Source organism: Desulfosporosinus shakirovi, from assembly GCF_020595055.1.
Lineage (GTDB): Bacteria > Bacillota > Desulfitobacteriia > Desulfitobacteriales > Desulfitobacteriaceae > Desulfosporosinus > Desulfosporosinus shakirovi.
Map to the genome: position 1 here is coordinate 1 of NZ_JAJDOO010000001.1, position 115343 is coordinate 115343.

Here is a 115343-nt window from a genome sequence, read left to right on the forward strand (position 1 = left end):
GACAGAATCGCAAAAATAAAGAATACGATTGTGCTCACCCTCACTCCTCCTTCCCTTTTCGCTCGGCGCGTTTAATCATATCCCATTGCATGTCTTCCGGCTCATAAATCGCGTTTTCAAATTCCTGAGTAACTTTCAAAGCCTTTGTAGGACAAACCTCGGCACACATACCACAGAACAGACAACGACCTACATCCATATGATACGTTTTTAGAACTTTTTTATTGGCTTCATTCTTTTCACTGGTCAATTTGATAACTGAGTTAGGGCAGGCCATAGCGCACATGTTGCATGATATGCACTTATCCCGTTCGAGCCCCATGGAACTACGCACCCTAGTCGGAAGGTTAGGTTTTTCCTCAGGGTAAAACTCAGTGATATTCGGACCGACCATGCGTTTGAATGTGATGCCTAAACCTTGTAGTAGACCTTTACCAAACACTGTGTCACCCTCCCATCACGAATCGGTAAATGTAAATTCCCAGACCCGTTAACAAAATGTTCACTATTGAAAGCGGTAACAAGACCTTCCACGCCAAGTGCATTAAATGGTCAATTCTAATCCTTGGGAAGGTCCACCGAACCCACATCATCATGAAAATCATAACCCCGACTTTCATGAAGAACCAAACATAACCCGGCAAGAAAGCAGGACCCTGCCAACCGCCTAAAAATACCGTAGCAGCAAGTGCAGACATAGCCGTCATGTTTCCGTACTCTCCAAGGAAAAACAATCCCCAGCGAAGTCCGGTATACTCTGTAAAGGGGCCTGCAACTACTTCCTGATCCGCTTCAACCAGGTCAAACGGTGCTCGGTTAAGTTCTGCCAAGCCCGCAATCATGAAAATTACAAACGCCAGAGGTTGAAGAACAATAAAAGGAATAGTGCCTTGCGCTTCTACTATAACCCCTAAGTTAAACGACTGAGTGATCATAACAACCCCGAGCAAGGAGAAGAGCAAGGGGATTTCGTAACTGATCATTTGAGCTACTGCCCTCATACCCCCAAGTAAGGAGTATTTATTATTGGATCCCCATCCAGCCATTAAGAAACACAGGGTTGAAATTGAGGAGATAGCTACAAAGTATAAGATACCTAAATCGATATTTATCGGTGCCATATCCTTCCCATAAGGTATGACAGCCAAGGTCATCATTGGGAGACAGAAGATAATCATTGGTGCAATTTTAAAAATAAGCTTATCTGCACCAGCCGGGGTAACATCTTCTTTACCCATGAGTTTTAATGCATCAGCTATAGTCTGAAACCATCCGCGCGGACCGAGACGATTGGGCCCTGGCCTTTGTGAAGTCCAACCTGCTACTTTGCGTTCAAGTAAGATCAAAATCAAAGCAGCCAGGACAACAATGATAACCACGATGATAAAATTAATGACATTCATGGTTAAATTAGCCCAAACCGATTGGGGATCCGCAAAAAGACCACGGATGGCATCCGCAATAATCAAAAACAGATTATTTAGAGTCTCCAACAGGTAATTTAGAGTCTCCATCTTATTCTCCCCTCATCGCAATTTACTACTTATCAACTTCACCCAATACAGCATCTAAGGTGGCGAAAATAGCTACAACATCTTGAATCTTCCAGCCTTTGGCTACTATCGGGAGCATTTGTAAGTTTATGAATGTAGCTGGTCTGATACGGAGCCGTGTCGGCTTAGTCGTTCCATCACTGACGATATAAAATCCTAGTTCCCCTTTGGGGTTCTCAACACGGTGATATACTTCCCCGACTGGAGGCTTAATAACTTTAGGGACCTTCGCCATAATCGGACCGCCGGGAATATCACGTACTGCTTGCTTAATGATTTTGATACTTTCCACGATCTCATCCATCCTGATTATAGTACGATCATAGCTATCGCAACCCGTTCTAACAGGTACATCAAAATCAAATCGATCGTAGATACTGTAAGGATCCGCTTTACGCACGTCATAATCGACACCGGACGCTCGTAAGACGGGTCCGGTGATCGACAGGTTCTCCGCCATTTCCTTGGTTAGAATACCCACGTTCTTTAACCGACCCATAGCAATTTCATTTCCAAAAAAGATGCCATAATATTCTTCAAGCATCTCTGGTGTGTCGTCAAGGAATGATTGTAAGGCAGGCCAAAATTCTTCCGGTGGCTCTGCACTCATTCCTCCTATTCTCATAATGTTGACTGTCAAGCGACTTCCTGCGGTCATCTCATACATATCGCAAATCCGTTCACGATCACGGAAAGCATAAGACCATGCTGACCAACCCGCCATATCAAGCGCTGTACTGGCAATACACACCTGATGGCTGGCAATTCGGGCAAGTTCCCCGAAGATAACCCGAAGATACTCAGCGCGTTCTGGAATTTCAACCCCCATGAGCTTCTCAACAGTTTGTACGTAGGCCCAGTTATTATGCGGAGACGCCAAGTAGTCCAACCGATCCGTATAAGGAATGAACTGTGAATAGGTTCGACTTTCGGCTAGTTTTTCCATACCTCGATGTAAATATCCTAGTTTAGGCTCAATATTCGTAACTGTTTCTCCTGCTAAATGGACCACCATGCGAAACAAGCCGTGCATACTCGGGTGCTGGGGGCCCATGTTTAAGATCAGTTCTTCTGTTTTTTCAATAGACATGACGTTTCCCCCTATTCCCCTTCTATTCGTGTACGCACGACATTTCGAACCTCTATGGGTTCAGTCACATAATCTTTGCGCAACGGATATCCTTCAAAATCATCCCACATGTAAATACGCTTTAGATTGGGATGTCCCTTAAATTTGATGCCAAACATATCATAGGCTTCACGCTCAAGATAGTTTGCGCCCTCCCAAATGCGAGTTGCGGAGTCAATCACCGGGTTTTCATGGTCCATAGTTGCCTTCACTCTCAAGAGCTGGGGGCCATGGAGGCTTGATAACTGATAGACGACTTCAATATGGTCCCCACTGTCTACTCCACATAAATCGTGCAGAAAATCACATGGGACATCGGGGAAGTTTTTAGCTCCCGTTAACGCTTCAATGATGTAGGTCGCTTGAACTTTCAACACGAGTACCCCAAAACTTTCTTCGACTACACCGTTAACCTGAGAGGCAAGTTCGTCTACGTAGCGGCTTAATACTTTATTTTCCATGTCTCATTAACCTCACCTTAGCGGGATTTGAAACTTTATATTGAAGTTGCAAAAGCCCATAAATTAAGGATTCCGGCCTCGGAGGGCACCCTGGGATATAGACGTCTACTGGTAAGATTTTATCGACACCCGCAAGCATGGAGTAGGAATCGACAAAGGGACCTCCTGCATTCGCACAACTGCCCATGGCGATCACCCATTTTGGCTCGGGCATTTGGTCATAAATTCTTCTTAACAGGGGAGCCATCTTACGAGTACAAGTCCCTGCAACGATCATGACATCGGCTTGACGAGGTGAGGCACGGAAAACCTCATATCCAAAGCGGGAAATGTCATAACGGGGTCCGCCAGTAGCCATCATTTCAATCGCACAGCAAGCTAAGCCCAAAGTAACCGGCCAAAAGGAATGTCCTCTTGCCCAGTTCAAGGCCTTATCAATCGTAGTAACTAAAACATTCTTTTCTATCAACGTTTCTTCTTCGCGAAGACGTTTTTCTGAAGCTACATCCACTCTAGAGCACCTTCTTTCCAAGCATACCAGAAACCAACTAAGAGAATGACAATAAAGATAAACATTTCCACAAAGGCAAATGTCCCCAGTTTTTGGAATGTTAAGGCCCAAGGATACAAGAAAACTGTTTCAACACTAAAAGCTGCAAAAACTAAGGCATACATAAAATAATTGCTCTTGAATCCAAGCCATGTTCTTCCGATGGTTTCGTTACCACATTCGTAAGTTGTCAACTTCTCTTTATGCGGTTTATTGGGCGCTAGCAATTTTGGCATAATCATCATAATGATGGATACTGCCATTGCTCCAACAAGAAACACACCTACACCAGAAAAATTATTATCATACATTGGGATTACCTCCTTTCATTACAATTTCCGATAGCATGCTTCTATTAGCTAATCATATTTTGCCACAACCATAGATTTCGGTCAATTTAATAGTGTTTTCTATAATTTCTTACCTTTAGCTAATAGATGTCTCTTGCCTCACCGGTGCAAAACTTTTGCGGTGGAGCGGACATGGCCCTAAGCGCTTTAGAACCTGCATGTGTTCACTTGTGCCATACCCTTTGTTCTTAGAAAACATATATTCTGGATAGAGAGAATGAAGTTGAACCATTAGTCGATCACGGGTCACTTTTGCTAAAATAGAGGCCGCCGCGATTGACGCACTTAAGTGGTCACCCCCTATGAGCGGAAGCTGTGGAAGTTGTACATCTGGAAGATTTAACGCGTCTATCAGTAAATAATGAGGGCGAATTGTCAAGCCTTCTATGGAGCGCTTCATGGCTAGTTTCGTTGCCTGCAAAATATTCAGGGCATCAATCTCTGCCGATTCAGCACTTCCTATAGCATAATCAATCGCCTGCTTTTGAATTTGTATAAAGAGCTTTTCCCGTTTACTTTCTGTCAGCATCTTGGAATCATTGAGCCCAGGAAGATCAAATTTTGCCGGCAGAATACAGGATCCTGCGACAACCGGACCCGCCAGCGGTCCGCGACCTGCTTCGTCAACTCCTGCCAACAATAAATAACCTTGCTTCCATAGCTTATTTTCTTCAACGAGCAGTTGTTGTATACGAGCTTGTTCCAGCACTTGTGCCTGCTGGTACTTGACTAGTTGAACTGCTAGTCTGCGAACTCCCTGACGCGAGTCGTTCTGACAAGCACATATCATACGAGGGGAAGGATCTCTATAGAGTGCTTCTTGAACTTCCCGAATATTCATTTGGGATAACGGTTCCACACTTTTCTCCTCTTCTCTCCCTAAAAATTCATTTCGACATGCAGAGGCAATTACCTCTTATCTAGCTATCAATCTTCAATATACACACAATAATTTTAAAATTTAGAAATGTTTCTAATATCTTTTTATTTTCGTAATTATATTATTTATTAAAATGATCCATAGTTATTGGTCCGAGTTGTCCCATTCGAAGATCCCTAAGAAATATCTGAGCTGCTTTAAGCGTATCGACACGTCCACCATGAATTAAGCATCCCCGTTTGCGACCTAAGCTCTCCAGCGTAACCTCAGATTCTTCAATCTTATAGCGGGACAAAGAACTTGGGGAATGTATATTTAACCAGTCAATAATCCAATTCGACAGTTCCTCAATATCAAAAACATCATCTTTTACGGCCCCAAGTGCTGCTAGTTTTTTTCCGACTTCAACATCATCAAACTTCGGCCATAACATTCCCGGCGTATCTAACAGCTCAACTCGTTCATGAATCCGAACCCATTGATTACCTCGAGTAACGCCTGGTTTGTTACCTACTTTTGCTTGGGCTCCACCTGTCAATTGATTTATTAAAGAGGACTTTCCAATATTCGGAATACCAACAATCATTACTTTTATCATTTGCGGGCGAATACCCTTTTCCGCTTGTTTTGCTTGTTTAGCAAGGACCATGCGTTCAAGTTCCGGTACGATCTGTTTAACACCTACCCCTGTCGTTGCACTAACAGCGTAAACAGGACTCAATTCTTTTAAGTGCTTCAGCCACTTCGACGTCCAATTAGAATCCGCTAAATCGGCTTTGTTAAGCAACAGCAACCTCGCCTTATTGCCAAGCAAATTATTCAGCATTGGATTACGACTGCTGACCGGTATCCTCGCGTCTGCAAGTTCTAACACGACATCTACCCATTTTAGTTGTTCTAACAGAAGCCGTCTCGTTTTAGCCATATGTCCTGGAAACCATTGAATACTCATGAAAACCTCTCTTCATCCTTCTCAGACTTTTCTTTAGCTAATCTATTTAACTTGCTCTCGAAATAAATCTAAACCTCTGAAAAGGGTAATATACTAACCATGCTTTTCCTAACAGATAGTTCTTAGGAAGAAGTCCCCATTCTCTTGAGTCTTCACTTTCACGGCGATTATCGCCTAAGACAAAGACCTTTCCCTCCGGTACCCTTTCCGGACCATAGGGGGGGTAATCACCGGGTTTAACGTAAGGCTCAGGAATAGCATCCCCATTTACAAAAACTTTATTATCCCGTAATTCTACAGTTTCACCTTCAGCCGCAATAACCCGTTTTACAAAGGTTCGCTTTAAATCCTTGGGAAAGGCAAATACGACAACATCTCCTCGAGTTGGAGCCCAGAAGCGATATGAAAGACGATTAACGAGAATGTGGTCTCCCGGAGCCATGCCAGGTTCCATGGAGGGAGTTGGAATCAAATACGGTTGAAATACTACCCAACGCAATATTCCGCCTGCCAGTATAACTACGCCAATAATACCCAAAAGCCATTTTGTCTTTGTTCTCTTATTTTCCATCGTAACGCTCCCCTCTTGAACTACTCTTTAGTATGAACAAGATTCTTCGGAGCATACGCGGAAGAAGCATAAAAATCTATAATTAATCATTTTGTTTGCTTATAACTGTAAGTCTGCAATTTTCGACAATATAAAAAGCTAGTTCTATGTCAACCTTTTGGTCCACAAAATATGTAGGTGCCCATCCTTCAGCCATACTCCGACAAATGTTCGAGGTTAGACCTGTACAGATGGCGCAGTGTCCCTACCGGCAATGGGTAGCAAGAAGGGACCGCCTAGAAGCGGTCCAGTCGAATTTTTTTGCAAGTAAAAAAAAAGAGCCAGATTGCTCCAGCTCAATTATTTCCTAGCCGATACGACGGTCGCGAATCCGTGCCGCCTTACCCGATAGTCCACGTAAATAGTAAAGCTTAGCCCGGCGAACAATACCCCGACGAGCCACCTCAATCTTTTCCAAGCGTGGTGAATGCAAAGGGAAAGTTCGTTCTACCCCGACTCCAGCGAAAACACGTCGAACTGTAAAAGTCTCTCGAATGCCACCACCTTTCATTGCGATGACAAGCCCTTCAAAAACCTGAATACGTTCACGAGTTCCCTCAACAATGCGCACATGTACACGAACCGTATCACCTGGGCGGAAGTTAGGAAGATCCTTCTTCATTTGTTCTTCTTCAATCATGCGAATATAATCCATTAAAAATCCCCCCTTCCTTGCCTAGATGTTCATACACTGATTCACAGCCAGCGGACCATCTATATCAGACCAATTTATATTATCACAACCTGTTTAGTTATGCAACAAATTCAAGATCAATCTTTCTTTACCTTTAGCAAATCCGTGCTCAATGTCCGCGTAGGCGATCTAAGATTATTGAGACTGCTGAACGTACAGATAAGTGATTATAATCGGTCGGTCCATAGATCGGCTCTAAAATCAGATCCATCTTCTCAACATCTTCTTTGAGCAGTCCCCATCCCGTACCAAAGAGTAAAAGAATTGGAGTTTCTATAGTTTCTATATCCTTACGAAGCTGTGCATAAGTAACTGTATTGGCATACTTACGTGCATCTGTCGCCACTTTAATAGGGGCAACTCCGTGTTCAGCTTCAATCTCAGCATAGACTTCCTCCAAATTGTTTGCAATTTTAACTCGCGCGAATGCTTCTTGACGGTCCGGATTGTACTCAGCACCGTAACCCTCTTGCCAAAAGCCCATAATACGTTTCGCTAACTGACGTTGGGCTTCCGCAGGATGAACTACGAAATATCGTTTTACCCCATAGGTGGTTGAACACCTGGCAATATCATGCAGATCTAAGTTGGTAATTGAAGTAGCGACCGTCTCCATATTTTTATTGTATACAGGGGAATGGACTAGAGCTAAGTAAATATCTGACATGGAGAAATTCCTCCCAACGCAGTTCCTGAAACCAGAGGCCACCTCTGATTCTATATTTTAGATAGTTTTTTTCGAAGATCGCCGCTGTCGTTTTGGTGGAGGACAAAGATGTTGCCATTTCCCACGCCATGAGGCAATTTCCTCGTGCTCAAGAATAAGTTCTTCTAAAATGGGATAGTCTTCCGCTCCAAAAGTAATCTCACTGATCAAATCTGGGCGCCTTAAAAAAGTCCGTCTTAGAGACTCTTTTCTTCGCCAACGCTTTATCTGTGCGTGATGTCCGGATAACAAAACTTCCGGCACCTTCTGCCCTTCAAATTCAGCTGGACGAGTATACTGAGGGTATTCCAAGAGACCACCAATACTGTGTGAATCCTCCTCGGCTGAAACCTCTTCTCCGAGGACTCCAGGAATGAGCCTGGCTAGGGCATCAATCATAACCATTGCAGCAAGCTCCCCGCCAGTCAAGACATAGTCCCCTAGGGAGACTTCTTCATCGGCCAACTCTCGAACTCGCTCATCAAATCCTTCATAATGCCCGCATATAAAGACGAGTTCTTTATGAGCAGACCATTGTTCAGCTTTTTCCTGATGAAAAACCTGGCCTTGTGGTGACATGAGAATAAGCCTCCGTTGGTTGCAGGTCTGGGGTAAATCCCTTATTGCTGCAAAAATCGGTTCAGGCTTTAAGAGCATTCCTGCTCCTCCTCCATAGGGAACATCATCCACATTTTTATGCTTACTAGCAGCGTAATCACGGAAATTCACCAAGTTAATTTCCATTAAACCCGCTTCTTGCGCTCGTTTTAAAATGCTTTCATGCAAAGGTACGAACATCTCAGGGAATAATGTTAACACTGTAATTTTTATCATATGTAGATCAATCCTCCAACCTAATCGTGGTTCGATATTCATCGTTCGTGGTTCGAACGACTAATCTCGAAGCCCGGCTGGAAGTATTACATCCATGCGTCGACCAGGGACATCAACGTTTTGAACGACACTTTTAAGGGCCGGAATACATAGTTCCCCATTAGCGCCTTTGACTACATAGACGTCATTCGCCCCAGTTTCTAAAACCTGAGACAGGGTTCCTAATAAGAGATCTCCCTCGTAAACTTGCATCCCTTCCAGCTCGAAATAATACCATCCCTCTTTAAGCGGGAGTACATCCGAACGATCAATTCGCACTTCCCACCCTCGGTATTTTTCTGCCTCATCCGCAGAATCCATACCCTCAACTTCGAGTAAAACAAATTCCATTTGTAAACGGGCTTTGATAACTTTAAAGTGTTGATTGGTCTCCCCGCGTTGCAAAATGACTTCCTGCAGTTTCAAAAAGCGTTCAGGGTCGTTCGTCAACGGATAAACCCTCAACTCACCGCTCAGTCCATGCGGACGCAACACCTCTCCAATCAGTACTTTATCCATAATCCTTGCCCCTTTCCAAAAGATTAAGTTTAAAACGTTGAGAAGGGCACTTGCCCTTCTCAACGTTATTGATCAATGTCCATATGAACTCGGCGCCCATCTTTGACGGCAGCCGCTTTAACCAGCGTACGAATAGCGTTCGCGATCTTCCCCTGTTTCCCAATCACTTTCCCCATGTCTTCAGGAGCGACTGTTAACTGCAAATGCACGCTCTTTTCTGTCTCAGACTGGACAACGAGAACTTGGTCAGTTCGATCTACCAACGCTTTCGCGAGGATTTCTACAAGTTCCTTCACAGGAACCACCCCCCAAACTCTACAGTTAGTTCTTGGACTCGTGGAATTTGGTCATGATACCAGCTTGACTCAGCAAAGACTTTGCAGTATTTGAAGGCTGAGCCCCGGTTGATAACCATTTCATAGCCTTTTCCTCATCAATGTTAAGAACTACAGGGCTTTTAGTCGGATCATAATATCCAATTTGCTCAATGAAACGACCATCACGGGGAGCTCTAGCGTCAGCAATTACCATACGATAGAAAGGATTCTTTTTCGCACCCATGCGGCACAGACGAATTTTGGTAGCCATGTTTTCACCTCCTCCAATTCGAGGTTCGAAGTTCGAAGTTCGAGGCTCGAATGTCATCCATTCAATATCTCACATCGCACATTTTGCCCCTATTTTAGTTCAACTAAACTTTAAGACAGAGTAAAACTCAATTAAAGTAAGTTTATTATATAAACAACGCTATATATTACAGCGTGTGTCCATCAAAATTATTCAGCACATTTCTCTTGGTCTATGTCCCAAGCGTGTGTCTCGTCAGCGTGGCCTAAACAGCAACCGACCTAATGAGACTCAAGAACCGTCCGCAACTTGCACTGGAAGGCGCGCATGAAATGTGCCGTCTCCCAAGCAACGTCCCTCGTCCCCAAGACCCGGGACGCAGTGTCACACAGCGTGACGTCATTACGTAAGCAGCTAAGCAAACTTCCGTTCAAGCGACCCAAGACCGGGGCAGTGTACAAGGATGTACACTGCCGCCAGTGAGCCACGGATGGCTCATCTGGCACGATAGTCTCCAGTGGAGATTATCGCCGAAGGATGAACCCCGCGCCCCAAAGAAAGGAGCTTGAACGGTTAGTTTGCTCTGCGTCGTAAGCACCGAACGCTGGGTGACACAAATCCCCCTATACCGTCGGAAAAGGGAACTTAGGTCTCTTACCCTTCTTACCTTTTTTCCCGCCTCCGAGCACTCCCATGCCACCACCCGAGAATTGCTTCATCATTTTCTGCATTTGTTCAAACTGCTTTAATAAACGCCCTACGTCTTGAACAGAGGTGCCACTGCCTTTAGCAATCCTCTTTTTACGAGAATCTTTTATTAATACCGGCTTCCGGCGCTCTTCTGTCGTCATCGACCGGATAATTGCTTCAATATGTGCAGTGTCCTTCTCATCTATCTGTACATCTTTCAACTGCTTCCCTACTCCGGGAATCATTTCCAAAATCGAGGAAAGCGGGCCCATTTTTTTCATCTGCTGCATCTGATCTAAGAAATCATCGAGTGTAAATTCCTGTTTCCGAAGTTTTTGTTCCATTTCCTTGGCTTTTTTCTCATCAAAAGACTCTTGTGCCTTTTCAATCAGAGTAAGGACATCGCCCATTCCTAAGATTCGTGAAGCCATTCGATCAGGGTGGAAAGGTTCAATGGCATCCATTTTTTCCCCGATCCCAACAAACTTTATCGTACACCCAGTTACTGCTTTAATAGAAAGCGCAGCACCCCCGCGCGTATCTCCATCGAGCTTTGTGAGAATGACGCCGTCAAGTCCTAAATCACTGTGAAATGACTCTGCTACATTGACTGCATCCTGCCCTGTCATAGCATCTACAACTAACAAAATTTCATGAGGTTTAACAGAGCTTTTAATATCTCGAAGCTCACCCATTAATTCTTCGTTAATATGCAAACGTCCAGCCGTATCAATAATGACTACATCTTGCCCGTTTTGATTGGCATGCACGATGCTTGCTTTAGCAATATCCCTCGGGTTATCCTGTCCCATAGAAAAGACTGGAACTTTCAGTTGGTCTCCTAAAACTTGCAATTGTTTAATCGCTGCAGGACGGTAAATATCACACGCCACAAGCAAAGGATGTTTCCCCTGTTTTTTTAGCATATTAGCCAATTTGGCCGCATGTGTTGTTTTTCCTGCCCCTTGAAGACCAATTAACATAATCACGGTAGGCGGTTTTGATGCAATTAGGATTTTACCTGTTGCACCACCCATGAGTTCAATCATTTCTTCATGAACAATCTTAATAACATGTTGTGCCGGCGAAAGGGATTCAAGGACCTCCTGTCCGATCGAACGTTCCTTAACTTTGGCCACAAAGTCCTTGACTACCTTAAAGTTGACATCCGCCTCAAGCAAAGCAACACGAACTTCTCGCATAGCCTCACTGACATCTGCTTCCTTTAATTTACCTTTTCCTTTAAGCCGTTTAAATGTTTCTTGGAGTTTTTCGCTTAGTCCTTGAAACATGCCAGTCCCCGCTTTCGATTTGATCCACTTCCCAAAGTCCCACCTCAATAAATGAGAATCCAGTACTCATTTGCGCCACAATAGTAAAAATTCAAAGTCAGCTTTCAAAGTCTGTTTTGGCTGTAATACCCTATACCAACGTATTCCGACCTCGGGCATCTGACTTCTGAACTCTGTTTACTGCCCTCAGTAAGCCGCAATGTTGGCAAAAACATCTTCAATCATAGCACGTATCTTTTGGTGCCGTTCATAGGCTACCAGACTCGAAAAATCTTGTTTCGTTAACCCTTGTAATAAAGTTTGAACCTCTATCAACTTCTCACGTTCCGTCCAAAACCTCTGCACAAGTCCTAATTTATCCTCATATTCATCGAGGATCCTTTCTGTGCGTTTAAGCAAATCGTGAATAGCCTGACGGCTGATATGCTCCACTTCAGCGATTTCAGTTAACGAGAGATCTTGTTGATAATGAAGATCCCAAACGTTTCTTTGCTTTTCAGTTAGAAGTGGTCCATAAAAATCAACTAAGAGAGCCCTTTTGGCGAGTTTCTCCATTACAACCCCCTGTAAAGCGTTTTTACTTTACAACGGAATATTAGACTAAATTTTATTGAATGTCAAGTGTTATTACTTAACATTCAATTCCATTGCAATTCGCTTTGCTCGAGTTTCGGTTTCTTGGCAAACTTTACCGACATCCATTGTCAATAGTCTTCGGCCTTCCATAAGAAATTTACCGTCTACCATCACCGTACGAACGTCTCCAGCATGGGCCGCATAAACCAAATGTGCCGGGATTGAAAAACGAGGATAAAAATGCGGTTGATCCATATCGATCGTGATCAAATCTGCTTTAAACCCTGGAGCCAACACGCCGACATCTTCAAGTCCTAACGTTTGTGCCCCGCCCACTGTTGCCATTTCCAGTACTTCATAGGCGGGAAGTACGGTTGAATTAACTCTTAGTTTTTGTTGGAAGGCTGCTGAGCGCATTTCCCCAAACAGATCAAGGTTGTTATTACTTGAGGCACCGTCCGTTCCGAGTCCTACAACAACCCCTTTGGCACGCAACTCAGTAATTGGGGCTGTTCCACTGCTCAGCTTCATATTGCTTTCAGCATTATGTGCGATACAAACGTTCTGGCGAGCTAAGATTTCTATATCTTGTGCAGTTAAGTGCACACAGTGAGCCGCCACAACATGCCCACTGAAAAGCCCCAGTTCATCCAACCATTGGACAGGCGTCTTTCCGTACTGTTCTCTCACAATGTTAATCTCATCTTGAGTCTCCGCCACATGAATATGAACTCCTACATTCAAGCGGTTGGCCTCAACTTTTACCTTTTTAAGATAGTCTGCCGAACAAGTATAAGGGGCGTGTGGACCAAACATAATACTCAACCGCCCATCACCCGTTCCATGATACCGGCGTACTAATTCAATGTTCTCCTGTAAAGCACGTTCCCCGTTAGGCCCATTCCCGATCAGCCCTCGCGAAAGCACAGCTCGGGTCCCAGCAAGGAGTACCGCACTTGCAACTTGATCCATCGAAGCATACATGTCGAGCATCGTAGTAGTTCCAGAACGGATCATTTCGCAAAGTGCTAAGGAGGTTCCCCAATAAATATCCTCATCTGTCAATTTCTCTTCAAAAGGCCATATTTTTTCGTTAAGCCACGGCATTAGCGGCAGATCATCTGCATAACCCCTGAGAAGCGTCATGGCCGCATGAGTGTGAGTATTAATTAAGCCGGGCATAACCACATCATTAGGTAATTCCAAAATGCGTTCAGGCTCAAAACCGCCCGGTGCAGAGCCCTGCACCCCTACTGAAACAATCTTGTCATCCTCAATACAAATTTCCCCCTGAGGAAAAAACGCATCTGCTCCAGTCATGGGTAAAACCATAGCATGAATTAAAATCTTAGACATCGTCTTCTGTCTCCTTACAGCCGTCATCAAGATTAAGATTCCTGGCTTAGATTAAGAGATTACTCCCTCTAAATTCAAGATCGAACCATCAATTTAAGGAGATTAACTGAATAAGGCGCGGACACTATCCCCTTTTCAGTTATTATTCCCGTAATATATTTAGCTGGAGTAACGTCAAACGCCGGGTTAAATACATTAACCTCGTCTGGTGCAATTGTTACCCCAAAGCATTCTCTGATTTCCTTAGCGGGCCGTTCTTCGATCGGAATTTCCTGGCCGCTCGCTACTTTTAAATCAATAGTAGAGGTTGGTGCCGCTACATAAAACGGAATGCCGTGAGCGTGTGCCAAGACAGCAACAGAATAAGTTCCGATCTTGTTAGCTGTATCCCCGTTAGCTGCGATTCGGTCCGCTCCTACAATCACAAGGTCGACCTTTCCTTGTTGCATTAAATACCCGGCCATATTGTCAGTTATAAGGGTCACTGGAATCTTGTCTCTCTGAAGTTCCAACGCAGTTAGACGTGCCCCCTGTAATAGTGGACGCGTTTCATCTGCATAGACATGAATCATTTTGCCAGCCGTATGGGCAGTTCGAATAACCCCTAGGGCAGTTCCATATTCCACTGTAGCTAAGGCCCCTGCATTACAATGAGTTAGAATATTAGCTTTGTCTGGGACAATCTCATTTCCATGTTCCCCAATAAGACGGTTCATGCGGCGATCATCTTCGGCAATCCGACCTGCTTCTTCAGTCAAGACCCGGCGTACATCCTCTAAATCATCCATATCCCAACATTCACGCAATCGATCTTCCATTCTTCGCAGGGCCCAAAACAAATTGACTGCCGTGGGACGAGTTTCTGCAAGCCTAGCTTGGACCCGTTCCATAAAGTTAGGTAAGCCGTCTCTATCTCCTTCGTACTCTAACGCTCCCAGTACAAATCCATAAGCAACGGCAGCCCCGATAGCTGGGGCACCACGCACTTCCATATTTTCAATAGCTTCTGCTACACCCTCATAAGACACTGCATCCCGATAGACGATTTCTACTGGAAGCTTGCTCTGATCTAATATACGCAAGGCATTCCCTAGCCATTCAATCGATTTCAACGTCCCACCACCTCTCTTAAAATTTACCGACTTCGACATTTGCCAAGGCACATAGACATTTCTGACCAGGAGTCAATAACTCAAAGGTCGTTTGGATGAGTTGCGCAACGTTTATCTCCAATTCCTTAATGCTTTTCATAACTTCCGCATGGCTTAACGGATGATCTGCAATTCCCGCTGCTTCATTCGTAACCATCCCGATGGAGGCGTAACACATCCCCAGTTCCCGAGCCAACACGACTTCAGGAACACTTGTCATTCCGACAAGGTCAGCCCCAAGGTGCTGAAACATCCGAATCTCTGCAGGAGTTTCAAAACGAGGGCCTTCAGTACAAACATAACATGCCCCGTTCTTAACCACAAGTCCCAGATGCTTTGATGCATCTACAATCAATTGTCGCATTTCGGAACAATAAGGCTCTGTCATGTCCACATGGAGTACCCCTTGTTGCCCTCCCTCATAGAATGTCTGTGGACGACTCTTAGTAAAATCCAAAAACTGATCAATCAACACCAACTCGCCTAAGTGGTAATTCGGGGATAGAGAGCCTACAGCCGCTGTAGCAACAACCTTTCGCACCCCTAGTTCGCGCAACGCCCAAATATTTCCTCGGTAATTCACAAGATGAGGAGGAGTCGCATGGTCTCGACCATGTCGGCTCATAAAAACCAGATCATGCTTACCTAATTTCCCCATAACTGGTTCAACTGTTCCGTAAGGAGTTTCCACAGAGATAACGCGCTGTTCAGTCAGCTCAAAATATTCAAGCCCTGTTCCCCCGATAAGTGCAAAGTCTGTCAGAGCCTACTCCCCCTCATCAATTTTTCCAAAGAGTGCGGACGCAAAATCCTCAGGAACAAACGGACGCAGGTCTTCCATTCCTTCACCTATTCCAATCCATTTTACCGGAATATGGGTTTCCCCTTGAATTCCCAGGACAACCCCTCCCTTCGCTGTTCCATCCAACTTCGTCAAAACAATTCCTGTAACTCCCGCAACTTCCTGAAACAACTTTGCTTGTTGTAAAGCATTTTGTCCAGTCGTCGCATCAAGCACCAGCAGAACCTCATGTGGTGCCCCAGGGATTTCTCGGTCTATCACCCGTTTAACCTTCCGCAATTCTTCCATTAGATTCACTTTATTATGGAGTCGACCAGCAGTATCCACAATCACTACATCAACATTGCGCGACTTAGCAGCTTGCACCGCATCATAGGCAACCGCTGCCGGGTCAGCCCCTTCTCGTTGCTTGATTACCTCTACACCGGATCGCTCTCCCCAAACTTCCAGTTGGTCTATGGCAGCAGCCCGAAAAGTATCCCCTGCAGCCATTATAACCCTTTTTCCATCCCTTTTTAACCAATTGGCAAGCTTTCCAATCGTCGTAGTTTTACCAACCCCGTTGACCCCAACCACGAGAATAATGGTTGGACCCTGCTTGGCAAAAGTAAGGCTTGATTCTTCCCCCAACAACTCTGCGATCAATTCTTGCAGAACCGCTGTAAGCTCATTCGGATCTGAAAGTTTACGCTGTTTAACTTCCTTGCGCAACCGTTCAACCAATTCGAAAGAAGTGTTAACACCTACATCTGACCGGATTAACACCTCTTCCAATTCTTCATATAACTCTTCATCAATTTTCTTCCGACCCGTGAAAACTTCTTCTACTTTTTCAACAAAATTTTGTCGGGTTTTGGTAAGACCTTCTTTAAGCTTTGAAAAGAAACCTGCCATGGTTTAACATCCTCCCTAATAGTGGTTCGTGGATCGATATACATGCAAATGATTGCCCCTAGTCTTTTTCGATGCACGAGAACCGATCCCACTCAACCGTCCCCATCTTCATCCTGAGGAAGGTGCACATGAAATGTGCCTTCTCTCTAACAGCGTCCCTCTCGTCCCAAGACCAAGGACGCAGTGTCACACAAGCGCGACTTCTTTACGTAAGCAGCAAACTTCCGTTCAAGCGACCCCAGATACGGGGCAGTGCACAGGGATCGGTTAGTTTGCTCTGCGTCTATGACCGAGAGCTGTGCGACACGTCCGGCTAAGGCATGGCATCTAAGCAATCCCAACCGTCTCCTGCCGCCCATCCAGCTTAACTGAAAGCAACTTGGAAACTCCAGACTCCTCCATAGTTATCCCATACAAAACGTCGGCTGATTCCATCGTTCCTTTACGGTGAGACACCACAATAAACTGAGTCGAACCCGATAATCGATGAATATATTGGGCAAATCGCTGAACATTTGCATCGTCCAGTGAAGCTTCAATCTCATCCAAGATACAAAAAGGACTTGGCTTAACTCTCAAGAGAGCAAACAAAATGGCAATTGCAGTTAATGCCCGTTCACCTCCCGACAGAAGGGACAGGAGTTGTGGTCTTTTACCTGGAGGTTGAGCTATAATCTCAACGCCCGTTTCCAGTATAAGTTCCGGATCGACTAATTGAAGCTCAGCGTGTCCGCCATCGAAAAGTTCTTTGAAAACTTCTTGGAAAGCCTTATTCACAGCATTAAAACTTTCAATAAATCGTTCACTCATCGTCTTATCAAGTTCAGATATCAATTGGCGCAAAGTCTGGTTAGCTTCCACCAAATCATTTTGCTGGGCTAGCATAAATTCTCGTCGTTTAAGAATTTTAGGATATTCTTCAATAGCAGCCTGGTTAATAGGACCTAATTCTTCAATTTGCCGTTTGATATCTTGAACTCTTTTCCACAGAACGGCCCTTTCTTCCTCGGTCTGATAAAGCATCCCTTCTTCCCAGGTCAGGGAGAATTCTTCGACTAACCGATTTAATCCAGCCTCGCATTCCGTTTCCCAACGAACAACACGTATTTCGTGAGCGTGAAGACGCTGTTCAAGTGTATGCGCCCCCTGGCGCAAGGTATTTATCTCCTGCTCAAATTCAACAACGCGGCCAGACAACCCCTCTCGGGACTGTCTGGATTGCATCAGGTCATACTGCTGCCCTTCTTGGACTTTGGCATGGTTCACAAGCTTTTGGCCCAACGACTCTAATTCCTCTTCAACGTTCCGACGGGTTTGCTCAATACTAACCTTCTTCTGCTTCTTCTCAGTAAGATTTAATTCGCTTTCACGAATCCCTTTACGCTCTTGCACCAGTTGGTCCATGCATTGAGTTAATTCCTGCTCCCACTTAGCAAGTTGGATCTTATCCTGAGTTAGTTTCTCTACGTAACTTTCGATCTCTTCAGCCACAGTTTTTGCTTCAGACTCTCTAAGATTAAACTCCTCCCGCAAATGAACCGAGGTTTTTTCCGCGGCTTCCATACGTTCCGTTAAACTCTCTAAGCCGTTAAGCAGTTCGTTCTTTTGCTCTGCGCTTTCCCCATGCCGCAAGCTTAAACCCAATAAATCTCCTGTCAACCTTCGAATCTGACTCAGCACATTTTCGTGCAACGCCCTAAGCTTAACCTGGAGTTCTCGCCCATTGCGCAGTTTCAAGCCTGTTATCTCAATGTTTTCTTGAAGTTCCCTTTGTCTTTTATCATTTGCTAAACATTCCTGTTCTTTTTGGGCTAAGTCCTTTTCCGATTTCGCTATGCCAACACGAAGAGTCTCGATTTCACGAGACCTTGCGAGTAGATTTCCACCTTTACGCTGAATACTTCCACCACTAATAGAGCCACCCGGATAAACTTGGTCTCCCTCCAGAGTCACAATCCGCAACTTATATCCAGACGCTCTCGCAATCCGAGTTGCCGCCTCCATATCGGTAACAACCACAATACGGCCCAGAAGGAACTCCATCGCGGGTCGATACGACTTAGTATAAGTAACCAGGTCGACGGCAAGTCCGATATATCCGCTGTCCTTCTCCACCGCCTGGTTCACAGACATCCGGTATCCTTGAATAACGTCGAGAGGAAGGAAGGTTACCCGTCCTAATTGATGCGTCTTCAAATAAGCAATGGCTTTTTTTGCCGACTGTTCATCTTCAGCGATCACATTTTGCATTCCTGCACCTAAGGCGGTTTCCACAGCGAGTTCATATTTTTCTTCCACCTTGATCAAATCAACGACCGTTCCACAGAGGCCTAAACATTCTTTAACTCCTTTTTTCTTGGCTAGCATTACCTCTCGAACTCCACGTTGATAGCCTTCTAAGGAATCTTCTAAAGATTGCAACGCATGCAAGCGTGCTCTGGATTGATCTGTAAGCGTTTTTTGTTTCTGGAGTGCCAAGCCCTTTTCTTGACGTAGGGCTTTGAGCTTATCTAACTTCAGCTTTAGCTCCGACTCTTCTTTTTCATTAGCTTGAGCTTGTCCCACTAGCTGAAGCAATTCACTTTCCTGACTATTTCTAGTTTCAACCAAAGACTTATGTTCTTTATTTTTTATCTCTTGCTCTTGTTCTATTTGAAGAACTTGCTGTTCAAGTGAGGCAAGAGTATGACGCGTACCTGTCAATTCATTCGACCAATTAGCTTGCTCTGTCAGCGCTTGGAAAAGGTCGGTTTTTAGCCGCTCGATATCCTTCGCTAATGTATTCTCTCTAATCTTAGACAGCCTCTGTTCTTGAGCATTTACTTTCAGCTGAGATTCTTCAACAGTATGCTTTAAAACCGCTTGTTTTGCGACAAGGGTTTTGATTCGCTCCTGCAAATGGTTGATTTTCCCCTCATCCCCGAGGATCTCTTGGGTTAAACTTGCCGTTTGCTCGTCAAAATAATTAAAGCGTTCCTGACGAAGATTTTGGTCGTGTTTCAAGGAATTCAAAGCCTGTTCGGCTTGGAAAACCCTTTCTTGTTTCTGCTGTATCTCATCATCTATTTGTTGCAGTTCATCCTTTAGCTTTAGATTCTGAGTTTCCTTAAGTCCTAGGCTAGCTTGAGTTTCCATGACACTGGCTTGCAGAATTTCTAAATCCTGCTCAGCTTTTGACAACTTTTGCTTAACCTCAGAGATGTCGAGAACAACCGCCTGAATTTCTATGCGCTTTTGCTCATTCGAAAGAGCTAGGCTCTGTTCGGCCACTTGGGCTTGGGCAGCCAGAGGAGTCAGTTGCCCCTCAATTTCTTGTACAATATCGTCAATGCGTTGGAGATTAAGTGTCGTAGCATCCAGGCGCTTCAAAGCTTCGCGCTTTCTGGATCGATATTTCGTAATCCCCGCCGCCTCTTCGATTAGTGATCGGCGTTCTTCTGATTTTAGGGTTAGAATTTCCTCAACCCGCCCCTGCCCAATGATCGAAAATCCTTCTTTTCCGGCCCCCGTATCCATAAATAGTTCTTGAATATCTCTCAGTCGGCAAGCCGCTTTATTGATGAGATATTGCCCATCCCCATCACGATAAACTCTTCGGGTAATGGTGACTTCCCGAAAGTCCAACGGAAATATTCCGGTGGTATTATCAAAAATCAGGGAAACTTCAGCCATTCCAACAGGTCGACGCTGTGTACTTCCTGAAAAAATAATATCCTCCATTTTGGACCCTCGCAAGCTTTTGGCGCTTTGTTCCCCCAAAACCCAACGAACCGCATCCGCGACATTACTTTTTCCGCTCCCATTTGGGCCTACAATAACGCTTAATCCCTGACCTAGCTCTAACTTAACAGAATCAGCGAACGACTTAAATCCCTGAATATGAATCCCCTTCAAAAAAACTGGGAAATCCTCAGGTTTAGTCATCGTTCTCACTCCCCCAACGGTCTAGGACTTGCCTTGCAGCATGTTGCTCGGCTTCTTTTTTTGTCCTGCCCATTCCTTTCCCCTTTAGGTCCCCTTCGATAAAGACTCCGGCAGTAAAGAATTTATTGTGATCTGGGCCTTCTTCCAAAAGTATCTGATAGCTTACCTCTTTTTCTTCCCGTTGTGCTTTTTCCTGTAATACCGTTTTGTAATCCCCGTAATTTCCTTTAGCCACTTCATCAATCGAAGGCTTAAGCAGCTCTAAAATTACTCTTCTGGCTTCTTGAAATCCATATTGCAGATAAATCGCTCCGATAACCGCTTCCCATGCATCCGCCAAAATAGAAGGCCTCTCGCGACCTCCTGAGACCAGCTCACCCTTACCTAATAACAATTCTTGCCCTAACTCAATCTCATGGGCCTTACGAGCCAGTGTTGTCTCGTTGACAACAGCCGCGCGCATCTTGGTAAGTTCTCCTTCTGGTCGGTCTGGGTAACTTAAGTAGAGGTATTCTGCAACGACAAAATCTAAAATCGCATCTCCCAAAAACTCAAGCCGTTGATTATTTTCTTTGCCAAACTGTGGATTTTCAAAGACATATGAGGGATGGGTTAACGCTGTTGTAAACAGCCGATTCGGCGGAATCCCCAATTCCAATCGTTTAGCCAGCTTAACTCCTGGTTCAAGTTTTATAGAAGTCAGGGCGTATTTTTTCCGCCCTGAACTCCCTCCTGTTTTCTTGAAGTTCTCAGTAATGTCAGACTTTTTTTCGACCATAGCTCAGATCTCCTTGTTAGGCAATTTCTTCAAGACAATAGTAGCATTATGTCCACCAAAACCTAACGAATTGGACATCGCTACATTTACGTCTTGCTTGCGAGAGGTATTTGGCACATAGTCCAGATCGCATTCCGAGTCTGGCTCTCCATAGTTGATAGTAGGCGGAATGACTCCCCGTTCAATGGTCAGCGCACAAATAACTGCCTCGATCGCTCCGGCAGCCCCCATTAAGTGACCGGTCATAGATTTGGTCGAACTGATAGCTAACTTTGGCGCATAATCTCCAAAGAGACTTTTAATGGCAACGGTTTCTGTCACATCATTTGGCCCGGTACCTGTTCCGTGCGCATTGATATAATTAACTTCTTCAGTACTTGCCCCGGCATCCTTTAAGGCAAGACGCATCGAACGAATAGCTCCTGCACCGCCAGGGACAGGAGTCGTGATATGGTAAGCATCCGAAGTACTGCCATAGCCGGCTAATTCGGAGTAGATGTGTGCACCGCGGGCCTTAGCATGTTCTAAAGACTCCAGCACCAATACCCCTGCGCCTTCTCCCATGACAAATCCGCTTCGACGTTTATCAAAAGGACGGCAGGCTTGCTCAAACAGCTCATTTTCGGTTGACATTGCCTTCATTGAGCAAAAACCGGCAAAGGCCAGCTTAGTGATAGGGGCCTCGGTCCCTCCACAGAGTACAACATCAGCTTCTCCGCGCTGAATCAATCTCAGAGCTTCTCCAATGGCATTAGTTGCTGAAGCACAGGCTGTCACAATTGTCATACTGGAACCTTGCAAGCCAAACTCAATGGATATATGCCCTGCCGCCATGTTACTAATCAGCATCGGAACAAAGAATGGGCTTACTCGACTGCTCCCTTTGCTCATCAGCACCTCTTTTTGATCCTCAAAGGATGTCACACCGCCAATTCCACACCCCATAACAGTTCCAATTCGTTCTTTATCTTCGTTCTCTAAATCCAGTTTAGCATCTTGAACCGCCATCTTAGCTGCTGCGATAGCAAATTGGGCAAAGCGATCCATGTGGCGACTCTCTTTTTTGCTAACCCAATCCGTTGGTTCGAAGTCTTTGACCTCTGAAGCAACCTTCGTAGGCAAATCTGTGGTATCAAAACGTGTCAACTGACCAATTCCGGACTTTCCCTCCATTAGGTTATTCCAGAATTCATCCAGACTGTTTCCCAAGGGAGAGATTACGCCCATCCCCGTAATAACTGCACGATGCACACCTATTCCTCCTTAATGCTGAGTACTTCCTTTTTTATATCTTCAAAAATCTCATGAACTGACAAGACTTTATTAATCTTATGAACTTTAGCCCCCGAAAAGATAAGGCCCTCCCGTACATTTCCCTCTTGAGCCTTTATCAATCGACTCATAATGCAAAAGTTACCTTCACAGCTTTTCAGACAACCCTTACATTCTGTCGGAGTAACGTCAACACCTTCATCAAGCGCCAAGGTAAACGGGTTTCTGATTCCCCGCCCTGGTAGCCCAACAGGGCTATGAATAAACACGATATCCTCTTCTTTAGCCTTTAACATCGCCGTTTTCCAAGCAAGTGCCGCGCTGCTCTCTTCACTGAGTGCAAACCGTGTTCCCATTTGCACCCCAGATGCACCCGACTTTAACATCTCCACTACGCCTTTTCCATCAACAACGCCACCTGCGCCAATAACTGGAATACTGACCGCTTCAATGACTTCGGGAAGAATTTCATGTATGGAACGATCCGTCCCTAAATGTCCTCCGGCCTCCACTCCTTCTACGATCACAGCAGCTGCCCCCAGTTTCTGTGATAACTTAGCAAGTTTTGCAGAGGACACAATTGGCACAACTGGAATACCTTTTTCCTTGCCCCAAGTAAACATGTCCCTTGAAAAACCTGCACCCGATACTAAAAGATCAATTTTTTCTTCAAAGGCAGCTTGGACTAATTGGGCAAATTCACGGACAGCAAACATAATGTTCACTCCGATGATCCCTTTGGTACGTTTTCTTGCTTCACGGATTTCCGCTTTAAGCTCCTCTACAGACAGACCACTACCCGCAATAATTCCGATCCCGCCCTCTTCCGCCACCGCTGCAGCGAGAGGTGCCATAGATATTCTTACAGCCATTCCTCCTTGAATAACAGGAATCCTAGCCACTAAATTGCCAATACAAAGGTCGGGTATTTTCACAATCTTTCCCCCTGTTCAGAGTTCTGCCCCTTTTCAATTCTTATGAGTAACAAAGTTTCTAAGCATCTATGTGAACACCCTTTATCTCAGTTCGATATTCGTGGTTCGCAATTTCAAAATAAACTTCGAATATCCATATTTCCAGAATAGCACCTCAGTAACTTAGATCAGTTGCTTAAAACTCGATTTTAATGTTAAATTCTTATCTAAGTGAACTTTATTGGCTAAATTCATGGATAAAGGAGAAAGAAAATCTCTTAAAAGAAAGTCCCGCATTGAATACGGGACCCTTTTTGTGTTTATTTGTTTTCCGTGATGTAGTTTACTGCATCTCCAACCGTTCGAATTTTTTCGGCTTCCTCATCCGGAATATCCAAGTCGAATGCCTCTTCTAGAGCCATAATCAATTCTACGATGTCTAAAGAATCTGCATTTAGCTCTTCAAAGGAGGTCTCCGGGGTAATAGTTCCTTCATCTACCCCAAGTTGCTCGACGACGATGGCTTTCACTTTATCGAAAACTCCCATGTTGCTGCTTCACCTCCTCTCAAAAAATCAATCATAAGAACCCTTACATTTCCATACCCCCATCAACACTCAAGGTCTGCCCTGTCATATAGGAGGCTTCTGGGGAAACGAGGAACCGCACTACACAGGCGACATCTTCAGGACGCCCTATACGGCCGAGTGGAATTCCCCGTAAAATGTCAGTTTGCATCCCCTCTGGTAATGTCCCCGTCATATCTGTTAAAATATACCCCGGCGCAACCGCATTGACTCGAATTCCACGAGAGGCAAATTCCTTGGCAACAGACTTCGTAAAACCGATAATCCCGGCTTTAGCCGCTGCATAGTTGGCTTGCCCTGCATTTCCCGAAAGACCTACTACTGAAGAAATATTAACAATAGCCCCTGACCGTTGCTTAAGCATTCCTTTGCTCACCGCCTTGGTACAGAGAAAGACTCCTTTTAGATTGGTTGCCATAACTTCATCCCAATCTGCTTCTTTCATGCGAAGAAGAAGTGTATCACGTGTAATTCCAGCATTGTTGACAAGAATATCAATCTTACCGAATTGCTCTAAGGTTGTTCGTATCAAACGGTCCACATCAGCTTGTTGGCTCACATCCGCCTGTACAGCCACAGATTCACCGCCGGCAGCACGGATCAACTCGACAGTTTCCTCGGCCTTATCAGAACGGCCGGCATAATTGACAACCACTTTTACTCCCGCAGTTGCCAGTTCCAAAGCTATGGCCTGACCTATTCCTCGTCCGCTTCCAGTGACAATGGCCACGCTGTCTTTCAGCATCATTTTAACGACTCTCCTTCAAATATGCAAGTGACATTTCCAGGGACGCCTTATCTTCTACACGGAGGAGATGGGTATCAGGGGCAATCTTCTTAACTAAACCGGTTAAGACTTTCCCTGGCCCGCACTCTATGAAAGTATCAACTCCCAGTTCAAGAAGATGGCGGACAGATTGTTCCCATAAAACAGCACCACTGACCTGCTCGACCAGTGTTTTAACCGTTCGTTCCAGGGAGATAACCTCTTGACCATCAACATTTGCAATGACAGGACAACGTGGGGTTTGCCAAGCAGCTTCCTCTAAAACCAAGCGCAGTTCTTCTCCCATTTTCTCCATCAGACGAGAGTGAAACGGCCCACTCACGTTGAGAGGTATAGCACGTTTGGCCCCTAAACTTTTCGCCACCTCTATGGCGTAAGCTACTGCAGCTTTCTCTCCGGAAATAACCACTTGTCCCTGACAGTTATAGTTGGCCGGGGCTACTACCCCCTGCTCTGATGCCTTGAGGCAGGCTTCCTCTACTTTATCAGTTGACAGTCCCAGGATGGCAGCCATCCCTCCCTCACCGTTCGGAACCGCTCCTTGCATAAGCTCACCCCGTGATCTTACCACGCGTAAAGCCTCTGCAAAATCCAGACTGCCAGCAGCGACATGCGCTGAGTACTCACCCAGGCTGTGTCCAGCAACATAGTCTGCTTCAATTCCTGCATCTCGAAGTTGCTGCCAAGCCACCACGCTTACGAGCAATATTGCCGGTTGGGTATTTACCGTCTTTTGTAGTTCCTCTTCCTGACCCGCTTCTATCATCGAGATGAATTTACTTCCTAAAATTTCACGTGCTGTCTCCAGAGCCTTCTCTCCACTTGGAGTCTGAAAGAGTTCTCTACCCATTCCGACATATTGAGATCCTTGTCCCGGAAAGACAAAGGCAAGTTTACTCAAATTAGGCCCTCCTATCTCCGAACCGTACAGAGAGACGCTTGTATTCCTGTTCTGCAGATTGCATAATGTCCTGAATAATCTGGGCTGCAGGTTCAATGCATCTTACCGCTCCAGCAACTTGACCTGCCATGATTGAACCATTTTCGATATCTCCATCCACCATAGCTAAGCGCAATTTCCCAATTCCCAGTTTCTCAAGCTCGGCTGCCAACATTCCTTCCCGTTCATGTTGATCCATTTCGCGCGTAAAGCGATTATCTAAACAACGAACAGGATGACCCGTTGAACGCCCGGTTATAACCGTAGAGCGATCTTTGGCTTTAAGAATTCTGTCTTTAATAAGTTGAGAAATTGTACACTCTTCTGCGCACATAAAGCGCGTTCCCATTTGTACCCCTTCTGCTCCAAGGGCTAAAGCTGCCACCAAACCTCGGCCATCCATGATCCCTCCGGCAGCTATAACCGGAATTTTTACAGCATCGACTACTTGAGGAACCAGCGGCAGAGTTCCAATCTCACCGATATGTCCCCCCGACTCCATTCCTTCTGCGATGAGTGCGTCAACCCCAGCCTTTTCCAGACGCCTTGCCAGAGCGACCGAAGCCACCACCGGAATCACCTTTGTCCCAACTTCTTTAAGTTTTGGTACATATTTCCCAGGATTCCCAGCCCCTGTAGTGATCACAGGCACACGCTCTTCCAAAATAACCTGCATTACTTCATCCACAAATGGGGACATGAGCATGACGTTAACTCCATATGGTTTATTCGTAATCGCTTTCACTTTGCGGATTTCTTCACGCAACCAGTCTGCAGGTGCCTGTCCCGAACCAATAATGCCTAAACCGCCACTCTCCGAGACCGCTGCAACCAATTCCCCCGTCGAAACCCAAGCCATTCCCCCTTGGAAGATAGGGTAATCGATTTCGATTAGTTCACATATTCGCGTTTTTATCATACTTCTAAGCCTACTTTCGTCCATTTCAAAACACACGCGCCCCAAGTAAGTCCCGTGCCAAAACCTGCCATCACGATAATATCCCCCTCTGCAATACGTCCCGATTTGAACGTTTCATCTAAAGCGACTGGAATAGACGCGGCTGACATATTGCCATACTTATCTAAATTTACAACCACTTTATCCGGAGAAATACCAAGTCGTCTAACAGCCGCATCTACAATTCTAATATTGGCTTGGTGCGGGATAAGAAGATCCACATCCTCGATTTTTAAATCAGCGTTCTTCAAAACTTTAAGTGAAACTTCGCCCATAACTCGGACGGCGAATTTATAGACTTCCTTGCCCTCCATCTGAAGAGTGTGCAGGTTTTTTTCGACAGTTTCAAGACTTGCAGGATACATGGAGCCCCCAGCCGGTTGACTTAGCAAAGCACCACCCGAACCATCAGAACCTAATTCGAAACCTAAAAAGCCAAAGCCCTCTTTTACTGGTTGCAAAACCGCGGCTCCTGCACCATCTCCGAAAAGGATACAAGTCGAACGATCTTTCCAGTTGAGCACCTTGCTTAAGGTTTCCCCGCCAATGACGAGCACTGTTTTATACATCCCTGTAGCAATAAACTGGCTGCCAGTCACCACTCCATAGACAAATCCACTGCATCCCGCTTCCAGATCAAAGCCTGCCGCATTTCTGGCTCCTAAACGGTCTGCTACAAGGCAAGCAGTGGCTGGAAATGCATAATCCGGGGTTATCGTAGCTACGATAATCAGATCCACCTCCTCAGGGGCGATTTGGGCATCTTCTAATGCCTTCAACCCTGCTTGATAACATAATTCAGAAACAGGCATGTCCTTCGGGGCAATATGGCGTTGCTTGATCCCTGTACGTGAAATAATCCATTCGTCATTGGTGTCCAAAAATAGTTCAAAATCTTTATTGGTTACAATGTTTTCAGGAACATATGATCCTATCCCCACAATTCCCACACTACGCATCAATCGCAGTCCTCTTTTCTCATTCACTAGTCAGCCCAAACCTACATAGGGAGATCCTCTCGAATTTGTTCAATCAAGTTCACTTGCACACACTCTCGGGCTACCCGAATTGCATTAAAGATTGCCTTGGCTTTTGAACTCCCGTGGCAAATAATGCTGATTCCATTGACCCCAAGCAGTGGCGCTCCACCATACTCAGCATAGTCCATCATCTGGGCAATCTCTTTTAATCCCGGCTTCACAGCCAGTGCACCTAGTTTACGAACCATGTTTGAAGTAATCTTCTCCTTAATCTGCTGAAACAATACCCCAGCTAGCCCTTCGGCTGTTTTTAATAAGATATTTCCTGCAAACCCTTCACAAACAACGACATCCGCTCGTCCATAGGGAACATCCCGCCCCTCTACGTTGCCGATAAAATTTACAGGGCTGGCTTTTAACAGCGGATAAGCCTTTTGGGTCAGCTCATTTCCCTTTCCTTCTTCGCTTCCTACGTTAAGCAGACCGACCCGGGGATTCTGAATTCCTAAGATTTTCTTCGCATAAACACTGCCCATCAGCCCGTATTGGCAAAGTTGTTCAGGTGTTGCATCCATGTTTGCCCCTACATCGAGAATAAGTTTCCCACCTTCTGGAGTCGGCAGAATAGTAACAATGGCCGGACGTTCAATCCCCTTGATACGTCCCAAGCCTAAAAGTGCCGCAGCCATTTGAGCTCCAGTGCTTCCGGCACTGACTACTGCATCAGCTTCACCTTGTTTAACCAATCGAGTAGCAACGACAATAGAGGAATCTTTTTTCTTACGCACCGCATTAGCCGGATGCTCATCCATCTCTATAACTTCTGAAGCTTCATAAATAGATACATTTCCAGGCAAAGTGCCTCCTGACAGAAAAGTTTGAATCCACTCCTTTTGCCCTACCAGTATAAGCTGAACATCCGGGCTTGATTTTGCGGCGGCCATCATCGTCCCCTTAATGATCTCCTCCGGAGCATAGTCCCCGCCCATTGCATCCACAGCAATTCTCATTTATTCCACCTCCTTTTCTCATGCATCTGCGGAATCCTCTATCGCAAAAAGAATCCAATTTCCCTTAAGCACTTCCTCTGAACCAACACTGACTAATATTTGAACCCAGTATTTATTCTGTTTACGTTTAAGAACAATTCCTTTTGCGATAACAACTTCGCCCAACTGAACAGGCCTTATGAATTTTAACTCGACACTCCCTGTCAAAGCTACTTTAGCGTCGACAAGAGCAATGGCGAGAGAATTCGCTTGAGCAAATAAATAATGACCGCGAGCTACTCTTGCTTTTGTCAAAACCATACTCTCATCAATCGTCAGCTTTGAACAAGCTCTCTCTCCAATTACAAGTTCGAGTAATTCTCCGATTAGCTCCCGATCATCTAATGACTTTAAGGTTGAATACGCCTCTTGAGCCACAGCACGGGTTCGTTCTCGGAGTTCTGGTATCCCCAATTCTCCGCGATCTAAACGAATAGTTGAGACACTCACCTTAAACTGCTCAGAAAGCTCCTCGTCCGTAGAAAATGGATTTTTCAAAAGCGCTTCACCTAAGAGTTTGCGGCGTTCTTCCTTAATGTATCGAGCCATCTAACCACCATTTCTATCTTGCATTTTTCTAAGTATCGAATGCAATGCGCAAACTATTATAATTAACCTACTAAAGTGAGCTTCGAAGTTCCTGGTTCGTGCTTCGTCCGGCGTACTTTCGAGCCTCGATTTAGTACCTGGTCACAATTATAAACTATCTCATCACGCTTATCAAGAAATAACCCTGTCGAATTACTTCCTGCCCTTCGACATAGTAAATAAACAAAAAAACAAAGAGCCCCTCAATATGAAGAGCTCTTTGTTCTTTCCGTGCCAAACCTTAAGATTCAATAGCAATAACTGCCTTGGAATTATAAAACCCACAGCTAGGGCAAATATAATGCGGCATTTTTGGTTTATGGCATTGGGGGCATTCGATGTGGTTTGGTGCAGTTAGTTTCCACATAGCCCGACGTTTGCGAACCCTTGACTTTGACTGTCGATGTTGCGGAACACCCATAATTACACCCCCTTTATTTTTTCTGAACTTAATCAGTCATTGGATTGCCACTTGGCCAGTGCTGCTAACCGGGGGTCAACTGTACCTTCCCCGCAATTACATGGGGTTAGATTTCTATTTACACCACAGTTTGGGCATAGCCCATGACACTCTGCTGAACAAACAAACTTCATCGGTAAAGCTAACACAATTTGCTCAAAAATACGATCCTTTATATCGATCTCATCTTTGTCCAAAAGGAGCGCTGTCTCAAGGAGATCTTCAGTAGCTAAAGTTCGAAACGCCCACTCATCTTCGTAATGAAGATCTAAGGGATAAACGAACGACTCTAAACAGCGTCCACACGTTGCTTTGAGTTCTGTGTGAATAGTTCCTTTTACCAGCATAGCTCTACTGGTGTTGTTCACCTGAAGTTGCACATGTACCGGCGCTTGAAATGAGAGGGCTTCTATTCCCAAATCGAAGGCAGACAAGTCCTCCACTAAATCATAATGGACACTTTCTCCACCGCTGTGACGAACCTGGGCTACATTCACTTTCATAATACCACCCCAATACACATTCATTATTATAGTTGGCACAATTTTCTTTGTCAAGGAAAACTCTTTACACAAGTGTAATTGGTTTGAATTTATTGTATTAAGTCATGAGTCTCCAGCGCAATCATCAATTCCTCGTTAGTCGGAATTACCAAGACACGGCAACGGGCGTTCGGTTTGGAAACATCCACTTCTTCACTTCTGACCTTATTTTTCTCCGAATCAAGGTCTACTCCTATATAATCTAGGTTCTTACAGATAGCTTCTCGCATGGCCGAAGAGTTTTCTCCGACTCCTGCCGTAAATATAATCCCATCAACCCCACCTAATACGGCGGCATAAGAACCAATGAATTGCCGGACATCGTGTTCGAAAATATCTAAAGCAAGCCGTGCGCGTACATTACCTTGTCCCGCTGCCACTTCGATGTCTCTGAAATCACTGCTTATTCCTGAGACCCCTAATGCACCGCATTTTGTATTTAGAAAGTCATTCATTTGATCTACGGTAAAATTTTCTCTGCACATGATATAGGTAACAATCGCCGGATCCAAAGCACCTGAGCGCGTTCCCATCATAAGCCCGTCCAAAGGAGTAAAGCCCATAGACGTTTCAATCGATTTTCCGCCCCGTATGGCACATATGGAGGCACCATTACCTAAGTGACAGCTGATCAGCTTCAGATCGCTGAGCGGTTTCCGCAGAAGGACAGCAGCACGTTGACTGACGTACTTATGAGATGTCCCGTGGAAACCATATTTTCGAATCCCATACTTTTTATAATACTCATAAGGCAATCCGTATATATAACTTTTAGGCAACATGGTTTGATGAAAAGCAGTGTCAAAGACTGCCACTTGAGGAACTCCAGGCATCATCTTTTGACAAGCCATAATCCCGGCTATATTAGGAGGATTATGAAGGGGTGCAAGCTCAACACATTCTTTAAGAGCTTTCATTACATCCTCATCGATAAGCACGGATTTAGAAAATTTTTCACCCCCGTGAACTACGCGATGCCCTACCCCGCAGATGTCCTTTAAGTCTTTTAACGCACCATATTGTGGAGAAACTAATGCCTCCAACACGAGTTTAATAGCTATGGTATGATTTCCAATCTCAGCTTGAATTACTTCTTTTTCTCCGGATCCTGTTCGATGGGTAAGTACTGACCCAGGAAGACCTATCCGTTCAACCAAACCTTTCCCTATAGCATTCTTCGTGGCCATGTCAATTACCTGATATTTTAGCGAAGAGCTTCCACAATTAATTACTAGAATCTTCATTTTTTATACCCCTTTGTAATTTTCCGAGCTCAAGAAGTTTTACAAGTATCAGTAAACTATAGTCTTCCCCGAAAAACGTATTTTTCACTTACTTAATGGCTCCATTTCTTTCCACAAAAGTTGTTTCATTGTTTCATAAAAGAGTGTAGCACAAAATCTAAGCTTTTTTAACCCCTCACGCCATTATTCTCTTAATCTCAGAACATTTCGTCAAAGCTATGTTCCGTCCAAGCCGAATCCCTTCTTCAGCCCGGTCAAACTGAAAACTTCCAATATGCCCGATATCTGGTTGCAACAATAAATCTGCACCATGACATTGCGTACGAAATACTTCATCTTCCAAAATCTCGATGGATTGCAACAAGATGTCCATTGCGCTGCTCAGTTTATTGGCCAATCCCTTTTTCACATCCACTGCTAAAACCTTATCAGCTCCCATTTCCCGAGCAACATGTACCGGTAAACGATTTTTAACTGCACCGTCCACTAGAAGACGACCTTGATAACGATAAGGCTTAAAGAATCCTGGAATTGAAATGCTTGCCCGAACAGCCTGGGCTACACTCCCCTCACGAAATACAACAAGTTCCCCGGTTTCAAGATCTGTCGCGACGATGGCCAAGGGGATTTTGAGATCAGCAAATGACATATCTTTAGTCAAGAGGCGAATTACTTCAAGAATCCTATCCCCTTTTATCAGTCCTTCTTTAGAGACAGCCGGATCCAATATCTTCTTGGCAAACCCTGGATAGGTCAACAGGCGTTCGATGCGATAAAGATCCATTCCAGCGCACCACAAAGCACCGAATATAGCTCCCGCACTACACCCGACCACCAAGTCCATGCTTATCATTTCTTCATCAAGAACTTGCAGAAACCCTAAATGAGCAAACCCCCGCGCACCTCCGGCACCCAATACAAGTCCTTTAATTGGATTCATTTGATTTTCCCTCCCAGTGACTTCTAGGGCCCGGCATTCTTCCATATAAATTATGAAGGAAGGTGTGTTTTCATGTCCAATGTCATCCGTGTCCTTGCCTTAAGTTTACTCGCCCTAGGTATGTTTATCTATCCGCAAGAAGTACTTAGTTCTGCCGGCGGAGGGTTGACCCTATGGTGGCGTTTCGTCCTCCCTGCCTTGCTCCCCTTTTTTATACTTTCTGAACTCCTGATGGCTTCGGGATTTGTTCATTTTCTGGGCGTTCTTCTGGAATCGTTTATGCGTCCAGTCTTTCGACTTCCAGGTAAAGCAGCCTTTGTTGTGGCCATGGGCTATACTTCGGGATTTCCTATGGGAGCAGTGCTCACAGCCAGACTTCGCAGTGACGGAGAAATAACTCGCGAGGAAGGGGAACGTCTCTTAGCCTTCACGAATAACCCCAGTCCTGGATTTATGTTTGGTGCTGTGGCCTCCGGCATGCTTGGAAAGCCAACACTGGGAATACTGTTAGCTGGCTCTGTCTATCTAGCTAACTTAATTGTTGGGTTTTTGTTTCGATTTTATCGGGTAACTCCCGGCCCCCAACACACTGCCTCGTTACCTTCAATTAAACGGGCATGGCAGGAAATGAAAAATGCCCAGACTCGAGATAAGCGCACGTTTGGGCAAGTCCTAGGAGATGCCATAAGGCAGAGTACAAACACAGTTCTTATGGTAGCTGGATTTATGGCTATTTTTTCGGTAATCCTTCGACTTTTAAACCTCTGGCACATTACCTTAATATTAGCAAGTTTAAGCCATAGTATTATTCGAATCATTGAAATTCCTGTTCTTCAAGCCTTTTATAATGGTCTTTTTGAAATGACGCTAGGCTGTCAGGAAGTAATACAAGCCCTTTCCATGCTCGATCAGCAAGTAGCCCTCCTCGCTCTCCTCATGGGCTGGGGTGGACTTTCTGTCTTCGCTCAAGTCGCTGGATTAATTAGCGGTACAGATTTGCGTTTCTCAACATTCCTCATAGCAAGAGTTCTTCATGCACTTATTGCACTCGGACTGAGCCAACTCTTCCTCCTAGTTGCTGAGGTACCCGCCTGGACCATGCCTGTCCGAATTGCTGACCCCTCCGTTTTTTTCTGGAATACTTGGCATATCAGTTCTCTTGTGTTTATAGGTTGCATGTCTGTTCTTGCCATCCTTGCTTTTGTTGGAGTTCGTAGATCAAGAACCTAATACAAGGAAAAAAGAGTGAGATTTACTCACTCTCCTCAATTTCAGACTTTCCCATTCGCTCTTCTTTGGCTAATCCCTTTAATTCTTCTCGATTTTTACGTAAGGATTGAAGAGTTTCATACAAGCTCTGCTCTACATGTTTTAGCATTTCATCAGCATATTGAACCGCCCCAGTTTTTACTTCACGCGCAAAAGTTTGTGCTTGTTTAACTATATCTTCACCATAGTCTTGGGCCTGCTTTACCACTTCATTTTCCAAGGCCATCTTATCAACATATGTTTTCCCTTGATCCAGAAGTTTCTGTGCTTCTGCCTGAGCTTCATCTAAAATACGTTGACGTTCTTTTAAAACCCATTTAGCATTTGTGATTTCTTCAGGCAAGGCCGCACGCACACGATCCAGTAATTCAAAAATTACTGCATCATCCACTAAAACTTTTCCCGTCATCGGAATTTTAGTTCCATGATCAACAATTTCTTCCACTTCATTAATTAAACTCTGAATATCACTTTCCACTTATATCCTCTCCCTCGTCATACATCCATTCTCTGTAGGTACCATATTTTTGTGTCACCGTATTCCGCTGTTTTACGAATTTCAAACGGATAAAGGTCATCCGTTAACTTTTCGTCTTTAGCCGTCTCAGCGATGATAACTCCATTATCCGATAAATAAGAGTATTCCTTCAAGGATTGGAGAACCTTTGGAATAAGTTCCTGTCGATAAGGAGGGTCTAGAAAAATAAGATTAAACACTTCATCTGGATATCTATGTATGAACTTGAAAGCATCCATTAAAAGAAGTTTGGACTTTTGGCTAACCCCTACTTGTTCGAGATTTTTCCGGATAACTTGATATGCGTCATAATTCTTTTCCACTAGTATAGCCTCACTCGAGCCACGGGAAAGGGCTTCAATCGCCAAGTTTCCTGTTCCGGCGAAAAGGTCTAACACACGAGAGTTCAATACCTTGTCCCCTAAAACGCTAAAAATAGCACCCTTCACTTTATCTGAGGTCGGGCGCGTATGCAACCCTTCTACCGCCTTAAGTTGTCGTCCACGCATTTCTCCTGCAATAATCCGCATAAAGCCCTCCAAGTTACATTATAGCAGTTATAAATTTTAACTGCTATAAAGACTTGCAATATAATTAATTTTAGCATATTTGCTATCTGCATTTCTCGGCCAAAAACACGAATCTCATTATATTTCATTTTTATTTCCATTTAACTAAGTTCGGCAAGACTCAGGGATAATCAAATCTATGGCCTAAATAGCATATTAGAAATTATTGTTTCAAGCTCTGTAATCTACAGTATACCACAAGAAAAGTCTAAATTCCCCCGTATATTCTTGCATATCGTTTTACTTTTTGTCACATACTAAACTTGGCAAATGATGCTTTTGAAAATCATTATATGCCCTTCCCCCATCCAACTCTTCCTTCGTTTTCCTCTGTTCACTGGGTGCTTTTTCTAGCCCCAGTGACTTTTTAAAATCCATCATTCTTGACACTAATAAATGCATTTAAAGGAGTAAATAAACCATGAAGAAATCGGAGCTTTATCAACATCTGAATGTACAACTAGATCTGGCAGTTGAAGCACATCAACTCCTGCGAGGAGAAAGCGGGGAAGAAATCCCTGGTGTCCTAATGAATGAACAAGAACTCGAACATGCCAAAGTCACTATTATCACAGTTGAAACCGACGAAGGAGTCGAGGCAATAGGAAAACCCAAAGGGCACTATATCACCATTGATGCTCCTGAAATTCGCACTAATAATCATGTTGTTCATGAGGATATTACTCATGTACTGGCAGACAGATTAATTGAACTAATGAACCTTAAGGAAGACGCCAGCATCTTGATCGTCGGATTAGGTAACTGGAATGCCACCCCCGATGCTTTGGGACCTCAAGTCATTGACAAAACAATGGTAACTCGTCACCTATACCAACTCCCACCTGACGAATTAAAAGGGCAACTGCGAAAAATTAGTGCCATTGCACCAGGTGTATTGGGACTTACCGGAATTGAAACCGCTGAGATCATTCGTGGTCTTGTAGAGCACGTCAAGCCGGATTTAGTAATTGCTATTGATGCTCTGGCAGCTAGCTCTTTAGAACGTATTGGGACAAGCATCCAACTTGCTGATACTGGTATTCATCCAGGTTCAGGTGTAGGAAACCGAAGAGCTGGGATTACTGAGGAAACAATAGGGTGTAAGGTTATTGCCATTGGGCTTCCAACAGTTGTCAATGCTGGTGTCATTGCCCACGATGTTGTTGAAGGTGTGTTTAAAGAATTTATTACCAGTCCTAAACTCTATCAACTTTATAAGGGCATAAAACCTGAAGTATTTAGTCAAATCATTGATGATGTGCTTTCTCCGTTCCAAGGAAATTTGATGGTTACACCTAAAGAAATTGACTCTCTAATAAAAACTGTCGCAAAAATAATTGCAGGCGCTTTGGCTATCAGCCTGCATCCGGGAATTGATCGGGAAGACTATGAGAGGTATTTACAGTAGATTGGGGAATGGAATGAATTGCACGTTGTTTCATTTCATTCCTGGATGGGTTGCGACGAGGGTTGGGACGGGTGAATGTAAATGTAATTGCACGTTCACCAAGGCTTCAGGATGTGATTCTTTCGGGTTCGCCTGATGGTTCTCTTTGCAATTTCATTTCATTCTTAGGATGGGTTCCGATGAGGGACGGAACGGGAATTGGATATGTTAAAGTAAGGTTGGAAAAGGGTCAGGTTTCTTTATAACCTGACCCTTTTCCTTATGGATTATTGTTGTGGGGAATTAGGAAAACTTTTGTGTTTCCGATTTGCGATCCCAATCTCTTGAGCAACCTCATACTTGAACTTCTCTAATTCGGGTGTCAGTTGAACCATAGGTTTTGTTGACTTAGCCAAAGCTTAACCCCTCCTTAGATTTCATTTTGAAAGACAGCGGACCTGCTTCGCCGCTGTCTCGCCTAGTAAGTTTTCCTTCTTCAGTCTGATCTTATTATTCGACTATTTGATGAAGATCATACTCGGCAATTCTTCCCAAATATAAGACTTCACTCCATGAGAATCTCTAACATTTTCTGGGTATTATTAATAAAAGCACGCATTATTTGATAATGTTCAGTGCCTTCATACTCAATAATTTTAAATCCCTCTTGAATCTCATATATTCGTGCCTGAGGGTAGGCCATAATGATTGGAGAATGCGTAGCAATAATAAATTGGGAACCTTGTTGAACCAATTCATGTATTCTCACAATCATCGACATTTGCCTTGAAGGGGATAAAGCGGCTTCTGGTTCATCCAGAATATATAGCCCTTTCCCTATGAATTTATTTTGAAAAACTGCAAAGAAGGACTCTCCGTGTGATTGTTCATGTAGAGATTGCCCCCCATAGGAATCGATCAAAGGTGGTCCAAATGAGGGCTCAGAATCCAATTTATCAATATTTGTCGCTAAATTATAAAAGCTTTCCGCTCGTAAGAAAAAGCCATCTTCTGGTTTCTTTAATCCTTTGATTAGTTTAATATATTTATTCAAGTCGGAATGAGTAGCTCTCGATGAAAAATTGAAGTTCTTAGTTCCCCCTTCAGCATTAAAGCCATAGGCAACTGCAATTGATTCCAATACAGTTGACTTCCCCGAACCATTTTCGCCAACAATAAATGTTACTTGGGGATGAAATGACAGTGATTCTAAATTTTTGATAGCCGCTAAATTAAAAGGATATTCGGTGAATGAGGGAACGGTATCTCGATTTAATTCGATAGATCTTATGAACTGATCTGATCTTCTTGCTCCCATCTTCTCCAAGACCTCCTAATGCACCCCTATATCCTCCGGTGGAAATCTTTTCAGTACTTCTTTGAAAAGCAGTTCAAATCTTTCAGGATCTTGTAAGGCCTTTTGGGCCATCTCATAAGCCTTTTCCACAAGATGTCCGTCTCGCGAAAGATCAGCAAGGCGTAATTCGGCTATGCCATGCTGTCTAGTCCCTAATAACTCCCCTGTCCCACGCAGGCGCATATCTTCTTCCGCTATTTTAAATCCATCTTCGGTTTGGCATAAAATATCTAAACGGCGACTGTCTTTGTTTCCCGCCAACAAAAAGCAATAAGATTGCTCACTCCCCCGTCCAACACGTCCTCTCAGTTGATGTAACTGGGCAAGGCCGAATCGTTCTGCAGATTCTATTACCATAACTGAGGCATTTGGAACATTCACTCCAACTTCCACCACAGTTGTGGCAACCAAAATATCAATATTCCCTGCATTAAAGGTCTTCATAATTTCTTCTTTTTCAGCGCCCCTCATTTTTCCATGCAAAAGGGCGATGCGATGGTCCGGAAATCTCACTTGTAAATCTGTTGTTCTCTGTGTCGCGGAAATGAGATCGAGGGTTTCTGATTCGTCTACCAATGGACAGACTACATAAATTTGCCTTCCTAGATTGATTTGCTCGTCTAGGAATTTCTCCATTTTTGGACGGGAACGTTCTGATAATTTACGGGTAATGATCGACTTTCTGCCCACTGGCATCTCATCAAGAACCGAGAGCTGCAAATCTCCATAAAGCGTTAAGGCCAAGGTTCTTGGTATGGGCGTTGCAGTAAGAACTAAAACGTGAGGATTCTCACCTTTGCTCTGAAGCATTGTACGTTGCCGTACGCCAAAGCGATGTTGTTCATCAGTCACCGCAAGACCCAGGGCCTTAAACACGACCGTATCTTGGATAAGGGCATGAGTTCCTACCACGACTTGAGCCTGACCATTTTCAATCATTGCAAGTGTATTCTCTCTTGACCCTTTATTCTGACTGCCCAGCAAACAAACTACGCTGATCCCCAAAGGAATGAACACTTTCTCAAGCGATTGAAAATGCTGTAATGCTAAAATCTCAGTGGGAGCCATCATAGCCCCTTGATACCCTGAACCTACCGCGCGTATCAGAGCCGCCATGGCAACCGCCGTCTTACCAGACCCCACATCCCCTTGGACCAAGCGAGCCATCCCTTGCGGTTTAGCCAAATCTTGGAATATTTCTCCAATAACACGTTGCTGAGCCGTCGTCAGTTGAAAAGGCAATGCTTGATAAAAACTCTGGATCAACTCTTCTCCTTCTAACAAAGGAGGGCTTCCCAGCTTTACCATGCCTTGGCGAAGTCGAGCCACGGCTAATTGCAAAAAGAGAACTTCTTCCCAGACCAATCTATCCCTCGCTTGGGAGAGACTGGCATAACTCTTCGGAAAATGAATCTCCCGATGGGCTAAGGGGCGCTCCATCCACTGTCTTGAAACTTCTTGAGGCAAGATTTCTGGAAATTCTTCCTCCACCCGCTCTAAAACACCTTGAATCAAGTTGCGTATTACCTTGGAGGATAAGCGTGCCGTTTCTGAATAAACCGGTAAAATCGTTTGGGCATCTAAGTCTGAGACATCTGTACGACTATTTACACCGGCCTTTTCAATATCCGTCACTAAAATTTCAGGTTTTTGTTGCTGCCAGCGAACCTTTCCCGTAATTACAACTTGTGTTCCTACCGGATATTGTTTGAGGATAAATGGTTGGTTAAACCAAGTTGCGTGAATGGAGCTTCCAGCTTGCTCGATACTTAACTTCACAACTTTCATCTTTCCACTCGTCACATGCCCAGCTACTACTTTTCCCTCTACTGTGGCCAACTCACCATCTTTTAGCTCTGCTATCATGCGCTTGCGGCGATCTTCATATCGCCGAGGATAATACTTTAGCAAGTCTATTATATTATGTATCCCAAGTTGTTCAAGTTGCCTGGCTCTTTCAGGACCAACCCCTTTAATGAATTGTAAGGGCCTCGTTCGCAAAGACGTGCTTTTGCTTTTTGACCCTTTTAAGCCCTCAGGAGAAGGTTTAGGACTTTCTCTTTTTCCTTCAACACTCCGTTTTATTTGTAATTCAAATGTTGTGTTTGTCTGTTCAGGGGGTATTTGAAGGTTGCCTTTCGCGTCTGCTTTTCTATCGAATATTTCTTGCTTCTTCGGCATTTGATCTTCTAGCGGTGATTGACTTTGCCCCAAAGCATCCTGAACCCCAATCGTTATTTCTTGCAGGAAGCGTCGAAGTTCGGAAAAAGCCTCTCGGCGACGGAGTGGATTCAGAGTTGGATAGTTCTGAGCCAACTTTCTCAACAAATCCATATCCTTTTGGGGAAACAGCTTTTCAAGTCTGGGGAGAATCCCCTGCAAAAAAGAATTAAATCCACCCAATACCCCGGCATTTGTAAAGCCCTGTCTCTCTTCTGCCAGAAGCGCCCTTTGGAAATTGTTTAGAACTAATTGAACCTCTGTAAGCTTCATAGGAAATCAGCCTGAATCCGGCGGCCTGTTGGGGTAACTGCAAGGCCCCCTTGTGCTGTTTCCTTTAATGCACAGGGCATTTGTTTTCCAATCTGTCCCATTGTATCGATAACCTCATCAATCGGAATCGCACTCTTCACCCCTGAAAGCGCCATTTCAGCTGCTGCTAGCGCTATTGCAGCTCCCGTAGCATTTCGTTTGACACAGGGAACTTCAACAAGTCCACCTACAGGGTCACAGACCAAACCTAGCATTGATTTCATGGCAATCGCCGCAGCATCGGCCGCCTGTCTCGGAGATCCTCCGGCTAATTCCGCTGCCGCCGCAGCAGCCATAGCCGCTGCAGATCCGATTTCGGCCTGACACCCGCCTTCAGCTCCAGAAACACTGGCTCGTTCAGTAAGGATCATTCCCAATCCCGCAGCCGTGAAGAGAGCAAGTATGAGATCACGCTCTGAAACTTTACAGGTCTCCTCAACCGTAAACAAAACCGCCGGAAGCACTCCACAAGAGCCTGCAGTCGGTGCAGCTACAATTTTACCCATACAAGCATTGACCTCAGCCACCGCAAGTGCCTTAGCAATGGCACCACTTATTTGGTCACCGACCAGACTGGTGCCCTTTTTCCTGCGATCTTCGACTTTAGCTGCGTCGCCGCCTACCAACCCAGATAATGAACGTCGTTTCCCGATTAGCCCTGCTTCAACAGAATCCCTCATCACTATTAAATTAGTGCTCATACGTTGGAATAGCCCTTGCTCCGTTTGTTCCAGTTCTTCGATCTGGTCTTGGAGTATAACTTCACTTAGTTTTATTCCTTTAGTTTCAGCCTCAATAACCCAATCTTCATAGGCTCGCATTGGATTTCCTCCTAAATTATAAAGGCTCAACAGCCATTACTTGCTCAATTTTGGGCAATTTTCTCATTAGATCAAGAACGGCATCATTAATCATTTGATCTGTCTCTAGAATCATCAGGGCTTGGGCCCCCCTCTTTTCACGTGAAACCCGCATGCTGGCAATATTAATTTGGGCCGTTGCCAGCAGGAGAGTCACTTGGGCGACCAACCCCGGGAGATCCTGGTGCAAAATTACCAGGGTTGGATAGTCCCCCCGAATTTCCACTTGAAAGTCATTGATCTTATGAATAACTATAGTTCCTCCCCCAACAGACGAACCGACCACTTGAACCCGGCCACCTGATCTTCCAACTAAATCAAACTTCACAGTGTTAGGATGCACCTCTCCGAGATCTGCAATTTCATACTTAACGCTTAGACCTCTTTCCTTGGCAAGCTTAGGGGCCTCTGGTATTCTTTCGTCATCCGGAAGCAAGCCTAAAAGTCCTGCGAGTAACGCTAAATCTGTCCCATGTCCCTTCCCCGTTTTTGCAAACGAACCATGCAGAAAAATCGTCCCTCTAACAGGTTCATCTCCCAAAATTTTTCTAGCCATTCCTCCCAAGCGAGCTGCACCAGCTGTGTGTGAACTGGACGGACCAACCATGATAGGTCCAAGAAGATCAAATACATTACTCTTTCCCACAACTTCCCCTCCAATATTAATGGAAACTTGGCCACACCCGGCCATACAAGAAAAAACCTCCGGAAAAATTCCGGAGGTTAACCTATTCCACACCAAAGATATAATAGTAGAGCGGTTGCCTACCGGGATGAACCTCAACTTCGATGCTTGGATTCTCTTCTCGGAGCCAATCCTGGAGGCGTTGAACCTCTTCAAGTTTTGTATCTTCTCCGTAAAATATTGTAACCAAGTCATGGATTTTCCATTCCATTTTATCCAATGTCGATTGTGCCACTTCATATAACGATTTTCCCGTAGAAACTATTACATCTTCAATCAATCCTAATATATCACCGTCTGAAATAGTTAAATCCCCATATTGAGAGTCCCTGACAGCATAAGTTACTTCCCCAGAGCAAACACTGCTTAGCCCTCGTTCCATATTCTTAATATTTGTCTCAGCTTCTCCATCACTATTAAAACTCAGTAACGCCGAAATCCCTTGGGGTATCGATTTACTTGAAATCACATGCACTTCTCGTTCCTGCACAACATCTTTTACTTGACGAGCGGCCATGATGATATTCCCATTGTTCGGCAAGATAAAAACTTGTCGAGCAGGAACCTTCCTGACGGCCTCAGCAAGATCTTCAGTACTTGGGTTCATTGTCTGCCCACCGAACACCACTTCGTCGGCACCCAGACTTATAAAGACATCCGCAATTCCCTGACCCATTGCAACGGCTACCACGCCAAACTCTTTGAGCGGTTGGCCTTGATGTTCAATTTTCATGTCAGTCTGCAAATACTCTGTTGTCTCATTTTCTTTCATGGCATGGGCCATGTTCTCATTTTGCTCTAACATATTATGGATTTGAACTTGGTGAAGTGAACCCCATTGTATGGCATAATCCAAGATTTTACCTGGATTTTTGACATGCACATGAATTTTTACCACTTCGGACGTCCCTACAACAAGCAGGCAGTCCCCTCGGTCTAATAAATCTTGTTTTATCTGTTCAACACGCAAATCAGTTCCCTTTACCAAGAATTCTGTGCAATAAGGGTAGTCCAGGTTTTCGATTTGCATAAATTCTTGTCTTGTTGCAGTAGATCCTTCTACATTTGGTTTTAACGAACTATCCCTTTCGCTCAGGGTATCTGAAATATACGTTTCTCCTGTTAATACTGCAATCCACCCACCTAAGATTACGAGGAACCCTTGCCCGCCAGCATCAACTACCCCAGCTTGTTTAAGCACGGGCAACATTTCAGGTGTTTTGGCTAGGCTTTTTAATCCCTTTTGCTCTGCTTCTTGAAGAGTCTCCAGCAGAGATCCACCACTCTTGGCCATAGCTAAGGCTGCTCGCGCCGTCTCCTTCGAAACCGTAAGGATCGTGCCCTCAACAGGTTTCATGACAGCTTTATAGGCCGTATCTACCCCTGCTTGCAACGCTTGGGCGACTTGAAGAGCATTGGCCGTATTCAACCCCTCCAAACCCTTGGCAATACCTCGCAGGAGCTGAGAAAGGATAACCCCTGAATTTCCGCGAGCACCCATTAAAGACCCCATCGAAGCGGCTGCGGCAACTTCTCCGATAGATTTGCCAGTTATCTTTTCCGCGTCCCTCGCGGCAGACTGAATCGTTAAGTACATATTCGTTCCAGTATCCCCATCTGGTACAGGAAAGACATTCAGAGCATCAACCTCATGCTTTTTTAATTCTAGGGCCTTCGCCCCCGATGCCATCATCTGTCTCCATAGTTGTCCGTCCAGAACACTTGTTACCTTTGCAGCTGCTGGTCTCAAAACCATATCCCCCTAATCTTTTACCTACTCTAAAACGCGAACACCTTTTACGTTCACATTCACTTGGGATACGTTTAATCCCGTAAGCTTCTCAGTAGTATAACGAACGCGCTCCATAACACTAGCGGCAACTTCAGAAATCTTAACGCCGTATCCAACGATGATATAAAGATCAATAACAACTTCATTGTTATTAATAGTAACCACCACACCACGGGCCAAATTCTCCCGTCGCAACAAATCGGCTACTCCGTCCGTAATTTTACGTGAAGCCATACCGACTAAGCCGTAACACTCAACCGCCGTAGCACCTGCAATCGTGGAAATGACTTCTTCAGATATTTCAATTTTACCTAAATGATTAATGATTTCTTTTCCCATATAAGGACCCTCCCCTTCCGGTATCGTCCACGTTGAACTTATTCTACCAAGGAAATGAAAAATGTTCAAAGAAAAAGCGAAAAAAATTCAATAGAACTCTTAGTATTTCCTCAAGTTATGAAATAAATTCCAAATTCCAGGCGAATTGGCCCTAACTCAATCCCCATAAAGATGAACTCCAATGATATTTAAGAAAAATTCGCTAAGGAACCTTGCCAACCAGCAAGAGTTTTGATAAAATGAATAAGTGTCATTTCGGCTGCAAAGGAGGTTTAGCGCATGGCTAATGTTTGTGCTGTATGCGCCAAAGGAGTAGTCACTGGATTTCAAGTCAGCCACTCTCATATAAGAACAAAGAGAACTTGGAAACCAAACTTGCAAAACGTTCGTGCAATAGTGAACGGCACTCCTGCCCGGATCAAAGTTTGCACCAGATGCTTACGTTCCGGTAAAGTACAACGCGCTGTCTAATGAATCAAAAGCCCGACGTTTGTTCGGGCTTTTTTCATACTCAAAATCCACCTCTTTTTCCCGGTTTTCCCGGCCCAGAGGGTGCGTTTTTGCGGAGTAAGCCCTTTAGGCAGAGTCGCGTCACTCGCGCTTAGATTTCGAAGTGCCAGCGTGGCATAGGTTCACATGCAGAACCACCCAGAGGTTTGCCAACGCTCGTTTCGAAATCAAGCGCGATAGCGATGACACCTAGGGTGAGCGAAGCAACATCAACCCTCGCGCTCAACAACATCACGCCCTCTCCCAAATTTCCCGTAACTCTTCAATATTAAACTGAAAATGTTCATTGCAAAAGTGGCACACCATCTCGGCTTTTTCATCCGCGATCAGGTCTGCTATTTCTTTTTTGCCCAAGGACACCAAGGTGCCACTCAAACGTTCTTTTGAACACGTACATGTAAATCCAACCGAACGTCGCTCTAGGACATGATAAGAGAGTTTCCCCATCAGATGACCCAATAACTCATCCATGTTTTCACTTTGGGCTACCATCTCACTAATACCTGCTCCTAACAACCCAAGCTGACTTTCAATCGCTTGGATATCTTCTTCGGTTGCCCCTGGCAACGGCTGAATTAGAAATCCTCCTGCTCCAGCAACATGATAATCTTTTTCAACCAAAACCCCGAGCAACATGGCTGAAGGAATTTGTTCAGAAGATAACAAGTAATGCACTAAATCCTCGGCAATCTCCCCGCTAACCATAGGAACCGTTCCTGTATAGACCTCACCGTTTTGCAAACTTCTACTAACTGTTAACTCACCGCAACCAACCGCTGCGCCAACGTCAAGCTTACCAGAAGCCTTAAGCGGCAGGTCCACCAAAGGTTCCCGAACATAACCCCTTACCTCACCCTGCGCATTTCCAACAGCCACAACCCCCTCCAGAGGTCCGTCACCTAATAACCGCAGAGTAACACTCTCTTCGCCTTTGAGGGAACTGGCCAAAATAAGAGCTCCAGTCATCAACCGCCCTAACGCTGCCGTTGCCACCGGAGACATACCATGACGTCTACGCGCTTCCTCCACCGTATTCGTTGACTTCACCAAAACCCACCGAGCATTCCCCTCAAGCATAGTACCAATCCAAAGTTCATCATGTTGCATAATCGTCTTCCTTATCTATAATCTTATTTTTCTAACACTGAAATATGATGTAACGGAACACCCAGAACAACATACACACCTAGTCTATCCCTAGCAAGCGCTCATTACACTCCCATTCAAGCCCAAACGCCGCAAGATCAAAGCGATTCAACCATCCCACCCCATTCACCCATTCATCCTCACCCGACCCTTCCAGCGCCCCTAGACCCTCCTCTAAAGGGCGTGATGCCACGGGGTGAACCCTTTAAGCAGAGTCGCTTCAATCCCGCCTAGATTTCGAATCACCAGCGTGGCACGGATATCCGTGGATGGACTGATGTCGCGATGCGATGGCGCCTTGTGAGCGGATCAACATCAAACTCTCCCGTTCCCTGCCCCCGTCGACCCCAAGCCCAGAGGGCGTGATGTTGCGGAGCGAACCCATTAGGCAGAGTCGTGTCAACCATGCTTCGATTTCTCGGTGCCAGAACGGCACGGGTTAACATGCAGAACATCCCAGAGGTTTGCCGTTCTCGCCGAGAAATCAAGCATGGTAGCGACGGCGCCTTGGATGAGCGGAGCAACATCACGCCCTCGCGCACCACCTGCTCATCACGCCCTCGCACACCTGGGCATAACCACCATAACCCAGCCCTCATGAACCTCAACCACTGCCTTCTCTCCCAAAAAAACATTACTCACACCCCGCGGACGGTCCTGACGAAGAACATCCTTCTGGAGCGGATAATATAGCCCCTCTGTCGTGACAACCGACTCCTCAGAGATCGAAATCAAAGAGAGTTCCTGCCCGGATACCCCCCTAATCTCTTCCCGCCCCTGCACAATCCACAATTCATGCTCAGGGTCGATTACGCGTATCCGATACCCTTTCTTTGCATAGGCGAGCATAAGCCCCACATTACCGAAGAAATGATCAATTCGTTTTCCAGTCGCCCCATACAGCCAAATATCCTTTTCCCCAAGTAAACGAGCCTTTTCCTCAGCTCGCAAAAGTGCCAATTCAAGATCCGTTTCGTCTTTTTCACAGGGATAAGGTTCAATAACACATCCCATATCTCTAAATCGATCTAAGTTTTCAGGTAAAATCGAATCCAAGTCTCCGATTATCAGATCAGGCATACGCAAAGACAGGGCAGCATAGTTTGCCCCCCCATCCGCACAAATCAAAAAATCGGCCTCTTTAAGAACCTGTTTTCCCCATTCCAAATCCCAACCGCCATTTGCTAAGACAGCAATCTTGATATCAATCACCGACCTTACTTCACGCTCGCAGCTTGACGAATATTTTTAACCGCTTGCTGTGGGTCAGATTGAGCAAATACAGCGGCACCGGCCACTAAAATATGAGCCCCCGCTTTGCCAACTACAGAAGCTGTTTCTAGATTAATTCCGCCATCCACTTCAATCAGACAAGCAGATTTGGTTTGAAGAAGATGATGATGAAGAACTTGGATTTTCGGGATAACGTTGGGGATAAATTTTTGCCCGCCAAACCCAGGATTTACTGTCATCAAAAGAACTATGTCCAAATCTTCCAAAATATACTTTAGTCCATCAAGCGGAGTCGCTGGATTGAGTGCAATTCCAGCCGTCATTCCATGTTCTTTGATCTGTTGAATTACGCGGTGAACATGAGGAGTCGTCTCTAAATGAAAGGTGATATGATCAGCACCCGCCGCAGCAAAATCTGCTATGAACTTCTCCGGCTCATCAACCATCAGGTGCACATCAAAACGCATACGCGAGCGATCTCTTATGGATTTAACCAAGGCCGGCCCAAAGGTAATATTGGGAACAAAGTGTCCATCCATGATATCGATATGTAAAACCTCTGCACCAGCCTCCTCAACTAGTTTCACCTGGTCACCCAGGCGGGAAAAATCTGCTGATAATATAGAAGGGGCCATCTGTATCACATTAATACTTCCTCTCTGCTTCAATTACTTCTTTTAAAAATATAAGGTAGTGCTCGTAACGTTCTGGAGAAATCCCCCCTGTTTCCAGAGCTGCTTTAATCGCACAATTAGGTTCTTTATCGTGCAGGCAACTGTTAAAACGGCATAGACGCCGACGAATAGCAAACTCAGGGAAACAATCCGTTAATTCTGCGCGCTTCATTTCCGGTAAGAAGAGGGATGAAAAGCCCGGTGTGTCCGCTACCAGCCCCCCGGCACACACCATTAATTCTACATGGCGTGTGGTATGGCGGCCACGCTTTGACTTAAGACTTATTTGCCCTGTTTTCAGCTTCTTACCAGGAGATAAGGAATTAAAAAGACTAGACTTCCCAGCTCCGGAAGGTCCTGCAAGCACACTTATCTTATTCGTCAGACGAACAGCGATTTGATCAATCCCCTGACCCGTCTCACTGGAAACCTCAAACACGTCATATCCGATTTTTCGATAGACATCCGTAATAGCGTGCCCCTCTGAGCCGTCGTTTAAAGCGTCTTCTTTATACTTGTCTAATTTGGTGAAAACTAAGATAGGCTCAATGCCTGCATCCGTCACTTGAATTAACAAACGATCCAAGAGATTGAGATCGGGCTTAGGACAAGTCATGGCGAAAACCAGAATTGCTTGATCCACATTAGCAATAGCAGGCCGTGTTAATACATTTCGCCGTGGCTCTACCGATTCAATAGTCGCCTTATTCTCCTCTTCTTCCTCTTCCGGCAGAATGTTCACCCGATCACCCGGTAAGAACTCTTGATCTTTAACGCGAAAGCGACCGCGCAGGGAACATTCCCATACTCGGTCCTCCGCATAGACATAATAAAATCCTCCATATCCTTTGAGTAAGAATCCATTGATCATTTTTATTCCTCACTAATCATCGTTTGGGAATTATTACATGAAATTATTGTTCTTTGAGTCTGCCCCTTTGCACGCCAGCCAAAAACTGAGCTATCATCACATTATTACTGCTGGCCTGTGCCTCTAATCCTTGTGCAAAAGGACCGGGTCCCCGTGAAACAACCATCGTCACCTCTGAGCCCTGCTGAACACTTTCTCCCGGGCTGGGGATTGTGCTTATCACCACATCTTCTGGAGAGGTATAAGAAACCTCGGTCTCAATCTTCAGAACCAGCTTATTTTGATCAACAAGGATCGTCTTCGCCTCAGAAGATAGCTTCCCTATGACACTTGGCATATTGATCGTCGACCATTGTGGTCCAGTACTTACTGTTAAAGTAATATTTCCATCTTTAGGCCAAGGTGATTTTGGCATTGGATCCTGACCAATAACAGCATCTTTAGCTGCATCATCAGGCATAGGCACCAGGGTTATCTCTCCTATAAATCCAGCATTCTTAATTAGATTTATGGCATTTTCCTTCGACATCTGTCCGATTATTACATTTGGGAATTCTACCAACTCGATCCCTTTGCTTACCACAACTTTAACTGTTCGCCCGACTTTCACTGAGTTATCTGCTTTAGGATCCTGTCTGATAATGAGCTCTTTGTCAACTTCATCATTAAACTCTTGAGTTACCTCCGGATCAAGACTTAGTTCGGCAGCCATTAAAAAACCCTCTGCTACAGGCACCGTTTTACCCGTTAAATCCGGGACCTTTGTTGATCCTACCGACATATAGTTCCAAATTCCTCCGACCAGTAAGGCAAGGAGAAGTACAAGCCCTCCAATAATCAAGATCCAGCGTCTCTTATTTACAGACTTAATCGGGACAGCGTCTATGACTTCAATCGGGTTCAGAGTCTTAACCATTCCTTTGTGAGTCTGAGTTGCCTCCGGATCACTTGCTTGGGAGAGGCCAAACCACGCAATTGGTTCACCAGCTTGAATGTGGTTCAAATCCTCAAGCAACTCTTTAGCGGACACATATCTTTGTTCGGGCGACTTTGCGATGGCTCGCATAATGACCCCTTCTAATTCTTTGGCAATCCGAGGGTTAAGTTTACTCGGCGGAACAGGATCTTGCTGTAAATGTTTTAGGGCAATAGCAATTGGAGTTTCACCATCATAGGGAACTTTACCCGTGAGTAATTCATACAGAACGATCCCCAATGAATAGATGTCTGATTGCTCATTACTTTGTATCCCCTTGGCTTGCTCGGGCGACAAATAATGAACTGAACCGACAATGTCTCCAGTATGAGTCACGGTCGCTGAAGATACAGCCCGCGCAATTCCGAAATCTGTAACCTTTGCGTGCCCGTCTGCAGTAACTAATATGTTGTGAGGTTTAATATCCCTATGAATAATATGGTTCTCGTGGGCGTTTCGGATAGCTCCTGTAATTTGTCGGGCCAGATTAATGGACTGTTCTGTGGAAAGTGGGGCGTACTCACGAACAATTTCCTTGAGATTGCGACCTTCCACATATTCCATAACGATGTATTCTGTATCTCCATCTTTACCTACATCATAAATTGATACGATATTGGGGTGAGACAAGCTAGCTGCGGACTGAGCTTCCCTCCGAAAACGACGAATAAAGTCTTCATCTGTGACAAACTGCTCCCGGAGCACCTTTATGGTCACGACACGGTTAAGTAAAAGATCCTTAGCCTTGTATACAATCGCCATACCTCCAGCACCAATTCTGTCCAGAACCTCATATCGTCCCCCGAAGATTTTACTCACTTTTTGTCACCTACTTTCTGGTTCAGTGCTTCTTGAATAATCTGTCTAGCAATCGGGGCAGCATTCCCGCCTCCGGTTCCACCATTTTCTACGATTACGGCAACTGCAATCTGCGGTTCTTCTGCGGGTGCAAAGGCAATATACCAAGCATGCGTCAGAACATTTCCTCCAGGCTCTGCAGAACCCGTTTTACCCGCGACCTGAACATCGGGCAAAGCCCCTGGCGCAGCCGTCCCTTCCATTACTGCGGTGACCATGGCACTGGTAATCTTATCTGCTTCCTCTTTGGAAAGTGCGGTTAGCCAAGGCTGAGGCTTCTGTTGATACAGGATATCTTGAGAAGGGTCAAGAACTCTTTCTACCAAATGAGGAGTCATAATAACTCCATGGTTAGCAATTCCGGCTGTCATTAATGCCATATGAAAAGGGGATACCAAGACCTCCCCTTGTCCAAATGTACTGGCAGCCAGCAGGTTTGTATTCAACGACGAAGGATTTTTAGCCTCCTGCGTAATTGAACTCCTCGGCACACTCAGTTCAAACGGGATTTTTTGCCCAAATCCAAAGCCTTTAACAACCGAAAGAAAAGTTTGATCCCCCGCCTGAACCCCAAACGTCGCAAAATACGTATTGCAAGATTCGGCCAAAGCCATATTATAATTAACCCAGCCATGCGCTTTATCGTTTTGTTCTCGAATGACTTGTCCGTTAATAATAGTTGATCCCTGGCACTGATACAAATCCGTCGTATTTATTCCACTTCGAAATAAGGCTGCCGAGGTGACTACCTTCATAGTTGAGCCTGGCGGAAATAGGGAAAAATAACGGTGCTCCAGCGGCCTTTGCTTCTCACCCAAAGGCCTTTCTTCTTCCTGACTAATGATTTCATTCCAATGTTGATCAAGGTTTGTGGGATTAAAACTGGGTTGGCTAACCATGGCCAGCACTTCCCCTGTTTGAGGATCCAGAGCCACTGCTGCCCCCATTTTCCCTTTAAGTGCATCATAAGCTATACTCTGTAAACGTGAATCCAAGGTAAGCACCACATCGTCTCCTTGACGCGGCAGCGCAAAGAGTTGCTGAACTGCTTGGGTAGGCGTAGCATTCTTGATTCCTAACAACCAATCTGCCAAATTTGCTTCTAGACCGGAAGCCCCCAGTTTCACAGAAGAATAACCCAAGGCGGGTTCAAACATTTCCCCTTTGGGATAAACTCGAACCTTTTTCCCATTGAGAATTTGAGTTTGAGCTATTATTTCGCCGTTACGATCAAAAATTCCTCCCCGAGTCACGCGGCTTTCCATCAGAATCAACCTGCGATTCGAGGGATTTTGGAGCAACGTATCCGCACGAACAACCTGCCAATAGACCAAACCAAGACTAAGAATAAAAAAACTAAAGGCCATACCTAATGCTACTTGACGTATCCCTCGCATTATGTTGCATACTCCCTTCCCCGATTCTTGGTGGTGTGGGAACTTACCGCGGTGGCGTTAGAAATATTCAATAAAACCCCCAGTAAGATAAAATGAACAATAAGGGAACTGCCGCCATAACTCACCCAAGGAAGAGGAATTCCTGTCAAGGGCAACAGCTTTGTGACCCCAGCAAGAATAATCAAAGTTTCGGTACCAAGGAGAATTCCAATCCCAGCGGCCAAGATTTGCCCAAAGCGATCCTTAGCCCTGATACTTATCGCAAAAGCTCTCATAACAACAATCAAGAAGAGTACCAATACCGCCATAGAGCCGGCAAATCCCAGTTCTTCAGCAATAACAGAAAAGATAAAATCACTTATGGCCACTGGCACGGTCGATGCCCCAATGCCATTGCCTAACCCCGTGCCCAGAATTTTCCCGCCCCCAATTGCAAAAAGCGATTGGGCAATTTGATATCCCATCCCGGTAGGGTCCTGCCACGGATTCAACCACACAGATACTCTAACTCGAACATGTCTAAAGAGCATGTATCCAACAGTTCCGGTTAACAAAAAAACCGGCATTGATATCCCTAAATATAAAGTTCGCTCTGTAACAACATAAAGCATAAGTACAAAAAGCATATAAAACACTAAGGCCGTTCCTAGGCTTTTTTGTGCGGCTAAAATGCCAAGTACAAAAGCCACCATAATCATAAACGGTCTCAACGTCCGCCAATCGGGTAAAGAGAATCTGCCCCATTGTACCGTCCCAACTCGCAACAACTCTTCATTTTCTTCCAAATAGGTTGCCATGAATAAGAGCAAAGCCAACTTGACAAACTCCTCAGGTTGGAGTCCGATTCCCCCGATCCTAAATGAGCTTGTTGCTCCACCTTCCTCAGAACCAAAGAAAAGAGTAACCAGCAACAACCCTACCGCTAGAAGTCCCCATATGTATCGAAACCTGCCAAAATAACGATAATCTCTGATCGACAACAAAACCGCATAGAACAACAACTGCCCAATATTCGCCCACCAAAACTGGTGCAAGGCCACATCGGGATTGATTCTCACCACAAATACAAGTCCTAACGCCATAATGGCCTGGACTACAGGCAGAATATAGGGGTCTCCTTGATAATTGAAGAGATGTTCCATTAAGCTTCCCAGAAGGACAATGACCGTAAAAATTAATGCTTGCCAAAGAAGTCTGCTCATTTCCGCGTCCAATTTCAGCAGGCCAAGTCCTATCCACATCATCCCTAAAATTAAAATACGCAAGGTTAAACGCTGAATCATAGGCTTACTCCCAAATACAGCACAAGGCTGTAAAATTATCCGGGGCTCCCCGTTCCAGGGTAAGCTGTCTTAATTTCTCCAACCGTTCTTCCCAAGGGCTTGGTTCGAGGAATTCTTCTGTAAGTTCCTGATCGCTAATCATATTGGAGAAACCATCGGTACATAGGAGGAAAACATCCTCAGCTTGCAAAACAATGCTCCTGCAATCCACTTCAATTGCAGGGTCTGCTCCAATTGCGCGCATCAAAACATTCCGTTGAGGGTGTCTTTTCGCATCGTCCAACGAGATCTGTCCCAATCTCACAAGTTCACCCACTAGAGAATGGTCCATAGTCAAAGGTGTTAACGTCTCATTGCGCCAAAGATAAGCTCGACTGTCTCCAACATGAGCGATAACGACTTTATCATTGCGTATCAGCAGCACCGTTAATGTCGTCCCCATACCCGCATTTTCCGGGTCTGTTGTTGAGGATTCATGCACAACTTTATTGGCTTGAACAAAAGCTTCTGATAACCCGTTTTCCAAGGCTTGGTCTTCAAGCCCGGCAAGACGGGGAATCCACATCTTTAATTCGTGCAAAGCCACAGAAGACGCTACTTCCCCAGCTCGGTGTCCGCCCATTCCATCGGCCACGGCATAAAGCTCTTCATCCGATAACACTAAAAAAGAATCCTCATTGTTTTTACGAATACACCCTTTTTCACTAAAGCTTAGAACTCTCATTTTGCCACCTCGAGTATTGGAAGGTAATGCTTCCAATTTTCACATAATCTCCAGCTACCATTTGAACTGGAGAATGGATTTGCTCTCCATTAACCCATGTTCCATTAGTACTTCCTAAGTCTTCCAAAACAGTTTGTCCTCTTTGCAACCGAAAAACAGCATGATCAATGGATGCAAAATGATCGGGCAAAACAATATCATTGTGCTTGCCCCGCCCCAAACGCAGCCCTTTCCCATCCACTTTAAAAACACGTCCTCTGGAGAGCGTTTCTCCTCCGGTGAGAACCTCTAAACGTCCGTATTCATTCATCGAACGTTGAAAAACTCCCTTCAGTTGGAGATCGGCTAAAAGGGCTGTAAAAATACGGAATATAAAAAGATAGATAAGGGCGACAAAAGCAAGTCGTCCTATGACTAACACAAATTGCATACAATCCTCCCAATCGAATAGAGGTTGAACCCTACAAATTCTCCAATATCATTACGGCAGAGGGGATCTTTGTATGACCAGTACACTTTGTCCAATAAATATTCGATCTCCTGGGGCAGTTGTATGATGAGTAATTCTTTGTCCGTTAACATAGGTTCCATTTGTGCTTCCTAAATCATCAAGCCACCAACCGTTCTCTCCCCCCGGAGCAATTTTCAGATGTCTTCGGGAAACTTCAGGGTCAAGCAGTACTAAGTTGCACTGTCCATGACGCCCAATGATAACTTCTTCATCCCGCAGAGAAAACGTCCGGCCAATATCCGGTCCTTCTATGATTTCGAGAAAGTAATCCGAATTCCTTCCTGTCACACTCTCAACTTGTAAGTTTGTCTTGACACCTTCTCTGAAGATAGTTGTACTTTCCCGCCAATTCGATTGATTAGGTCGAACTTCGTTGGCAAGCTCAATATCATTTTCTTCATCTCCCCAGTCTATGACAATAGAATCGTCAAAATCCACTTCGATAATCATTTGCCGAGGATTAACAGTCTCATCTGAATGCAATTCTATCGCTGGTTTGGTCAAAAATGTATACCCATTCCGCTCGGCTTCTGCGAATAGATATTTAGATAACTCAATGAGAAACGCATCTCCAAAACTCGCTATTGGCCCCCAATCACCGGAATGGAGATAAACCCGATAAATATTGGGCACGTATACTTGAGAGATGCTAACCTGCTTATTTCTAAGCATAGACTTCACAAGTTCTTTGGCTATTTCCACCGGTTGAAGGCGGGACGCACTTTTCTTAAAAGCTTCTGTAAAAAGAAATTCGGCCATCCCTTCGAATCGGGCCAATAGGCTCATTTTAACTCACCCTCCCACTGTCGGCGAAGTTGCCCGCAAGCTGCATCAATATCTGTTCCCCGTTCTTCACGTGAAGAAACAGGAATTCCGGCATCTTCCAAGACCTTGGCAAACTTCTTTATTTTCTCCTGATCGGGACGCTCCATCCCTGTTCCAGTCACCGGATTGACTGGAATCAGATTGACATGTCCCAGTTGTCCCTTTAACAATCGGGCAAGGGCTTCAGCCTCTTCCCGCTTCGCATTCTCAGCGGTCAAGGCAACCTCAAAGGTGATCCGCCGATGCGTAATCTGAGTATACTCCTGGCACGCTCTCATTAGCTGGTTAAGAGGATATCGGCGATTCATTGGGATCAAATCGTTTCTTATCTCATCCCTTGCTGCATGAAGGGATACCGCTAGGCCCACTTGGGGATTGTCTTCAGCCAACTGGATAATTTTAGGCACGACTCCAGACGTTGAAATGGTCATCCTCCTCATACCAATATTTAATCCTTGAGCGTCATTTAAAAGTTGGATCGACTTAAGAACCGAATCGTAATTAAGTAAAGGCTCCCCCATACCCATAAAAACTATGTTGGTCACTTGAAAATCCGGATCTTCCTGCCGGACATAATAAGTAATATCTAATACCTGGCCTACAATTTCAGCAACGCTTAAGTTTCTCCGAAATCCTTCTAACCCTGTGGCACAAAACGCGCACCCCACTGGACATCCTACTTGAGTAGAGACACAAACAGTATGTCTGTCGCGCGATTTCGCCCGCGCATAATCCATCAGAACACACTCGATAGTCTCTCCATCTTCAAGACAAAACAAGTACTTCCGAGTGCCATCGTTTGAGCGTTGCTCCCGCACCTTTTTTAAGGCATAGAGATGCAGGCGGGCGCTTAAGGTTTGTCGGTCACTTTTACCGATGTTTGTCATATCATCCCAGGATCGCACTGCTTTCTGTTGCACCCATTGGAACAATTGGATCGCCCGAAATCGTTTTAAACCTATCATCTGACAGATCTCGATCAGCTCGTCTTCAGAACAACCGCGCAACGCAACTTTTTCCATAATAGTTATTATTCACCCAATTCATTCCAGTTAAACTTCCCTGTAAAGAAAACTTGGCTAAAGATAAGCTATACTCTCTGCGCAGAACGCCGAAATTTTGCTAAAAAGAATCCGTCCATCCCATGCCGATGGGGCAAAATTTGCAACATCCCTTTGCCGGCTTGTTTAATATCTCGCGAATCCTCAAGCGTGTAGGGTAAAGTATCCACTAGGTCAACCGGTTCAAACTCGGGATGTACCGAACGAAACTTCTTGACCAGTTCGAAGTTCTCTTCTGGTTCCGTCGTACAGGTCGAGTAGACCAGAATCCCTCCTTCTTTAACACAAGATGCAGCCCTCTCTAAGATAGCGAATTGTAAGGAAGGCAATTCCATAAGCCCTTGTTCCCCTTTCTGCCAACGCAGATCAGCCCTGCGCCGAAGAACTCCCAGACCAGAGCAGGGAACGTCAACTAAGACTCGATCTTGCGACCCCAGCCTTATTCCTGGCAAATCTTGGGCATCTCCCAGTTGAGGATGAATAATCGTAATACCCAGTTTTCGGGCCAACTGCTCAATGAGTTCAAGTTTATGATCATGAATATCAAAGGCTAGGATTTCACCTTCATTTTGCATCAACTGAGCTAGATGCGTGGATTTCCCGCCCGGAGCACTGCAAGCGTCTAATACAAATTGTCCTGGTTTTGGATCTAGCACATGCGCTACGAGTTGTGAACTTTCATCTTGAACCGTAAAAAGCCCCTCTTGAAAGCTTCCAAGTTGACCTAAGGCACCAAAATCTTGGATCTTCAAACTTTCAGGCACCCGTTGTCCTAATTCTACCGTGATTCCTTCTTCGGAAAATCGTTTGCTTAGACCTTCTCTTGAGATCTTTAACGTGTTTGTTCGAATCCATGTTTGGGCCGGCTCATTATTAGCTTTGCACAAGGCTTCCGTTTCCTCAATACCCCAGCGTTTTAGCCAACGTTGAATCATCCATTCGGGGTGTGAATAACGTACAGAGAGATAGCGAACCGGTTCGCGTTTTGAATCGGGCCAGGGAATATCCCATCCCTTTTCCATAACCTTTCGCAAGACGACATTCACCAACCCCGTAAATTTGGGAAATTCTTTAGCTAATTCTACACTTTCATTGATCGCTGCTGCGGGAGGCACTTTATCAACATAAAGCACTTGAAAAGCGCCAATCCGCAAAATTGCCCGAACCTCATGAGGAAGTGAGGACATGGGTTTGCTCAAATGCCTTCTCAACGCATAATCTAAGGTCAAACGATTTTTAAGTGTACCGTTTACCAACAGGGTTACAAATTGGCGATCTCTGGAATCCGTCAACCTGGGAATATTTTTCTGTAAGAGAAGATTAGCATAGGCACCCTCTACTTCGACACGTGTCAGCATCTGAACTGCCATTCCTCGGGCTGTCTCTTTAATCATCGCTTCTACCTCGAGCTATCAGCATAAAACGTACTAATTGTAAGATTGCAGCCAAAGCAGCAGCCACATAGGTTAAAGCCGCTGCATTTAATACAGAACGCGCACCGCGAACCTCATCACTCCCTATCATGCGGCCCTCCTCAAGCAGAGCTAAAGCTCTGCTGCTGGCATTATATTCTACAGGAAGAGTAATTATCTGAAAGAGTACCGCAAAGGCAAAGGCAAAAATACCCAGTTCAAGAAGCCAATCATAGGTCGGCATAAAAAGACCCACCATAATTAAAATCGGACCCGCCCCGCTTCCTATATTGGCGACAGGTACAAAGGACGATCTGAGTTGCATTGGAAAATAACCGGACGCATGCTGCAACGCATGTCCCGTTTCATGAGCCGCTACTGCTATCGATGACAGTGAACTGCCCTGATAGACATCTTCACTAAGCCTAATTATCCTGGTTCGCGGATCATAATGATCGGAAAGCCGTCCTCCGATCGGTTCTACACGCACATCGTAAAGACCATTACCATTTAAGATGCCTCGTGCCACTTGGGCTCCAGTAAGCCCCGACTGTGCACGGACTTTAGAGTAACGTTTATATGATGAGGAAATTTTAAATTGTGCATATAAGGAGAGTAATATCGCAGGAATTAAAAGAACCATAGTGGAATCAAAATACATAAGCTAACCTCCTTTTCACAATTTGACTTAGCTCTTTATTCGGTTTTTTAAAAAAATCCGTTTTAATAACGTGGGCTAGGTTCACATAAGCTTTAGGAGTAGCATAGTCCTCCTTTGAAGCGAAGCGTTCCAAATCTTTCAGACAAATTGTTCTCCAACCTGCCCGTGGCGACCATTAAAGAAGTCCCGGGCAGGCATAGAGCGTTTCCCTGCGGGTTGGACCTCTAACAAGCGAAGGATTCCCTCCCCGGTCTGCACAAGTAACCCATCCCCAAGCACTTGAATAACTTGACCCGGGTCAGCTGACGCCGTGTTAGAGGCCTCTGATCCTATTTCTATTGTTGTCCCACTGTCTTGCGGCAAAAAGGGTATGCTTCGCCAAATTTTAAGGTTTTCTCCTCGAAAGGATGCAAATGCGCCCGGCCAGGGGTTTAGCCCACGAATCTGATCATGTAAGTCCGTTGCTCTGCGTGACCAATCTAACCGTTCATGTTCACGTTTCAGAAGCGGGGCATAATTGGATTCTCCCGTTTGTGAAGTGGGTATTAAGCTCCCCTTTTCCAACTGATTTAAAGTATCTATCAAGAGTTCTGCCCCCAATGCGGCTAACTTATCATGAATCTCGCCTGTGGTTGATTCATGAGAAATTATGATTTCCCGTTTTAAAAGCATATCCCCTGTATCAAGGCCTTCATCCATCTGCATTGTGGTCACTCCGGTAATGGTTTCCCCCTTGATAATTGCCCAATGAATTGGCGCTGCTCCACGATAGGCTGGGAGCAATGAAGCGTGTACATTAATACACCCTCTTACGGGCAATTGCAATATCTCCTTGGAGAGAATCTGCCCGTATGCAACAACAATAATACTCTCCGGGGCTAACTCCTTTAGCTGTCGGATCCACTCCGCCGTTTTTATGGTTTCGGGTTGAAAAACTGGCACACCTAATTCTTCAGCCACAACCTTTACCGGGCTGGGTTTTAACTTTTTCCCTCTGCCGGCTGGACGATCAGGTTGAGTAAAGACCCCCACAATAGTTTGACCGCTATCCGCTAAGGCTCGTAAAGTAGGTACCGCAAAATCAGGGGTACCCATAAAAACTACACGCATACTCAATCCCCCTACTCGTGGTTCAATGTTCGTGGTTAGTGGTTGTATCTCTATAGTTTATAATTCCAGTTTCATATCTCTTACAATTGTATATCACGCTTCGAACTTCAATATAATGTATTGTCGGCGCATATATTCTATGCTCTATTTGAACCGTGAGTATCAAATATCTAATTGCTGATTTTTAGCTTCGATAAGTTTTCTTAGCAACATCGACAAAGAGAACTCCTTCAAGATGATCAATTTCATGTTGCAAGGCGCGGGCTAATAAACGGTCAGCCTTAATATCCAGCATTTCCCCTTCACGATTTAACCCCTGAACACGAACCTTCGCTGCCCTCACGACATCTCCTGTCATATTAGGAATACTAAGGCACCCTTCCTCAGCAGTGTTCGCTCCCTCTTTTTCCAAGATAACAGGATTAATGAGCTCTAGCAGCACATTATCAACTTCAACAATAATTACACGCTTTGAGACTCCAATTTGTGGAGCAGCCAGCCCTACACCCTCGGCAGCATGTAATGTATCAATCATGTTGTCAAGGAGTTTTATTATTGATGAATTAACCTCTTTAACCTCTTTAGCCTTCTCACGCAGTACATCTGCACCAATTTCTACAATCTGATAAACAGCCATTCTTAAATACTCCTTTCGATAAAACCCATACCTCATTGATTTGATATCAAACGTTTACCTTCACGCATCACATATTCTAACTTGAAAGCGGATCTACTTCAATATTCAATATAATACCACTGCTAGTCGGGCTCTTAAAAAACCTTTTAACTCCCTGGTGTAAAAATGCTCGAAGTATATCCTGCCGTGTTCCTTTAACAGATATTTGCCATCTCCACTGGTTTCTAAGCCTGGATAAGACGGCAGGAGCGGGGCCCAGAACATCCAATTCAGTATTTCCAAATTGAGGTTCCTGCATTCCTTGTTGTAAAAATGCGCCTAATTCATGAGCTCCTTTAATGACTCGATCTTCTTTCTCATGCAGCAGTAAAACCCTTATGATGTGGGTATATGGCGGATACTTCCGCTCTTTACGATAGCGAATTTCTTCCCAAAAAAACCCTTGAAAATCGTGGTGAGCCGCCCTCATAACAGCACTATCCTGTGGAGAATAAGTTTGAATCACAACCTCGCCCGGTTTGTTGCTCCGGCCAGCTCTCCCTGCGACCTGAGTCAAGAGTTGAAAGGTCCGTTCTCTGGCCCGAAAATCCGGCATATTGAGCGTTTGATCTGCGGCAATTACCCCGACTAATGTGACATTCGGAAAATCCAGTCCTTTAGCCATCATTTGTGTCCCAACTAGTATTAAAGCTTCCTGGCGGCGAAATTTATCCAAGATCGTGTCATGGGCTTCGCCTGAGCGCGTCGTATCATAGTCCAAACGCAAGATTGGCACTTCAGGGAAGAGCCCTTGAAGTTCCTCTTCTACGCGTTGGGTACCTTGCCCAAAAAACCTAATATATCGACCTCCACATTTTGGGCATGTATGAGGTGGCAGCTCTCTATGATCGCAATAATGGCAACGCATCGCCTGCCCTTGGGTATGATAGGTTAAGGCAATATCGCAGTTCGAGCAACTTACCACATACCCGCATTCTCGACAAACCACAAAGGTAGAATACCCTCTTCGATTCAGAAAAAGCATGGATTGCTCACCTCTAGTGAGCCTATCCCGCAATTTTTGCTGCAGGGGCAGAGAAAATATGCTTCGGTTTCCCTGCCGGAGTTCGTCTCGCATATCTACGATTTCCACTGGTGGCAGAACACTCTTTCCAATCCTCGAAAGCATCGTCAACATACGGATTTTTCCTGATTGGGCTGCAGCATAGGCTTCCAAGGAGGGAGTTGCACTGCCGAGTAAGACGACACCTTTGCGTAGATCCATCCTTTTGCGGGCAACATCTCTTGCATGGTATTTTGGATTCTCATCTTGTTTATAGGCCCCATCATGTTCCTCATCCAAGACAATGAGTCTCAAGTTTGGCAGTGGGGCAAACACCGCTGAACGAGCGCCAATGACAATCCGCTTATGCCCTGACAATATATCCGCCCAGGCTTTCATTTTTTCTCGCTGTCGCAAACCAGAGTGCAAGATAATCACTTGCTCACCAAATTGTCTTTCGAAATAACGTGCAACTTGAGATGTCAGGGATATCTCTGGCACGAGCAGAATAGCGTCTCCGCCTTGCGCTAATACTTGAGCAATCAACTCGCGATAGACATCTGTTTTTCCGCTACCTGTCACACCATGCAGTAATACAGTTTGGGACGAGCCCTCTTCTAGGGCAGTCAAAACACCTCTCACGGCTGTTGCTTGTTCCCTGGTTAATTCATAGGTTTTATCCGTTCGAGCACCATAATCCTTGACCTTGTTATTTGGCTCGCCATAAGGTGCCTGCTTGAGGGATGAATCTTCCCCTGTCGTGACGAAGCGAACTTCCTTACTTACCCATCCTTGTTTGAGAAGTTTCTCAAGCGTTCCCACAGAAATATTTGCTCGCTTTAAGAAGATCTTCTGGGAAACCGCTTTTTTCCTTGACCGGTTGAGCACAGTAAGGGCTCTAAATGCCTCCACATCCATCCACTGCAGAGTCTGAACATCTGAATCCTCAATTGAAGCCAAAAGAACGATCCACTCTTCGATTTTCCCCTTGAGAAGTGGCCAAACCGTATGCAGGCTTTGTGCTACCGAACAAATAGTCGTTTGCGCTAACCAATGGGCAAGTTCAATTAAATCCTGAGGAACCAGACTATCCTTATCGGCAATTTCTAACACAGGTTTGAGATTAATCCCTTCCATTACCTCTGGCAGATCATCTGTCACATTGACTACAAGCCCCTGTACCTTTCGGTTTTGAAGAGGGACTAAGACCCTCATTCCTATCTCTAAACTTAGATAATCAGGAATACTATAATGATAACTTTGATCTAAGCGCCGATTTGCTACATCAACCAATACTTCAGCATAGCGAAACATGATGCGGTCCTCCTTATTTAGAAAAATATCAATAGCGCTAATGTCAATATTGGTCAAATACATTATATCAAATCTTAACCTTTCATTACAATTTATCATATTCTTGATTGAAAAAATTAACAAAGATTTGGGGTATAAGGGACTGCTGACCATGACTCGAACAAGAAATAAATACCCTCTTGTCAAAATAGCAGGAATTGTGATATGCTTTAGGACAGTTAAATCCCTAACCTTTAAATTAGTCCCGTGAGACTAAGAAGGGAATGGCGAACCATGATTTTAACATGGACACCTCTTTCTTGCTTGCGGGCGGGGAAGAGGTTTTTTGTTAGAAAGAGGAGGTTGAATTATGTCTACAGAAGTTCAGATTCACGAGAAGCTCCCCCTTACCCAAGCGATTCCCCTCGGTTTACAACACGTTTTTGCCATGTTCGGCGCCACGGTCCTAGTTCCTTTTTTAACAGGTCTCAGCCCGTCAGTAGCTCTTCTTTCTTCAGGGATCGGCACCATAATCTTCTTATTATTGACAAAAAGTCGAGTCCCTGCCTATCTCGGTTCCTCATTTGCCTACATTGCAGCTTTAACCAGCTTTGTTCAAGGCAATAATACAACTGGAGCCATGGGAGGGGTTTTAGCCGTCGGCGTAGTATATATCCTCCTATACCTGCTTATGGCCGCTTTCGGAACCCAATGGATTCACACAATAGTCCCCCCCATCGTTGCAGGACCGGTCGTTGCCATTATCGGACTTAGTCTAACTCCAGTAGCCACAGACATGGCATCTGGCAATTGGCCGATTGCGGCTTTTACTCTAACCGTTGCCGCATTACTCTCCGTATATGCAAAAGGCTTCATGAAGATTATCCCGATCCTCGTAGCCATCGTCGCAGGATATATTGTGGCTGCGATCATGGGCATAGTTGATTTCGAGCCTGTCTTAGCCACCTTTAACGATCTATTTGTCTTCCCTGTTGCACTCGGAAGCAATTTTAAACTTCCCAGCTTAGATAAATTGGCGATTTTAGCAATGGCACCTCTGGCCTTGGTAACGGTGATTGAAGATTTAGGACATATGATTGTTCTGGGAAACATTACTCATTCCGATCCGATCAAAAACCCAGGATTTCATCGAGTCCTCTTTGGTAATGGCCTAGCTACCGCCGTAGCCAGCTTCATAGGCGGTCCTCCTGTCACTACCTATGGCGAGAATATTGGAGTGCTGGCTGTGACGAAAGTCTACAGTACCTTTAATATCTGGGTGGCTGCAATCCTTGCAATTATTTTTAGTATGATTAACCCTTTGCAGGCCGCAATCATGTCTATTCCTACAGCCGTAATGGGCGGGGTCAGCATTCTTCTCTTCGGAATGATTGGCGCAGCAGGCTTACGAACTCTTATCGAAGCTAAAATAGATTTTTCCGAAACAAAGAACCTCATCATTGCCTCTGTCATCTTTGCTCTCGGGATCGGGTTGCCCGAACATGCAGTAGCTTGGGCAACTGTCGTCGGGATCGTCTTAAACCTCGTTTTGAGAGGACATTCCGAAAACACCGGAGTAAAGTAGGAAAGTAAACAATGCTTAAAAGGACGCGAAAGCGTCCTTTTTCTTATGATCGGGGAGGCAATGGGGGCAGTTCTTTCCTATTAACAAAAAGAACCTTTCATCTTTAAATTAGACGAGAGGCTCTTTTTGCGTTCAACTGAGAACTTTTAAAAGGACACAAAGCAAATTTTCGTCAAAACGCACTCTACTCATCTCAAAAATAATAACCCTAGAAATTGAACCATACCCAAAATTGCATGTTGAGTACGACCTCAGCCCAGAGAAAGCTTCTTATTTAGAGGGCATGGGAGGAGGAATCGCGTAAATGATTTATCTACTTCACTGGCAAATTGAGCGTCTGCATAGCCTTTTCCATAATAGCCTTATCCTGCACTCTGAGAACAACAAGAGCCTGCTCATTCGCCTTCTCTACAAAGGCATACATGTACTCCACTACCACATCCTGTTGGACTAATTGATTGAGTACCTCTGCCAGTCCGCCAGTGCGATCAGGAACCTTAAGTACCCAAACAGGAGTTAAGGAAACAACCACTTTTCGTTCACGTAATTTTACAGCTGTTTCTTCAGGGTTATCCACAATAATTCGCAATACCCCATAATCCTTAGTATCCGCTAGTGACAAGGCCCGTAAATTCACCTTGCATTCGGCGAGAAGACTGATTACTTCAGCTAACCTTCCTTTGGCATTTTCCAGAAAAATAGATAATTGCAGCATGCTTAACCCTCCTTATTACGTTTATCGATGACCCGAATGGCTTTTCCCTCACTCCGTGGAATGCTTTTTGGTTCTACAAGACGAATACGAACAGAAATTCCCAAAGCATCTCCAATCCTCTTTTTCAGGCGATCCTGACGACCTTCCAATTCACGCACTTCGTCAAAGAAAGTCGCTTCATTAACCTCAACTTGGACTTCAAGTTGGTCTAAGTTTCCAACCCGATAAACGACCAGCAAATAATGCGGTTCAAATCCTTCAAGGAGAATCGCCTCTTCCACTTGACTTGGGAAGACATTAACCCCCCTGATGATTAACATATCGTCAACTCGAGCCGTGACGCGATCCATCGACCATCCAACATGCCCGCATGAACACGCACCATAATGTAACGTAGTCAAGTCTTTGGTTCGATAGCGCAGAACTGGAAAACCTTCTTTTTTAATACTCGTAATGACTAATTCCCCACGTTCTCCATCGGGCAGGGGATTTCCTTCTTCATCTAAAATTTCAGGATAAAAATGTTCATCAATATGTAACCCCTGATGCGCAGGGCATTCCAACGCTACACCCGGACCCATGATTTCACTGAGCCCATAGATATCAAATGCCTTGATGCCCAGTCGCGCTTCAATTTCTTCTCTCATGCCTTCGGTCCAGGGTTCTGCACCAAAAATCCCTATCTTGAGCTTCAGTTCATCCCGTGAAATTTGTGATTCCTCCAGACTCTCCGCTAGATAAAGAGCATAAGACGGGGTACAAGCCAAAACAGTAGCGCCAAAATCACGCATAAGCATCAGTTGACGCGCCGTATTTCCACCTGAAATAGGAACCACTACTGCTCCCAGTTCTTCGCAACCATAGTGCAGTCCCATGCCGCCGGTAAACAGACCGTATCCATATGCAATTTGTACGACGTCTTTCTTTGTCACACCGACTCTTTTTAATTCATTAGCCACGATCTTAGCCCAAAGAGTGATGTCTTGGCGAGTATATCCTACAACCGTGGGCTTACCCGTTGTTCCTGATGAGGCATGAAGTCGCACGATGTTTTCCATAGGTTCGGCAAAAAGCCCAAACGGGTAATTCTTACGTAAATCCTCCTTGGTCGTTAAAGGAAGTCTCTGGAAATCCTTAAATGTCTTAATATCCTCTGCACGTTTAATTCCTATTGCTTCATAATTTTCTTGATAATGGCGAATAGGCAACACTTTATCTACTGTTTTACGAAGACCCTCTAGCCATTGTTCCTCTGTTCGATCCATTAAACTCCATCCCCTACTTCTCCAATTTGTCTACTAGTCATGTAGTTCCCCTGTAACAGGTTTCACGGAAATTGGAATTATATCAACTAATATACTACAGCTTTGGTTATCATACCACTTATTTATCCGCTTTGCCAAGCTGCTTTTGAGGGACATTTACCGACAGTCTCATTCACGTTTATAAGTAAATCTCATCAGAAAGATTTTAATTTATCCAGTTTACAATCAGTAAATTTAAGCATATAATAAGGAGTACATTACATAACTAATGCACTAATTATCTAAGGATGCCAGGAGGTAAAAAAATGTGATCCTCAATACGGATAGTATGAAACCCATATATGTCCAGATTGCTGAGTGGCTTGAGGTAGAAATCCTTAATAGCAATATGAAAGAAGATGAGCGTATTTATTCACAATATCAGCTTGCCGATATGTTTACAGTCAACCCTGCCACAGCTGCCAAAGGATTAAATCTCTTAGCTGACGAGAACATTGTTTATAAAAAACGAGGCCTTGGTATGTTCGTTTCTCCAAATGCGAAGCAGTTTATCTTAACTAAGCGGAGAAAACAAATCTTAGAGCAAATGATCAAAGAGTTAGTTATTGAAGCTAATCGGCTGGATGTAAGTGAAAGTGAACTTATTATGATGATCCATAATTTCAAACAAGATTACAAGGAGGAATAGCAACTGTGAATGTCATACAGTGTCATGATGTAACCAAATCCTACGGCCAAAATAGAGCCCTGGATCACTTATCTTTTGAAATAGGAGAAAACAAAATTACAGGCCTCATAGGTAGAAATGGTGCAGGAAAAACAACCCTGTTAAAGATGATAGCTGGATATATAAAACCTACTCAAGGAGAACTCCAAGTCTTTACCAGAAAGCCCTTCAATAACTTGGATGTTTCTGCTAAGACAATATTTATTGACGACAACATGACATTTCCTGATTCGTTTAGACTTACAGATATATTATCAGAAGTTGCACCCTTTTATGCTGCATGGAACAGCAGCCTCGCCGATGCTTTATTTAATTATTTTTCATTTGACCCAAATCAAGCCCACAGTAATATGTCAAAAGGATCTAAAAGTACCTTTAACAGCATAATCGGTATTGCCACACGCTGTCCGCTCACGATATTTGACGAGCCAACGACCGGCATGGACTCTGCCGTGAGAAAGGACTTTTATAAGGCATTACTTAAGGATTATCTCGAACACCCCCGGACCATCCTCCTCTCAAGCCATTTACTAAGTGAACTTGAAGAAATACTTGAAGATATTCTTTTGATCGATAACGGATCAAAATGCCTTCATCTCCCCATCATGGAATTACGAGAATTAGCCGTTGGTATAAGGGGAAACGAACAAGCTTTGCTAACTTTTGTAGAGGGCAAAGAACTGATCTATAAGGAAGAGTTTGCCAAAGGGAGCCTATACGTTGTCATAAAAAAAGAGTCAATAGAGCAGGAGTTCAAACATGTAAGGCAAAACGGTCTTGAAGTACTCCCCATTTCACCAGATGATCTGTGCGTTTATTTAACGGGAAAAACTGGAGGAGGTATTGATGATGTCTTTAAAAGAAGTTGATCTTCTATCAATTTCCATAAAACAATATGTTTACAAACTTAAAGCCTATTCAACTTTGTTTTATGGTCTTCTACTAGCTCAAATTATTACTCTTTTTTTCTCGTTGAACGGAATAAGTCATATGTCGTCGAGTAATGGGGAATTATCAGTTTCTGTAAATTCTTATTCTGCTAGTTTAGTAATTGTTTTTTCGTTTTTTTGGATACTTTTTGCCGCCATACAGCTAACAACGAAACAATATAAGAAAATTGAAAATCCGCTTGTAACTAATCGTATCTCAGGAAATCTTTCAAACATAGGTTTTTTGATGACTGCCTGTGTTTTTGGAGGCATTACCTCATCACTTGTTGGTGTACTCCTGAGAATCATTATGTATTTTACATTTGACAGATCCCAAATCATTTCTGATGAATTTATCCTAGCTTTTTCCGATCTCCTACTTGGTATCTCTGTGGCCATTTTATACATGGTTTTAATCTCTGGGATGGGATATTTAACCGGTATGTTGACTAAGGTAAGTATGGCCTTTGTTATAATTATTCCAGCCGTAATTATTGGAATATCAAAAGCTTATGCCGATATTTTTCAGTCTCTTATTAAGTTTTTTACATTAGAGTCTTCATTGCCTCTGTTTGCTTTGAAAGTCATTATTACTTCGATTCTCATGTTTGGAGTTAGTATTTTACTATCTAATAGAGGGGAGGTTAGCCAATGAGCAGAGTACTGTCTCAAATACTATTATTTCTGATTGGTATTGCAATAGTCTTCATGTTTAAATTCAAAAGGCCTAAATTCTATAGACCTTTATCTTGGAAACTAAACGTTCTGGCTACTGGGCTATATCTTGGAGTTTTAATAATGCTTGTTCCAATATTATATATGTTGCCAGCTAAAGACTTTATTAAAACAGTTGAGAGCAAAGATCAAGCAATCGCATCCTCTTTAAACCTTATGAATAATTTGTATAATCAACATTTCCCAACAGAAGGAGATTTAGATAAGCTCGAAGGGGTTTACAAAAATAGCTGCCAAACCTTCAAAGTTGATTCAAGCAAATTATCCTTTGACCTACAGCCTAATATAGGAAACTACCCTATTTTAATAGAGCGGAAAGATATTGATGACGGAGAAATTGATGTTTCTACTTATGTCACAGCTCAATATGTGGGGGAAGTTAATTTTACAAAACGACTTTTACCTCCTGCGATCACAGTTAAAAATGGAATGTTGTCTCTAAGAGCCCCTGATAGACAGACGTTTGAATTCAAACAATTTAACATCGACTTTACTATGGCTCAATTTGATAACCAAAACTCAAGTATCCATGAAATGTCTCCACATTTTTCTAACCAGATTATCGTTATACGCGTTCCCCAAAGTTTGGAGATTAATAGAGGTGTGTTAGGGGATCGAATTCAAATAATCTAGTTGCAATTTAGGCTTGAGTCTTGAAAACTTGGCTGGCGACATGGCTTATGGGATGGTATGAATGGCCAGTGTCCCCGCAGTTAAGGATGGCGAGAAGAGACTTCGTGAAAATATAATATTAAAGATAATCTTTCTAAAAATTAGCACTAAAGAAGGCAGGTGATTATTCTTCACCTGCCTTCTTTTAATTTATTTACTTGTTTGCATCTCCAACGCAACTATTGTTAACTTACAGCCTCTAAAAGTTAATTACAACCCAGCAAGCTTTCTCAAGGCTTCGACCTTATCTGTTCTTTCCCAGGGGAGATCGAGATCCGTTCTTCCAAAATGCCCATAAGCTGCCGTCTGGCGATAAATCGGGCGACGCAGATCCAACGCTTTGATAATACCCGCTGGACGCAGATCAAATGTCTGCCAAATAAATTCAACGATTTTTTCGTCGGGAAGCTTTCCGGTGCCAAACGTCTCAATTGAGACAGATACTGGCCGCGCTACACCTATGGCATAAGCAATTTGAAGTTCGCAACGGTCTGCCAACCCTGCTGCAACAACATTCTTTGCCACATAACGAGCTGCGTAAGCCGCAGAACGGTCTACTTTTGTGGGGTCTTTACCTGAGAAGGCACCGCCGCCATGACGAGCCATCCCGCCATATGTGTCAACAATAATTTTTCGGCCGGTTAGCCCGCAATCCCCTTGTGGACCGCCAATAACGAAACGTCCCGTTGGGTTGATAAAATACTTAGTCTCTTCATCTAAGAGCTCTTTAGGAACAGTGGGGTACACCACATATTGCAGTAAATCTCTGCGAATTTGCTCATTTATCACATCCGGGTGATGCTGCGTGGAGATGACGATAGTGTCCACTCGAATCGGTTTGTTATCCTCATATTCTACAGTAACCTGAGTTTTACCGTCTGGGCGCAGGTAGTTCAAATGATTTGATTTTCTCATTTCACTCAATCTCCGTGCTAAACGGTGAGCTAAATCAATAGGAAGGGGCATATAGCTTTCAGTTTCGTTTGTCGCAAAGCCGAACATCATACCCTGATCACCGGCTCCTATTGACTCAATATCACTTTCAGTCATTTCCCCAGTTTTTGCTTCCAAGGCCCGATCCACACCTAAAGCGATATCCGCAGATTGTTCTCCGATCGAAGTTAAAACTGCGCAAGTATCTGCATCAAAGCCATATTTGGCCCGAGTATAACCCACTTCTCGCACTGTCTCTCGCACTACATGTGGAATATCCACATAGCACGAAGTCGTGATCTCGCCACTGACAAGAACTAATCCTGTCGTTACAGTCGTTTCACAAGCTACTCGCGCATTAGGATCTAACGCATAAATTGCATCCAAGATAGCATCGGAAATCTGATCACAGATTTTATCGGGATGTCCCTCTGTCACAGATTCAGATGTAAATAATTTTTTAACCAATTACTCCACTCCTTTGTTGCAGTCACCGAGGAGGTTGGCAATCTCACCCACGAGATTCCGTGCAACCTCCAGTTTGCTCATTTTAGGGAAATCTATTCTTCTTCCATCGGGAAAGAGAAAACTGACAATGTTCGTTGGACTGCCAAAGCCGGCACCCGGCTTGGTGACATCATTAGCTACCAGGAGGTTGACATTCTTCCTGTGCATTTTTTCTTGGGCGTTAGCTAAGAGATTCTCAGTCTCAGCTGCAAACCCAATCAGAACTTGGGACGTTTTCCTTCGCCCAAGTTCGGCTAATATATCTGGATTGGGGACTAACTCAATCGTACGATTTGTCCCATCCTTTTTAATTTTTTGCTCCGCTTGACTTGCTGGGCGATAATCTGCAACCGCCGCTGCCTTAACAATAACATCCATGTTGGGGAATTTGGCAAGGACTGCATCATACATTTCAAGAGCCGTCTGTACTGAGACGCGTGAAACTCCATGCGGGGCAGGCAAATCTGTAGGTGCACTGACTAGAATGGTCTCTGCACCAGCTTCCTGTAACGCCTGAGCGATAGCATATCCCATTCGTCCCGAACTCCGGTTCCCAAGATAGCGAACCGGATCAAGCGGTTCTTGAGTACCGCCGGCTGTCACGAGAGCCCTCTTCCCCTTTAAGCATTCCGACTTAAAGAACAACTGAGTTATCGTTTCTACGATTTCTACCGCTTCACTCATCCGTCCATCTCCTTCTGTGCCACACGCTTGAAACCCTGTTCCAGGGCCAATAATCTTTATCCCGCGTTCTTCGAGCCGGGTCAGATTTTCTTGTGTAGCTGAATGATGATACATAGCATGGTTCATGGCCGGTGCTACGTAAATCGGGGCGCGAGTCGCTAAAAGAACCGTCGAAAGAAAATCATCTGCTATCCCTGTTGCCATCTTGGCTAATATATTGGCTGTGGCAGGAGCAACGATGACTGCATCGACATGCTCTGCCAAAGCGATATGCTCAACATTCCACAATTTAGGCTCGTCAAACAGATCCACATATACTGGATTTGCGGAGAGACTCCGCAGGGTAAGAGGGGCAATAAATTCAGCAGCAGACTTCGTCATGGCGACATGTACTTCAATGTTCAACTTACGCAAACGACTGATAACTTCAGCTGCCTTGTAGGCTGCGATCCCGCCGGTGACTCCTACGAGGATCTTTTTTCCTGCAAACATTACACACTCTCTTCAGGAGTACATTCATAATTGAGATCTGAATGAGAAATCTCCTCAAGTGAAATGCTTACAGGTTTTACCCCCTTGGCTAAATCTTCGTGTTTTGCTTCTTCCATTATCGTGCGTGCCCGCTTGGCAACCACTTTGACCAAGGTGTACTTGCTGTCCACCTTACTCATTAGAATATCCAGTGAAGGTTGTTTCATATCGCTTCCCCCTTAAAAACAAACGGTTTTCTTTTAACTCGACATTTTTCTGCTACGAGAATACTCTTAAGTTTATCGACAGCAGCAGGAACTTCATCATTAATGACCACATAATCATATTCACTTACATATTCCAATTCCTCAATTGCAGTGGCTAGCCGTTTCTGAATGACTTCCTCACTCTCTGTTCCCCGTTTGTGAATTCTCTCAGAGAGAACATCCATAGACGGCGGTACAATAAAGGTGAAAACCCCTTGAGGAAACCGCTTTTTGACTTGCAATGCCCCTTGAATTTCGATCTCTAGAATAACATCTTGCCCCGCTTGAATCGCTTGTTCAACAGCAAAGCGCGGCGTACCATAATAGTTATCACAAAACTGTGCCCATTCCAAGAGCTCATCCCCATTAATCAGGGCCTCAAATTCTATCTTCTCGCGAAAAAAGTAATGAATTCCATCCACTTCACCGGGGCGAGAGGACCTGGTCGTCATCGAGACGGAATATTTTAAATCAGGCAACTGACGAAGCAACTCTTGGCAAAGTGTCCCCTTTCCTGCCCCAGAAGGACCTGAAAGGATTATTAATAATCCATGACTTTGTTCCACACGCTCCACCTCTAATCTGCCGGGTCTTCTACGTGGCTGTTTGACTCTTTAGCTGAAAGACGATGAGCCACTGTTTCAGGCTGAACTGCAGACAGAATAACATGATGGCTGTCGCAGATAATCACGGCACGTGTTCGCCGACCATAAGTAGCATCAATGAGCATGCCCGCATCACGCGCTTCTTGAATAATACGTTTGATCGGGGCGGATTCCGGACTGACAATCGAGATAATGCGATTGGCAGATACAATATTGCCAAACCCAATGTTAATTAGCTTTATGTCCAAGCTGAATCCTCCATTACTCTAAATTTTGAATTTGCTCGCGCACTTTTTCCAGTTCACTTTTGACTCTTATCACCTGTTGTCCAATCTTTAAGTCATTAGCCTTTGAACCTATGGTATTGATCTCCCGGTTCATTTCCTGAACTAAAAAATCCAGTTTCCGCCCCACGGACTCGTTGCTACGCAAGGCCTCTCGGCTTTGAGCCAGATGGCTGTCAAATCGAACTAACTCTTCTGTGATTGATGCGCGATCCGCAAAGTACACTACTTCATTCGCCAATCGAACCCCATCCAATTCAACCTCGCCTAGAAGGGTCTGAAGGCGTTCCTGTAAGCGTTCTTGATGGTCTGTTACAACATATGGTGCTCGCTCGGAAATAGTGTGCAAATACTCGGTAAGAAAATCAATCCTTTGCAGTAGATCAGTCGTTAATTTTTCTCCTTCAGAACGACGCATTTGCCCAAATCCATCGGTTGCTTTTAAAAGCGCCTCAGCACACGTCCCCCATAAAGCATCAAGATCAATTTCAGGTTCCACAACCGAAAGAACCTCCGGAAAGTTGACTAAACGATAAATATCGGTTTCATACGTTGTATGTAGAGCTAAAGCGAGATCTTTCAATGTCTTATCATACGACAGCGCTAAATCATTGTCAACCTTCACCAATCTCTTTCGTTCTTCTGTTTCCACCACATTAACATGTACTTCAATCCGACCTCGTTGGAATTTTTCTTGTAACGTTTTACGAATTCTTTCCTCAAAACTGCTGAAATTTCTCGGCATTCTAACCATAACTTCCAAGAACCGATGATTCACGGATTTAAGCTCAATAGAAATTTGATAACCGCTTCCACTAGCCTCTCCACGTCCAAATCCAGTCATACTATTCGCCATATGAAACCCAGTTTAATTATCGTTCTACTGGGTTAGTCACCTCCTAATTAATTTAATTGATTATATTATTATACCATATTTTACATATATCCGTTACGAGTCATTTTCTGCCCCAGCAACCAATTATTAATCTGAGCGAAATTATTCCAAGTTGCTTAACTTTAGAAAACTAAAACAAAATTTATAACCTATGACAGTCAGATTAGTAAGTGACTCGTCCCGCTAAGCTGAACATCGAGTCTTCGGCGGAGAACTCTCCCACCACCGAAGCAGAGTACGGGAGCCAACTTCCACTTGAAGTGGAAGTTTTACGATTGAACAAAAACGAGACTGTAACAAACAAAAAAAGTAGTTTGTTAACAGCCTCATTTACTTAGATTTTAACCAGGTTATAGTTGCTCCTGCTGATCCGCAAACTATAACCATTCACCCTTAAATACATAAGTTCCAGGACCCGTCATGTAGACATGGTTATCTGTTCCCCACTCAATAAGCAGGTCTCCACCAGGCAGATGGACGGTCACAGCACGCTCGGTCTTATTGTTAAGCACAGCGGCAACTGCAGCAGCGCAGGCACCTGTCCCACAGGCCAGAGTTGGTCCGGCCCCCCGCTCCCAAACTTTCATGGTCAGCTCCCGAGAAGAATTGACTTGAATAAACTCGACATTGGTTTTACGTGGAAAGAGTGGATGTTTTTCAATCGTCGGACCAACATATTCAAAGTCCAGGGTAGAATAATCCTCTACAAAGATAACACAGTGAGGATTCCCCATAGAAAGGGCAGTATATAGATAAGTTTGGCCTAACACTTCAATTGACTGCCCCACTACCGGCTCTCCTTCTCCTAGCACTGGAATGAGATCAGCCCGCAAAATGGGCTCACCCATATCGACCTGTACGCCTTGTACTTGGCCCTCATTAAAATATAGATTAAGCTTTAAGATACCCGCTCCAGTTTCCACCAGCATTGGGTTAGTACTTACAATCCCTTGATCATATACATATCGTGCAAAACAACGTATGCCATTACCGCACATTTCAGGCTCCGAGCCATCCTGATTAAATATACGCATCCGGGCATCGGCAACTTTCGAAGGTAATACAACGACTAATCCGTCCCCTCCTATTCCAAATTGACGGTGGCAGAGCTTCTTTGCCAATTCAGGATAATCCTCCTCTACATTTGAAACAGCGAAATGATCCAAAAAAACGAAATCATTCCCCAAACCGTGCATTTTTATGAATTCCATACCTTCGCCCCCTAAATCGATGTTCGATATTCCATAATTGTTGTTCGAACCATATCGAATCAAACGTTATCCGTTCAATATAGATCCAGGCAAAACTTTAGATGGAGTAAAAACTCCATCTAAAGTATGTTTTTATATCTATGTAATATCCTCCCTAAAAGAATACTACGCAAGCTGAAGTGGGTCAACCAATTGAACCAAGAAATTATCCCTTAGCTATGACCGTCTTTCCTTGCCAACTGTTTTTCAAAAGCCGTACAAAGCCGATCAAAACGGACGGTCCACCTGCTACACACAAAATAAGGACCCATTGCCACCCCACTAAGGGTGCAGTCTTAAAGATCGCTTGCAGCGGGGTCACATATATCACACAAAGTTGCATGACAGTTGAGACAAGCACTGATCCCACAAGATAGAGATTTGTGAAGATTCCCACTTCAAATATACCCCGTTCTTCAGATCGGCAATCAAAGACATGAAACAATTGGGAAAACACCAGAGTTGAAAAGGCCATTGTTCGGGCACCTAACATATTGACCCCCATAAAGAGCGCAGCTACAAAGACAAAGAGCGTACCAAGTCCGATAAATGTTCCTCTTACAGCAATTTTTGAAGCTAATCCCCGTGCAAATATACTCTCACCCGGTTTCCTCGGCGGACGATTCATGATGCCACGCTCAGCACCATCCACCCCTAACGCCATAGCAGGCAATCCATCTGTGACTAGATTAACCCATAAGATCTGAATAGGAAGCAGCGGAAGGGGTAAGCCCACAAGTGTTGCCAAAAACATTGTCAACACTTCTCCAAGGTTACAAGAAAGTAAGTAACGAATAAACTTCCGAATATTGTCGTAAATTCCCCGGCCCTCTTCCACGGCAGCCACGATCGTTGCGAAGTTATCATCTCCCAAGACCATTGATGAAGCTGCCTTGGTTACATCCGTCCCTGTTTTGCCCATGGCAACCCCAATATCGGCTTCTTTAACCGCAGGCGCATCATTAACTCCGTCCCCTGTCATAGCGACTACTTGACCTCGCTTTTTATAGGCACGTACAATTCTAAGCTTATCCTTCGGTGTCACTCGAGCAAACACTGAAATGTCCATGATCCGCTCGCTTAATTCTTGATCAGACGTTCGCTCAAGTTCCATTCCTGATATAACCCCGCCGCCAGCTCCACGCAAAATCCCTAATTCATGAGCGACAGCTTCTGCGGTTAAACGATGATCCCCCGTGATCATGACCGGTTTAATTCCGGCCTGCCGACAAACTCTAATTGCTTTCACTGCACTGGCTCGCGGTGGATCAATCATTCCCAGCAGTCCGACAAACGTCAATCCTTGTTCTACATTCTCATCGAGCGGTTCCGAATCTGCCAACGGTTTTTCGGCAACAGCCAAGACTCGGAGAGCATGCCTAGCCATTTCATCATTGGCCCGCATGATACTTTTCTTACGTTCATTAGACAGTTCTGCAACTCCTTGTCGGGTCATCTCTTGCTGGCAAAGTCGCAACACCATGTCTGGGGCCCCTTTGACATAAGCCTTGCGCCCTTGTTTCGTCTCATATACAACACTCATACGTTTTCTGTCTGAATCAAAGGGCAACTCGCCAATTCGCTTTTGCTTTCGTTCCAGAACTTCACGCCATATCCCCGCCTTAGCCGCAGCAACCAAAATTGCTCCCTCTGTCGGATCTCCTTCAATACCCCAAGGAGCATCCTTACCTTTAGACCGAAAGAGTCCGGCAACTTGAACCCCTTTCTTGGTCAAGGTTGAATTATTGCAAAGTGCTGCAATCTTTAACGCTGCATTAAGCGGATCACGTTCTTTTTCTGGATCCGCGCCCTGGAACTCCCCTTTGGGGTCGTACCCTTCTCCAGAAACCGAAATCCTTCGTCCATCCGAATAGATTTGGCGTACGGTCATTTCATTCTGAGTTAATGTTCCCGTCTTATCGGAACAGATTACCGTCGCACAACCTAAGGTTTCCACTGCGGGAAGTTTCCGTATGATTGCTTGCCGTTTAACCATGCGTTGTACCCCAACAGCCAAAGCGACTGTGACAATAGCTGGCAAGCCCTCTGGAATAGCAGCCACAGCTAAAGACACGCCAGTGAAAAACATCTTATAGAAATCTTCACCTCTTAAAATCCCGGTGACCACTACAGCAGCACAGACCAGAAAACTGATCAGCACCAACCATTTGCCCAGCTCTGCCAAACGTTTTTGCAAAGGAGTTTCTTCGTCTTCCACACTCTGGATCATTCCGGCGATGACGCCCATCTCCGTATCCATTCCCGTTGCCACAACAACGCCAGCTCCTCGGCCATTGACGATTGCTGTCCCCATATACCCCATATTTTGCCGATCTGCCATGGGTGTGAATTCATCCTGAAGAGGGGAAATACTTTTAGTCACAGGATGAGATTCTCCAGTCAAAGCAGACTCTTCCACTTGCATATTGACTGCCTGAATCCAACGAACATCTGCAGGAATGCGATCTCCCGTATCCAGAAGCACAATGTCTCCCGGCACAACATCTGAAGCCGGAATCCTTTGTTCCATGCCTTCCCGTAACACTCGCGCTTCAGGAGCAGTAAGGGAACGGAGGGATTCCATGGAACGTTCCGCACGAAACTCCTGAACGAAACCTAAAACTGCATTAATTATGAGAATTGCTAAGATCGTGACAGCATCCGCGATCTCGCCTAAAAGTCCAGAGACTACTGTGGCCGCTAGTAAGACTAACACCATAAAGTCTTTAAACTGTCCGAGAAACAAAAATACCGGGTGAGTCCCCTTTTTTACCGCCAGGACATTATTTCCAAACTCCTGTAACCGACGCCGAACCTCTTTAACATTTAACCCCTTTGTCGGATGTACCTCCAACGCCTTGGCCACGTCAAGCCAAGGCAACACATGCCACGCCTGTTGCCGCATGCCCTTTTTCCTCCTTTTGCTTAATAGACCGTTATAAAGGAAACCTTCTTCTTCAGGAGTATAAAACTTCATCAGAAGCCTCAGCATTGCAGAGCTCATCAATGACTATATTTCCTCATTGATATTCCTATGGCACCTCATAGCTTGAACTTTGAACCTCAATTTAAGGATTAGTCAACAGATAAGAGGCTTTGTCCCTTTTATAGTACATGCTTATTCCTAAAAGTATGGAAAAATGCCTCAGCAAAACAAGTGTGGTATACTAAAAAGTGACTCAATGTTGAAAGGATGTAATCAGGATGGCGTTAGATGGTGTAACCCTCGCCTATTTAGTTAAAGAGCTTGCTCCACTGCTGATCGGAGCACGTATTGATAAAATTTTTCAACCAGAAAAGGAAGAAGTCCATTTCCAATTACGACAGCAGGGATCCAGGCGACTCCTGCTTAGTGCAAGTGCCACATCCCCCCGCTTCCATCTCACACAGGAAAACAAAAAAAATCCAACCTCCCCGCCTATGTTTTGCATGATTTTGCGCAAGCACCTCGAAGGCGGTAAACTCGTCAGTCTCCAACAAAGTGAGCTAGAACGTGTCGTCACCTTTGAGTTCCAAAATTACAACGACCGAGGGGATTTAGTCTCATTGCATCTTCACTTAGAAATTATGGGAAAACACAGCAATCTTATCTTGGTTGACCCATCGACAAATACCATTCTCGATGGTCTAAAAAGGTATTCACACGCCCTCAGCCACTATCGAGAGGTATTGCCCGGTCGACCATATCTGACTCCTCCCGCTCAAGGCAAACAACCTCCGCTAGAAGATGAAGAGCTTTGGCGACAAACCCTTTACGGGGAAGCGATAGATCGCCCCATAACCAGCATACTCCTCGCTCGTTTTGCAGGGATCAGCCCGGAATTGGCACGGGAAATCGTCATTCAAGCCGGTTTGAACACTGAAACCCTTCTCCAGCAGTGCGGGGATATTGATCTTTCAAGGCTTTTCCAAGCTTATCGAAGGCTATCCAATCCCGAGGGTTTTCCCGAGACCCAGCCTTGCTTGTATTACAACTCGGCACCTCGACCCCAACTTGTCGCTTTTAGTTTTGTCCCTTTCCAGCAATACCAGGAGTTAAGAATCGAACGGTTTCCATCTTTGAATGATGCTATCCAGAGCTTTTATCAATCTAAATCCGGCAATAACTCCCTTGAATCTAAAAGAGGTTCTTTGCAAAAGATTGTCCAGGAACAGTACACCCACACCCGCAAGAAGCTTAAAATATACAATGAAGCAGAAGCCAATGCGCAAAACGGTTTAATGTATCAAAGATGGGGCGAACTCCTTACCGCAAACCTCTACCGAATTCCGTCCGGAGCGTCCGAGGCCATCCTAGAGGACTACTATGATCCCTCAGCACCTTCCGCAGTCATTCCTCTTAATCCTCATACAAGTGCTATTGACAACGCTCAACGCTATTACAAACTCTATAACAAAGCTAAAGCGACTTTGCTTAAAACAAAAGAGCTCAAAGAAAACACGCTCGAGGAGATTAACTACCTCGAGACCTTGCGGTACAATCTAGATCAAGCTTCTTCTCTTAAAGAGCTTGATGAAATTCATGTCGAACTTGCGGGACAAGGGTATGTTGCTGGCAAACATCTAAAAAAGGAAATCCCCGCTAAAAAAGGCCGCACAAAATTGAATGCTAAGGCCAAAGCAAAATCCCCCAAGGAATCTCCTCAGCCCCGAGTTTATCGTTCCAGTCAAGACCGTGTCATTTTTGTCGGAAAAAACAACGCTCAAAATGATTGGTTATCGTTACGCAAAGGAAAACCAAACGATCTTTGGCTACACACCAAAGTGATCCCCGGTTCACACGTTCTGATTCCCCTCGAGGAAGGCGAAGAGTTCCCAGACGATGCTACCCTCGAAGAGGCAGCCGCCCTAGCAATCTATTACAGCCAAGCGCGCGGTTCATCTCAAGTCGCTGTCGATTATACTCATGTCAAACAGCTTAAGAAGCCTAACTCTGCCAAACCCGGAATGGTAGTTTACGACCAGAACTGGACTTTATACCTCACACCAAAACAAGAGATCTTGGAGCGGTTACTGGACAGTGAAGAGGTTTAGATTTAGATCATAAAGAGATACAACGAGCAGAAATCAGTGCTGATTTCTGCTCGTTGTATCTCTTTAATTTCCTTATACTGACTCTTATCTGCCTTTTATGTTATCAACCATTAAATAGTGATATAGAATGCTCATGGCCTATTATGCATAACACAGATTAGTGAAAAATCCTTGCTTGGGTGAATTTATTATGAACGCTTCATAAATATGGATGTTCCCAGTGCTCTGGGCGATCGAGTGACAAGGGTATCTTTGTGCCAGTATCACCCTTCGCTACGTTGAGTTGAGCTTGCGTGAGAAAGATACTCTTGGTGAAGTCAGCTCCTCTGAGATCAGCATCTCGGAAATCAGCCCCGATTAAATCAGTTCCACTCAAGTCTGTTCCACTAAGGTTAGCCGTAATAAGGCAGGCTCCTCTCAAGTTGGCTCCTCTAAGGTCCACTTTTCTTAGGTCAGCAGCAATAAGACAAGCTCCTCGACCGAAGGTCTTCCGCCGTTGCGAATGAACCTTCAGCCCACGACGAGCTTCGGTTCGCACAAGTTCACTGGTCTTTAAAAGCAGAGTATTAACTTCAGCTCGATGTGCTGACACGTCCAGTTCTTCGAGAGGATCCGGACTGAGGTGAGTGAGGAGTTCCGTCTTAGCGAGCATTGAACTGAGCGCGCCCTGAATAGGACGAGCTGGTTGTAGTGTTAGCGTTTCAGTCAGATACCAAAGTAACTCATGGAGTTGCCGCATGATTAAGAACACCTTGAACATTTGATTCGCAGATTCCGGGACTTTCCGCCAGTCGTGTCCACCAAAACTGACTTGGGAAACCTTTTGACCAGCTCCAAAGCAGTCAAATGCAGTGCACCCTTTAAGGCCTAGTTCTCTGAGATTTCTGTAAATGTTGCAACGAAAGCCCGATTGCAGGTTAAGGCAAGCTTGACCTGCCTCTTTGTTGTTTGGGAAGCCTTCCGAAGCAGAAAAGTACAAAGCCACACAGCATAAACCGAAACAGGTTTCGCAGTCAGCTCGCAAATTTTGGCGATTCTTTTCTGGGAAGGATACTGAATACTCGTGATTCTCGGACAACTATTCTTCCCTCCTTAACTTCTTTTGTACGGATTTTAATTATGTAGATTCATCTCTATTCTCAATTATTTCGTGTTCTTCAATTTGCTCTCTGCTCGTTTTATATTCTCGATGACCGGTTGCTTTACACGCTGGGTAAACCATAGTTTCTTGAATGTTGTTTGGTGAACGTCCCACAGACTGGGCAGGTTCCCGTAGTATAGGCCTGATTGATTCTCTCAAGGATGACCCCATGTCGTTTCGCTTTATACTCGAGCATTCTTCGGAGTTCACCGAACGGCCAATTCGAAAGTATTTGATTCACCTTACGTGAACGCTTGTTATGCGAGCGTTGTTGAACCCCGTCAGGGTTCCCACACCACCCAGATTTTCGTTGCTGTCAAGTCTAGAACTTCGGAAAGCGAAAATGCCCTGTCATCTGAGAAGGCCAGCTCTGTAATTGATCGGATTCACAAGGTATAGGTCCCGCGTTATGAAGAATATATGGCACGCCGTCAGGTCTGCGTTTATCAGATACTATGACAATATGCTCATGGGGCGGACCGTAGGTCACAATGTCCCCTGCCTGCCAAAGCGTTAGATTCTCTACATCCTCTGGCTTAACCTCGAGAGTTAATTCCTGGGCATTTCTCTGAAAAAAGACTATGAGATTAGGTACTCTTCGAAAATCAATATTCGGATCTGGCTTACCCTGTATGCGAGAATACTTACCAATATTGGCCCGAATATCTTGATCCACTAACCCCTTCAGGTCATAGCCCGCATCTCGAAATGCTCGCCATACAACATCCGTGCATACGCCTTCACTTTCTGGCGGATAGCCCTTTTGATAATAGGCACTGCGATACTGCGGTTTTCTCTCTACCTCGGCTTTTGCACCAGCCACAATATCTTCCAGGTCGTTTAAACCATCCTCATCCTTGTCAATTGGACAAGCAATGACAGGAACTTTAACGGAGGGCAAAAAAGGAATTGAGCTTTTAAAATGGGGTGTTTTCCCTAAAAACAAGACCCCGTTCACAACACCGCCAATCACAAAAATCAGCGGTACCCAATAAAACCATTTCCTCAAAATCTCTCCTCCTGTCAGAAAATTTGGCAACACCAAACCCTTGACCGCTGGCCATAACTCGAACGGGACTTTCGAGATTAGAACGCCGCCAAGGATTGCAAGACGCTGTACTATATCTTGGATCCTAATCCAAAATGATTAAGAATCATAGGGTACAGATCAATAATTCTCGCGTGGTCAAATTCAACCGGCATGCCCGCAACGATCATCGGCACCGTCGAATCTTCTTCCTCTAGTGACCCATGGCTCCCTCCTCCAGGGTGAATAGGTGCCCCGACGGCAAAATATTCATACCCCAGGACCGCTGAAACGGCAATTCGGCTTCCACCTCGCGCCTCAAGGGCTGATAGTAAACGATTAAAGGCATCCGGAAACTTCCCGAATTCAATAATTTGTTCGCTTAATACTCGAGCATCAACCACAGATAAGTCCCCTTCATAGGACCAGGTTTGACCGTAAACATCTCGAAAAGGACCCCTGCGAGAAAAGGAAAGTTGTTTTTCTGTCCCGCCTTGAACAACGAAAAATTTATTTTCAGAGACTTTCCAGCTAATTTGAGCGTTGCGTGGATCTTTTGCCAAGATACCCACTACCTCTGGCAAAAGATCATCTTTTCTCTGCAGAATGTAAATAAAAGCCATCCGCTCATTTGGACAAATGGCAATCTCATACCTATTATCTTCTCCGCTTGCTTCTTCCGTAGCTTTTAATCGCTTAAACGACTTTAAGGCACTATCTAAATCAATCAGGTACTCTTTTCCTAAGCCAACAGTTGATTGGGCATGGTCTCCCGTGACAATAATTACGTTTTCCTCTAATGCTTTATCCCAAGTACCGAACTCATCTAGGACCGATGCCACTTGTTGGTCTGCATACTCAATAGAAAACCCCGAGCGCAAAGGGCCATGTTGGTGTGAATATTTATCATTATCCGGAAAGTAAACAACCATGAAATCAGGCTGTTGTCGTTCTCGTACAAGTTGTGCCGCAATTGTCCCGGAAAAGGTATCATTAAAACCAAAGCGATGAAAAGGCCCTCTCGGATAGGCTCCTGCCCTTCCGAAGAAAGGGGGATGGATAAGCTGACCTAAGGTTAAGTGCGAGGGACCCGTAACATCTTCTCGATTGAGACGAAACCCAGTCCCTAAGGCCAATGAAAATGGAACTTTCGCTAGGTAAGTGTGTCTCGCTCGATGCATAAAAAAATTAATATTCCCTGTACTGTAACCGCCTGCTTCCAGTTCTTCATACAAGGTTGAGGTTTTGGTATTCAGGTGATCTTCATTGAGACTAAGTAATAAGTTGCGAAGAACTTTCTCTAAACCAATCTTTAGGATGCTTTGCCAAGTAGCTCCGTAATCCACGATCTTCCTTATCTCCTCATTATACCAGATAAACCCAGGAACTCCATGCTGATTAGGCCAAGTTCCTGTGATCATGGAACTCGTAGCAACCGGAGTCATCGTGGGAAAGGAGGAGATAACCCTGTCTATGCAGGTCCCATGTTTAACCAAAAAACGAAACGCAGGGGCATTTCCTTCCGAAAGGATCCTGCCCAAAACAGAAGGATGAAGGGAGTCTACCACAAATAAGATTACCTTTTTCATGATCGACTCCCTTCATCAATTTCATATAAAATAAAGTATATCAAACTGTCTCGCTTTTAGATACTAGTGGATGTAAAAACTTGCTAATTTACGAGTTCCAAAAGTATGGATTTTATAATTATATCGGACACATTGGGGCAATATATGAAAACAGGATCTAAGTTAAAGGAGGTCGAATTATAAATGTACTCCAATTGGTTCAATAGAACAGTTAACGGTCTGCACCAATTTAAGAAGAATAACTCTATGAAAGAGCCTATTATTATCGGGCTTTTCGGTGGATTATTAGGGGCAATTGTCATGGAATTGTTTAATGTGTTATTAGGGAAAAGGCTGTTGTTCGGGAAAATTGCATCTTCAATGGTTATCCATCCCTTGCGCAGCAATAGACTCAAAAATACACTGTTCGGGGAGATAATGCACTTAACCGTAGGGGCAGGTATTGGGTCAATAATTGCTGGACTTCTTCAGAAAACAGGGAAAGATTTAGTTATTATTAAAGGCACATTCATAAGTTTATTAGCCTGGGTAGGACTGCATAATTTGGGAAACAGAATGGATCTGTTTAGTATTAAGCCTTATTCTACTAAAGGCCACTATATGGCCCTAATTCAACACCTAATTTACGGGATTTCCACCTCGACAGTTATTAAATACTTTTCTAACCCTGTTTCATTCCAACAACCTTCGATCACAGAAAGTAAAAACACGACTGGCGAACGCAACCTCAAGTACGGTCAACCTTATTTGCCATCTGAAATCGAGCCAACAATGCCCGATTCTCAAATGTTACAATTCAAGTATCCCACTGCTTAATTAAACTGGGATTCTATTAAGCTAAGCAATAACTATCGGATGGACAGATAAGGAACAGTTGGAATATTACTTCCGGCCTGTTCCTTGCTTTATTTTAACTTACAATTAAATTTTTCTACTTCCTGGTTTTACAGCTGGAGTACCTTTTGCACACAGTGGGCATTCCTGAACTTCGAAAGCTTGGATGTTCAACTGAATAATGGAGCACTGCGGCAACCCAAAATCAACTTGACCTCCTGTACGATCAACAAGCACCCCGACACCTACCGCCGTGGCTCCAAATTCTTGGACTACTGTCAATACCTCACGAACGGATCCACCAGTTGTAATTACATCTTCCACCACCAAAACACGTTCCCCTGGAGAAATCGTAAAACCTCTGCGCAAACGCATAATTCCGTTTTCCCTCTCTGTAAACAGAGAGCGGACTCCTAAGGCCTTGGCGACTTCATGCGCCACCAAGATCCCTCCTGTTGCTGGTCCTATGACAGTTTGGACGCCCATGTCCCGAAATTGAGAGGCCAGGCCTTCGGCAAGAATTGCTGCTCGATCCGGATATTGGAGTACTTGAGCACACTGCATATATTGAGCACTGTGTTTACCTGAGGTTAAAATGAAATGTCCATCGAGCAGCGCTTCACTTTTTCTAAATATATCCAGGTACTCATCCGGTGTGAGTGGCATCTTATTATTGTTTGATAGTTGCGCCATTATTTCTTAATCTCTCCTTTTTCTACTGTACCTTAATCTTCACCTGTACTACATTCTGAACTCTGGCAAGCAAATTCCTAACTCAACCTGCTATTCAATTATTCCCAAAGTCGCTCTAAGGCTTGACGAGGATCCTTAGAACGGGTAATGGGTCTCCCAACGACAAGATACGAACTTCCGGCTACCAAGGCCTCAGTTGGTGTAAGTACCCGAGCTTGATCCTGCGCTTCACTCCAAGCAGGACGAATTCCCGGTGTGACAATCAAAAAATTCGCTTTTGTGTTTTTCCTAATATCCCTCGCCTCCCTAGCTGAAGCGACCACTCCATCCAGCCCTGCCTTCTCTGCTAGTTTCGCCAGTTCAACAACATGCTCACGAAGGTTCCGCTGAACCCCCATTTCTAGTCTGAATTGATTTTCCGACATACTGGTCAGAACTGTAACTCCGATCACCTTGGGGACACTTCCCAGCTTACTTCCTTCTTCTTGTACAGCGCTGGCAGCCCTTGCCATCATGTCATATCCACCGCTGCAATGGACATTGATCATGTCAACTCCGCATTGAACGAATCCTCGTATCGCTCGTTCCACCGTTGTAGGTATATCGTGAAGCTTCAAGTCCAGAAAGATGGGGAAACCCATAGCTTTCAATTCGTGGATCATTGCCGGCCCAGTATACGCGTACAGTTCCAACCCTACTTTAAGCCAACACCCTCTGCCTTGAAGTGTCCCAGCTATGGCTAACGCTTCCTCACGCCCTTGAACATCCAGGGCGACCATGACGCGCTGATTATTAGATATCACTTCCACACGATAACCCTCCATTTCCAACTTCCGCAGCTCAAAGACTGGCCTCAATTATACTGTAATTCAAAGTTAAACATATGTTTTCTAAAATTATACTTATTTAATCTAAGCTCTATGCGCTAATCCCACTAAATCATGCACAGACGCAAGTCCGCGTTTTTCACAATAGTCTTGGATTCCCTGTAGAATCTCCAAGGGGACCAGAGGATTGACAAAATTCCCTGTACCAATACTTACAGCCGTCGCCCCAGCCAGCATAAATTCCACAGCATCCTGCCATGTAGTAATTCCGCCCATTCCAATGATCGGTAAATCAACGGCTTGAAAGACTTGCCAAACCATTCGCACTGCAACTGGTCGAATGGCCGGCCCTGAAAGTCCTCCAAACGTATTGGCTAAGACAGGACGTTGTTGATTTATATCAATATGCATCCCTAACAATGTATTGATGAGAGATAGAGCATCTGCTCCGCCAAGTTGGACCGCGCGCGCCATCCCCACAATATCTGTGACGTTGGGCGAGAGCTTGGCAATAACTGGGAGGTCGGTTACGGCCTTCACTGCCGCAATCACTTCTTGCGCGCTCTGAGGATCCGTGCCAAAATGCATCCCGCCATGTTTAACATTAGGGCAGGAAATGTTCACCTCCAGCGCAGCTAATCCAGAATCCTTTTGTAACGCTCGAGCCAATAGCACATAATCCTCCAGGGAAAAACCAGAAATATTAGCAATCGCCGCAGTAGGCAGTTTCCGAACCTTAGGCAGATAGGATTTTAGGAATTCCTCCAGCCCTGGGTTTTCCAACCCGACAGCATTTAGTAACCCTGCCGGTGTTTCCGCCAGCCGGGGAACAGGGTTTCCCAGGCGAGGCAAGGGAGTAATCCCCTTTAGGGTTATTCCCCCTAAGGCCTCCAGCGGACAGTAGGCTACATACTCCTCTCCAAACCCATAGGTACCGGAACAAGTCAGGATTGGATTTCTTAACTTTATACCTGCAAACTGAGTTGATAAATTAACAGGACTCATTCCAGACAACCTCCTCCCCCCGAAAAACCGGCCCGTCCTGACATACTTTTCTATGAATCAACACACCAGCTTCATCGACTAAGGTGCAAACACACCCCAAACAGGCTCCAACTGCGCAACCCATACGTTCTTCCAGCGAAACCTCCACAGATACTTTATAGTTTTTAAACAGCTCTGTCGCGGCCTGCATCATCTTCTTTGGACCGCACGTAGCCGCCCTAATCTGGCCTCCGCTCGCAGAAGACTTCTTTAATAGCTCTTGGGCCTGTTCAGTCACGAGGCCCGTCTGCCCAAGACTTCCGTCAAGCGTACTCAGGTGCAGAGGAATACCCAGGGCTTTCCATGAAGAAAGACCAGCACTCTCTAGAAAGGACTTGTTTTCTCCTCCCCAAAACAAACGTACTGTCAAACCCTGAGCCAGCGCGCTTTGAGCTAAAGGATAAAGCGGGAATATCCCAATTCCACCGGCAACCAACCACAACTCCCCTTTTTCCGGTAAAGAAAAGCCCTTTCCTAAGGGACCCATAACACTTAGTCTCTCTCCACACTTTGCTCTCGCCAGAATTTCGGTTCCCCGACCTTGAATCCGGTAGAGCAAAGTAATTTCGTCGCGTTCAGAAGAGATTCCGGCTATACTAATGGGTCGCCGCAATAAGGGATCAAATGAGGAGATGGATGAATCTTGAACTTGGATCGCAACGAATTGCCCTGCATGCGCAGTTCGGGCGATCGGTCCCTTCAGTACCAATCTCCTGAGTCTTTGCTCCTCATCCCCCAAGCTTTCGTGAACAACTACCTGACCTTCGGTAAGCATGGCAAACCTCCTTCTGTTGTCCTAATCTACAACGGCAAAAGACCCGGCGAAATACTTTCGATCACTTGGAGCAAGGCTGCAGCGGTATCTAAGCTTGTAAAGCAAGGAATTCCATGTTCCACGGCTGCTCTTCGGATCGCGAAACCGTCACTTGCCTGTGCTCGACCATGGGTAGTTGTATTAAGGACATATTGAATCTTTTGTTTGCGGATGCCATCAATAATTTCATTTGAGCCGTCATGCAACTTAGCAATCGTTTCAACCCTTATTCCCTCACACTTTAGATAACGAGTTGTGCCTTCTGTCGCTAAGATGCGGAACCCAATTTCAGCGAACCGCCGAGCAAGAGCCACCCCTTCCGCTTTATCACGATCTGCCAAGGTTATCAACACAGAACCGTAAGTTGTAAAGGAGAGTCCCGCTCCTAGCAGAGCTTTGTAGAGAGCCTTTTCATAGGTCCTGTCCATTCCCATCACTTCACCAGTCGATTTCATCTCAGGACCTAAGGACGGTTCGACCCGTTGAAGCTTAGAGAAGGAAAACACAGGTGCCTTAACGGCAACCCGATTACCAATTGGCCAGAGGCCGAGAGGGATCCCTATGTCTTCCCATTTCCTGCCTAAGATTACTTGGGTCGCCCAGTCTACGATCGGGATTCCAGTGACTTTACTCAAAAAGGGAACCGTACGACTTGAGCGCGGGTTAACTTCCAGGACAAAGAGTTCCTTGTAATAAATAACATATTGGATATTCAGTAACCCTTTGATTTTTAAGGATCGTGCTAACGATTCTGTTAAAGCAATGATACGGTCTTGCATACTTATGTCCAGTGTTTGAGGCGGATAGACCGCGATAGAATCTCCGGAATGAACGCCGGCCCGCTCTAAATGTTCCATAATTCCGGGGATAAAGACGTTTTCTCCATCCGAGATGGCATCAACCTCTACCTCAGTTCCGAGCAGATATTGGTCCATCCAGATCTCCTGATCTGAGGATGCGGACAAGGCACGCTTGATAACAGGCTCTAATTCCTTCTCTTCATACACAATGTCCATAGCCCGTCCACCTAAAACATAGGAAGGGCGAACCACCAAAGGAAACCCTATCTCTTGGGCAATACGTTGCACTTGCTCCATATTCGTTGCCCCGCCTCCGCGTGGTCGCTTTGCTCCAAGTTCTTGCAGAACACGATCAAAGGTTCCGCGCTCCTCTGCCCGGTCAATGTCTTCAACCGTCGTACCTAAAATCTTATATCCGCGACTTGCCAGTCCGCTTGCTAAACCTATTGCTGTCTGCCCGCCAAATTGAACGACTACACCATCGGGCTTTTCTTTGTCTAAAATCTCTGAAACATCCTCTAAGGTCAAGGGCTCGAAATAGAGCCGATCAGCTGTGTCAAAATCTGTGGAAACCGTCTCAGGATTGTTATTAATAATAATACTTTCGAAGCCCGCTTTTCTCAAGGCCAGCACGGCATGTACGGAGCAATAATCGAATTCTATACCCTGCCCAATTCGGATCGAGCCTGACCCTAAGACAACTACTTTGGGCAGCTTATGAACTTCCCCTTCATCCTCAACGTCATAGCTGGAATAAAAGTAAGGTGTCGTCGCTTCAAACTCTCCTGCACAGGTATCGACCATTTTAAAAACGGGTCGAATGCTATGCTTCATTCTAAACTGATGTACTTCTTCTTCGGTACTCTTCCAGAGGGAAGCAATCTCTTGATCTGAGAATCCAAGCCGTTTGACACAGAGCAATGCCTGTTCATCCCAAGGCGTGTTTGCTATGGACGTTGTCTCATCGACTAAGCGTTTGAGTATATTCAAATAGTAGCGATTCCAGCCTGTCTCTTGAACCAGCCACTCCACCGTCCAGCCGCGTTTTAAGCACTCGGCAAAAACGAATAGCTGCCGATCATCGGGTTCTAGGCAGGCAGTTTTAAGTTCGGCATCTGAAAGACGCTCAAGCTCGAACAAACGGACCCCATACACTTTTATATCGAGAGAACGGATGGCTTTAAGCAGGGCAGTTTCTAAGTTCCGACCGATACCCATGACTTCACCGGTTGCCTTCATCTGGGTTCCTAAATGACGGTCAGCATCCGTAAATTTATCAAAAGGCCAGCGTGGGAACTTAACTACTACATAGTCTAGAGCCGGTTCAAAACAAGCTGATGTTTTTCCTGTAACCGCATTTTTAAGTTCTGTCAGTGCATAACCTAAAGCTATTTTAGCTGCGACCTTAGCGATCGGATACCCTGTCGCTTTAGAAGCCAGGGCACTGGAACGGCTTAAACGGGGATTGACCTCGATCACGACATATTCCATTCTTGAGGGATGGAGTGCAAATTGGACATTACATCCCCCTTCAATACCCAAGCCATTTACAATTCGCAGAGACGCACTGCGCAGGGTTTGAACCTCTCGATCCGTCAAGGTCTGACAGGGTGCAACAACAATACTGTCCCCCGTATGTATTCCTACCGGATCCATGTTTTCCATATGGCAAATCGTGATACAGTTTCCGACTCCATCACGTAAGACTTCAAACTCAACTTCCTTCCAACCAGCCACACTCCGTTCTACGAGAATCTGACTGATAAGACTTGCCTGCAAACCACTTTGTGCAATTTGCTTAAGTTCAGCAACGTTTTGGACAATTCCTCCGCCGGTTCCACCTAAGGTAAAGGCTGGTCGTACAATAAGAGGGTATCCAGTTTTATCGGCGAATATTAGCGCATCTTCAACATGGGATACAATCATGCTTTCCGGAATTGGTTCACCCAGCTCTTTCATCAAGGCCCGAAAGCTCTCTCGGTCTTCTGCTTGATCAATGCTTTTAAGAGAGGTTCCCATCAAGGTGACCTCACAACGCTCCAAAACCCCTCTTTTAGCAAGCTGATAGGCCAAGTTCAGCCCGGTTTGCCCTCCCATTGTAGGGATCAACCCGTCCGGCCGCTCCCGCTCAATAATCCGTTCCACGGATTCCACTGTCAATGGTTCTATATAAACTCTATCTGCAGTTTCTCGATCGGTCATAATCGTGGCAGGATTGGAATTTACCAGAATGACCTCTACCCCTTCTTCGCGCAAAGCCCTACAGGCCTGCGTGCCGGCGTAGTCAAACTCAGCCGCCTGCCCAATTACTATGGGGCCAGATCCAATTACCAGAACCTTTTTCCACTCTTTCCTGGGCATGCTTATCGTCTCCCTTTTTGTGTCGAACTTCTCAAGACAACATCCTTGAAATGGTCGAAAATTTCCGCGTTTTCCTCTGGTCCCGGAGCGCCTTCCGGATGAAATTGTACGGACAGAACAGGATAAGTTAAGTGCTCCATCCCTTCTACGGTTCCATCATTAAGATTGCGCAAGGTGACTTCAAAACCGGACCCTGTCAAAGATGCTTCCTCCACTGCATAGCCATGGTTTTGGGAGGTCATAGTTGCTTTTCCTGAACGAATATCTATGACCGGATGATTTCCCCCGCGATGCCCATAGGGAAGTTTATAGGTTTTTCCGCCTGCGGCCAAGGCCAAGAGTTGATGCCCTAAGCAGATACCCAAGACCGGCAACTTATCATACAACTTGCGCACCATGGCAATTCCTTCAGACAATTCTTCCGGATCTCCGGGACCATTGCTTAAAACCAATCCGCTTGGCCGATGTCTTAGAATTTCTTCAGCCGTTGACCTGGCGGGGAATACCATGATTCGGAACTCTCTCTTCTGCAGGTTGCGAATAATATTTCGTTTCACTCCAAAATCCAATACCGCGATTAAGTGCCCAGATCCAGGAATTTCATAAGCTTCTTTTACCGTTGACCGATAGACCCAGTGTTCACTTTTGTCCTCTATTTTCCTTTGGGAATTAGCCCAGTACTCTACTCCCGCCTCTTGCGTTTGAACTAATAAGCCGGGCAGTGTTCCAAATTGCCTTAAATACCTGGTCAAAGCCCGTGTATCTACACCCTTTAAGCCTTGAACCCCATGCTGTTGGCAATAATCCTCTAAAGACCCCTCACCATGCAGACTCCCCTCACCTTCAGAAAGTTCTCGAACGATAAGTCCCTGCAAGCGAGTTTTATCTGCTTCATTTTCTTCATGGTGCCAGCCATAGTTTCCGATTAGAGGTTGAGTTAAGACCAGTATCTGACCGGCATAAGATAAATCCGTGACCATTTCTTGATAGCCACTCATAGACGTATTGAAGACAACTTCCTGCTCTTTCAGCTGTGCAGAACTCTTCGACCATTCCCCAAACTCTTTTCCCTCAAAGGTTGTCCCATCCTTGAAAACGAGATAAGCCACCTTCGACACTTCCTCTCTCCGCGTAGTCTTCATTCGCACATTCTTTTAGCTAACACTAACCAAGCACCTAGCACTTAATTCTAAACACTTTACCCACGCTCTATCTAAACACTCTATTGATATTCTTATCAAAGACGTTTAAGCGCACTAAATAACCGTTCTATCTCTCTGTACAAGCCTGCCTTCTACCCAGACCATCACCGGAAATCCTTGCATAGTTTTCCCCAAGAACGGAGTATTGCGCGCTTTTGAAACCAGTTTAGCTGGCTCAATCACCTCCGAGAAATCCGGATCAAAGAGCACCATATCTGCCGAAGCCCCAGGCTTTAATGATCCCCCGGGCAGACCAAATCTCTGCGCTGGAGTATCGCTCCAGGCCTCAATCACCCGATCTAAGGACATGCGTCCTGGTAAGACTAAATACTGCCATACCGCACTTAATGCAGTCTCTAAGCTAGCAATTCCAAAGGGCGCTTCCGCAAATGGACGCGCTTTTTCTGCCTGAGTGTGTGGGGCATGGTCGGTGGCAATCATGTCTATAGTTCCATCTCTAAGTCCTTCAATAAGGGCTTCGCGATCTCCTCTGGAACCCAGTGGAGGATTAACCTTAAGAGCTGTATCAGTGATACCTATCTCTTCATCACAGAAAATTAGATGGTGAGGATTGACTTCTGCCGTGACATCAACCCCTCGCGCTTTAGCTTTTCGAATTAACTCTACACTCTCCGTCGTCGAAATATGGGCCAAATGAAGTTTCCCGCCAGTTTCCTCAGCTAGAATTAAATCCCTGGCAACGATCACGCTTTCTGCACTGGCTGGAATTCCTCTTAACCCCATCCGACCGGAAGCAACTCCACGGCGCATCAAACCTTCTCCAGCTAAATCTTTATCCTCGCAATGACTGATAATCGGAAATCCAGTGAGTTTAGCATATTCCAAAGCAAGCCGCATCACTTCCGAGTTCTGAATATTTTTGCCGTCATCGGAAAAGGCAACGGCTCCACCCTCTTTCATATCTGCCATCTCGACCAGTTCGGTACCCAGCATTCCTTTAGTAACCGTCCCTATCGGCAGTACATGAGCATATCCGGCACGTTCTCCCTGTCTGCATATGAATTCAATCAAAGCCCGATTATCAATCGGCGGTTGGGTGTTAGCCATCGCCATAATCGTCGTAAACCCGCCTCGTACTGCAGCTCGTGATCCACACAAAATATCTTCTTTATCTTCTTGTCCTGGTTCACGTAAATGAGTGTGTACATCTATCAGCCCCGGGAAAAGAAATTTACCTTTCCCGTTTATCGTCTCCAGTGATTCACCCTGAGCTTTTTCTAAAACTTCCTTTTCTGTCAATGAAGATGAAATTTCTAAAACTTGCCCACCTTTAACGAGAACATCCCGGGGAGCTGAAATTTTTTGACTTGGATCTATAACCCAGACGTCTTTAAGCCACCACATTGCTAGACCCTCCTATCAGTAAATAAATTAGCGCCATACGAATCGCCACGCCGTTCGTGACTTGACGCTCAATTAGAGCATCTACACTGTTTGCTACGTCATCCGAGATTTCTACGCCTCGGTTCATCGGTCCAGGGTGTAATACAATGCTCTGTTTTCCGGTTTTCTTAAGACGCTCTGTCGTCAATCCATAGAGATGGCTGTACTCACGCAGGCTGGGAAATAGCCCGCTTTTCTGCCGTTCAAGTTGGAGACGAAGAGCCATGACAATATCCGCTCCTGGTAAAGCGCTGTCCAGATCATGAGTTATTTTAACTCCGAGGCCCTCCATTTCGGCAGGAACTAAAGTTGGAGGGCCTGCAAAAGTCACATTGACTCCCATTTTTTGAAGGCACCAAGCATTACTGCGAGCTACCCTGGAATGCAATACGTCCCCAACGATGACGACGTTCTTTCCTTCTAATTCCCCAAGATTCTCCTGCATCGTAAAAATATCTAATAGCGCTTGAGTTGGATGGGCATGCTGCCCATCTCCAGCATTGATCACCGCAGGATCGAGGATATCCGCTAAAAATTTGGCAGACCCTGAACTGGGATGGCGCAGAATTACCACATCAGCGCGCATCGCCTGAATGGTCTTAGCGGTATCATATAAGCTTTCGCCCTTACTTACACTGCTCTGAGCAACAGCTATACTTGTCGTATCCGCCCCTAATACCTTGGCAGCCATTTCGAAGGAGGTTCGAGTCCGTGTACTTGCTTCATAGAATAGATTAACTACCGATTTTCCTTTTAATGTAGGCAATTTCTTAATTGGGCGCATCAGAATTTCTTTCATCACCTTCGCAGTATGCAGAATATGTCGAATTTCCTCCACACTCATATCTTCAATCGCCAGAATGTCTTTACGCTGCCATTTCATCAGTAAACCTCCCTAATTTTTTCCATCTCTTATTATCTCTAATGAATTTGTGATTATCCCTCGCCTTACATCCCTAAAACATAAAAATCCTCGTCCCGTAGAGAGGGAGAGGATTTAAACATAGGCATAACCTATATCCGCTCGCCCCTTGGTCATCTCTCTGGATAACATTTAAAGGGTAACGTTGGTTTATTTTATATTAATATCATCTCGTTCCAGAAGAAGTATGTCTTCCTCCCCATCCACTTCCTTGAGCCGTACAGCTACGACTTCTCGTCGCGAAGTGGGCAGGTTCTTCCCAACATAATCTGCTCGAATAGGCAATTCTCGGTGTCCTCGATCCACAAGCACGGCTAGCTGAATTCGTTCAGGTCTTCCAATATCCATCGTTGCATCCAAAGCCGCACGCGCCGTCCGTCCGGTATAGAGTACATCATCAATCAGAATCACTGCTTTGCCTTCAATACTTACCGGAATATCCGTTTCATGAACGACTGGATGGATATCGATAGTACTTAAGTCATCGCGATAAAGAGTAATATCCAGAATTCCCAAAGGTACTTTTACCCCCTCGAATTCTTCAATATACTTTTGAATCCGTTCTGCCAGCGGCACCCCTCTGCGACGAATCCCTACCAAGACAAGTTTATCAGTTCCTTTATTCTTTTCTACAATTTCATGAGCAATGCGAGTTACCGCCCTGCGAATTCCATCCGCATCTAAAATTTTACTTTTAATTGTTCCTTCCAAGGCCACTAACTCCTTTCTCCCTGGGACATCTTCGCTCTGCAGATCTAAAAAAATGCAACAAAAAAACCGTCTGAAAAGCAGACAGTTCTCTCACATTTCCGTCTGCCTTCCCAAGCCTCTCGGGACTTCATTAAAGGCCATAACACTTGTCACTAAGTTTACTTTAGGATTGATCAAAAGTCAATGAGATGATTGGGTGATGCGTAATTTTTCAATGAGAACTGAAAAACTTTTAGGTACAGGGGCTTCGAACTTCATCCGTGCCCCGCTGCACGGATGAACAAAACCTAAGTGCGCGGCATGGAGCATTTGTCCTTTAAGCCCATTAAAATTTCGTTTGGGTCCATATACAGGATCCCCCAGAACCGGATGCTTAATATAGGCCATATGCACACGGATCTGATGAGTTCTACCGGTCTCTAAACGAACTTCCAAATATGAAGTCTCACTAAAACGTTCTAAAACAGTATAATGTGTCACAGCTAGTTTGGAATGATGCATTATCACAGCCATACGTTTACGATCTGATGGATCACGTCCAATCGGCGCATCAACGGTCCCAGAGGGTTCAAGCATGACCCCGTGAACCAGTGCTAAGTATTTCCGCTCCATCGTATGCGCTTTAAGTTGCGCAGCCAGCCCTTGGTGGGCTGTATCGTTCTTAGCAACCACCAAAATCCCCGATGTATCTTTATCAATACGATGTACGATACCAGGACGTAAAACTCCGTTAATTCCTGAAAGGTTCTCACAATGAAATAACAAGGCATTAACCATCGTTCCTGTCCAGGCACCCGGAGCAGGGTGGACAACCATTCCCTGAGGTTTATTCACAACCAAAACATCCTCATCCTCGTAAAGGATCTCAAGGGGGATATTTTCAGGTTCAGCCGTTGACTCTCTTGGAGCAGGGATCATCACTTCAATCTTATCCCCTGTGCGAACTTTATAATTTGCCTTTTTAGGTAACCCGTTAACCCTAATACACTCTTGAGTAATGAGTCCTTGAACGAAAGACCTGCTCTTCCCTAAAATTTCAGTTACTCCAAGGTCCAAACGTATTCCTGCAGGAAGCTCAATAACTTTCTCTTCAACTGAAATGCCTGACCCTGCAGGCAAGGCTTCCTCGCTAAAGGATGCTTGCTCATCAAATTCAAAATCAAGGTCCTCAATTTCAGACTCAATGGTAGATTTTGTAAACTCTTTTTCCACTTTTATAACCGCCAATACATTGATTTATAGTTTTTCGATGTACCTTTCTCTAAACAGTTCACTTATTGGATACGTCGAACTCTGATTTACTTGGAGTTTTTTTTTCATCCCGATAAATAGCGAGCATCAGTAACCCCACTCCTATGACAATCATACTGTCTGCGAAATTAAATACATAAGGCCAAATCTGAAAATCAAGATAATCTACAACTCGTCCGATGACGAGCCTGTCATACAGGTTCCCCAGTGCTCCCCCTCCGATTATTCCTAACGCCAATCGTGTAATCCTTTCCTTACGCGGAATACGAAACTGCCCATAAATTATCCCACTAATTACCAGGACTGCAGTAACAATAAAAATCCAGGTTTGGCCGGCCATCAGACCAAACGCCGCGCCTGGATTAAGGACATATGTCAAATGAAAAACTTTAGGGATAACTTTCAGCGTCTCGCCAGGAATAAAGTTTGTCTGAACTAAAAATTTTATATAACGATCAATACCCCATACCCCGATGATTGTAAGCCAAACCACCAACCGTCCAACCTCCCTCTTTCCCCTAATCTTAACACAGGGCTCAAAGTGGGGCAAACTAATCATGAGTGGACATATAAAGACAAAATACATTGCATTTCGTCAATGAGCGCAAGTGGACTGCAATGGAGTTCGTGTCGGATGCGCCAGGGCTACATACCGACTTAAGCCTCTATCTTAAAAGATACCTACTGGCCCAAGATGTACGAACATGATAGTTTCGTCTACTGTGTTCCGGTACGATAGTGTCCGGGGGACACTATCGCCGTGGACGCAATCTCTTTAAACTACTTAACGCCTGAAGGAACGCTATCTCCAAGGGAGCGGACCCATAGGAACACTCATCCTCGTAAAGTGTGCTCTCATATGCTTTAATCCTAAGTTCGTCCATGCTCTTTGCTATAATGAATAGTATTTACTCGTCCTTCTGGTTCTCTCTGGGTTTCAATGGTTTCAATATACTCAACTGCCCCAATCGTTTCATCTGAGTCTTCATAAAGATTGTTTGGATCTGAGATATCTCTATTAGTACCTAAATCTTGAAGGGAATCCGAGGTTCCATAACGCGCGACCGCCTGCCAAGAATCTTCACCATCAAACTCCACCCGATCCGTACCGTCATTAACGGTTCTGGAAAAGGGACGATTCAAGATTTCATTTTCTACTGGATCACGATGTAATGAATGTTGCTCTTCCTTCTCTTCTTCGCGACTGCATTCAGCACATACCGTAGTATATGGCAGTACCTCGAGTCGTTCATACGGAATCTTTTGACCGCAATGTTCACACTTTGCATATTCCCCTTTTTCAAAACGTTCTAAAGCGCCATCAATTGCTCCGATTCTATGGTTTAACCGATCATGCTCTGCGACATCACGAGACCGCTGATATACTTCTGTTCCAACATCTGCTGGATGATTGTCCACGAGGGACAATTCACCTAAAGAATCTTTCATATCCCCGCTAAATAGTTCTGCCGCAGTTTCCATTATCTCAGCTCTTTCATCACGAAGCGTTTTGATCAGTTTATCGTAATGCATTTGCTTTTTCAATTAAACTCGCCTCCTAATCCTATCTAGGGCTGATTAACATATTTACTAAGTTCTGCAATAAACCCTCCAATAACCGGTAGATTCAAGACCACTATCCTTTTTAACAGAAAATAAGCAAATCCTGCGAGTAGCCCAGCCCCAAGCGCTGTTCCCAATCCTCGAATGAGACCAACCAGGAAATTAAACCAAAGCATGCGTCCTGGACGATTCAAATACCCGATATATTCGGCTAATCTCATTTTTTCCAGAGTCTCTGCCAATAAAACAACCTGATGTCTTAACCCAGCCAACTCCTGCTCATTTACGAGATCTGAGCTTTCTTTGTTTGCTGAAGGTTTCACGGTCAATTTATCTTCTTCATTTGGAACGGCCATGTTATCCACCTCACGTTAAAACATCTATATTTAGTGTTCCCACGTCCTAAAAATTTACACTGATCAACAAATTTTATAAATAGTGTATAAAACGCCCACTTTCAGAGTGGGTGTCTAAACAATTAATGGATCGAGACTTACGAAATAAACCCTTAAAGAATAGTATAACTTCGTTACACATATATGTATAACTTTTTTTAATTTTGATGAAATGCAAAAATAAAAGGCTATAATAGACACTTTTATGAAGTGATTATTATAGCCTTTTTAAAAGGTTATTATTTTATTCTAAGAACTTTCAAACCGCATCTTCAATTCTGATTATAAGAGTTTCTTACTCGTACCAGTTCTATTACCTCACTGCCAAGATAAAAAATATTTAGGAAGTCCCTATTCTAGTTCAAATAAACCTCAAGTTGTTGACCATTTGCCAAGCCAAATGCATTACCCTCATCCGTATCTACATGTAAATCGAGAGCGTACTCGGGATTAACGCGAACCAGTACCTGATCTAACACTCCACCTCGAGGACCCTGTACAATGGCACGGATATGTTGTCCGTCTTTCAACGAATATTTCTTAGCATCTTCTGGAGTCATGTGGAGATGGCGAGCTGCAATAATAACACCTTGATCCATATGGATACGTCCCTTTGGGCCTTCGACATCAATGCCTGGTGATCCTTCAAGCTTACCAGAATCTCGAACCGGAGGTTTTAAACCAACTTTAAAGGTATCCGTTCCCGTAAGCTCTACTTGAGAAGCTTTCCTAGCAGGTCCTAAGACCCTGACTCCCGATATTTTGCCTTTTGGTCCAATGAGAGTAACCGTCTCTTCACAGGCATATTGGCCAGGCTGACTCAGATCTTTCATCTTTGTTAAAGAGTACCCCACTCCAAATAGCGCTTCAATATGCTCCTGAGATAAATGAATGTGACGATTAGAAATACCAACGGGGACTTTGAAAGTTTCCATTGAGTACATCCCTCCCTATCTAATAGTATGCCACCGTGCGAAACAGAAAAAACCTGACTTTCAAGTTCACAATTAACATTTCTGTTATTATACTCTATTTCGAATCATTACGACAAATTATAGTTTATTCATATAATTTAAACGGATATCCATATAAAAGAGTAGGGAAGAATGGAATTATTTATATCTGTTATTCCCCCGTCAACCAAACAATTTCACCATTTTGAACCACAGGAACTATCGGTAACATGTTTGGAGTAGAACAATAAACTAAGTCACGCTCAAATCCTAGAGAAATAAGTTTTCTTCCGTGAACTGAATCGCGAATTTTATCTGCAAGATGATTCTTCGAACTGCGATACAGTATACGCGCGGCTTCACCCAAGTCGTTTAGCAAAACATCCGGCCCTAAGGCATCAACAAACATTCCTGCACAGAGCGTGTCCGGAAGATCAAAACGTTCTTCTGTACCTGCACAAAAAACTACTATCCCCTTAAGTCTATTTTTATTTTCGAATTCTCTTAGCACAGCTAAAATAATGCTCTGCATGTTTATAAAAGAAGCCATCCAGATCATGGGTGCAGCAATAGAATCACGTATAGCTCGAGTACCGTTAGTTGTCGTCATAATGACTCTTCTGCCCCCCACTTTTTCAGGAACATAGTCAAAAGGAGAATTCCCTAAATCAAATCCTTCAATAATCAGTGAATCTCGCTCTCCTCCTAATAATGATCCAGGAAGGGTTAAACGTGTTTCCAAGGCTTCTTCTGCCGTGAGAACCGGAATAATAGCTTGGCAACCATTAGCTAAAGCTGTGACTATTGTGCTTGTCGCCCTCAGTACATCAATCACGATGACTAATCTATCTTCTAAGTACGGAATCCTCGGAGAACCTGTACTCGGTAATACTTCGATTTGCATGCGATCACCCCATTCCTGAAATTAATAAGATAATATTATTATATGTTACGCTCAGCCTTTTTTATATTCAACTTTTTTATCGTAAATCCTGCTAGTTGTTCAGATTGTTGACTTTATTCTAATGTGTTCTGTGTTCAAACCTTTCAGAAGTAATGTTTTCTATCAGTTATACCTCGTAGCTGCATGGGAGTCTGACTAGAATAAAAAAGCCACAATACACATTAATGTGTATCGTGGCTTTTACTTGTTATGGATTGAACTCATTTTCTATTATATTTCTCCATAATGCAGATCCCGCGTTTTCACATGATAGCGTCAACCTACTGCGTCCGCCGCCCACAGGATTTTAACGATCTCGCCGGATGGAGATTTTACAGTGATGTGATACGTTCCGATTTCGGAATAATCGTCTTGATTTGTTGGATATAAAGTAATACTCCACTCAGGTTGGTCGGGATTCACAACGTTAAAAGCTGAGTCAATCGAAAATCCGGATAGGGTTTCATCCGTTAGGGCGTATTTTTCCACAACGGCACTCTTGGCGATTTTGACTGCTACTTCTTCCGTCATATCATTTTCTGACGGCGTTCCGTCAACAAATGCAGGCTTAATGTTTTTAAAGTTTAAGTCATAGCCGCTTTCTGCTAATTTCTTGGAATAGCTTTCTCTTTCCGCTTCGGTCATAGAAAGAAGATATTTCTTATATTCAAGTCCCGTCATTTCTTCAACCTTTTTAAACTCTTCCAAATCAATTGTCCTGTTTTTTTGCGCACTCAATACGGTCTGACCTTTTGAATCGATTAAGACTATGGGCGAAGGTTTAGCTTCCGCCTGAACAGGAACCCCATCGGTCTCAATAACTGGCACATTTTGATTCGTATCCGCCGCAATAACCTTGGGTACCAGATAACCGTTACCTATCACGGCCCCCGCACCAATTGCCAATGTTGCGGCACAAGCTAAAATCATTTTTTGCCCTTTTTTCATAAATCGTTCAACTCCTCAATTTTTGTTATGTAAGCTTTCTTACACGCTTATTATAGACCTTTCATATTTCAGAATTATCAACAGATTGTAAAAGAGTTGTAAATTTGATCTCCACCTTTGTGCCCATCTCGAGTTTAGAAGACATGTTCATTTCGGCGTGGTGTAAATCGCAAATCTGCTTGCTCAAAGCCAAACCTAACCCGGCACCTCCATAAACCCTTGACCTTGATTTGTCCACCCAATAGAAGGGCTCAAGAACTTTTCCCAGCTCGCCTTCTTTCATTCCCATGCCGTTATCGGAAATAGAAAGAATCAATTCTTTTTCGCCACCATAGGTTTTTACTTCGATTTTACCGTCGAGCGCCAAGGCTCTAACTGCGTTTTCCATAATGTTTAAGATAAGGGATTCCAGCAAATCTTTATCCCCCTGTAATTCCGTTCTTGGCAAGCCCTTTTTAATCTGGATTTTCTTTTCATGAATGTCTTGCCTCAACGTCTGTTCAACGTTTTCTATTATTTTCTCAAAATCAATAGTTTGAAACTGAATATTCCCGTGGTTGAGGCATGCTAAATCCATTAGCTTGAACCGTCATGTTTTTCATTCTTTCGCTTTGATAAATAATATAATCAATAGCTTTAAGACTCTCTTCTTGACTGCAATTAGCACATTTCAGAAATTCACCGTAACCCATTATGGCTGTAATAGGGGTTCTCATTTCGTGGGCCATATAATCATCCGCGCCAAGCTTAAGCCCCGCAATTTTATCCGTTAATTCCTCCTTGGCCGTCAGAAAAATGACAGGAATTCCAAGGGGTTCAATTTCTTTCATCAGATCGAAGACGTCTTTTCCTGGCAACATAACGTCTAAGATTATTAAATCCGGATTTTGCACCTTAATGCAGTCCATGACTTCATCACCGTCACTGACATGAAAACCAGTATATCCCACTGGCTTTAAATTCATCAGTATCAAATCGGCAATTGCCGTTTCGTCTTCAACAACCATTATATTCGCCATTATTTCACCACTCTCACATCATTTTAACAAATAGAAGGCAAAAAGATGTAATAGAGTTGTAAAAAGAGAGAAAAAGAGGATAACACAAAATAAAATTTATATTCTGTGTTATCCCCGTAACAGGGAATCAGGAATTGATCCCTGTAATTCCCCACCTTATTTAATACCTTCATACTCTTATGACTCTTTGCGCCACCGCAAGTTAGGCTTCCGTACTGCGCCTACTTCATCTAATCGTGTCACTAGCGTAGTGTAGGGCGCATTCTTAACAAGATCCGCATTAGTTTGGGCTTCCTCAGCGATCTTGATAAGGACCTGAGCAAATTCATCCAGCGTTTCAATGCTTTCGGTTTCCGTCGGCTCAATCATCATTGCCTCTTCAACAATAATTGGGAAATAGATAGTTGGGGGGTGATAGCCATAATCCAATAAACGTTTGGCGATATCTAAGGTATGCACTCCAGTTGATTTAAGGTTTTTCGGATTAATAATAAATTCGTGCATACATATGCGATCATACGGTAAGAAGTAATGCTCTTTTAGAACACTCATCAGATAGTTGGCGTTTAACACGGCACTTTCCGAGGCTGCCCTCAACCCTTCCCCGCCCAAACTTCGAATGTAGGCATAAGCCCTGACAACTACCGAGAAGTTCGCATAAAACGAGCGCACCCTACCAATCGATAGTGGCATATCTTCTTGAAGAGTGAACGTTCCCTCCTCACTTCGAACTACCATAGGTTTGGGAAGAAACGGCATCAAAAAATCCTTAACTCCAACCGGTCCAGACCCTGGCCCTCCACCACCGTGAGGCGTGGCAAATGTCTTATGTAAGTTAAGATGGACAACATCAAAACCCATATCTCCCGGGCGGGCAATACCCATCACAGCATTTGTATTCGCTCCATCATAATACAATAGACCGCCTGCATCATGAACCAACTTAGTAATCTCTAAAATATTCTCATCAAAGAGCCCCACTGTATTAGGATTTGTCAGCATTAGTGCAGCAACTTCGTCACTAAGGACCTTTTTCAAAGCTTCTATGTCAACCCCGCCACGGTCATTAGAGGGAATTTGTATAATTTCATATCCAGCCATTGCAGCCGTTGCAGGATTCGTTCCATGAGCTGAATCCGGAACAATCACTTTTTTGCGTTTAGTGTCCTGACGATGATCATGATACGCTTTGATGATCAGAATTCCAGTCATTTCACCATGAGCTCCAGCAGCCGGTTGGAGAGTAAATCCATTCATCCCCGTTAATTCACAGAGGTCCTCTTGCAGTTCAGCCATGAGCTGCAAGGCCCCTTGAGTCATCGACTCAGGCTGATATGGATGAAGAGCAGTGAAACCAGAGAGACGAGCCAACATCTCATTAACCTTCGGATTATACTTCATCGTACACGACCCAAGTGGATAAAATCCGGTGTCTACTCCATGATTAAAAGTTGAAAGATGTGTAAAGTGGCGCACCACATCCACTTCGGAAAGTTCCGGAAGTGATGGCTCCTGTTCACGTAACAAATCGCTTGGAATGAGCGTTTCGATAGAAACTTCCGGAACATCACACATAGGTAAACTGACCGCGCTTCGCCCATTGGCACTAAGATCAAAAATAAGTGGTTCTATTACGTTCATTGGATTGCCCCCAATCTGGCCACGAGCCGGTCAATATCAGCTTTAGACTTCGTTTCAGTCACACAGAAGAGGAGATGATGGTCAAGCTCTGGGTAAAAACGAGCCAAATCAAGCCCGCCGATTATCTGATCTTCTAAGAGCGCTGAGTTGATTTTAGCTGGTACAATCTTAGACTTAATCACGAATTCATGAAAGAACGGGCTTGAGAAAGCCAAACTCATTCCGGGGATTTTGGCAATCTCCTGCGCAGCATAATGGGCATTCTGCAAATTTAGATAGGCCAATTCTTTAACTCCTATTTTTCCCAGAGCACTCAAATGCATCGTAAAGGCCAGCGCACAAAGTGCTTCATTGGAGCATATGTTTGAGGTAGCTTTTTCTCGCCGAATATGCTGTTCGCGAGCCTGAAGAGTTAAGACATATCCTTTATTGCCATTTTTATCCGTGGTTGCTCCTACAATCCGACCAGGCATTCTGCGGACGAACTTGTCCCGACAAGACAAAAATCCTAAATATGGGCCTCCATAATTTAGAGCATTACCGAAGGGCTGTCCTTCGCCAACCGCAATATCGGCTCCGCATTCTCCCGGGGACTTTAGTAAGCCTAAAGAAACCGGGTTAACTGACATGACTACTAGAGCCCCTTTGACATGAGCTAGCTGTACAATTTCTTCTGCTCTTTCAATACTACCAAAAAAATTCGGATTCTGAACAAGCACGCCTGCGATGTCCTCTTGGAGTGACGCTTCCAAAGCCGCTTGATCCAAGACCCCATCCTTGAAAGGAATCTCAACAAGCTCTACTCCGCGGGGCGGAAGATAGGTTCTTAAAACCTCACGATATTCAGGGTGTACGGTTTGCAATACTAGCACTTTTTTCCGCCGAGTTGCGTCACAGGTCATCAGTGCTGCTTCCGCTAAGGCCGATGCACCATCGTACATAGATGCATTAGTCACATCCATACCGGTTAATTCACAGACTAAGGTCTGATATTCATAAATTGCCTGAAGGGTCCCCTGACTAATCTCTGGTTGATAAGGCGTATAGGCAGTGTAAAATTCTGAACGCAGCAGCAATTGGTCAATAAAACTCGGAATATAATGTTCATAGGCCCCGGCTCCGAGATAAGAGCTATACCCTTCTACGGTTTGATTAAGATTTGCCAGACCTTTGACATGTTTGACCAATTCCTGCTCCGACATTCCTCCGTTAATAGCCAAAGGACGTTGCAAGCGGACTTCTTTTGGAATATCTGCAAACAGCTCTTCAACCGACTTAACCCCGATACGGGCTAAGAGCCGTTGGTTTTGGCTGTCCGTATTCGGTATAAAGTGCATTCTAATGTTCCTCCTGTGCCAAAAACGCTTCATATTCGGCAGCTGTCATCAAACCGTCGAGAGAGGATAAATCTTCGGCTTCGACTTTGATCAGCCAGCCTTCCCCATAGGGTTCAGAGTTGAGTAAATCGGGTGAATCCATAACCTGAGTATTGACTTCCACAACTCTTCCGCTAACTGAGGCCATAATATCGGAAACCGCTTTTACAGATTCCACTGTACCGTATGATTTCCCAGCTGTTACTGTCGTTCCTATATCAGGAAGCTCTACAAACACTACATCCCCGAGGCTTTCCTGGGCATGATCTGTAATCCCAAACGTCACGATATTCCCTTCAACCTTAGCATACTCATGTTCTTTATTATACTTTAACTCTACTGGATTCATTAAAATCATCCTCCTCATAGTCTTTAATTATCTTACCCATGGAAAATATGAGCATCCGCTGACATATCAACTTGAACAGTTATCTAATAACCTCACCTTCTTTATTTCGCACTTAATTTTTCGGACATTGCACCAGATTCCTTCGCTAAGTGTCCTGCTTTATTATCACGTTTATAAAATAAGGAAGGAATGATCTTAGCTTTAACAGCTTTTCCGCGAATCATTACATCAAGAATTTCCCCTTGAATAGCTAAATCTGCGCGGATTAGACCTAGTGCGATATTTTTGTTTAAAGTTGGGGAAAATGACCCTGAAGTGATAAAGCCAATTTCTTGTCCGTCTTTTTGTAAAGGATAATGAGATCGGGCAATTCCACGATCAATCATTTCAAGTCCTACCAACTTGCGCGGTATTCCTTGTTCTTTTTGAGCTCGAAGTACTTCCTTGCCAATAAAATCTGCTTTATCCAATTTCACAAAAATTCCAAGTCCTGCTTCAAGCGGAGTGATTTCCGCGCCTAGCTCATTCCCGTATAGAGGAAGGCGAGCTTCAAATCGCAATGTGTCGCGGGCTCCCAGTCCAATCGGCTTTACACCGTCATTAGCTCCAATTTCTAATATTTTTCGCCATAATTGTCGTCCATATTCAGGAGCAACATAGATTTCAAATCCATCCTCTCCGGTATAACCGGTTCTGGAGATAAGACAGCTAACCCCGTCAATTTCTCCATGAGTAAAACTATAATATTTTATATGTGAAAGATTAATGTTCGTAATACGTTGTAAAAAAGTTTCAGCCATAGGACCTTGTAACGCAAGTTGAGCATACTGCTCGGATAAGTTCTCCGCAATCACATTGAAATTTTTAGCTTGTTCAGTAATCCAGGCATAATCCTTATCAGCATTAGAGGCATTAACGACAATAAAAAAGTGTTGTGAATTATAGCGATATACCAGCAAATCATCAACTATTCCACCATTTGGATAACACATAGGAGAATAGAGGATTTTTCCATCCTCAAGCTTACTTACATCGTTGGTAATCAGGATTTGGACAAAAGCCAAAGCATCTTCCCCGCGAACATCAATCTCACCCATATGTGAGACATCAAAAAGACCCGCCTTTGTGCGAACAGTATGATGTTCATCAATGACACCAGCATACTGAACAGGCATTTCCCATCCGCCAAAATCAATTAGTTTAGCCTTTGCAACCAAATGTTCTTCATAAAGAGGAGTACGTTTTAATTCATTCATATTGAAACCTCCTTTAATTTTGACTTATACAGAACAAAAAACTATTGGTCGGGAAGAATTCAGTATCTATATATAGAGTTTCATATAGATAGACTTCGCACCCTAGAAAAACACTTCCAAACCCCCTTGTAATTTTTTGTAAAATAAAAGGACAGAGAAAGTACGCGATCGCGCACTTTCTCTGTCCTTTAACCTGAGAGATTCGCCGTCTCCGGCTTCCCCTTTGGTGTTCTCTTTTACAAGAAACTCTCCAGAGTCCCGTCTTCTAGCAGTACTTTTGCCTGAGAGTTTCCCTCCTTGAAAGAGCGATTTCAAGGAATTTCTCCTTCGGCGTCTGAAAAATAAATCAGATCTCTCCTGCTAGCGTCATTCGGTATTAGCTTATTTCTTTACTATATAATATGCCCTTTTAGTCAATAAGTCTACTGGAATTTTCTGAAACTACATCACTGCAGCGAGGGCAAATGGTCGGATGCTCTTCATTCTTGCCAACTTCTTCCTGGAACATCCAACAGCGCTCGCATTTTTCCCCTTTAGCTGGTTGCACAAGAATGCCTAATCCCTTGTGAACTTCTGCTGGTTGTACCCCTTCAGGTCTTTCTTCATTGGGCTGATGCATGACTAGGCTAGAAACAATAAAGATTTCTGCCAAATTAGGAACTTGTTGCAAGGATTCATATTGTTCATTCGTAGGGTAGAGATCAACCTGAGCTGTTAAAGGATGATTAATTAATTTTTCCTGACGAGCTATTTCCAATACTTTAGCTACATCCGTGCGTAAAGCCAGTATCTGATCCCAGCGATTTGCTAATTCCTCGTCCATCCATTCAGAATTTACTTTAGGCATTTCTGCAATTTGGACATTCTCTGCACTCTTTTCTCCAGGAATATACAGCCAGATTTCTTCAGCCATGAACGATAAAACTGGAGCCAAGAGACGTACCAGTGAATCAAGCACTTCATATAAAACCGTCTGGGCGGAACGACGAAGAAGTGATGTTTTTCCTTCAACATAAAGTCTGTCCTTGACAATATCCAGATAAACGGCACTTAATTCGATGGTACAGAAATTATGAATCGTATGATAAGCCCAATGGAATTCATAAGACTCATACCCAAGAAGAACGCGTTCCACCACTTTGGAAAGCTTAAGTAAAGCCCAGCGGTCGATTTCTTGAAGCTCTTGATAACTCACTTTATCCTTGGCAGGATCAAAATCATTGAGGTTACTCAATAAGAAACGCAGGGTATTACGAATTTTACGATAAGCTTCAGACATTTGCTTCATAATACGCGGAGAAGCTGCCACGTCATTTTTATAATCCACAGAACTGACCCAAAGCCGTAAAATGTCCGCACCCAATTCTTGAACAACCTTAAGAGGATCAACCCCATTGCCCAGTGATTTTGACATCTTTCGCCCTTGTTCATCAACAACGAAACCGTGGGTTAAGACATTCCGATAAGGCGCCTGACCAAAAGCAGCCACTGAAGTGGACAAAGATGAATTGAACCAGCCGCGATGCTGATCTGAACCTTCTAAGTATAGATCTGCCGGCCAAGATAATTCAGTCCGTTGCTTCAAGACACCAGCATGGCTTGTGCCTGAATCAAACCAAACGTCCATGATATCCGTCTCTTTGCGAAATTTCAAACCTCCACACTCACAAGCTGTCCCTTCTGGCAACAATTCCATGGCAGAATGGGCAAACCAAGCATCCGACCCTTCTTGACGGTAAAAGTCTTGGACTTTGGTGATAGAATGGTCGTTCACCAAGACTTTTCCACAATCTTCACAGTAGAAGATGGGAATTGGCACCCCCCAAGTCCTTTGTCGAGAAATACACCAATCTCCGCGTTCCGCTATCATGTTAAAGATCCGATCTCTTCCCCAAGCAGGAATCCAACGAACCTTCTCAATCTCATCTAAGGCTGCCTGCCTAAATCCATCAATAGAGGCAAACCATTGTTCAGTTGCGCGGAAGATGATCGGGCTCTTGCAACGCCAACAATGAGGATAACTATGTTCGATTGTTTCCTCAAGGACAAGATCGTTACTGTTCTTGAGGTCCTCAACGATCACAGGATTCGCTTTGCCGGTTTTAAGGCCAACATAGGCTCCACCTTCCGCAGTGAATTTCCCTTGATGATCAACAGGACATAAAGCAGGTAAGCCGTATTTCTTTCCAACCAAAAAGTCATCTTCCCCGTGGGCTGGCGCGGTATGAACGCAACCCGTACCAGCTTCTAAGGTGACATGTTCCCCACAAACTACCACGGAGTCCCTGTCCATAAGCGGATTTATACAAATTACGCCTTCAAGATCTTTGCCTGAGAGAGTCCTTTCGACCGGAAGTTCCAGCTTCCACAAGGAACGTAAGGACTCCAACATTCCCTCAGCAACCACCCAATGTTCTTGCTGAGCGGTGACGACAGCATAGGTTAACTCCGGGTGGACACTGATCGCTAGGTTTGCTGGCAAGGTCCAAGGAGTTGTCGTCCAAATAACTACGAACGTATTCTCTTTGATGAGAGCACTCATTCCATCGCGAACCGCAAACTTGACATAAATCGCGGTAGCAGGCTTGTCTGCATATTCAATTTCAGCCTCAGCAAGTGCTGTCTCACAGGAAGGGCACCAGTAGACAGGTTTTAAGCCTTTATAAATATAGCCCTTTTTGGTCATATCTCCAAAAACACCAATTTGAGCAGCCTCATACTCCTTTTGTAAAGTCAGGTAAGGGTGTTCCCAATCCCCCCTCACTCCAAGCCGCTTAAACTCCTCACGCTGTATCCCAACATATTTTTCCGCATAGTCTTTGCATTTCTGCCGAAATTCCAGCGCAGATACCGCATGACGGTTTACTCCCAATTTCTTAATAACTTGTTGCTCAATAGGAAGGCCATGAGTATCCCATCCCGGCACATAAGGCGCATCAAAGCCCATCATGGTCTTGTATTTAACAATGATATCTTTCAATACTTTATTGATAGCATGCCCCAGATGAATGTCCCCATTAGCGTAGGGCGGCCCATCATGAAGAATAAATTTCGGCCTTCCTTCACGTGCTTTCTGGACCTTTTCATAAAGTTTTTCCTCTTCCCAAGATTTGAGGATTTCAGGTTCCTTTTTGGGGAGATTTCCTCGCATTGGAAAATCAGTTTCAGGTAAATTCAATGTATTACGATAGTCCATTAATAATCTCCTCCTTTGAATAATCTTACAAGCTGCAAGTTTTTGGCTTAACATTAGCTATGTTAGTATGCTTCTGCTTGTAAAGGATATTAGAAAACCTGACTAACGCCAAGCGTTAAGTCGATGTCCATGACTCCAACCAGTATACTAAAAATCTCGCCCCTAAAAAGGGACGAGATTACTCGCGGTACCACCCATGTTGCTATATATAGCCACTCGGAAGTCTTTTAACGGAGACAAACCGAATAAAGCTTACTGAGATTTCAGCCATTCACTCCAAGGGGATTTTCTCTGTCGCTTCTCCACGGGCTCACACCATACCCCGCTCGCTGATGAGCTTACTTGACAAAGACTGTCCTTTTCAACGTGTCTACAAATTTAAATTCTCGGAAAACTACAAGTTTATAAGTAGTATTTATTAATCCTTTAAAATAACTTTACGAAGGATGGTGATAAGTTTGGCTTGTCCTTCCGAGTCAATTGGGTCTACCATCCACAGACAGAGAAAGGATAGTTTCTTGCTTTTCCACTCCTGAACAAAGGAATCCATATGTTCTTTAGATACGTATAAGTGCTTAGAATCTTGAGAAGGCGTCAAACTGACCACAACACCGCGTTGCTCCATCTCATCCATTGCCCTGAACGCGCGGTCAAGTAAATCATCACTCCCTGTCATCAAGACATCTCCTGAGCGAAAATGATGATCAGCTTCAGCAAACCCAACACTAAAGATCTTTATATCCTGTTCATCGGAATTCAAACTATCTATGGAAGTTAAAAGTTGAACCTCTTGGCCCCCTACTTTACCAACGTAAATCTCATTCTCATCCTGATGCAAACCAAATCCTTGAATGAGAAAGTCCGGAGATATCTCACTAATTAATCTATACATCGATGAAACCCTTCTCCTTCAAAGTCATCTATAGAATATTTTACCACGAAACTAGACAGATTCGCAACATCCTGACTCTAATCCCGTTATGCGATGCCTTCATTTTTTTCCTGTAAGGTTTCCAAATCTAGATGCGCTAAAAGAAATGACTTAAGTTGTGTACGTAATAAATCACGTTTTCTAGCAAGCTCTTGAATTTCCTCTTGTATTTCTTCCCACTTTTTCTGCCCTTCAGACACCTTAGTTAACTTTTCATGTTCTGCTTTCCGTAAAATAAGTGCCGCCTCTTGACGAGCGGTCTCCTTAACCTCTTCAGCAGTTTGTTGAGCTAACACCAGGGTCTGTTGTAAGGTATTCTCAATTTGGCGATAATGCCCAATTTCCGTTTCCAACCCTTTTGCTTTTTCTCGCAGTTCGAAATTCTCTGTATACGCTGATTCAAATTCCTGACTGACATTCTCGAGGAATTTCTCCACCTCCTCGCATTGATAGCCCCGAATCCCTTTGCGAAAAGTTTTATTTCGTATGTCAAGAGGAGTCATCTCCATTATAATTTCCCTCCTAGTGCCGTTGTGACCGAAAAAGTAGGATTTGCCAAGCTATTCGTTCCTTGCGAGTCTGGGAACTCTCCAAAAGCTTTATGCGCCCATACCCTCGGCAAGAAACTATGTCATCAGTCTGTACTTCTGCTTCCGCTTTAAATACCACAAGGCCAGCTTTTCTCACCTTGCCACGACTTATCCACTCCTGGGCCATACTCCTCGAAACCTTAAAAGCATTAGCGATTACCGCATCCAAGCGTGATGAATTAACCGTTATCCGGCGCTCTTCACCCAATTCAGGAAGCACGTCTGGTTTTCCGTTAATGAGTGAAACCTCAATCTTTTCACGCCCTGCATGTGTCCAATGATTTAATAAATACGGAACTATTTCCCGGGTTACAGCAACATAAAAACCGCTCTGCCCGGGTCTGATATCCCCAAAGACATCCCGTCTAAATCCTAATCCCATGAGGGATCCCAGTATCTGTCGATGCTCGAGCTGAGCACGAGCATCAGTAGATCGTACCCATAACAGGGCAATGTCTGCATCTTTGAAGTCTAAGGTTTCTCCTTTAGACCCCATTAGAATTCGAACCCGTTCCGCTTCTGCGAACCCGCCCGCCGCTAAAAACTCAAGATGTTCCTTACGTAAAATTGATTCAGCCCACTCCCTCATGGCAAAGCTCAAAAATGGAGTGACTTGTCTAACCCCTTCATTAAGTACACTATTTACTTGATCTAATAAATGCGCTGCTTCCAAACGAGCTTCTTTTTCATCCCAATATTTTAGAACACTTCGATCAATTGAATGCTTCATCCTAAAAAATTTTCCACACAAGCCACTGCACTATATTCAACGCGAAAATTGCGAAGATTGGAGAAAAATCAACTGGCAAAGCGGAATTTCCAAATTGAAACCGTCGAAACGGCTTGAGGATTGGGTCAGTTACGTCATAAAGAGCACTAACTAATTTATTACTGGTCGGCGACAATTTGGGTCCGAACCAAGATAGAATAACTCTCACAAAAATTGCGTATATCAGGATTGTAATCACTTTATCAATGATTTGAACAACGAATAGAATGTTAATCCCTCCCTATTTTTGAACTAGGCCAAAACAAGCCTTTGTCTTTTAGATCGTCTCGCATTTCTCCGGAAATATCGACGTTGTTTGGAACAAACAAGAAGATGCCGTTCCCGACTTTTTGCATGTTGCCATTTAATGCATAGGTCGTTCCACTAATAAAATCGACTATGCGTTTGGCTAACATTTTTTCAGCGTTTTCAAGGTTGACAATAACCGGTCGCCGGGTTTTTAACTGATCCGCAATGTTTTGGGCTTCTTCAAAAGAATTCGGCTCCATGACTACAACTCTCATTTGTTTTTGAGTATGAATGCTTACGACTTGGGCATTCTTACGGCTGGTACGAACCTCTTCTTGAGCATTTCTCTCACGTTCATTCTCTTCAAAGATTTCCTCTTCAGGTTCATCGTCTGCGAAACCCATAATTCCAATGACTTTATCAATCAACTTCGCCATATCTTTCCTCCCCTTTCAGGTCTCTATTCACGTTCGCCGAAAATCTGACGGCCTACACGAACAAGGGTTGCCCCTTCTTCGATAGCTAGTTCGAAGTCTTGACTCATCCCCATGGAAAGCTCCTGCAAATCAACTCCAGGCCATTTCTGAGATTGCAGAGTATCACGCAACTCTCGAAGTTGTCGGAAATACCCTTGGGTCTCCGTTAAGCTGGCTCCCAAAGCGCCAATGGTCATTAACCCTTGAACTTGAACATAGGGACACTCCCCAACTAAGTCTAAAAAGCCTGGAACTTCCTCTGGCATAAGTCCCGCCTTGGCGGGATCCCGGGCGACATTTACTTGAACTAATGCCGTCCAGATAATACCACGCCGTTCACCTTGGTTATTTAGTGTTTCCAACAATGAAAACCTATCTAACGAATGAATCATAGCAACATTTTGGCCTAAATACTTTACTTTATTGGTTTGAAGCCTTCCCACCAGATGCCACTCACAATCACTTGGAAGACTGGGCGCTTTCTCCAACCATTCTTGAACACGATTTTCTGCAAAGGCTCTTTGCCCTGCGTGATAAGCCTCCTCTAAAGCTGAAACGGGTTGGGTCTTAGAAACAGCCAATAATCGGATAGTACTCGGATTTCTATTACTTCGTTCTACCGCTTGGTTGATACGTTGACGAACCTCCATCAAGCGCTGTTCAATACCCGCTTTTGCCAACATCAGAATATCCCCTTCGCAATGAATTCTACAACCTTTCACATGTTTCCTGCTTAATAGAGCCTGGTCTAGATATTTTTTACGTTAGCTACTAATCCTTCTAAGCCATCCCGCGGTGTTATTACAACAGGAATGCCGTTTGGCAGATCCATGATACAGGCCATTTTGTCATCTTCATCAAGCACTTTCACCTTTTTGAACTGTACAACCCCCTCACTCCAGAGAAAGACTCCCAGTTCCTCTCCCTGTGTCCACAGTGCAGATTTCGGAATAAGAACTCCGTTGGTCTGCGGACGATAGATCCAGGACACTTCCTGGCGTCTTTGGGCCGCAGTACCGTCGATATAGTGAGGAAACTGAACGATTACTCCTTTTGGTTGATCTGATTTACGCAAAACTTTCGCACTAATCGTTTGATTTCCGGTAGTTACGCGCATTGTCTTACCAACAGTAAGTTCATCGATATCTGGCGTCTCTAGAAAGGCCATAGTCGGAATCAGGTTATTCACGATCTTGCCCAAAACTTCCCCTTTTTGAACTGTAGCTTCGCTAGTTTTCAGGTTGGACGTTTGAGTCAATAATTTATTAAGGTCCATAGAAATTAGATTTTCACTCGTTAAGACAGATTCCAAGCCGTCGCTTTGGCGAAAAAACAGTCCTCCCTTCGCCGCTGTAATCGTTTGATTCTGGGCGTTCTCAATAATCCCGGGAACCGCCCCCTCAGGTTGAACTACAGCCACTGTCTCTCCAAGTCTAAGACGTTGACCATCTTTCCCTATATACTGAACATTGCCCGAAAGAGGGGCAAGTACTGTCAGCTCTTGATTAGCAAAGGTTGCGGCCACTGAACGTTCATGCCTAATGGTTCCAGTTTCGGCCACGGCAAACTTTATTCTCCCTGCAATAAGAGTTGAGCGATAACACCATACAACCCCTCCGGCCAAGACGATAAACAATATACCCCAAACCCAATAATTTATTTTCCTTCTCTTCCCCTCCATTTTAACCTCCTGCTAGTTCGAAATTTGAGCACATCAACGAACTAAGATTTAGCTCTCGGCAGATTACACGTAAAGACGGTTCCAACTCCTAACTTGGAATCTACGCTGATATCTCCGCCTACACCCTCTACCATATGTTTTACAATACTCAGTCCAAGCCCCGTCCCTCCTTGTCCTCTGGAACGAGCCTTGTCCACTCGATAGAAACGCTCAAAGATTCTTGGCAAAATATCCTTAGGAATGCCGCACCCGGTATCTCCAAATTCCAGGCGAAGGAATCTAGGGCCAACTTGTGCATGCAACCAGACACGACCTTCGGCTGTATACTTAACCGCATTTTCCAAAAGATTCAGGAGAAGTTGACTTAATAAATCTTCCCCCATGATAAGCGGCGGCAAGTTTTCCGGAAGATCAACTTCCACTTCAATTCCTTTAGCCTGTGCCACGCTTTGAATCACTGGTTTAATTTTATCGTAGGCATTTTGTACGTAACTAACTTTACCGATTCTCACTTCCGAACGATTTTCGTGCCCTTCTAAATGAGCTATCGTCAACAAGTCTTCGATAAGCCGCTGCAAGCGCAAAGTCTCAGCTTGAATTATTTCCAAGAATCGATTTCTCAGAGAGGGATCTTCTGCCGCCCCATCAAGGAGTGTTTCCACAAACCCTTTAATAGAAGTCAGTGGAGTTCTCAATTCGTGTGAGACATTAGCCACAAATTCCGTTCGCATT

General features: G+C 44.5%; 119 protein-coding genes, 1 pseudogene, 2 riboswitches and 1 other annotated feature (1 of these 123 running past the window's edge). Of the genes and pseudogenes, 10 read left to right on the plus strand and 110 right to left on the minus strand.

All coding sequences use genetic code 11. The features are described 5' to 3' along the window. Window positions 1-40: 40 nt before the first annotated feature. The 38 genes from LJE72_RS00005 to LJE72_RS00190 all read right to left on the minus strand — a co-directional run bounded on the left by LJE72_RS00005 (window position 41) and on the right by LJE72_RS00190 (window position 32568). A complete protein-coding gene (locus LJE72_RS00005) occupies window positions 41-442 on the minus strand; it encodes a NuoI/complex I 23 kDa subunit family protein (RefSeq protein ID WP_229245249.1) in 402 nt (133 codons plus the stop codon). Between the two features lie 4 nt (window positions 443-446). Then, complete coding sequence (gene nuoH / locus LJE72_RS00010) at window positions 447-1514, minus strand: NADH-quinone oxidoreductase subunit NuoH (protein WP_229245250.1); 1068 nt, start codon at window positions 1512-1514, stop codon at window positions 447-449. Window positions 1515-1539: 25 nt separating this feature from the next. Next, complete coding sequence (locus tag LJE72_RS00015) at window positions 1540-2643, minus strand: NADH-quinone oxidoreductase subunit D (RefSeq protein WP_229245251.1); 1104 nt, start codon at window positions 2641-2643, stop codon at window positions 1540-1542. A gap of 11 nt (window positions 2644-2654) precedes the next feature. Then, window positions 2655-3143 carry an NADH-quinone oxidoreductase subunit C gene (locus tag LJE72_RS00020; RefSeq protein ID WP_229245252.1) on the minus strand — a complete coding sequence of 163 codons (489 nt, stop codon included), beginning with the start codon at window positions 3141-3143 and terminating at the stop codon, window positions 2655-2657. Next, window positions 3133-3654 (minus strand): NADH-quinone oxidoreductase subunit B, encoded by a 522-nt coding sequence (locus LJE72_RS00025; protein ID WP_229245253.1) that lies wholly within the window; start codon window positions 3652-3654, stop codon window positions 3133-3135. Before LJE72_RS00025 ends, LJE72_RS00020 begins: the two co-directional genes overlap by 11 nt. Then, window positions 3645-4004: an NADH-quinone oxidoreductase subunit A gene (locus LJE72_RS00030; RefSeq protein WP_229245254.1), complete on the minus strand. Its 360-nt coding sequence runs from the start codon at window positions 4002-4004 to the stop codon at window positions 3645-3647. The genes LJE72_RS00025 and LJE72_RS00030 overlap by 10 nt, the downstream gene beginning before the upstream one ends. 115 nt (window positions 4005-4119) lie before the next feature. Beyond that, window positions 4120-4902 (minus strand): ribonuclease HII, encoded by a 783-nt coding sequence (locus LJE72_RS00035; protein WP_229245255.1) that lies wholly within the window; start codon window positions 4900-4902, stop codon window positions 4120-4122. A gap of 142 nt (window positions 4903-5044) precedes the next feature. Next, entirely contained in the window at window positions 5045-5875 is an 831-nt protein-coding gene (ylqF, locus tag LJE72_RS00040; protein WP_229245256.1) for a ribosome biogenesis GTPase YlqF, read from the minus strand. Window positions 5876-5921: 46 nt separating this feature from the next. Then, the gene (gene lepB, locus LJE72_RS00045) at window positions 5922-6446 is read right to left on the minus strand and encodes a signal peptidase I (RefSeq protein ID WP_229245257.1); all 525 of its coding nucleotides are present in this window, start codon (window positions 6444-6446) and stop codon (window positions 5922-5924) included. A 346-nt stretch (window positions 6447-6792) separates the two neighbouring features. Next, window positions 6793-7140, minus strand: coding sequence for a 50S ribosomal protein L19 (gene rplS, locus LJE72_RS00050; RefSeq protein WP_007786333.1), 348 nt, complete (start codon window positions 7138-7140; stop codon window positions 6793-6795). Between the two features lie 148 nt (window positions 7141-7288). Then, complete coding sequence (locus LJE72_RS00055) at window positions 7289-7846, minus strand: RNA methyltransferase (RefSeq protein ID WP_073028232.1); 558 nt, start codon at window positions 7844-7846, stop codon at window positions 7289-7291. A 57-nt stretch (window positions 7847-7903) separates the two neighbouring features. Continuing rightward, window positions 7904-8719 carry a tRNA (guanosine(37)-N1)-methyltransferase TrmD gene (trmD, locus tag LJE72_RS00060; protein WP_229245258.1) on the minus strand — a complete coding sequence of 272 codons (816 nt, stop codon included), beginning with the start codon at window positions 8717-8719 and terminating at the stop codon, window positions 7904-7906. A gap of 60 nt (window positions 8720-8779) precedes the next feature. Then, a complete protein-coding gene (gene rimM / locus LJE72_RS00065) occupies window positions 8780-9277 on the minus strand; it encodes a ribosome maturation factor RimM (RefSeq protein WP_229245259.1) in 498 nt (165 codons plus the stop codon). A gap of 65 nt (window positions 9278-9342) precedes the next feature. Further along, the gene (locus LJE72_RS00070) at window positions 9343-9573 is read right to left on the minus strand and encodes a KH domain-containing protein (RefSeq protein ID WP_073028235.1); all 231 of its coding nucleotides are present in this window, start codon (window positions 9571-9573) and stop codon (window positions 9343-9345) included. A 25-nt stretch (window positions 9574-9598) separates the two neighbouring features. Continuing rightward, window positions 9599-9865, minus strand: a complete 267-nt coding sequence (gene rpsP / locus LJE72_RS00075) for a 30S ribosomal protein S16 (protein ID WP_073028236.1) — start codon at window positions 9863-9865, stop codon at window positions 9599-9601. A 260-nt stretch (window positions 9866-10125) separates the two neighbouring features. Then, window positions 10126-10350 (minus strand): hypothetical protein, encoded by a 225-nt coding sequence (locus LJE72_RS00080; protein ID WP_229245260.1) that lies wholly within the window; start codon window positions 10348-10350, stop codon window positions 10126-10128. 117 nt (window positions 10351-10467) lie between these two features. After that, window positions 10468-11826 (minus strand): signal recognition particle protein, encoded by a 1359-nt coding sequence (gene ffh / locus LJE72_RS00085; protein WP_229245261.1) that lies wholly within the window; start codon window positions 11824-11826, stop codon window positions 10468-10470. A gap of 186 nt (window positions 11827-12012) precedes the next feature. Beyond that, the gene (locus LJE72_RS00090; RefSeq protein WP_229245262.1) at window positions 12013-12381 is read right to left on the minus strand and encodes a putative DNA-binding protein; all 369 of its coding nucleotides are present in this window, start codon (window positions 12379-12381) and stop codon (window positions 12013-12015) included. Window positions 12382-12453: 72 nt separating this feature from the next. Next, window positions 12454-13758: an amidohydrolase gene (locus tag LJE72_RS00095; RefSeq protein WP_229245263.1), complete on the minus strand. Its 1305-nt coding sequence runs from the start codon at window positions 13756-13758 to the stop codon at window positions 12454-12456. A 74-nt stretch (window positions 13759-13832) separates the two neighbouring features. Continuing rightward, window positions 13833-14870, minus strand: a complete 1038-nt coding sequence (gene mtnA / locus LJE72_RS00100; RefSeq protein ID WP_229245264.1) for an S-methyl-5-thioribose-1-phosphate isomerase — start codon at window positions 14868-14870, stop codon at window positions 13833-13835. Between the two features lie 16 nt (window positions 14871-14886). Further along, a complete protein-coding gene (gene mtnP, locus LJE72_RS00105) occupies window positions 14887-15672 on the minus strand; it encodes an S-methyl-5'-thioadenosine phosphorylase (protein WP_248286145.1) in 786 nt (261 codons plus the stop codon). 3 nt (window positions 15673-15675) lie between these two features. After that, window positions 15676-16605: a signal recognition particle-docking protein FtsY gene (ftsY, locus tag LJE72_RS00110; RefSeq protein WP_229245265.1), complete on the minus strand. Its 930-nt coding sequence runs from the start codon at window positions 16603-16605 to the stop codon at window positions 15676-15678. Between the two features lie 146 nt (window positions 16606-16751). Continuing rightward, window positions 16752-16940 (minus strand): hypothetical protein, encoded by a 189-nt coding sequence (locus LJE72_RS00115; protein WP_229245266.1) that lies wholly within the window; start codon window positions 16938-16940, stop codon window positions 16752-16754. After that, a complete protein-coding gene (gene smc / locus LJE72_RS00120; RefSeq protein ID WP_229245267.1) occupies window positions 16933-20529 on the minus strand; it encodes a chromosome segregation protein SMC in 3597 nt (1198 codons plus the stop codon). Before smc ends, LJE72_RS00115 begins: the two co-directional genes overlap by 8 nt. Beyond that, window positions 20522-21307 carry a ribonuclease III gene (gene rnc / locus LJE72_RS00125; protein ID WP_229245268.1) on the minus strand — a complete coding sequence of 262 codons (786 nt, stop codon included), beginning with the start codon at window positions 21305-21307 and terminating at the stop codon, window positions 20522-20524. Before rnc ends, smc begins: the two co-directional genes overlap by 8 nt. Window positions 21308-21310: 3 nt before the next feature. Beyond that, window positions 21311-22558 carry a beta-ketoacyl-ACP synthase II gene (gene fabF, locus LJE72_RS00130; RefSeq protein ID WP_396389926.1) on the minus strand — a complete coding sequence of 416 codons (1248 nt, stop codon included), beginning with the start codon at window positions 22556-22558 and terminating at the stop codon, window positions 21311-21313. A gap of 2 nt (window positions 22559-22560) precedes the next feature. After that, window positions 22561-23514 carry an NAD(P)H-dependent flavin oxidoreductase gene (locus LJE72_RS00135; protein ID WP_229245269.1) on the minus strand — a complete coding sequence of 318 codons (954 nt, stop codon included), beginning with the start codon at window positions 23512-23514 and terminating at the stop codon, window positions 22561-22563. Between the two features lie 299 nt (window positions 23515-23813). Beyond that, entirely contained in the window at window positions 23814-24041 is a 228-nt protein-coding gene (acpP, locus tag LJE72_RS00140) for an acyl carrier protein (protein WP_045573343.1), read from the minus strand. A 43-nt stretch (window positions 24042-24084) separates the two neighbouring features. Then, window positions 24085-24828, minus strand: a complete 744-nt coding sequence (fabG, locus tag LJE72_RS00145) for a 3-oxoacyl-[acyl-carrier-protein] reductase (RefSeq protein WP_229245270.1) — start codon at window positions 24826-24828, stop codon at window positions 24085-24087. A gap of 1 nt (window position 24829) precedes the next feature. After that, a complete protein-coding gene (gene fabD / locus LJE72_RS00150) occupies window positions 24830-25768 on the minus strand; it encodes an ACP S-malonyltransferase (protein WP_229245271.1) in 939 nt (312 codons plus the stop codon). A 1-nt stretch (window position 25769) separates the two neighbouring features. After that, window positions 25770-26726: an enoyl-[acyl-carrier-protein] reductase FabK gene (gene fabK, locus LJE72_RS00155; protein WP_229245272.1), complete on the minus strand. Its 957-nt coding sequence runs from the start codon at window positions 26724-26726 to the stop codon at window positions 25770-25772. Then, complete coding sequence (locus tag LJE72_RS00160; RefSeq protein ID WP_229245273.1) at window positions 26723-27724, minus strand: beta-ketoacyl-ACP synthase III; 1002 nt, start codon at window positions 27722-27724, stop codon at window positions 26723-26725. Before LJE72_RS00160 ends, fabK begins: the two co-directional genes overlap by 4 nt. 41 nt (window positions 27725-27765) lie before the next feature. After that, complete coding sequence (plsX, locus tag LJE72_RS00165; RefSeq protein ID WP_229245274.1) at window positions 27766-28755, minus strand: phosphate acyltransferase PlsX; 990 nt, start codon at window positions 28753-28755, stop codon at window positions 27766-27768. A gap of 18 nt (window positions 28756-28773) precedes the next feature. Further along, the gene (fapR, locus tag LJE72_RS00170; RefSeq protein WP_229245275.1) at window positions 28774-29343 is read right to left on the minus strand and encodes a transcription factor FapR; all 570 of its coding nucleotides are present in this window, start codon (window positions 29341-29343) and stop codon (window positions 28774-28776) included. Between the two features lie 280 nt (window positions 29344-29623). Continuing rightward, window positions 29624-29803, minus strand: a complete 180-nt coding sequence (rpmF, locus tag LJE72_RS00175) for a 50S ribosomal protein L32 (protein WP_007786364.1) — start codon at window positions 29801-29803, stop codon at window positions 29624-29626. Between the two features lie 32 nt (window positions 29804-29835). Beyond that, window positions 29836-30345 (minus strand): YceD family protein, encoded by a 510-nt coding sequence (locus LJE72_RS00180; RefSeq protein WP_229245276.1) that lies wholly within the window; start codon window positions 30343-30345, stop codon window positions 29836-29838. 89 nt (window positions 30346-30434) lie between these two features. Then, the gene (locus LJE72_RS00185) at window positions 30435-31628 is read right to left on the minus strand and encodes an acetate/propionate family kinase (protein ID WP_229245277.1); all 1194 of its coding nucleotides are present in this window, start codon (window positions 31626-31628) and stop codon (window positions 30435-30437) included. A 175-nt stretch (window positions 31629-31803) separates the two neighbouring features. Continuing rightward, on the minus strand, window positions 31804-32568 hold the full coding sequence (locus tag LJE72_RS00190; RefSeq protein ID WP_229245278.1) for a patatin-like phospholipase family protein: 765 nt from the start codon (window positions 32566-32568) through the stop codon (window positions 31804-31806). 72 nt (window positions 32569-32640) lie between these two features. Between LJE72_RS00190 and ylbJ the strand changes: the two genes are divergently transcribed. Further along, a complete protein-coding gene (gene ylbJ, locus LJE72_RS00195; protein WP_229245279.1) occupies window positions 32641-33798 on the plus strand; it encodes a sporulation integral membrane protein YlbJ in 1158 nt (385 codons plus the stop codon). A gap of 22 nt (window positions 33799-33820) precedes the next feature. On the opposite strand, the gene LJE72_RS00200 is transcribed toward ylbJ, so the two are convergent. Continuing rightward, window positions 33821-34315, minus strand: a complete 495-nt coding sequence (locus tag LJE72_RS00200) for an ATPase (RefSeq protein ID WP_073028256.1) — start codon at window positions 34313-34315, stop codon at window positions 33821-33823. A gap of 17 nt (window positions 34316-34332) precedes the next feature. After that, window positions 34333-34884 carry a 16S rRNA (guanine(966)-N(2))-methyltransferase RsmD gene (rsmD, locus tag LJE72_RS00205; protein WP_229245280.1) on the minus strand — a complete coding sequence of 184 codons (552 nt, stop codon included), beginning with the start codon at window positions 34882-34884 and terminating at the stop codon, window positions 34333-34335. 460 nt (window positions 34885-35344) lie between these two features. Here rsmD and gpr point away from each other — a divergent pair, with 460 nt between their 5' ends. Then, window positions 35345-36331: a GPR endopeptidase gene (gpr, locus tag LJE72_RS00210; RefSeq protein ID WP_229245281.1), complete on the plus strand. Its 987-nt coding sequence runs from the start codon at window positions 35345-35347 to the stop codon at window positions 36329-36331. Window positions 36332-36597: 266 nt separating this feature from the next. Here gpr and LJE72_RS00215 read toward each other — a convergent pair whose 3' ends face one another. From LJE72_RS00215 to LJE72_RS00245, 7 genes are all read right to left on the minus strand, one after another. Continuing rightward, window positions 36598-36726 (minus strand): small, acid-soluble spore protein, alpha/beta type, encoded by a 129-nt coding sequence (locus LJE72_RS00215; RefSeq protein WP_229245282.1) that lies wholly within the window; start codon window positions 36724-36726, stop codon window positions 36598-36600. Window positions 36727-36875: 149 nt separating this feature from the next. Then, on the minus strand, window positions 36876-37628 hold the full coding sequence (locus LJE72_RS00220) for an AAA family ATPase (RefSeq protein WP_229245283.1): 753 nt from the start codon (window positions 37626-37628) through the stop codon (window positions 36876-36878). A 15-nt stretch (window positions 37629-37643) separates the two neighbouring features. Then, a complete protein-coding gene (gene recG, locus LJE72_RS00225) occupies window positions 37644-40160 on the minus strand; it encodes an ATP-dependent DNA helicase RecG (RefSeq protein ID WP_229245284.1) in 2517 nt (838 codons plus the stop codon). Further along, window positions 40157-41020, minus strand: a complete 864-nt coding sequence (sdaAA, locus tag LJE72_RS00230) for an L-serine ammonia-lyase, iron-sulfur-dependent, subunit alpha (protein ID WP_229245285.1) — start codon at window positions 41018-41020, stop codon at window positions 40157-40159. Before sdaAA ends, recG begins: the two co-directional genes overlap by 4 nt. A gap of 16 nt (window positions 41021-41036) precedes the next feature. Next, complete coding sequence (gene sdaAB, locus LJE72_RS00235; RefSeq protein WP_229245286.1) at window positions 41037-41705, minus strand: L-serine ammonia-lyase, iron-sulfur-dependent subunit beta; 669 nt, start codon at window positions 41703-41705, stop codon at window positions 41037-41039. An 82-nt stretch (window positions 41706-41787) separates the two neighbouring features. After that, the gene (locus tag LJE72_RS00240; protein ID WP_229245287.1) at window positions 41788-43500 is read right to left on the minus strand and encodes a DAK2 domain-containing protein; all 1713 of its coding nucleotides are present in this window, start codon (window positions 43498-43500) and stop codon (window positions 41788-41790) included. An 18-nt stretch (window positions 43501-43518) separates the two neighbouring features. Continuing rightward, complete coding sequence (locus LJE72_RS00245; RefSeq protein ID WP_073028263.1) at window positions 43519-43875, minus strand: Asp23/Gls24 family envelope stress response protein; 357 nt, start codon at window positions 43873-43875, stop codon at window positions 43519-43521. 279 nt (window positions 43876-44154) lie between these two features. On the opposite strand from LJE72_RS00245, the gene rpmB reads away from it, so the two are divergent. After that, the gene (rpmB, locus tag LJE72_RS00250; RefSeq protein ID WP_073028264.1) at window positions 44155-44346 is read left to right on the plus strand and encodes a 50S ribosomal protein L28; all 192 of its coding nucleotides are present in this window, start codon (window positions 44155-44157) and stop codon (window positions 44344-44346) included. A 270-nt stretch (window positions 44347-44616) separates the two neighbouring features. Here rpmB and hslO read toward each other — a convergent pair whose 3' ends face one another. The 18 genes from hslO to priA all read right to left on the minus strand — a co-directional run bounded on the left by hslO (window position 44617) and on the right by priA (window position 62120). Continuing rightward, on the minus strand, window positions 44617-45492 hold the full coding sequence (gene hslO / locus LJE72_RS00255; protein ID WP_229245288.1) for an Hsp33 family molecular chaperone HslO: 876 nt from the start codon (window positions 45490-45492) through the stop codon (window positions 44617-44619). 79 nt (window positions 45493-45571) lie between these two features. Further along, entirely contained in the window at window positions 45572-45724 is a 153-nt protein-coding gene (locus LJE72_RS00260; protein ID WP_229245289.1) for a hypothetical protein, read from the minus strand. Between the two features lie 49 nt (window positions 45725-45773). After that, a complete protein-coding gene (locus LJE72_RS00265; protein ID WP_229245290.1) occupies window positions 45774-45977 on the minus strand; it encodes a hypothetical protein in 204 nt (67 codons plus the stop codon). Between the two features lie 106 nt (window positions 45978-46083). Continuing rightward, window positions 46084-46734, minus strand: a complete 651-nt coding sequence (locus tag LJE72_RS00270) for a thiamine diphosphokinase (RefSeq protein WP_229245899.1) — start codon at window positions 46732-46734, stop codon at window positions 46084-46086. Window positions 46735-46748: 14 nt separating this feature from the next. Then, window positions 46749-47408, minus strand: a complete 660-nt coding sequence (rpe, locus tag LJE72_RS00275; protein WP_229245291.1) for a ribulose-phosphate 3-epimerase — start codon at window positions 47406-47408, stop codon at window positions 46749-46751. Window position 47409: 1 nt separating this feature from the next. Continuing rightward, window positions 47410-48309, minus strand: coding sequence for a ribosome small subunit-dependent GTPase A (rsgA, locus tag LJE72_RS00280; protein WP_229245292.1), 900 nt, complete (start codon window positions 48307-48309; stop codon window positions 47410-47412). A 43-nt stretch (window positions 48310-48352) separates the two neighbouring features. Then, a complete protein-coding gene (gene pknB, locus LJE72_RS00285) occupies window positions 48353-50104 on the minus strand; it encodes a Stk1 family PASTA domain-containing Ser/Thr kinase (protein ID WP_229245293.1) in 1752 nt (583 codons plus the stop codon). After that, a complete protein-coding gene (locus tag LJE72_RS00290) occupies window positions 50101-51540 on the minus strand; it encodes a peptidoglycan D,D-transpeptidase FtsI family protein (RefSeq protein ID WP_229245294.1) in 1440 nt (479 codons plus the stop codon). The genes pknB and LJE72_RS00290 overlap by 4 nt, the downstream gene beginning before the upstream one ends. Continuing rightward, entirely contained in the window at window positions 51540-52823 is a 1284-nt protein-coding gene (locus LJE72_RS00295) for an FtsW/RodA/SpoVE family cell cycle protein (protein WP_229245295.1), read from the minus strand. Before LJE72_RS00295 ends, LJE72_RS00290 begins: the two co-directional genes overlap by 1 nt. A gap of 4 nt (window positions 52824-52827) precedes the next feature. Then, window positions 52828-53547: a Stp1/IreP family PP2C-type Ser/Thr phosphatase gene (locus LJE72_RS00300; RefSeq protein WP_229245296.1), complete on the minus strand. Its 720-nt coding sequence runs from the start codon at window positions 53545-53547 to the stop codon at window positions 52828-52830. After that, window positions 53528-53977: an FHA domain-containing protein gene (locus tag LJE72_RS00305; RefSeq protein WP_229245297.1), complete on the minus strand. Its 450-nt coding sequence runs from the start codon at window positions 53975-53977 to the stop codon at window positions 53528-53530. Before LJE72_RS00305 ends, LJE72_RS00300 begins: the two co-directional genes overlap by 20 nt. Before the next feature lie 51 nt (window positions 53978-54028). Continuing rightward, a complete protein-coding gene (locus LJE72_RS00310) occupies window positions 54029-54844 on the minus strand; it encodes an FhaA domain-containing protein (RefSeq protein ID WP_229245299.1) in 816 nt (271 codons plus the stop codon). Next, window positions 54841-55914, minus strand: coding sequence for a 23S rRNA (adenine(2503)-C(2))-methyltransferase RlmN (rlmN, locus tag LJE72_RS00315; RefSeq protein WP_229245905.1), 1074 nt, complete (start codon window positions 55912-55914; stop codon window positions 54841-54843). Before rlmN ends, LJE72_RS00310 begins: the two co-directional genes overlap by 4 nt. Window positions 55915-55973: 59 nt before the next feature. Next, on the minus strand, window positions 55974-57338 hold the full coding sequence (gene rsmB, locus LJE72_RS00320; protein WP_229245301.1) for a 16S rRNA (cytosine(967)-C(5))-methyltransferase RsmB: 1365 nt from the start codon (window positions 57336-57338) through the stop codon (window positions 55974-55976). Then, complete coding sequence (locus LJE72_RS00325) at window positions 57331-58017, minus strand: zinc metallopeptidase (RefSeq protein WP_229245302.1); 687 nt, start codon at window positions 58015-58017, stop codon at window positions 57331-57333. Before LJE72_RS00325 ends, rsmB begins: the two co-directional genes overlap by 8 nt. A gap of 138 nt (window positions 58018-58155) precedes the next feature. Further along, window positions 58156-59127 carry a methionyl-tRNA formyltransferase gene (fmt, locus tag LJE72_RS00330; RefSeq protein WP_229245303.1) on the minus strand — a complete coding sequence of 324 codons (972 nt, stop codon included), beginning with the start codon at window positions 59125-59127 and terminating at the stop codon, window positions 58156-58158. 184 nt (window positions 59128-59311) lie between these two features. Continuing rightward, a complete protein-coding gene (gene def, locus LJE72_RS00335) occupies window positions 59312-59764 on the minus strand; it encodes a peptide deformylase (protein ID WP_229245304.1) in 453 nt (150 codons plus the stop codon). 76 nt (window positions 59765-59840) lie between these two features. Then, entirely contained in the window at window positions 59841-62120 is a 2280-nt protein-coding gene (priA, locus tag LJE72_RS00340; RefSeq protein WP_229245305.1) for a replication restart helicase PriA, read from the minus strand. A gap of 349 nt (window positions 62121-62469) precedes the next feature. On the opposite strand from priA, the gene LJE72_RS00345 reads away from it, so the two are divergent. Next, the gene (locus tag LJE72_RS00345; RefSeq protein WP_229245306.1) at window positions 62470-63684 is read left to right on the plus strand and encodes a solute carrier family 23 protein; all 1215 of its coding nucleotides are present in this window, start codon (window positions 62470-62472) and stop codon (window positions 63682-63684) included. Between the two features lie 313 nt (window positions 63685-63997). On the opposite strand, the gene LJE72_RS00350 is transcribed toward LJE72_RS00345, so the two are convergent. Both LJE72_RS00350 and LJE72_RS00355 read right to left on the minus strand, forming a co-directional pair. Beyond that, on the minus strand, window positions 63998-64399 hold the full coding sequence (locus LJE72_RS00350) for an amino acid-binding protein (protein ID WP_229245307.1): 402 nt from the start codon (window positions 64397-64399) through the stop codon (window positions 63998-64000). Window positions 64400-64401: 2 nt separating this feature from the next. Next, window positions 64402-65664: a phenylacetate--CoA ligase family protein gene (locus LJE72_RS00355; protein ID WP_229245308.1), complete on the minus strand. Its 1263-nt coding sequence runs from the start codon at window positions 65662-65664 to the stop codon at window positions 64402-64404. Window positions 65665-65971: 307 nt separating this feature from the next. Here LJE72_RS00355 and LJE72_RS00360 point away from each other — a divergent pair, with 307 nt between their 5' ends. From LJE72_RS00360 to LJE72_RS00375, 4 genes are read left to right on the plus strand one after another with little or no spacing between them, the layout of a single operon-like run. Beyond that, the gene (locus LJE72_RS00360; RefSeq protein ID WP_229245309.1) at window positions 65972-66352 is read left to right on the plus strand and encodes a GntR family transcriptional regulator; all 381 of its coding nucleotides are present in this window, start codon (window positions 65972-65974) and stop codon (window positions 66350-66352) included. Window positions 66353-66357: 5 nt separating this feature from the next. Further along, window positions 66358-67260, plus strand: coding sequence for an ATP-binding cassette domain-containing protein (locus tag LJE72_RS00365; protein ID WP_229245310.1), 903 nt, complete (start codon window positions 66358-66360; stop codon window positions 67258-67260). Then, the gene (locus LJE72_RS00370) at window positions 67238-67975 is read left to right on the plus strand and encodes a hypothetical protein (RefSeq protein WP_229245311.1); all 738 of its coding nucleotides are present in this window, start codon (window positions 67238-67240) and stop codon (window positions 67973-67975) included. The genes LJE72_RS00365 and LJE72_RS00370 overlap by 23 nt, the downstream gene beginning before the upstream one ends. Next, the gene (locus LJE72_RS00375; RefSeq protein WP_229245312.1) at window positions 67972-68688 is read left to right on the plus strand and encodes a hypothetical protein; all 717 of its coding nucleotides are present in this window, start codon (window positions 67972-67974) and stop codon (window positions 68686-68688) included. Before LJE72_RS00370 ends, LJE72_RS00375 begins: the two co-directional genes overlap by 4 nt. A 249-nt stretch (window positions 68689-68937) precedes the next feature. Here LJE72_RS00375 and metK read toward each other — a convergent pair whose 3' ends face one another. From metK to LJE72_RS00415, 8 genes are all read right to left on the minus strand, one after another. Continuing rightward, entirely contained in the window at window positions 68938-70128 is a 1191-nt protein-coding gene (metK, locus tag LJE72_RS00380; protein WP_229245313.1) for a methionine adenosyltransferase, read from the minus strand. Beyond that, window positions 70129-71343 carry a bifunctional phosphopantothenoylcysteine decarboxylase/phosphopantothenate--cysteine ligase CoaBC gene (gene coaBC, locus LJE72_RS00385; protein WP_229245314.1) on the minus strand — a complete coding sequence of 405 codons (1215 nt, stop codon included), beginning with the start codon at window positions 71341-71343 and terminating at the stop codon, window positions 70129-70131. Further along, window positions 71343-71549, minus strand: coding sequence for a DNA-directed RNA polymerase subunit omega (gene rpoZ, locus LJE72_RS00390; RefSeq protein ID WP_073028289.1), 207 nt, complete (start codon window positions 71547-71549; stop codon window positions 71343-71345). The genes coaBC and rpoZ overlap by 1 nt, the downstream gene beginning before the upstream one ends. After that, the gene (gene gmk, locus LJE72_RS00395; protein ID WP_229245315.1) at window positions 71546-72154 is read right to left on the minus strand and encodes a guanylate kinase; all 609 of its coding nucleotides are present in this window, start codon (window positions 72152-72154) and stop codon (window positions 71546-71548) included. Before gmk ends, rpoZ begins: the two co-directional genes overlap by 4 nt. A gap of 11 nt (window positions 72155-72165) precedes the next feature. After that, window positions 72166-72441 carry an extracellular matrix/biofilm regulator RemA gene (gene remA / locus LJE72_RS00400; RefSeq protein ID WP_229245316.1) on the minus strand — a complete coding sequence of 92 codons (276 nt, stop codon included), beginning with the start codon at window positions 72439-72441 and terminating at the stop codon, window positions 72166-72168. A 13-nt stretch (window positions 72442-72454) separates the two neighbouring features. Continuing rightward, the gene (locus tag LJE72_RS00405) at window positions 72455-73333 is read right to left on the minus strand and encodes a YicC/YloC family endoribonuclease (protein WP_229245317.1); all 879 of its coding nucleotides are present in this window, start codon (window positions 73331-73333) and stop codon (window positions 72455-72457) included. Between the two features lie 416 nt (window positions 73334-73749). Continuing rightward, the gene (dapF, locus tag LJE72_RS00410) at window positions 73750-74583 is read right to left on the minus strand and encodes a diaminopimelate epimerase (protein WP_229245318.1); all 834 of its coding nucleotides are present in this window, start codon (window positions 74581-74583) and stop codon (window positions 73750-73752) included. Between the two features lie 205 nt (window positions 74584-74788). Next, a complete protein-coding gene (locus LJE72_RS00415; protein ID WP_229245319.1) occupies window positions 74789-77527 on the minus strand; it encodes a calcium-transporting P-type ATPase, PMR1-type in 2739 nt (912 codons plus the stop codon). Between the two features lie 299 nt (window positions 77528-77826). Here LJE72_RS00415 and LJE72_RS00420 point away from each other — a divergent pair, with 299 nt between their 5' ends. After that, window positions 77827-79656: an Rqc2 family fibronectin-binding protein gene (locus LJE72_RS00420; RefSeq protein WP_229245320.1), complete on the plus strand. Its 1830-nt coding sequence runs from the start codon at window positions 77827-77829 to the stop codon at window positions 79654-79656. 199 nt (window positions 79657-79855) lie between these two features. Here LJE72_RS00420 and LJE72_RS00425 read toward each other — a convergent pair whose 3' ends face one another. The 4 genes and pseudogenes from LJE72_RS00425 to LJE72_RS00435 all read right to left on the minus strand — a co-directional run bounded on the left by LJE72_RS00425 (window position 79856) and on the right by LJE72_RS00435 (window position 83413). Beyond that, the gene (locus LJE72_RS00425) at window positions 79856-80734 is read right to left on the minus strand and encodes a pentapeptide repeat-containing protein (protein WP_229245321.1); all 879 of its coding nucleotides are present in this window, start codon (window positions 80732-80734) and stop codon (window positions 79856-79858) included. A gap of 124 nt (window positions 80735-80858) precedes the next feature. After that, window positions 80859-81056 (minus strand): annotated as a pseudogene (locus tag LJE72_RS26640) (zinc ribbon domain-containing protein); the annotation flags it as partial. Between the two features lie 63 nt (window positions 81057-81119). Next, a complete protein-coding gene (locus LJE72_RS00430) occupies window positions 81120-81806 on the minus strand; it encodes a DUF1287 domain-containing protein (RefSeq protein WP_229245322.1) in 687 nt (228 codons plus the stop codon). Window positions 81807-81916: 110 nt separating this feature from the next. Beyond that, window positions 81917-83413: an alkaline phosphatase family protein gene (locus tag LJE72_RS00435; protein ID WP_229245323.1), complete on the minus strand. Its 1497-nt coding sequence runs from the start codon at window positions 83411-83413 to the stop codon at window positions 81917-81919. A gap of 183 nt (window positions 83414-83596) precedes the next feature. Between LJE72_RS00435 and LJE72_RS00440 the strand changes: the two genes are divergently transcribed. Then, on the plus strand, window positions 83597-84229 hold the full coding sequence (locus LJE72_RS00440; protein WP_229245324.1) for a DUF6789 family protein: 633 nt from the start codon (window positions 83597-83599) through the stop codon (window positions 84227-84229). A gap of 105 nt (window positions 84230-84334) precedes the next feature. On the opposite strand, the gene pyrE is transcribed toward LJE72_RS00440, so the two are convergent. The 31 genes from pyrE to LJE72_RS00595 all read right to left on the minus strand — a co-directional run. Continuing rightward, window positions 84335-84940 carry an orotate phosphoribosyltransferase gene (pyrE, locus tag LJE72_RS00445; RefSeq protein WP_229245325.1) on the minus strand — a complete coding sequence of 202 codons (606 nt, stop codon included), beginning with the start codon at window positions 84938-84940 and terminating at the stop codon, window positions 84335-84337. Window positions 84941-85038: 98 nt separating this feature from the next. Then, window positions 85039-85764: an orotidine-5'-phosphate decarboxylase gene (gene pyrF, locus LJE72_RS00450; protein WP_396389961.1), complete on the minus strand. Its 726-nt coding sequence runs from the start codon at window positions 85762-85764 to the stop codon at window positions 85039-85041. Window positions 85765-85851: 87 nt separating this feature from the next. Continuing rightward, window positions 85852-86772: a dihydroorotate dehydrogenase gene (locus tag LJE72_RS00455; RefSeq protein WP_229245326.1), complete on the minus strand. Its 921-nt coding sequence runs from the start codon at window positions 86770-86772 to the stop codon at window positions 85852-85854. Continuing rightward, window positions 86759-87586 carry a dihydroorotate dehydrogenase electron transfer subunit gene (locus LJE72_RS00460; protein ID WP_229245327.1) on the minus strand — a complete coding sequence of 276 codons (828 nt, stop codon included), beginning with the start codon at window positions 87584-87586 and terminating at the stop codon, window positions 86759-86761. The genes LJE72_RS00455 and LJE72_RS00460 overlap by 14 nt, the downstream gene beginning before the upstream one ends. 26 nt (window positions 87587-87612) lie before the next feature. Further along, complete coding sequence (gene carB / locus LJE72_RS00465; protein WP_229245328.1) at window positions 87613-90786, minus strand: carbamoyl-phosphate synthase large subunit; 3174 nt, start codon at window positions 90784-90786, stop codon at window positions 87613-87615. Between the two features lie 2 nt (window positions 90787-90788). After that, the gene (gene carA / locus LJE72_RS00470; RefSeq protein WP_229245329.1) at window positions 90789-91895 is read right to left on the minus strand and encodes a glutamine-hydrolyzing carbamoyl-phosphate synthase small subunit; all 1107 of its coding nucleotides are present in this window, start codon (window positions 91893-91895) and stop codon (window positions 90789-90791) included. A gap of 147 nt (window positions 91896-92042) precedes the next feature. Then, window positions 92043-93353 (minus strand): dihydroorotase, encoded by a 1311-nt coding sequence (locus tag LJE72_RS00475; protein WP_229245330.1) that lies wholly within the window; start codon window positions 93351-93353, stop codon window positions 92043-92045. Then, window positions 93340-94275 carry an aspartate carbamoyltransferase catalytic subunit gene (locus tag LJE72_RS00480; RefSeq protein WP_229245331.1) on the minus strand — a complete coding sequence of 312 codons (936 nt, stop codon included), beginning with the start codon at window positions 94273-94275 and terminating at the stop codon, window positions 93340-93342. Before LJE72_RS00480 ends, LJE72_RS00475 begins: the two co-directional genes overlap by 14 nt. A 189-nt stretch (window positions 94276-94464) precedes the next feature. Further along, window positions 94465-95025, minus strand: coding sequence for a bifunctional pyr operon transcriptional regulator/uracil phosphoribosyltransferase PyrR (pyrR, locus tag LJE72_RS00485; RefSeq protein WP_073028856.1), 561 nt, complete (start codon window positions 95023-95025; stop codon window positions 94465-94467). 180 nt (window positions 95026-95205) lie between these two features. Then, window positions 95206-96243 carry an RluA family pseudouridine synthase gene (locus LJE72_RS00490; RefSeq protein ID WP_396390155.1) on the minus strand — a complete coding sequence of 346 codons (1038 nt, stop codon included), beginning with the start codon at window positions 96241-96243 and terminating at the stop codon, window positions 95206-95208. A 52-nt stretch (window positions 96244-96295) separates the two neighbouring features. Then, window positions 96296-96772: a signal peptidase II gene (gene lspA, locus LJE72_RS00495; protein WP_229245332.1), complete on the minus strand. Its 477-nt coding sequence runs from the start codon at window positions 96770-96772 to the stop codon at window positions 96296-96298. Between the two features lie 374 nt (window positions 96773-97146). Next, complete coding sequence (locus LJE72_RS00500) at window positions 97147-97809, minus strand: TraR/DksA C4-type zinc finger protein (RefSeq protein WP_396390157.1); 663 nt, start codon at window positions 97807-97809, stop codon at window positions 97147-97149. 35 nt (window positions 97810-97844) lie between these two features. Further along, window positions 97845-98195, minus strand: coding sequence for a DUF5665 domain-containing protein (locus tag LJE72_RS00505; RefSeq protein ID WP_229245334.1), 351 nt, complete (start codon window positions 98193-98195; stop codon window positions 97845-97847). Between the two features lie 395 nt (window positions 98196-98590). Then, window positions 98591-99169 carry a phosphate propanoyltransferase gene (pduL, locus tag LJE72_RS00510; protein ID WP_073028310.1) on the minus strand — a complete coding sequence of 193 codons (579 nt, stop codon included), beginning with the start codon at window positions 99167-99169 and terminating at the stop codon, window positions 98591-98593. A 190-nt stretch (window positions 99170-99359) separates the two neighbouring features. Further along, the gene (locus LJE72_RS00515; RefSeq protein ID WP_073028311.1) at window positions 99360-100091 is read right to left on the minus strand and encodes a 2-phosphosulfolactate phosphatase; all 732 of its coding nucleotides are present in this window, start codon (window positions 100089-100091) and stop codon (window positions 99360-99362) included. Window positions 100092-100406: 315 nt separating this feature from the next. Then, window positions 100407-101078, minus strand: coding sequence for a hypothetical protein (locus tag LJE72_RS00520; RefSeq protein ID WP_229245335.1), 672 nt, complete (start codon window positions 101076-101078; stop codon window positions 100407-100409). 61 nt (window positions 101079-101139) lie between these two features. Next, the gene (locus LJE72_RS00525) at window positions 101140-101655 is read right to left on the minus strand and encodes a sensor histidine kinase (protein WP_229245336.1); all 516 of its coding nucleotides are present in this window, start codon (window positions 101653-101655) and stop codon (window positions 101140-101142) included. Continuing rightward, the gene (locus tag LJE72_RS00530; RefSeq protein ID WP_229245337.1) at window positions 101606-102097 is read right to left on the minus strand and encodes a response regulator; all 492 of its coding nucleotides are present in this window, start codon (window positions 102095-102097) and stop codon (window positions 101606-101608) included. The genes LJE72_RS00525 and LJE72_RS00530 overlap by 50 nt, the downstream gene beginning before the upstream one ends. A 177-nt stretch (window positions 102098-102274) precedes the next feature. After that, window positions 102275-103738: an aminomethyl-transferring glycine dehydrogenase subunit GcvPB gene (gene gcvPB, locus LJE72_RS00535; RefSeq protein WP_229245338.1), complete on the minus strand. Its 1464-nt coding sequence runs from the start codon at window positions 103736-103738 to the stop codon at window positions 102275-102277. After that, entirely contained in the window at window positions 103735-105075 is a 1341-nt protein-coding gene (gcvPA, locus tag LJE72_RS00540) for an aminomethyl-transferring glycine dehydrogenase subunit GcvPA (protein ID WP_229245339.1), read from the minus strand. Before gcvPA ends, gcvPB begins: the two co-directional genes overlap by 4 nt. A 1-nt stretch (window position 105076) precedes the next feature. Then, entirely contained in the window at window positions 105077-105463 is a 387-nt protein-coding gene (gcvH, locus tag LJE72_RS00545; RefSeq protein ID WP_229245340.1) for a glycine cleavage system protein GcvH, read from the minus strand. A gap of 101 nt (window positions 105464-105564) precedes the next feature. Next, window positions 105565-106719, minus strand: coding sequence for a glycine cleavage system aminomethyltransferase GcvT (gcvT, locus tag LJE72_RS00550; RefSeq protein ID WP_229245341.1), 1155 nt, complete (start codon window positions 106717-106719; stop codon window positions 105565-105567). Between the two features lie 179 nt (window positions 106720-106898). Then, window positions 106899-106975: riboswitch (glycine riboswitch) on the minus strand. A gap of 3 nt (window positions 106976-106978) precedes the next feature. Further along, window positions 106979-107089, minus strand: a riboswitch (glycine riboswitch). A gap of 39 nt (window positions 107090-107128) precedes the next feature. Then, the gene (gene ileS, locus LJE72_RS00555) at window positions 107129-109915 is read right to left on the minus strand and encodes an isoleucine--tRNA ligase (RefSeq protein ID WP_229245342.1); all 2787 of its coding nucleotides are present in this window, start codon (window positions 109913-109915) and stop codon (window positions 107129-107131) included. Window positions 109916-110080: 165 nt separating this feature from the next. Further along, window positions 110081-110289 (minus strand) — a binding site (T-box leader). Window positions 110290-110333: 44 nt separating this feature from the next. Next, a complete protein-coding gene (locus LJE72_RS00560) occupies window positions 110334-110807 on the minus strand; it encodes a hypothetical protein (RefSeq protein ID WP_229245343.1) in 474 nt (157 codons plus the stop codon). A gap of 86 nt (window positions 110808-110893) precedes the next feature. After that, window positions 110894-111355 carry a DivIVA domain-containing protein gene (locus LJE72_RS00565; RefSeq protein ID WP_229245344.1) on the minus strand — a complete coding sequence of 154 codons (462 nt, stop codon included), beginning with the start codon at window positions 111353-111355 and terminating at the stop codon, window positions 110894-110896. A 13-nt stretch (window positions 111356-111368) separates the two neighbouring features. Then, window positions 111369-112166, minus strand: a complete 798-nt coding sequence (locus LJE72_RS00570) for a YlmH family RNA-binding protein (protein ID WP_229245345.1) — start codon at window positions 112164-112166, stop codon at window positions 111369-111371. Between the two features lies 1 nt (window position 112167). Beyond that, the gene (locus LJE72_RS00575; RefSeq protein WP_312038880.1) at window positions 112168-112404 is read right to left on the minus strand and encodes a YggT family protein; all 237 of its coding nucleotides are present in this window, start codon (window positions 112402-112404) and stop codon (window positions 112168-112170) included. Window positions 112405-112435: 31 nt separating this feature from the next. Further along, window positions 112436-112891, minus strand: coding sequence for a cell division protein SepF (locus LJE72_RS00580; protein WP_229245347.1), 456 nt, complete (start codon window positions 112889-112891; stop codon window positions 112436-112438). Window positions 112892-112914: 23 nt separating this feature from the next. Beyond that, a complete protein-coding gene (locus LJE72_RS00585) occupies window positions 112915-113613 on the minus strand; it encodes a YggS family pyridoxal phosphate-dependent enzyme (protein ID WP_229245348.1) in 699 nt (232 codons plus the stop codon). Between the two features lie 65 nt (window positions 113614-113678). Next, on the minus strand, window positions 113679-114611 hold the full coding sequence (locus LJE72_RS00590; RefSeq protein ID WP_229245349.1) for an HlyD family efflux transporter periplasmic adaptor subunit: 933 nt from the start codon (window positions 114609-114611) through the stop codon (window positions 113679-113681). A 41-nt stretch (window positions 114612-114652) separates the two neighbouring features. Further along, a protein-coding gene (locus LJE72_RS00595; protein ID WP_229245920.1) for a sensor histidine kinase crosses the window boundary here: on the minus strand, window positions 114653-115343 show its 3' portion. The gene runs 683 nt beyond the window's last position; 691 of the gene's 1374 nt are visible here — the last part of the coding sequence; its start codon lies off the right edge, out of view; its stop codon occupies window positions 114653-114655.

Coding starts and splice junctions, on each gene's coding strand:
- nuoH (WP_229245250.1), bottom strand. CDS start 1,514: ATGGAGACTCTAAATTACCTGTTGGAGACTCTAAATAATCTGTTTTTG.
- LJE72_RS00015 (WP_229245251.1), bottom strand. CDS start 2,643: ATGTCTATTGAAAAAACAGAAGAACTGATCTTAAACATGGGCCCCCAG.
- LJE72_RS00020 (WP_229245252.1), bottom strand. CDS start 3,143: ATGGAAAATAAAGTATTAAGCCGCTACGTAGACGAACTTGCCTCTCAG.
- LJE72_RS00030 (WP_229245254.1), bottom strand. CDS start 4,004: ATGTATGATAATAATTTTTCTGGTGTAGGTGTGTTTCTTGTTGGAGCA.
- ylqF (WP_229245256.1), bottom strand. CDS start 5,875: ATGAGTATTCAATGGTTTCCAGGACATATGGCTAAAACGAGACGGCTT.
- lepB (WP_229245257.1), bottom strand. CDS start 6,446: ATGGAAAATAAGAGAACAAAGACAAAATGGCTTTTGGGTATTATTGGC.
- rplS (WP_007786333.1), bottom strand. CDS start 7,140: ATGGATTATATTCGCATGATTGAAGAAGAACAAATGAAGAAGGATCTT.
- LJE72_RS00055 (WP_073028232.1), bottom strand. CDS start 7,846: ATGTCAGATATTTACTTAGCTCTAGTCCATTCCCCTGTATACAATAAA.
- trmD (WP_229245258.1), bottom strand. CDS start 8,719: ATGATAAAAATTACAGTGTTAACATTATTCCCTGAGATGTTCGTACCT.
- rimM (WP_229245259.1), bottom strand. CDS start 9,277: ATGGATAAAGTACTGATTGGAGAGGTGTTGCGTCCGCATGGACTGAGC.
- rpsP (WP_073028236.1), bottom strand. CDS start 9,865: ATGGCTACCAAAATTCGTCTGTGCCGCATGGGTGCGAAAAAGAATCCT.
- ffh (WP_229245261.1), bottom strand. CDS start 11,826: ATGTTTCAAGGACTAAGCGAAAAACTCCAAGAAACATTTAAACGGCTT.
- LJE72_RS00090 (WP_229245262.1), bottom strand. CDS start 12,381: ATGGAGAAACTCGCCAAAAGGGCTCTCTTAGTTGATTTTTATGGACCA.
- LJE72_RS00095 (WP_229245263.1), bottom strand. CDS start 13,758: ATGTCTAAGATTTTAATTCATGCTATGGTTTTACCCATGACTGGAGCA.
- ftsY (WP_229245265.1), bottom strand. CDS start 16,605: ATGGCAGGTTTCTTTTCAAAGCTTAAAGAAGGTCTTACCAAAACCCGA.
- smc (WP_229245267.1), bottom strand. CDS start 20,529: ATGACTAAACCTGAGGATTTCCCAGTTTTTTTGAAGGGGATTCATATT.
- rnc (WP_229245268.1), bottom strand. CDS start 21,307: ATGGTCGAAAAAAAGTCTGACATTACTGAGAACTTCAAGAAAACAGGA.
- acpP (WP_045573343.1), bottom strand. CDS start 24,041: ATGGGAGTTTTCGATAAAGTGAAAGCCATCGTCGTCGAGCAACTTGGG.
- fabG (WP_229245270.1), bottom strand. CDS start 24,828: ATGATGCTGAAAGACAGCGTGGCCATTGTCACTGGAAGCGGACGAGGA.
- fabK (WP_229245272.1), bottom strand. CDS start 26,726: ATGATAAAAACGCGAATATGTGAACTAATCGAAATCGATTACCCTATC.
- LJE72_RS00160 (WP_229245273.1), bottom strand. CDS start 27,724: ATGCGTAGTGTGGGAATTGTGGGGATAGGATCATATGTTCCTGAAAAC.
- plsX (WP_229245274.1), bottom strand. CDS start 28,755: ATGAGAATTGCTGTGGATGCAATGGGCGGGGACTATGCTCCGGAGGAG.
- fapR (WP_229245275.1), bottom strand. CDS start 29,343: ATGGCTCGATACATTAAGGAAGAACGCCGCAAACTCTTAGGTGAAGCG.
- rpmF (WP_007786364.1), bottom strand. CDS start 29,803: ATGGGTGTTCCGCAACATCGACAGTCAAAGTCAAGGGTTCGCAAACGT.
- LJE72_RS00180 (WP_229245276.1), bottom strand. CDS start 30,345: ATGAAAGTGAATGTAGCCCAGGTTCGTCACAGCGGTGGAGAAAGTGTC.
- LJE72_RS00185 (WP_229245277.1), bottom strand. CDS start 31,628: ATGAAGATTCTAGTAATTAATTGTGGAAGCTCTTCGCTAAAATATCAG.
- LJE72_RS00190 (WP_229245278.1), bottom strand. CDS start 32,568: ATGAATCCAATTAAAGGACTTGTATTGGGTGCCGGAGGTGCGCGGGGG.
- ylbJ (WP_229245279.1), top strand. CDS start 32,641: ATGTCCAATGTCATCCGTGTCCTTGCCTTAAGTTTACTCGCCCTAGGT.
- rsmD (WP_229245280.1), bottom strand. CDS start 34,884: ATGCGGATTATTGCAGGAGAAATGCGTGGACGACAACTTAAGGCGGTA.
- gpr (WP_229245281.1), top strand. CDS start 35,345: ATGAAGAAATCGGAGCTTTATCAACATCTGAATGTACAACTAGATCTG.
- LJE72_RS00220 (WP_229245283.1), bottom strand. CDS start 37,628: ATGGGAGCAAGAAGATCAGATCAGTTCATAAGATCTATCGAATTAAAT.
- recG (WP_229245284.1), bottom strand. CDS start 40,160: ATGAAGCTTACAGAGGTTCAATTAGTTCTAAACAATTTCCAAAGGGCG.
- sdaAA (WP_229245285.1), bottom strand. CDS start 41,020: ATGCGAGCCTATGAAGATTGGGTTATTGAGGCTGAAACTAAAGGAATA.
- LJE72_RS00240 (WP_229245287.1), bottom strand. CDS start 43,500: ATGGTTTTGAGACCAGCAGCTGCAAAGGTAACAAGTGTTCTGGACGGA.
- LJE72_RS00245 (WP_073028263.1), bottom strand. CDS start 43,875: ATGGGAAAAGAAATCATTAATCATTTAGGTAAAATTGAAATATCTGAA.
- rpmB (WP_073028264.1), top strand. CDS start 44,155: ATGGCTAATGTTTGTGCTGTATGCGCCAAAGGAGTAGTCACTGGATTT.
- hslO (WP_229245288.1), bottom strand. CDS start 45,492: ATGCAACATGATGAACTTTGGATTGGTACTATGCTTGAGGGGAATGCT.
- LJE72_RS00265 (WP_229245290.1), bottom strand. CDS start 45,977: ATGTTAACCCGTGCCGTTCTGGCACCGAGAAATCGAAGCATGGTTGAC.
- rsgA (WP_229245292.1), bottom strand. CDS start 48,309: ATGATCAATGGATTCTTACTCAAAGGATATGGAGGATTTTATTATGTC.
- LJE72_RS00290 (WP_229245294.1), bottom strand. CDS start 51,540: ATGCGAGGGATACGTCAAGTAGCATTAGGTATGGCCTTTAGTTTTTTT.
- LJE72_RS00295 (WP_229245295.1), bottom strand. CDS start 52,823: ATGATTCAGCGTTTAACCTTGCGTATTTTAATTTTAGGGATGATGTGG.
- LJE72_RS00300 (WP_229245296.1), bottom strand. CDS start 53,547: ATGAGAGTTCTAAGCTTTAGTGAAAAAGGGTGTATTCGTAAAAACAAT.
- LJE72_RS00305 (WP_229245297.1), bottom strand. CDS start 53,977: ATGCAATTTGTGTTAGTCATAGGACGACTTGCTTTTGTCGCCCTTATC.
- LJE72_RS00310 (WP_229245299.1), bottom strand. CDS start 54,844: ATGAGCCTATTGGCCCGATTCGAAGGGATGGCCGAATTTCTTTTTACA.
- rsmB (WP_229245301.1), bottom strand. CDS start 57,338: ATGATTAAAGAGACAGCCCGAGGAATGGCAGTTCAGATGCTGACACGT.
- LJE72_RS00325 (WP_229245302.1), bottom strand. CDS start 58,017: ATGTATTTTGATTCCACTATGGTTCTTTTAATTCCTGCGATATTACTC.
- fmt (WP_229245303.1), bottom strand. CDS start 59,127: ATGCGTGTAGTTTTTATGGGTACCCCTGATTTTGCGGTACCTACTTTA.
- def (WP_229245304.1), bottom strand. CDS start 59,764: ATGGCTGTTTATCAGATTGTAGAAATTGGTGCAGATGTACTGCGTGAG.
- priA (WP_229245305.1), bottom strand. CDS start 62,120: ATGTTTCGCTATGCTGAAGTATTGGTTGATGTAGCAAATCGGCGCTTA.
- LJE72_RS00345 (WP_229245306.1), top strand. CDS start 62,470: ATGTCTACAGAAGTTCAGATTCACGAGAAGCTCCCCCTTACCCAAGCG.
- LJE72_RS00350 (WP_229245307.1), bottom strand. CDS start 64,399: ATGCTGCAATTATCTATTTTTCTGGAAAATGCCAAAGGAAGGTTAGCT.
- LJE72_RS00355 (WP_229245308.1), bottom strand. CDS start 65,664: ATGGATCGAACAGAGGAACAATGGCTAGAGGGTCTTCGTAAAACAGTA.
- LJE72_RS00370 (WP_229245311.1), top strand. CDS start 67,238: ATGATGTCTTTAAAAGAAGTTGATCTTCTATCAATTTCCATAAAACAA.
- LJE72_RS00375 (WP_229245312.1), top strand. CDS start 67,972: ATGAGCAGAGTACTGTCTCAAATACTATTATTTCTGATTGGTATTGCA.
- coaBC (WP_229245314.1), bottom strand. CDS start 71,343: ATGTTTGCAGGAAAAAAGATCCTCGTAGGAGTCACCGGCGGGATCGCA.
- rpoZ (WP_073028289.1), bottom strand. CDS start 71,549: ATGAAACAACCTTCACTGGATATTCTAATGAGTAAGGTGGACAGCAAG.
- LJE72_RS00405 (WP_229245317.1), bottom strand. CDS start 73,333: ATGGCGAATAGTATGACTGGATTTGGACGTGGAGAGGCTAGTGGAAGC.
- dapF (WP_229245318.1), bottom strand. CDS start 74,583: ATGGAATTCATAAAAATGCACGGTTTGGGGAATGATTTCGTTTTTTTG.
- LJE72_RS00415 (WP_229245319.1), bottom strand. CDS start 77,527: ATGCGGCAACAGGCGTGGCATGTGTTGCCTTGGCTTGACGTGGCCAAG.
- LJE72_RS00420 (WP_229245320.1), top strand. CDS start 77,827: ATGGCGTTAGATGGTGTAACCCTCGCCTATTTAGTTAAAGAGCTTGCT.
- LJE72_RS00435 (WP_229245323.1), bottom strand. CDS start 83,413: ATGAAAAAGGTAATCTTATTTGTGGTAGACTCCCTTCATCCTTCTGTT.
- LJE72_RS00440 (WP_229245324.1), top strand. CDS start 83,597: ATGTACTCCAATTGGTTCAATAGAACAGTTAACGGTCTGCACCAATTT.
- pyrE (WP_229245325.1), bottom strand. CDS start 84,940: ATGGCGCAACTATCAAACAATAATAAGATGCCACTCACACCGGATGAG.
- pyrF (WP_396389961.1), bottom strand. CDS start 85,764: ATGGAGGGTTATCGTGTGGAAGTGATATCTAATAATCAGCGCGTCATG.
- LJE72_RS00455 (WP_229245326.1), bottom strand. CDS start 86,772: ATGAGTCCTGTTAATTTATCAACTCAGTTTGCAGGTATAAAGTTAAGA.
- LJE72_RS00460 (WP_229245327.1), bottom strand. CDS start 87,586: ATGCTTACCGAAGGTCAGGTAGTTGTTCACGAAAGCTTGGGGGATGAG.
- carB (WP_229245328.1), bottom strand. CDS start 90,786: ATGCCCAGGAAAGAGTGGAAAAAGGTTCTGGTAATTGGATCTGGCCCC.
- LJE72_RS00475 (WP_229245330.1), bottom strand. CDS start 93,353: ATGTGGTGGCTTAAAGACGTCTGGGTTATAGATCCAAGTCAAAAAATT.
- LJE72_RS00480 (WP_229245331.1), bottom strand. CDS start 94,275: ATGAAATGGCAGCGTAAAGACATTCTGGCGATTGAAGATATGAGTGTG.
- LJE72_RS00500 (WP_396390157.1), bottom strand. CDS start 97,809: ATGCATTACGATAAACTGATCAAAACGCTTCGTGATGAAAGAGCTGAG.
- LJE72_RS00505 (WP_229245334.1), bottom strand. CDS start 98,195: ATGGCCGTTCCAAATGAAGAAGATAAATTGACCGTGAAACCTTCAGCA.
- pduL (WP_073028310.1), bottom strand. CDS start 99,169: ATGGAAACTTTCAAAGTCCCCGTTGGTATTTCTAATCGTCACATTCAT.
- LJE72_RS00515 (WP_073028311.1), bottom strand. CDS start 100,091: ATGCAAATCGAAGTATTACCGAGTACAGGTTCTCCGAGGATTCCGTAC.
- LJE72_RS00520 (WP_229245335.1), bottom strand. CDS start 101,078: ATGAAAAAAGGGCAAAAAATGATTTTAGCTTGTGCCGCAACATTGGCA.
- LJE72_RS00525 (WP_229245336.1), bottom strand. CDS start 101,655: ATGGATTTAGCATGCCTCAACCACGGGAATATTCAGTTTCAAACTATT.
- LJE72_RS00530 (WP_229245337.1), bottom strand. CDS start 102,097: ATGGCGAATATAATGGTTGTTGAAGACGAAACGGCAATTGCCGATTTG.
- gcvPB (WP_229245338.1), bottom strand. CDS start 103,738: ATGAACGTAATAGAACCACTTATTTTTGATCTTAGTGCCAATGGGCGA.
- gcvPA (WP_229245339.1), bottom strand. CDS start 105,075: ATGCACTTTATACCGAATACGGACAGCCAAAACCAACGGCTCTTAGCC.
- gcvH (WP_229245340.1), bottom strand. CDS start 105,463: ATGAATCCAGTAGAGTTAAAGTATAATAAAGAACATGAGTATGCTAAG.
- gcvT (WP_229245341.1), bottom strand. CDS start 106,719: ATGAATGAATTAAAACGTACTCCTCTTTATGAAGAACATTTGGTTGCA.
- ileS (WP_229245342.1), bottom strand. CDS start 109,915: ATGGACTATCGTAATACATTGAATTTACCTGAAACTGATTTTCCAATG.
- LJE72_RS00560 (WP_229245343.1), bottom strand. CDS start 110,807: ATGTATAGATTAATTAGTGAGATATCTCCGGACTTTCTCATTCAAGGA.
- LJE72_RS00565 (WP_229245344.1), bottom strand. CDS start 111,355: ATGGAGATGACTCCTCTTGACATACGAAATAAAACTTTTCGCAAAGGG.
- LJE72_RS00570 (WP_229245345.1), bottom strand. CDS start 112,166: ATGAAGCATTCAATTGATCGAAGTGTTCTAAAATATTGGGATGAAAAA.
- LJE72_RS00580 (WP_229245347.1), bottom strand. CDS start 112,891: ATGGCGAAGTTGATTGATAAAGTCATTGGAATTATGGGTTTCGCAGAC.
- LJE72_RS00585 (WP_229245348.1), bottom strand. CDS start 113,613: ATGTTGGCAAAAGCGGGTATTGAACAGCGCTTGATGGAGGTTCGTCAA.
- LJE72_RS00590 (WP_229245349.1), bottom strand. CDS start 114,611: ATGGAGGGGAAGAGAAGGAAAATAAATTATTGGGTTTGGGGTATATTG.